The sequence below is a fragment of the Soonwooa sp. genome, from assembly GCF_030151385.1.
Lineage (GTDB): Bacteria > Bacteroidota > Bacteroidia > Flavobacteriales > Weeksellaceae > Soonwooa.
Window position 1 is genome coordinate 1 of sequence record NZ_JASLDS010000016.1, and the last position, 84,097, is coordinate 84,097.

Genomic DNA, 84,097 nt, shown 5'->3' on the forward strand with positions numbered 1-84,097 from the left:
GACAACAACACAACGCCTATCGATGGATCTTCCGAAGCATCAAAAAAAGCATCATACAATTCTGAAGTTGTTTTGGGACGAAAAGCATTTCTAACTTCTGGTCTATTAAAGGCGATTCTCGCAACGCCACCACATTTTTTGTAGGTGATATCGTCGTATTCTTTAACTGTTTTCCAGTCTATCATTTTAATAAAATTTGGCGTAAAGATAAGGCTATAATGACAATTATTAAAATCTTAAAATTATTAATTCTAGAAAACAATTTTATTTCTATTTTTAGAAGTTAAAATCAGGATTGCAAAGAATTTATTATTCAAAACAAACTCACACTGGCACGAATACCACGCTAATTTAATTAATATAATCAAAACAGGTAAAACACCCACAAAGGCCAATTACTAACAAAACGTCAAAAGTTTATCCTTGATAAACTAACATGAAAATATTAAACGTTACTCCATCTTTATACCAAGCACTCCTTGCCGCAAAACTTATGAAACTTCTACCATAAATATGTAAAATCAGCTAAAAACAATACATAAACCTTGTTGGAAACTCTTGAAACTTTCATGATTACAAGCTAAAACAAAATACTGAAGTGAAATTTTAATTATAAAATTCAAAAATCGTTTAAATGTATCATATTGATTTTAAAATACTTATAAAACAAAGTTTAATTATCAAGTGATACTTTCTCACAAATAGCAATTAAAAATTTTGCTAAAACACTGTTAATCAAAGGTTAGCGAATTATGTGGAAAACTTTTTAAAACATTAACCCAGTTTTAGGCATTATCGGACATTTGAATTTTCTTTTTAAAATTTCTATTTCTATTTTTGTAATACATATTGGTGAAAAGAAACCATGTTGATGAAAGAAAGATTCTAGGCACCAGACTAGATGAGGAATAGATGTTCTTTGCTAGAAATAAAAAAAGTTCCTGAGGTACGAACTCAAGAACTTTCATATTTGTCTAACCATATTTTTTAAAAACCGGTATTTGTACAATGGAGTTTAAAACTGAAAATGGGAAGACTTACATGAGAATTTGCAGAAAATGTATTACCCGCAAAGGTAAAAGAATCTGTAAGACTCGTGGAGTTTATTCTTTTTGGGTGGAAGTGAAGTAAAGTAGCTTTGCCAACAATACACAATCCATCTGCTGGTGCAGGTGGATTTTTCATTACGTATGTACTTAGGTTGAACATGATGATTGCGGCTAACGTAAAAGTATTGGCGCAGTGCGGGCTAATATGAACAAAACGTTCAGATCTGACCAAACCAAGCCGATGCTTTTTCATGCAACTAAATTATAAAAAAAAACAATATGAAAAGCAGCGGCGGTTAATTATTGTTATATTTAACATTCTGTCAATACATCATTTTGCCAATACAATGTTATCCAAAGCCTTTTATAGGCCATTATCGTGCGAGCGTCTCGTTCGCATATCTAGTTGGCAGAAGCTTATATCTTTTTATTCCGCGAGCGTCATACTTATAATCTTGTTAAAGATTTGAAATAAGCATATTTAAATGTAAAAAAAAATATGAACATATTTAGAAAGGGAGCACAAAAAAATAAGCGCCTTCAACAGATGTCGAAAGGCGCTTTACAATATAATAATTGTGATTGGTCGGTGTTGATTATTTCACGACTTTAATAGCACTTGCTAAAAAGCGTGTTTCTGTTTTTGGATCTTTAATAGCGTCAATTTCTTCTTGAGATTTTTTCGCGTCTTCTGCATAATGTTTTAGCTCGTTTACAGAACTTGTTTTGCTTTCAGCATTTCCTTCTAGCACAACAGTTTTACCAACCAAGGCCATCGGAACGAAGAATCCATAATCTTTCATTTTAACAAAGAAATCTTTGCCATCATCAGATTTTAGTTTTACCCAACATCCTTTTTTAGGACAAACTTCAGTAACAGTGCCTTTTACAGCAACATTTTCAACTTTAGCTTCTTTGGATAATTTCTTATTAAGATCTTTAACGCTAATCGCTTTTTTTGCCGTTGCTGCGTTAACATCTTTGCCGTAATACTCTCCTACTTTTGCGTCACCAGCTGGTGGACCCGATTGTGCGAAAGTCATAACGCCTATCCCTAAACCTAATAAAAATAACAAGTTTTTCATCCTTATGTTAAATTTTTGTAAATGTAATAAAAATTATTTTGAAACAACCTTATTCAGCTTTTTATTTTTTAACCAATACGAGGTGGCTTCGTAGGTTGCAATGGTTTCATCTTTCAACTTCTCATCGATTTTTGTTCTCGGAATCTCATCAAAATAAGGATTATAGATTTCAGGAATTGTATTTTTTTGAGCTTTTAGATCATATTGTTTCACTTTCTTTGTCGGAGAAATAATCGTCAAAACATTATCTTTTATTAAACCTAAATCCTGATAAGTCGCAATAAAAGCGCGCGGTTGATAATTTGATTTAAAAATATCTTGCCCCAAAAACTGACTTTCGTAATTGAAATTCATTAAGCCAAACAAAGTCGGCATCAGGTCAATCTGAGACATCAAAGTGCTCACCTCTTTTGGTTGCACAAGACCTTCCGAGAAAATAAGTGCAGGAATCCTGTATTTATCCATCGGCAATTCTGTTTTACCAGCAGACGACGCACAATGGTCAGACACGATTACAAAAATTGTATTCTTGTACCAATCTTGTTTTTTTGCCATTTCGAAAAACTTCTTAATCGAATAATCAGTGTATTTAACACCACCTTCGCGTGATTTTGCACTTCCCGAAATGTCGATTCGTCCATCTGGATAGGTGAAAGGTCGGTGGTTACTAACCGTCATCCAATGGTTAAAGAAAGGCTTGCCAGACTTGGCTTCGGCATTCATCGTTTGGATTGCTTTTTTCGCCATATCCTCATCACTAACGCCCCAAATATTCGCAAATGTAATTTCTTCTGGTTTAAAGGCTGCTCTATCAACAATATCGTAACCATTTCCGCCAAAGAAATCTTTCATATTATCAAAGTAAGAATCGCCACCATACAAGTATTTAACTTGATAACCTTTCGATTGGAAAACCGACCCTGTCGTAAATTTATTCTTGTTATCCTCACGTTTTACAACACTTTCTCCAGCAGTTGGCGGAATACAAAGCGTTAATGCTTCCAAACCACGAACTGTACGATTTCCTGTTGCATAAAGATTGGTAAACATCATACTTTTAGTTGCCAAACTGTCCAAAAACGGTGTGATATTTTGCTCGTTGCCATAATGTTTTAGGAAATCTGCAGAAAGACTTTCAATCGAAATTAAAACCACATTTTTATGAATTTCCGCCGAATCACCAACAACTGGGCGACGTAATTCTGGTGGTTCATATTGACTTAAAAACAATTTTTCTGCTTGTTCTATTCCTAAGCTTGGATAGAATTTAACAAAGTCCAATTCTTTAGTATTAAATGCCGTATAGAATTTCTCCAAACCATTGCTTTTAATTTCTTCCGAAAAAGTATTTTGATAATGTATTTTTTTAAGCTGACCAATCGCGAAAAGACTCACTCCAAACAATACAACATAAGTCACAACAAAGAGCATTTTTTGCACAAAATTTGGGAGTATTATCAGCTCCGATTTTGTTTTTTTATAAATGAAAATCGTAACACCTATGGCAATCGCAATAATCACCGAAAACAACGGAACCACAGGATAAGACTCCATTATATTACCAATAACTTCGTTGGTATAGATTAAATAATCGACCGCGATAAAGTTGTAACGAACCCCAAATTCATTCCAGAAAAAGTATTCGCTAACCGCATTTTGAATGATTAAAAACACATACAAAAACAAAGTAATGAAATACAGAATATTTCGGAACCTTTGTCTTTGATTTGGAACAAACAACAACAAGCCAAACAAAATCGTTTTTAAACCAACAAAAATTAAAGCTATCTCTGCAACAGAGCCTCCATATTGGTTGAAAATATTATTTGGGACAAAGGCAATGTACAATACAAAAGCGACCAAAAGTCCAAAAATAATGTAGCCCCAAGGTTTATTGTATTTAGAATTGGATAAAAATAAAAAGTAAATCACCAAAAATACTGACGCAATACTAAATACAAAAATATCGCTAATCGCACCGACTAACAGAATGCCTAGACTCTCGAAAAAGCCAAAGCTGCTAGTGGTTATTGGATGAAAAAAGAAGACCAATCTCAGCAAAAATGAAATTAGCAGATAAAAGCCTCCTAAGTAAAAAAACGCTTTTAATTTTTTGATGTCCATAGTTTGTTTTCTTGTTGTTTTTCGACTTTCAAAGTTATGATTTTATAAATTATTTTAAATTTTTAAAATTAAATGTAACAAAACGGCATTTCGAGTTGTCTAACTAAATATAACAACAAAAATATCTCACTATGAAAACAAATAAAATCTGCGCTATCTTATTAGGTCTTAGCCTTAGTCTAAGCGCTTGTAGCTACTCAAAGTCGAACGGCGAATCTTCTTTCACCGTTGGTGGTATTAACTTCGGAAGTAATGAAGGCAAAGGTGCTTTGACTGACAAAACTTATACTTTCGATTTTGATGAAATTAAATCTTCTAATTCTTTGTCTGTTGAAGTTGTAAAATCTAACACAGAAAAAATCGTGGTTAACGCACCATCTGACATTATTGACCAAATTGAAGTTGTGCAAGAAGGTTCAGCTGCAGTTATTCGTATTGCAAAAGGTGTAAGAAATCTTTCTACCAATCGTGTTAAAGTGAAAGTTTATGCCAAAGATTTCAGCAAAATTTCGGCTTCTTCTAGTTCTTCTATTAAAGTAGTAGACAGCTTCAAGTCAGACAGAATGGACATTGCCGTTTCTAGTTCAGGAAGTATTGGCGGAAGTTTTGACGCATCTAGCGTTAGCATCCAAGCTGGCAGCAGCGGAAGTTACTCTGGTCAAGTTATAGCGAAAAGTGTAGATGCCCAAGTATCATCATCAGGAACGATTAGCATAAAAGGACGTTCGGAAAGTCTTAATGCACAAGCATCGTCATCAGGAGATTTGGAAGCTGCAGAATTTACGACAGACAGTGCTATGTTACAAGCTTCTTCGTCGGCTGGTATCAAAGTTGGCGTTCGTAATTCTGTAACAGGAAGTGCATCATCTAGCGCTGATATTGTTGTCCTAAAACGTGGCGACTTACAAACCAAAAATGTTAAAGAAAGCAGCTCTGGCTCTGTGACAATTAAATAAAACTAATTTTTTGTCCTATTTCTGAGGTTTGGCATACAATTGTATGTTTAGATTTTAACTTCTAAAATATAGAAGCATCTAAAAATATACGAACTAGAAAAGAATAAAATGAAAAAATTATTAGAAAAGACAACATTGGTGGGGATTTCATTATTCACTTTTGGGATGTCTTTTGCGCAAAAAATTGACCAAAAATCTCAAAGCATTTTGGATGCTGTAACCTCGAATTATAAAAGTAAAAAGAATACCTACTTCAAATTTACTTATGGTTCGGGATCTGGTACAGTAACCAAAGCAGAGACAGGAATCTTCTATTCTAGCGATGATAAGTATAAGTTAAAAATCATGGGTATAGAACAGATTTTTGACGGTAGCAAAGTCTACAACATCAACGATTCTGACAAAGAAGTTACCATTGCAAAACCTAATGACAGTGATGTGATGTTTTCGCCGCTTAGTTATTTAGAATCTTATAAAAAAGATTACGATGTAACCTATGGTGGCAAAAAAAGTATTGGCGGACAATCTGTCGATTACATCAAAATGACGCCTGTTAAAGATAATGGTCTTAAGCAAGTTAATCTCTATGTTAATACAGTGCAGAAAAAATTGGTTAAGCTAGAACAAATCGCAACCAACAACCAATTGGCAACAATTAGCATCAGCGATTATAAAGAAAATCAAACCTTGTCGTCAAGCCTTTTCAGCTTCGACAAATCCAAATATGCTAAATATTTAATCACAGAACTTTAATTCTGTGTTAAAGTTTAGAGCTTGTTTTAATTTTAATGCTAAAATTATTAAATAGGCGCTTAATTATAAAAAGTCATAATGTCTTTCGCATTATGACTTTTTTGCTGTATTTTTGACGTCAAATTAGATTATTTTTCCATTTGAAAAAGCTAGACAAATATATCATCAACACCTTTTTCGGGCCATTTCTTTTTATTTTTAGTGTCCTGTTTTTCATCTTCATTGTCAATATTATTTGGGTGCAGATGTCGCAATTCACAGGCAAAGGATTGACCTATTGGGAAATTATCAAATTCCTATTCTACATGAGTGCCAGCGTTGTGCAAATGGTTTTGCCTCTCACAATCCTGCTCTCTTCCATTATGACTTTTGGAGATTTTGGTGAGCGTTACGAACTTGCTGCGATGAAGGCTGCCGGAATTAGCTTAACACGTGTAATGATGCCACTTTTCATTACGGTGTCCATGTTATCATTTGTCTTATTTATCTTTTCTAATAATGTTATTCCCGACTTTCAGAGGAAGGCGAAGAATATGTTGTTTAACATCGTTTCTAGTAAGCCAGCTCTCAACTTTACGCCAGGCGTTTTTATTGATCAAATGTCAGGTTTTTCGGTTAAATTTGATAAGATTACCGGCGAAAACAAACAAAATCTAGAAGGTGTTTTTCTTCATAAAAATGCCAACTCTTACGAAAATCAGCAAACAATCATTGCCAAAAGCGGTCGTTTTGCAAAAGCGCCAGATCCTAATTATTTGAAGCTTGTCCTTTATAACGGTTATATCTACGAAGATGATATCGCCAACAAAGCGTATAACGATAGACTTAACCAACCGAATCAGTCGATTAAATTTGACTCTTTAGCTTTTCATATTGACATTAGTGATATTATCAACAAAGCGATTGAAAGTGAAAAAATCACGGACGATTATCGTTTTCAAAACTATTTCGAAGTTAACGAAACCTTGAAAAAGTCTGATGAAAGCAACAAAATAAGCGTGACCAGTATCGCGAATCAATCGATGATGAATGTCAACTCTTATGTTCAGTATCTTGACAATCCCAATAATAAAGTTAAAGTCAATCCCGAACCTAACTTTACAGGAGATAAGCTTGGACCAGAAAAAAGACTCGAAGTTTATTATAACGCTTACAGCAAATTGAATAATCTCCGAGACAATAACAAAATGTCTCAAGAACAAGTTTTGGAAATGAAAAAATTCCGAAACAAAGTCGTCATTTATCAACAAAGAATATTCTCGTATTCTGTGACTTGTATTATATTCTTTATGATTGGTGCGAGTCTTGGTTCAATTATCCGAAAAGGAGGAATGGGACTTCCAGTTGTTATTGCGATTATAATTTTCATTATTTTCTATGTTATCAATTTGAGTGTCGAAAACCTTTCTTGGAAGGGACAATTGGATCCTTATTTGGCAACATGGTTCCCGAATATGGTTTTGTTCCCATTTGGGGTTTGGTTGACCTACAAAGCTTTGACCGATTCGCAATTATTTGACATCGAAAAATACCGAACTTTGTTTAAGCCTATTACAAAAAGATTTTCAAAAAATAAAGAACACAAACGCTATCAATAATTATGAAATTCTCACTGCAACCACGATTAGAAAATGACATTGTAATTTTGGAACCACTCCAAAAGGAGGATTTCGAAGCTTTGTATAAAGTAGCGTCCGAAAAGGAAATTTGGGCACAACATCCCAATCCTGATCGTTACAAAAGAGAAGTTTTCCAGAACTTTTTCGAAGGGGCAATCCAAAGTGGCGGCGCGTTCAAAATCTATGATAAAAAGTCGGGCGAACTAGCAGGAAGTTCGCGCTTTTACGATTATAACGAAAACGAAAAAAGCATCTTAATTGGTTATACTTTTTATGGAACAAAGTTTTGGGGAACTGGACTTAATCATGTTGCAAAAAAAGTGATGATGGATTATATTTTTCAATTTGTTGATACTGTAATTTTCCATATTGGTGCCGAAAATTTGCGTTCTCAAATTTCTTTAACAAGACTTGGCGCAGAAAAAATCGACGAACAATTGGTCGAATATTTTGGTGAAAGTCCAAAACTTAACTTCATTTATCAGATTAAAAAGGAGAATTATCAAAAATAATTTTCATTTTTAAAGCGCTCATTTTCAAATATTTAAAAATAATTTTAAAAATATTTAAAATTTTGATGTAACAAGAATCCGTTTCTGCTTGTCATAACTATAAAATTAGTGTTATGAAAAAAGCAAGCATCTTGTTAGTCAATTTAATCGGAATTTTAACTTTTGGTCAAAAGATCGAAGGCAAATTAACCGACAATAACAATACAAGTCTTTCTTTTGTAGAAATAGTAGCTTCACAAAAAGATAAAAAATATTCGAGCATCAGCTCAGAAAATGGACAATTTGCGCTTCAACTTCCAGAAAATGGAACTTACAAATTAGAAATCTTTAAAGATCAAAAAAGTATCTTCAGCGAAGATGTTCAGGTACAAGGGACGATTCATAAAAATATCCAAATGCCATCTCAACCAGCGTCGGAAAAACAAATTGAAGGTGTGACCGTTGTAGCAACTGGCAAAAAGTTGATAGAGCGAAAAGTTGACCGTTTGGTTTTTAATGTCGAAAATTCTGTTGCTTCACAAGGTGTTGACGCTGTCGAAGCACTTTCCAAAACGCCAATGATTCGTACAACGGACGACGCCATCAGCATTGCTGGGAAAAGCAGCGTTGCCGTAATGGTCAATGATCGACTTCTTAATCTGTCTGGTCAAGAGTTAATTAATTACCTAAAAAACCTCCGTTCTGACGACATTGCCAAAATCGAAGTGATTACAACACCACCTTCAAAATATGCTGCAGAAGGCAAAAGTGGACTTATCAATATTGTACTTAAAAAAAATACAAGCATTGGTTGGAATGCGTCTCTACAGACTTCTGGAAGTGTGAGCAAAGTTGCCAATTGGAGAGATGGCGCAACATTTAATTATCAAGGCAAAAAACTTTCGGTGTCGACATCTGGAAGTATGGGCGAAAATATTTGGACACAAAAAAGTCATAATTATAGTGTTGGAGAAGATCAATACTGGAATTCTGACGGAAGTTATTGGGGAAATTACCGCTACAAAAACGCCAACATTAAAACGGAATACAAATTAAATGACAAAAACCTAATTGGTTTTAATTATAACTATTCGTTTTCAAATCCTTACAACATCAGCGAAAATCATGTTCGTACCTTACAAAATGGCGTTTCATCGGAATTTATCTCAAACAACCTAAACCATAATAACAACAATAATCATTATGCAACGGCTTTTTATGATGTCAAATTGGATAGTCTTGGCAGCAAATTGAGCTTTTCTGGGAATTTATTATCAAATAAAACGGCTTTAATTAACAATGTAAAAACTTTCCAAAACACCGAAAAAGAAGCCAATAACTATAATGATAATATGTACAATGTTTACTCTGGTCAAGTTGATTTAGAAAAGAATTTTTCGAAGTTAAAAACGGAAGCTGGTATTAAATATACCAACATTAAAAACGATTCAGACAACCAATTTTTTGATATCGACAATGGACAAGAGCAATATAATCCGTTGCGCAGTAATGCCTTTCTTTATCATGAAAAAAATTATGCTGCTTATTTTTCTACAAGTTTTAAAATCGCTGAAAAATGGGACGGAAAATTTGGACTTCGTTATGAGTATACAAAACTGGATGGCACATCCAAAGCGGACAATGCCAGCGTAGAAAGTTCTTACGGAAAATTCTTCCCAACAGCTTATGTTAGCTACAAAGCGGACGATAACAACACCATGTCACTTAATTATTCGCGAAGAATACGACGTCCATATTTTGGAAATCTTAATCCGTCCAAAACTTACACTTCGGATTACGAATATTATGTAGGAAATCAATATCTGAAGCCCTCTTTTTCGGATAATGTAGAGTTGAGTTATGTTTTTAAAAACAATTTTACGACAACACTTTACTTCACACATACAGCGGATTCTTGGGACAGAATTCAGAAAATTGAAAACGGAAACAAATTCACGACCACAGAGAATTTCTACAACGAAAATCAAACGGGAATGAGCGTGAATTATAACTTTAATAAATTCCGTTGGTTAGAGTCCAATATGTTCCTAACAGGTTTTTATAACCAAGCGACAACGACAAGAACTGACGTTAGCCTTTTCCCAGCAAGCTTTGGCGCCAACCTTAATATCAACAATAGTTTTTATTTGAGAAAAGACAAAAATTTCGCATTGACATTAGGTTATTGGATGGACTTGCCAAGCAAACAAGGCAACTCGGATATTAATTTCAGTAATAATCTTTATGCTGGACTCAAGCTTAATCTTCTACAAAAGAATTTGATGATCAACATGAATATCAATGATATTTTTAACACGCAAGCTTATCGAGGTCGAGAGGTCTACTCTAACTTTACATCGAATTTTAAGTACAAAGGTTTGTCACAAAATGTTAACCTTTCTGTGACTTACAAATTCGGAAACAACAATATAAAAGGTGCAACCAAACAAACCAAATTTGAAGAACAAAGTCGCGTTGGTGGCGGTTCTTAACAATACACTACATTTGATATTTACGAAAAAATCGGCAGTCTCATTAGGAGCTGCCGATTTTGTTTATTTTAAAAACATCTAATATTTAAATATTTCTTTCAAGTCAGATTCGATATTTTCAATTGGTTCAGAAACATCATCATATCTGTGTAGAATTAAACCATTTTTATCGATTAAGATCTGAACAGGTATATATGGTATAGCATACAAATCACTAATTGTGTTGTTGATATCGTTTGTATGGAAAAATATTTCTGTTTGATCTTTTTCTATTGCTTTTCGCCATTGTTCGTCAGTTTTCGCATCTAGCGCAATCCCTATAATTATAAGATCTTCTTTTTTATACTTGTTGAAAATTTGGATAAGTTTAGGATTATTTTCACGACAAGGCTTACACCAACTTGCCCAAAAATCAAGCAACACATATTTTCCACGAAAATCTGAAAGCGACAAATTATTTCCATGCACATCAAGCGTTGAAAAATTAATAGCATTTTTTCCAACTATTGAATTTTCTAATTTCGATTTATATTCTAATAAATATTTTCCATATTCACTATTTTTTAAATCGGCACTTAAGTTTTCATAAAAATTATTTAATTCATTGTATGAAAAATTATCGATGTTTTGTTTGATAAGATACAAACCAACATAAGAATTAAAATTCTGATTGATATAGTTTTTTGTTACATCAATTGAATCACTATTGCCTTTTAGTTTTTTGTATTCATAATACTGGCTATTTGATTTTGAACCATTAATTTTTGCTGTATGAAAATCTAAGGGATTATCAATATTAATTTTGATTGTTGAATTGGGGTCGATGAAAATTCTCTCTGTAATTTTCGGATCATTGAGGTCACTGACTCTATCTTTTTTAAGAATGGTTATAAAAGCATTTTTACTTTCTGTAATACATCCAGAAAAGCGAAACTCATTGTTTTTAACTCGAATACTATCCCACTTTCTTTTGTTACCAACACCATCATAACTAAAGTAAATATACTTGGCATTTAATCCCTTTGTTTTTCCTAAAACCTGAAAATTAGAAGAAGCTTGACAACAGGCGAAATGGTAAATCAGCACCAGCAAAAAAGTAAAATAATATTTAGATTTCATTTGCAAAATATAAAAATAAACTACACAATCTATTTTCTATAACTTTTTAAGTCTTTTTTAAAACTTTAACCAAAGTCTGCCCCAAACTTATCAACAAAACCATAACACTTCCGACAATAATCCCAAGTCCTGCTTCGTTAACGATATCTGGAATATGAGGAAGATAATCATGAAGATGATCTATATTATGCATAAAAATCCCACCAGACACCAGCAACAAAGCAATCGTACCGACAACGCCCAAAACTTTAATGATAATGGGAAGAAGCCTTACCAAGAAATGTCCAATTTTTGAAAAAATTCCGCGATTGTGCGACTTATCAATCAACACAAAGCCGGCGTCGTCCATTCTGACAATCAAAGCAACAATACCATAAACACCAATTGTCGCCAAAAAAGAAACAATACAAACTGTAATAATTTGTACATCCAAAGGCTGCTTGAGGACGGTTCCCAAAGCAATAATCACAATCTCAATTGACAAAATAAAGTCCGTTCTAATCGCAGCTTTTACTTTTGCCCTTTCCTCTTGCTCAGGCAGTTTCTGTTCTAAAACCTGAGTAATATTAGTGGTTTCTTGCTCGACTTCTTTTTTATGGAATAAAAAATGAAAAATCTTTTCCATGCCCTCAAATGCGAGATAACAACCACCAGCAATCAAAACATATTTGATGACCACAGGAAAAAAAGCATTTAGTAAAAGCGCGACTGGCACAATCATTAACTTGTTAAGGAACGAACCTTTGGTGATCGCCCACAAAACTGGAATCTCACGCGAAGACTGAAATCCCGTCGCTTTTTCAGCATTTACGGCTAAATCATCTCCCAAAATACCAGCCGTTTTCTGAGTTGCAACTTTACTTGCCACCGCAACATCGTCTATTAAGGCTGCCAAATCATCCAAAATTGCAAAAAAGCCTGATGCCATATTTTATAAAATTCTAATGTTCAAAATTATCAAAGGCGGAGAAAATATTAAGTTTTGATTCTCTTTTTTTAATCTATTTCAAATTTTGGATAGCGGTAACAAACTCTTCAATGGCTTCATCAGGCGTTGCCCAAGAACAAATTAAACGTATTGCAGCGAAGTTATCATCAATTTCTTTCCAAACATAAAAATCAAATTTGGATTGTAAAACTTCAATATTTCCTTTTTTAAGAATCGGGAAAATCTGATTGCTTGAAGATTCGGTCAAAAACTTAACACCTTTTTCGACGAAAGCATTTTTAATTTTCTGTGTTTGCTGATTCGCATGTTCTCCGAGTTTTAAATACAAATCGTCTTTTAACAATTCTAAAAACTGAATGCCCAACAATCTTCCTTTCGCCAACATCGCGCCTTTTTGTTTGATGAAATAAGGAAAATCTTCACACAATTTTTCGTTGTTAAAAATAATAGCTTCACCGATTAACGCGCCATTTTTTGTTCCACCAAAGTAAAACACATCACAATTTTTAGCAATAACTTCTAAACTTAAATTCGCTTCTGGAATCGCAATCGCTTGGGATAATCTTGCTCCATCGATAAAAAACAAAAGATCTTTTGACTGACAAAATTGGTACAAATCTTCCAACTCAGATTTAGTATAATGTGACCCGACTTCTGTTGTATTCGAGATATAAACCAACTTTGGACGAACTTGATGCGGAATATTGAGATGCGTATCGAGTATTTTTTGGATGCCCTCCGTTGTTATTTTTCCGTTATCTGTTGGAATCAAATTAATCTTATGACCAACTGCTTCGATAGCACCAGTTTCGTTGGATTCAATATGTCCAGTTTGTGCTGCAATAACGCTTTCAAAAGGTTTTAACATAGAAGAAATCACCAACAGATTGGCTTGCGTTCCGCCACTTACAAAAAAAACGCCCGCATTCTCATTTTTAATTTTTGAACGAAAAATAACAGCAGCTTGATTGCAATAATCGTCGTGTCCATAACCCAATTGCTGCACCGAATTGGTATCCACCAAAGCTTTCAAAATATTAGGATGACAAGCTTCGGTGTAATCGTTTTTAAAAGAATATTTCATTTAGAATCAATCAATTATAATTTATTTCGAGACCATTCGCTCCAAGAACCAACATACAAATTTGGAATTTCGTAACCGGCTTCGCTCATCGCCAACAAGGTGTGACAAGCTGTTACACCAGAACCACAGTGCACAACAATTTGATTTTTAGAATGTTTATCAAAAATATCTTTGTATTTTTCATGAAGTTCTTCCGACGTTTTGAAGTTTCCATTATCGTCAAGATTCTCAGCAAACGGAATATTAATCGCATTCGGGATATGACCAGCAATCAAATCTATCGGTTCTGTAATGCCAGCATATCTTTGGTTTTCACGAACATCAATAATCACAAAATCTTTGTCTTGTGTTGCCTTTTCGACATCGTCAATTTTTATCGTTGGCAAATTCCAATTAGAGCTTGGATAATGCGTTTTTTCATATTTAAAATCGCCTGATTCTATTTCAATATTGTTGGCCTTTGCATGTTGAAGTCCGCCATCCAAAACTTGCACTTTCTCGTGACCAAGCGCTTTTAACATCCACCAAAATCTCGCCGCAGCATTGCCTCCATTTTTATCATCATAAATCACAACATGTGAATTAGGATTTATTCCTAAATTCCCTAAAGTTTCGGCAAACTTTTCAGCACTTGGCAATGGATGTCTGCCACCAATTTTGAAATCGCCAATCTCTGCTAAATCCTTATCCAAACTAACATAAGCAGCATTTTTGACATGTTCACTTTTGTAGTTCTCAACGGCGTTTGGTCCAGTTCTTACATCATAAATTCGGATCTCGGGATTGTCTTTTATTTTAATAAAATCTTGAAGTCTCAGAATAGGTTTCATTTCTTAAATTTTAATGAAACTAAGGTACTTAATAATTCTTGGGAATCGAAAATTTATCATCATAAAATTGTGGACAATTTCAATTAAAAATTTCGGTGAGCAGTTATTTTTATTTAGTTTTGCATAACATAAAAAGTAATTATGAGTAGCCATACAGAACGCATTCTTGTGACTGGTGCTTTGGGACAAATCGGCACCGAATTAACATTAAAATTAGTTGAACTTTACGGTAAAGAAAATGTGTTTGCATCTGGTCTTGACAAATGGAAAGAAGGCATTACAGAAGCTGGACATTACGAAAGATTGGACGTTAGCAACTTTGACGCGATGACCAACTTTATCAAAGAACATAAAATTACAACAGTTTACCACTTAGCTTCCCTACTTTCTGGGACGTCAGAAAAGCAACCACTTTTCGCGTGGAAACTTAATCTAGAGCCACTTCTTCACCTTTGCGAACTTGCAAAACAAGGTCTTATCAGCAAAATATTTTGGCCAAGTTCTATCGCCGTTTTTGGTAAAGGTCTTCCGAAAGAAAACGTTGGACAAGAAGTTGTACTTAACCCATCAACAGTTTATGGAATTTCCAAAATGGCTGGTGAAAAATGGTGTGAGTATTATTTTGATAAATATGGTGTTGATGTGAGAAGTATCCGTTATCCAGGTTTAATATCTTGGAAAGCACCTGCTGGTGGTGGAACAACAGATTATGCAGTAGAAATTTTTTACGAAGCTGTGGAAAATGGAACCTATACAAGCTTCATCAAAGAAGATACTAAAATGCCAATGTTGTACATGGATGACGCCATTAATGCTACGATTAAATTGATGACTGTACCAAAAGAAGATGTGAAAGTTAGAACGTCTTACAATCTTGGAGGCATGAGTTTTAATCCTAAAGAATTGGCTGAAGAAATTACAAAAATCATCCCTGATTTCACGATTAAATATGAGCCTGATTTCCGTCAAGCGATTGCAGATTCGTGGCCAGCAAGCATCGACGATTCTGTTGCAAAAAAAGATTGGGGACTTAGTTATGATTTTGACATCAAAAAAATGTCGGAAGACATGATTAAAAATCTAAAAGTAAAATTGGCCAAATAAGTCAAATAATATGTTCTAAAGATGCTGTTGCTAAGTTTCAATCTTACAATTCCTTTTGGAGAAGATCGCGCCAATCCAAAGCTGGACGACGAAAGCTTGATAGCATCTTTGGAACACAATCTCGAAAGCTTTCTTAGCGACATTGAGATTTATTCTATTTTGGTGACTTTTTTTGTTGAAGTCAGAATTGCTGAACGACTGAGCAAAACACTAAAAAAGTTAACCGCCGCAGGACACGAAGTTGCGCTTTACAACATTGTTTCATCGGTTGCAGAAATCGAAATTGTTAAAAATAATCTCGAAGATCAACTTCAAAAAAGTGTGCGAGGACTTCGCCAAAAACTTCTTCGACTTCCCGAAAAAGACATTAGAGCTTTAGGCTTTTCCTATGTTTCTAATATCGAACATTCTAACATTGGTTTTGTCTTTAGACGTTTAAAAAAGGAAAAAACACAATTGTATTACGAAAATTCTTTGGCAATTGTTCCAGAATCTTTGTCGCCCTATTCTCAACTTCCTTTTAATGATTATGTTTTCCAGATGACACCTCTTAAGTTTTATGAAAATATGATTTTGGAAACTTTGCAAAATGAAGATTATGTCCAAGTCTATATGAATGCTTGGCAACTTTATGAAAAGGAAAATCTTCCCTATAAATTTCCATTTTATAAAAAATTTAATCTCGGAAAAAAATTCGAAGACAAACTGCTTTCTTTTTTAGAATTTATCGACGAAAACGAAATCGCAACTTCGAGAATGAAGGATTATTTGTTTTAAACTTTTAACAACATACTAAAAAATAAAAGCCTTTCAGAATTTTAAACTCTGGAAGGCTTTACTTTATTTTAGAAAAAATTTAACTTAACTCAAACAAGGTAATTTCTGGTAAAATCCCTACTCTTCCCGAATATCCGATTACACCAAAACCTCGGTTAACATAGAGATAGCGACCATTACTTTCATACAGATCCATCCATTTTTTGTATTTGTATTCGACTGGCGACCATTTAACATTTTTGAGATCCACACCAAACTGCATTCCGTGTGTATGACCAGACAATGTTAAATGCACAAAATTAGGATGGTTTTTAACGGCAAAATCGAAATGTGTTGGATCGTGAGACATCAAAATTTTAACAGAATCTTCTGGCACATCTTGCAAAGCTTTGTCTAAATCTCCATATTGAGGAAAAGGTTTTTCGCCCCAGTTTTCGACACCAAGAAGATAGATTTTATCACCATTTTTTTCGATGCTAAGATTTTCGTTTTGTAGCATTTTAAAGCCAGCTTCCTTTTGATATTGTATTAAATTAGGAACATTTTGACGCTCTTCTTCTTTAGAATTAAATTTTCCATAACCACCATAATCGTGATTGCCAAGCACCGAAAACTTACCATCTTTCGCCTGAATAGTTTTAAACAAATTAATAAAAGGTTTGAACTCGTCAGCATAATTATTAACCATATCTCCTGTGAACAAAACCAAATCTGGCTTTTGTTGATTGATCAAATCAATGGCATGTTGCAATTTTGCAGGTTCTTGAAAAGTACCGCTGTGAACATCCGAAATCTGAACAATCTTGTAACCTTTAAAGCTTTCTGGAAGACCTTTTAATTTTAATTTCACTTTTCTAACACGATGACGGTATTTTCCGAAAATCATCCCATCCAAAAAAGCATACGACAAAAGTCCTGCCGTTCCAAGGCCCAGAATACTTACAAACTTCCTACGACTCGGCATATGCGCAGCATCGCGTCCAGAAGAAACCGCTTCGAAGCCATATCGACAAAGCCTAATAATATCTTCGAAAAGTAAAAAAACAAAGGTTAAAAGTTTGGGCAGGACAAAGACCAAAATCAATCCCATAATAATATTGATCTGCAAAGGATTTCGACTTGCTCGATCAAACTGCGTTACCAAATAGATAATAATCGCGTAGACAGCAACGGTAACAATCCAATAGGCATTTCTTGCCCAAGTTTGGCTTACAACTGTGCGAACCGCTTGGTAAATATAAAATTCGATGAGAATAAAAAAAACAATTATTCCCAAAATATTTTTCATCATCTTTAAATCATTCTTTAAAAAAGTTCTAAAAAGAAAAAGCACAAAGTAAACCAAATTGTTACTTTGTGCCTTTTTGACTTATTTTTATTTAAATAAATTAAATTTTATCTGCTGGAAAACGGTAGATTACGCAATTAATATTCATCCCAGCACCAACTGAAGTGAAAATAATATTGCTACCTGGTTTGAAGCTTTGACCTTCCATTTTACCTTTTCTAATCAAATCAAACATTGTCGGAACTGTTGCCACAGAAGAGTTTCCGAACTTCTGAATTGTCATCGGCGAAATCGCATGATCATAATCTTTAATCCCATAAAGCTTGAACAATCTCGAAATCATCGCATAATCCATTTTTGCATTAGCTTGATGAATCAAAACTTTATCAATATCCGAAATATCCAAATTAGCTTTTTCGATGGTTGCTTTAATAGCGTCAGGAACGTTTTTCAAAGCATATTCGTAGATTTTACGGCCACGCATTCTGATGTATAAGCGAGATTCTGGATCGTCTAAATTTAATGAAGGACCATTTTCTAGATAACATAGTTCTTCACCATTATCACAAATTGTGGAATCAGCAATTATCCCAACATTTTCTTCATCCGTAGTTGTTACTACGACTGCACCAGCGCCATCTGCAAAGATTAATTTGTTTCTGTCAAACTTATCGGTAACGCGACTCAAAGTTTCGCCACCCACAACAAGTATATTTTTTGCACGACCAGATTTTAACAAAACATCAGCTAAAATAAGCGCCTCTACCCAACCTGGACAACCGAAAATCATATCATAATTAATACATTTTCTGTTTTTGATGCCCAATTTATTTTTCAATCTAGCAGCTAATGAAGGCATAAAATTCGGTATTCCTCTTTCATCAACTTCACCAAAATTAGTTGCATAGATAATATAATCAATTTCTTCTTTATCAATACCAGCATCATCTATCGCTTGCGTAGCAGCACGAAATCCTAGATCCGAATTATATTCTCCTGCACTGATGTAACGTCTCTCTTCAATTTCTGTAATATCAACAAACTTTTGAATGATTTCGTCATTTGGTTTATCAATTTTTTCGTTGTTTTCATCAAAAAAAACTGAGTCCATGAAGTGAGAACCGGTAATAACATTCTCTGGTATATAACATCCAGAGCCAATAATAACTGTATTTGGCATTGAAGATTTTTGAAAAATTAAAGAAACAAAATTACGTATTTTTTTCAATTTTAAAAGATGATTTCACAGAAATGCTATGCACATCCATTCGACAGTCAAAATCTGCATCAAGAAAGCGAAATTTATCATCTATTTTTCTTACAAATTATTACTAAATTTGCACATTGTCTTTTTGAGAACTAATCAACAGGATTAAAATTAATAATGTTAAAAAATAACCCATCGCTAAAGGGATTTTTGTTTGCTTTATTGGCAGCAATTATGGCTTTTGCAATCTATTTTATATTCTTGGCAAAACCAAATTATTATTTGGTGGACAATCCAACACCCGAGACTTATTACTTTAGTATCAACAATGGCGATCAAAAAATATTGTCATCTGGTCAATATTTAAAAGTTGATCTTAATAAAGGCGAAAAAAATAACATCAAAGTTTTTGACCAAAACAAAAAGATGTTGTACGATTCTGCTTTTCAAGTTCAGAATCAAAGGGGATTAATCAATATTACGCATAAAGATTATTACATTTTCAAACAATTTTATGGCTATTTCCAAGACAAAGATTCTTTGATCCTTGCGCAAGGAAGCACGATGATTGATGGCAAACCTTTCCTTGGTAACATCAAAAAAACTAACAAACTATACAACGAAGATTTCTATTTTAATATTGATGAAGATTATAACAAAGTCATCAAAAATATCGACAAGGTAGAAAGCCGCACCAAAATCTTTAGAAAACAAGATTTTATTAATTATTACAAAGAAAACTATAAGTTTTAATCAATTTTTACGTTTAATTATATATTTTAATTTTGGATCATAATAAAGTAACACCATATAACAGCGATAACAGCAAAAAAAGTCAAGTCGAAGACATGTTCGACAATATTGCACCAAAATATGATCTTCTTAATCATGTTTTGTCAATGAAGATTGATGTGCTTTGGCGAAATACTTTGGTTAAATGGTTAAATAAAGACCAACCAAAAAGTGTTTTGGATGTTGCAACAGGAACAGGAGATCTTGCAATTGCAGTGCAAAAAGGTACGCAATCCCAAGTAACAGGGCTCGATCTTTCTCAACAAATGTTGAATGTTGGTATCGAAAAGGTTAAAAAACAAAACCTATCGGATAAGATTACAATGATAAAAGGTGATGCAGAACATTTACCTTTTGAAGACAATCATTTTGACGCTGTAACAGTAGCTTTTGGTGTTCGTAATTTTGAAAATCTTGAAAAAGGTTTAACAGAATTAAAAAGAGTTGTGAAAAATAACAAAAGTGTTTATATATTAGAGTTCTCAAAAGTTGAAGGATTTATGGGTCCATTTTATATGTTTTATTTTAAAAACATTTTACCTGCAATTGGCAAGTTGGTGTCCAAAGATAATAGAGCTTACACTTATCTTCCAGACTCTGTAAATGCTTTTCCTTTTGGAGAAAAAATGAAAAATATATTATTGCAAACAGGTTTTACAAAAGTAGAATACAAAAAGTTAAGCCTAGGAATTGCAACTATTTATAAAGCCACAAAATAGTAAGATGATAAAACTGAAACTAAAACATCTTGTAGCGTTAGGACTTCTGGCAAGCTTCACAGCTAATGCGCAGTTAACGGACATTTTCAGAAAAAGCGATAAAATTGACAATCTTGAGGATTTTGATACACAAAAATTCAGTTGGGGATTTTATCTTGCGGCCAATAATTTTGACTCCAAACTTGTTTTGGATCCTCATTATGGGATGAATGGTCAGCAAAATCTTATCACTTCAAAACCAGGTTTTAGTTTTGGTGCAGGACTTATTGGTAAAATGCGTCTTAACGATTATCTTGATCTTCGCGTTGAACCAGGATTGCACTTTACTGAAAGAGAATATACTTTTAATACGCAGTCGAATGATCAATATGCTGGCGGAACATCACAATTTCCGGCATTTGATACCCACCCCCTTACAGACATTGAAAAAGTAAAAAATGTGAAGTCAACTTATCTTGATGTTCCGATTTTGTTAGAAGTGCATGGTGACAGATGGTACAATACAAGACCTTACGCCGCTGCGGGTGTCAATTATTTGATGAATTTACAATCAAACGAAAAAAGTGTGGAAGATAACTCGAATAACATTTTTCGTTCGACCACACATAATTTTGGATGGACAGCAGAATTGGGAATACAACTTTACTTTAGCAGATTTAAGCTTACACCTGCAATCCGTGGAACTTTCTTTATGAATAACGAAATTGTAGCAGATAACCCAGAAACTGCACCTTATTGGGCTGCTGGTATTTCGACAATGCAAACACATGCTTTCATGTTCGTTCTTAAATTTGAATAATAATTTTTACAAATAATATTGTTTTATTAAAAAACATTTATACATTTGCCTCATGAATTTATCATTAAACAAAAACTGGTGGTGGTCTTCAAAATCTTGGTCAAGGTCTTGAAGCCATTCGGCTTTTTGTATAGTGTAGAAATAAAATATTAAATCACAAAGACTTTGACGAATCCGTTAAAGTCTTTTTTGTGGGATTTTGCGGCTTGGTCAAAACAAAAACAATCATAAGATGAACATCAAACGCAATATCCAAATCAAAACAGCTGTTAAATCTCAATTAGCTGATCTCTTCACACCAATCGGAATTTACCTTAGACTTCGCGATCAGTTCCGTGATACAATTCTATTAGAAAGTGCTGGAAATCAAAACGATGACAAAAACTATTCTTTCATTTGTATTAATGCAATCGCCGGCATCGAAATCCGAAATCACAACGAAGCAGAACTAAAATTTCCTTTAGAAAATCCTTTTAAAGTCCAATTAGAGAATCAAAAACTAACCGAGATTCTTCAAGACTTTTCCAAAAGTTTCATTTGCGAAAAATCAAGTTTAGAAATTGGAAAACAAGCTCAAGGACTTTTTGGATATACAAGTTATGATGCCATTCCTTTCTTTGAGAATATTAAATTTAAAGAAAAAGGCGACGAAACCAAAATCCCACTTCTTCGTTACAGATTATATCAATATGTTATTGCAATCAACCATCACAACGACGAAATGTACATCATCGAAAACAAAATCGATGCTCTAAAATCCGAAATTTCTTTGGTCGAAAACATTATCAATCAAAAAAATGCACCAATTTTTCCTTTCGAAAAAATCGGAGAAGAAACTTCCAATCTAACTGATCAAGACTATTTAGATTTGGTGGAGCTTGCTAAAAAACATTGTTTCCGTGGAGACGTTTTCCAATTGGTTTTAAGCAGAAGATTCGAACAACAATTCCGTGGTGACGAATTCAATGTTTACCGTGCTTTGCGAAATATAAATCCGTCGCCTTATTTGTTTTTCTTCGATTATGGCGATTACAAATTAATGGGATCCAGTCCCGAAAGTCAATTGATTATCAAAGATGGAAAAGCCATAATTCATCCTATTGCAGGAACTTTCAAACGAACAGGAAATATAGAAATCGATTTACAATCAGCTGAAGAACTCAAAAAAGACCCGAAAGAAAATGCAGAGCATACCATGTTGGTCGATTTAGCACGCAATGATTTGAGTATTCATGGGAAAAATACGATGGTTTCAAAACTCAAAGAAATCCATTTTTTCTCACATGTCATCCACATGGTTTCGGAAGTTATCGCAGATGTTTCAGAGAATCAAAATCCATACGAAATGATTGCAACAACCTTTCCACAAGGCACTTTGAGTGGTGCGCCAAAATATCGCGCTATGCAATTAATTGACGACTACGAAAAGACCTCACGAAGTTTTTATGCTGGTTGCATTGGATTTGTTGGCTTCGACGGCAGTTGTAATCAAGCGATTATGATTCGAACCTTTTTGAGCAAGGACAATCGTTTGTATTACCAAGCTGGCGCAGGTTTGGTGGCAAAATCGATTCCAGAAAATGAACTCCAAGAAGTCAATAATAAACTCGGAGCGCTCAAAAAAGCAATTTCAAAAGCCGAAAAAATGCATTAATTTTTGGGCAGCATTTCCGCCTTCCGCTCCCACTCTTTTTACCAAAGCTTTTGCCTTAAAAAAAAGGAGTTCCGCTCAAGTCGGGCTGCAATTAATGAATAATAAATTATCAAAAAACCAAGGAGTCCCAAAGGGACGACTTAACAAAGAATAGGATAAAATCCTATTTGAAATAATTGATTTGAAAATTCAAAAATAAAAACATGAAAAACCAAATTCTCGTCTTCGACAACTACGACAGTTTTACATACAACCTTGTGCAGATGATAGAACAAATCACAGGTCACGAGATAGACGTTTTCAGAAACGATGAAATTCCATTAGAAAACATTGCCCAATATGACAAAATTATTTTGTCGCCTGGTCCGGGAATTCCATCAGAAGCAGGAATACTTTTAGAAGTCATCAAAACTTATGCGCCAACCAAATCCATTTTTGGAGTTTGTCTTGGTCAACAAGCAATTGCCGAAGCTTTTGGAGGAAGTTTAATCAACCTTTCCGAGATTTATCATGGCGTTGCTACAACAGCAAAACAAACTAAAGAACATTCGCTTTTCAAGAATTTACCAGAAAATTTAGAAGTCGGACGTTATCATTCTTGGGCGGTTAATCCACAAGGCTTTCCCGAAGAATTAGAAATAACATCAGTCGATGATAAAGGCATGATTATGAGCTTAAAACACAAAACGTATGACGTTCACGCTGTGCAATATCATCCCGAAAGTATTTTAACACCGCAAGGAAAACAAATTTTAGAAAACTTTTTAAAATAGTTTTTGGTACTAAGTATTTAGTTTTTAGCAATAATTAATTCTAAAAACCATAAACAAAACGCTAAAAACCACCACAGATTATGAAACAAATTTTAGAATATCTTTTCAATCATCAGACGCTCTCAAAATCCGAAGCCAAAGCTATTTTAACAGAAATTTCGATGAACAAATTCAATGATAGCGAAGTCACAGCATTCATCACGGTTTTCATGATGCGCAGCATTACTTTGGACGAGTTTGATGGATTTCGTGAGGCTTTATTGCAACTGTGTACGAAAGTTGACCTTGGCACGGACGATGTAGTCGATATCGTTGGGACAGGAGGCGACGGAAAAGACACGTTCAACATATCTACTTTGGCGAGTTTTGTGGTTGCTGGCGCAGGTCAAAAAGTAGCAAAACATGGCAATTATGCAGCATCTTCGGTAAGCGGCTCGTCAAATGTTTTAGAAGAATTGGGTTATAAATTCAAGTCAAATGATGCAGATTTACAGCAAGATTTAGAAAAAGCCAACATTTGTTTTTTGCATGCGCCTTTGTTTCATCCTGCATTAAAAACTGTGGCGCCGCTTCGTAAACAATTGGGTTTGAAGACATTTTTCAACTTGATGGGACCTTTAGTGAATCCTGCGCAGCCAAAATACTCGATAATTGGTGTTGCAAACTTAGAAATCGCACGCATTTATCAATATTTACTTCAAAAAGAAAATAAAAACTTCATGTTGGTTAATGCCCTGGATGGCTATGATGAAATTTCGTTAACAGCTGATTCCAAAGTATTTACACAACAAGGTGAAAAGATATTTTCGGCGCAAGATTTAGGTTTTAACAATCTAAAACCAAGAGATATTTTCGGTGGAAAAACCAAAGCTGAGGCAGCTAAAATCTTCATGTCAGTTTTACAAGGCGATGCGACGGAAGCTCAAAATAAAGTCGTGTGCGTTAATGCTGCAATGGCTTTACTAAACACAGAAAAATATGGTAATTACGAAGATTGCTTGGCCTTAGCAAGCGAAAGTTTAACATCAAAAAAAGCACTTAAAGCCTTTCAAAATTTACTTTAATATTTGTGCGTCTTTTCCGCCGAAGTTTATACTGCGGAAAGTCGAAGTATTCCCACTTTTTTTGTAAAAGCTTTTTGCCAAACAAAAAAAAAGGAGTTCCAATCAAATCGAGGAACAAGATTCATCGATTCAAATAACAAACTGAAGAAATGAGATAAGTAGGGACACAGATTCTAAAACAATAGAAAATTAAGTAACAGAATGACAATTTTAGACAAAATCATACAACGCAAAAAGCAAGAACTTGAAGTTTCAAAAACGAAAGTCAGCCTGCAACAATTAAAAGACTCCGAGTTTTTTAACAGAGAAACTTTTTCACTAAAAGACACGTTAAAAAGCAAATCAGGTATTATTGCAGAGTTCAAAAGACAATCCCCAAGCAAAGGCTTTATTAACAACCAATTTTCGTCTTTGGAAGTTGTTACAGCTTACGAAAAATTTGGAGCAAGTGCAGTTTCTATTTTGACAGATTCGGATTTTTTTGGAGGAAATTTTGAAGATATTATTTCTGTTCGAAATCACATTAACATCCCAATTTTGCGTAAAGATTTTATGCTAGATGAGTATCAGTTTTACGAAGCAAAAGCAATTGGCGCTGATATTATTTTATTGATTGCTGCTTGTCTTTCTCCTGCTCAAGTTTCAGAATTTACAGATTTAGCGCACCAACTTAATCTTGAAGTTTTACTAGAAATTCATTCAGAAGAAGAGTTAAAACATATTGATAAAAATGTTGATTTTATTGGCATCAACAACCGAAATCTCAAAGATTTTAAGGTCGATTTACAACATTCAGTTATGCTTAAAAATCAACTTCCTAAAGATATTTTATCCATTGCTGAAAGCGGAATTTACGATGAGGAAGACTTCATTTTTTTAAAAGAGAAAGGATTTGATGGATTTTTGATGGGCGAATATTTTATGAAATCTGAAAATCCAAGAAACAAATTCGAAGAATTTGTAACTAATGTATCAAAATAGAAATTTACCATTCGAAAATGCAATCTAAAATCTCAAATCTAGAATCTCAAATCCAATTGAAAGTCTGCGGATTGACAAAGCTTGACCAAATCCAAGAATTGGTTGCAATGGATGTTGACTTTTTAGGATTTATCTTTTACGAAAAGTCTCCAAGATTTGTGTTAAATCATTTAAGTTTAGAACAAATTTCAGAAATCAATAGTCAGGGAAAAGTCGGCGTATTTGTAAATGGAACAATAGAAAACATTCTAGAAGCAACCGAAAAAGTAAAACTCAATTACATTCAATTGCATGGTGATGAAGACGAAAATTTTGTTTTAGAATTAAGGCAAAAACTTTCAAACAAAATAAAAATTATCAAAGTTATTCGAGTTGGAAATGATATTTTGGAAATCAAAAAAAAATTAGCGAAAATCTCAAATCTCAAATCTCAAATCTCAAATCTACTATTCGATACCGATTCCAAAGCTTTTGGCGGGACAGGAAAATCCTTTGATTGGTCAATATTAAACGAATTAGAAATTCCATTGCCTTATTTTTTGAGTGGTGGAATTTCAGAAGAGAACATCCAACAATTAACAAGTTTAAAACAAAAACCTATTGCCTTGGACATCAATTCAAAATTCGAAATTGAAGCAGGTAATAAGGATATTGAAAAAATCAAAAGTTTCAAATATAAAATGAATTCTAACTTAAAATACATCATCAAAAAAGCGTCCGAAATAAGCGATGAAGACATCAAAACAATTCTAAATCTCTGGGAAATTGAAGCTTGGAAAAATATGAGTTCGCAAGATTTTAAAACTTACTTCCAAGACACCGAATTTCAATTTTTACTAAACGAACAAAATGAAATTTTAGCTTTGCTAAGACTCAATCCAAATTTTGTTTTAGAGATTGACCATGAAAAATTTCAGTTCACTGAAATGGTTGGCTTAGTCGCAGCTGTCAAAGGACAATCTTACGGAAGCGTGCTCTTACAACGATTTGCTCAAAATGCTAAAGAAAACAATCGTCAAATTATAAGTTTCTGTGAAGCGCCTTTAAGAAATTTCTACCGAAGAAATAACATCGAAATTCTGAAAAACAAAGCGAAATTTATCCAAGAATTTGATGATGGAACTTGGCAAACTTCAGAAGATGATGATATTTTAATTATTAACTTAAATCCTGAAAACAAAAATAGTCTCGCACAACTCAATGAAAATAATATTGCAAGTTTCTATTCGTAAATAAAATAATTTAGAAAGTCCCAAAGAGACGATTTAAATAAGAATCGGATAAAATCCGATTTATAGAATTCAATTTTTGGAAAAATAAAACGCAAATCATGTCACAGTCATTAGTCAAAAATTATGTTCACATTATTTTCAGCACAAAAAATCGTGTTGATTTTATTGATGAAACGATAGAAAATGAATTGTTTTCGTACATCGCTTGCCTTTGTAAAGATTTCGAAAGCCAGGCAATACAAATTGGAGGCACAGACAACCATATTCATATTTTGTGTTTGTTATCAAGAAAAATTGCTTTAATGAAACTTGTACAAGAAATAAAAGCACATTCTTCAAAATGGATAAAAACAAAAGCCGAAAAATATGAAAATTTCTTTTGGCAAGATGGTTACGGCGCATTTTCGGTAAGTCCAACTAATGTCAATACGGTCATTAATTATATTAAAAACCAACGAGAACATCATAAAGAATTTGGTTTCAGGACCGAAATCCTTGAATACTATAAAAAATATCAAATTGAATACGACGAAAAATATCTTTGGGATTAGTACAATTAAAACCATATAACGATAGGAATAACTTCCTATCCTTTGTTAAATCGTTCCTTGGGAACTCTTTTAAATAAAAAAATAAAACTAAAAATATATACTGATAGGAATAGCTTCCTATCAAATATTTTAAAAAAAACAATACCATATAACGATAGGAATAAATTCCTATCCTTTGTTAAATCGTTCCTTAGGAACTCTTTTTAAATAGAAAAACAAAAAAAATGAACTACAAAAATCCAGATAATAACGGTTATTACGGCGAATTCGGAGGCGCATTTATCCCCGAAATGCTGTACCCGAATGTCAAAGAATTACAAGAACAATATTTAAAAATCATAGAATCCGAAGATTTCCAAAATGAATATCAGGAGCTTCTTAAAAACTACGTTGGTCGTGCCACACCACTCTATTTTTCGAAAAATTTGAGCGAGAAATATCAAGCCAAGATTTTTCTAAAACGCGAAGACCTCAACCATACCGGAGCGCATAAAATTAATAATGCGCTTGGTCAAGCTTTACTAGCAAAAAAACTCGGCAAACAACGCATTATTGCAGAAACTGGCGCGGGACAACATGGCGTTGCAACCGCGACAGCTTGCGCGCTTCTCGGTCTCGAATGTATCGTGTACATGGGCGAAATCGACATCCAACGTCAAGCGCCTAATGTCGCTAGAATGAAAATGCTCGGTGCCAAAGTTGTTCCCGCAACTTCGGGTTCCAAAACCCTCAAAGACGCTGTCAACGAGGCTTTGCGCGACTGGATTAACAATCCAACAACCACGCATTACATCATTGGTAGTGTTGTCGGGCCGCATCCTTTTCCCGATTTGGTGGCGCGATTTCAAAGTGTGATTTCAAAAGAAATTAAGGAGCAACTTCACGAACAAATCGGTCGCGAAAATCCCGATTACGTTATCGCTTGCGTTGGCGGCGGAAGCAATGCAGCAGGGACTTTTTACCATTTTGTAAATGAGCCAGAAGTCAAAATTATTGCAGCCGAAGCTGGCGGTTTGGGCGTCCATTCGGGGAAGTCGGCGGCAACAACTTTTCTTGGAACTTTGGGCGTCTTGCATGGCAGCCAAAGTCTTGTTATGCAAACCGAAGATGGTCAAGTTATTGAGCCACACTCGATTTCGGCGGGTTTGGATTATCCCGGAATTGGACCAATGCACGCCAATCTTTTCAAAGAAAAACGTGCGGAGTTTTTCAGTATCAACGATGACGAAGCCTTAAAGTCAGCTTTCGATTTGACCAAGCTCGACGGCATTATTCCAGCGCTCGAAAGTGCCCATGCTTTGGCGGTTTTGGACAAAAAGAAGTTCCAAAAAGACGATGTAGTTGTGATTTGCCTGTCTGGACGTGGTGACAAAGACATGGAAACTTATCTATCTGTAATCGGTACTATGTAAAACGTACAAAGTATTCTAACTCTAAAATAATTTAGCACAATGTACTTTGTACTTTGTACTTTATACTTTTTACAATAAAAATAATGAAACAACTCAAAATAACAAAAGAAGAAATCCTCAACATCTTCGAATGGATTTCAGTACTTCTAGTTGCGGCATACATGATTATTTATGGTGTCGCAAAGCCTATGCAATTTGGAGATATCTCTAGTTATACAAAACCGATTAACAAGTTAGACCCTATGTCATTGATGTGGGCGTTCTATTCTTATTCAAAACCTTATGTTATAATAATTGGATTCTTCGAAGTTATAGGAGCAATTCTTTTGGTTATTCAGAAAACCCGAATAATTGGAGGTTTGGTATTGACGACTATTTTGACAAACATCATTCTGCAGGATTATTTTTTCGGCGTAATCCAAGGTGCTTTAGCCAACGCCATTTTTTATCAACTGGTTATTTTCTTTGTTTTTTACAGACATAGACACAGAATCTTCAGGGCTTTCAAAGCGCTGGAAGGTCAATTTACATTCAAAATTAGATGGATTTATATTCCCATTGCAATAATTGTCGCACTGAGTTATGAAGTCATTATGTACGCAATTAATCAATTTTTAACACTTATTTTACAATGAAAAAATTAAACATATACTTTACAGCAGGCGTTCCAAATCTTGATGACACAGGCAAAGTTGCCCAACTTATCCAAGATTCTGGAGCAGATATGATGGAAATCGGTATTCCATATTCGGATCCTGTTGCAGATGGACCTGTGATCCAAGATGCTCATATTTTAGCTTTAAAAAACGGAATGACCATCGCAAAATTATTCGAGCAACTTGCTGCAATTAAAGATTCTGTCACAATTCCAAAAGTATTGATGGGTTACATTAACCCTGTTTTGCAATTTGGATTCGAGAATTTTTGCAAAAAATGTCAAGAAGTTGGCGTTTCAGGATTAATTATTCCAGATCTCCCTGCTTATGAGTTTGAAAAACAATATGGCGCCATACTGAAAAAGTATCAAATCAATTTTAGTTTTTTGGTAACGCCCGAAACTTCGGAAGAGCGTATCAAATATTTGGATTCTTTGAGTTCTAGATTTTTGTATGCTGTAAGTTCGTCTTCGACAACAGGGAATGCCAACGCAACTTTGAAGAACGACGCTTACCTCGACCGTTTGGCTTCACTTAATCTTAAAAATCCTGTCTTCATTGGTTTTGGAATTAAAAACAAGCAAGATTTTCAATCAGTGACCGAAAAAGCACAAGGCGGCATCATCGGAACGGCTTTTGTAAAAATCCTCCTCGAAAATAAAAATTGGGAATCTGAAGCTAAAGATTTTATTTGTTCAATCATTTAATTCAATTAAATGTTATATTAGCGCAATTAAAATCATCAAAACATGAAAAAAATTCTATTATTTTTAATTTGCGTTACAGCAAGTACCCAATTTGTTTCGGCTCAAGACAATGATGAATACGAGCTAAAAGGCAATGAAAAATTTGGCTACATTATCGACAAGAGTGGAAAAAAAATCAATGGCTTAGTAAAACTTGCTGGAGATGACAATCATCCTTGGCAAAATCAAAAGAAAGTTAAATTTGTCGCAGAAAGCGATATTGACAAATCTAGAAAAAGACAAAAATTCAAAGTTCTCGATGATGACGACATTCAAGAATATGTTGCTTATGATGGCGATGTAGAAAGGAAATTCCAAACTATAAGATACACGAATGTAAAGGAAGGTATATCTTCTAATATGGGAACGATTAGTGCTGGTGTCAAAGCATTTAATAATCTTACAAAAACGAATCAACTTGTGGAATTGGTAAATGATGGTAAATTAAAAATCTATAAAATCTATGGCTACCCAACAACTATTGCAGCTGGGAACAGACAAGTACAATTGATGGATGAGGAAATTACCAGACTCAAAAATAATCCCACCTATATCTATTCTAAAAATGGAAGTAAATTAAAAGATCTTAATTATGATGATATTAGATCCTTGATTAATGATTGCCCTTTTGTAAAAGATAAATTAAGTAAAGGTGAATATGCGTCGTTAAAAGCGGATGAAGGTAAGAAACGAACTGGGCTGGGCAAATTAATTAAAGACCAATATTCCAATTCAGTCCATGATATTAGAAGTACTGTTGCGGAAGTAATTTCTGATTACAATAACAATTGCAACTAAAGTTATTATAAACTACAAAACACCTCGATTAATAATTGAGGTGTTTTTTTAGCCCTGATTGACACGGCATCCTTTTGGGTTGGAGTGAGGCGGCGGAGCGTAGCGGAGCCGTCCAAGCGATAACGCAAAAGATATAGTGGAAAGCAGGTTCCTGGCTCCTAAGAATTATCAGCGCTTTTATTAGGCATGGGAGAAAGCAATTGCTTAACTTTGCAAATTAAATTTTAACCGAATGAATGCATTTATTGAAGAACTAAAATGGCGCGGGCTTTTTGCCGATATGTCGCCTGGGACTGAGGAACAACTTGAAAAAGAGATGACCACAGCCTACATTGGTTTTGACCCAACTGCAGATTCGTTACACATCGGAAGTTTGATTCCAATTAAAATTTTGGCTCATTTTCAACGTCATGGACACAAACCAGTTGCTTTGGTTGGTGGTGCGACGGGGATGATTGGTGACCCATCTGGAAAATCCGCAGAACGAAATCTGTTAGATGAGGCTACCCTATTGTATTACGTGGATTGTATTAAAGGTCAATTATCACGATTCCTGAACTTTGATGGTAACGAAGCTAACAAAGCAGAATTGGTGAACAACTACGACTGGATGAAGAATGTTACGTTTTTGGATTTTGCGAAGAATATCGGAAAGCACATCACCGTGAATTATATGATGGCGAAGGATTCTGTGAAAAAACGTTTCTCGGGCGAAGATGGCGCGGATGGAATGAGCTTTACAGAGTTTACTTACCAATTGCTACAAGGTTACGATTACCTACACTTGTACCAAGATATGGGTATTAAGTTACAAATGGGTGGATCTGACCAATGGGGAAATATTACGACTGGAACGGAGTTAATCCGTCGTAAAGCCCAAGGTGAAGCTTTTGCCTTGACAACTAAATTGATTACTAAAGCGGACGGATCAAAATTCGGGAAGTCTGAAAGTGGTGAAAACTACTGGCTGGACGCGAAAAGAACTTCTCCTTACCAATTTTACCAATTTTGGTTAAATGCTACGGATGACGATGCTGAGCGCTTTATTAAATATTACACCTTTATCGACAAACCAGAAATCGAGGCTTTGATTGAGGAACACAAAACGGCGCCGCACGAGCGTAAACTTCAGAAGCGTTTAGCAGAAGATGTAACGATTTGGGTTCATGGAAAAGAAGAGTTTGAAAAAGCTTTGAAAGCAACGGAAATTCTTTTTGGACGTTCGACTGCGGAGGATTTGCAAAGTCTTGATGAGGATTTGTTTTTACAGATTTTTGACGGCGTTCCGCAAAAGGAAATCGCAAAATCTGAGGTTATCGCGACCAACATCGTGGATTTGGTTTCGGAGAAATCTGGTTTTTTAAAATCAAAATCTGAAGCAACGCGCGAACTGAAAGGAAATGCTATTTCTGTAAACAAAGAGAAAGTAAATGATACTTTTGCTGCTTCGGAAAGTGACCTTATCGATGGTAAATTCTTACTCCTACAAAAAGGTAAAAAATCTTACTTTATCGTAAAAGCTGTTTAAGTTTTTATTTGAAACTATATAAACTAAGCTTCCTCAAATTGGGGAAGCTTTTTTTGGTATATTTGGGAGTGAATCGATTTGTTGATTTATATATCTATTTTTAATTGTTAGCTGACATTTTATAAAAATGAGTTACCCAAAAATAATACTATCGTTTTTTCTAAGTTTTAGTGTAAGTTTTTTTTCTTCACAAACTAATAATAATCCACGAGTAGAACCTACTGAACTGAAATACAAAGATTGTGACTTGCAAGCTAATAATAAAGAATGGTTAAAGTTAATTAGGTCTGAAAATCAAATTTCAAAAAAAATAGAATTAATAAAAAGAAAAATAGAGTTCGATACAATTTACAAAAAATATAATCCTGTAGTTAAAATTCATGGAGGTTCGATAAATCTTGAAAATGTTAATTCAAGTGGGAATTTATGTGGCTTAAAAATTCTCTTCGTTTTAGAATATAGTAGAAAAAAAAGCGTTCCGCTTGACTTAAATGAAAATCCAAATGCAAGATTAATTTTAGACAAAATTAATGAGAAAAATATTTCAATTTGGATTCTTAACCAACAACAAGGATCTGCAATTTACGGAATGAGGGGAAGTTCTGGAGTAATTTATCTTAAAACGAAAAATAAAGAATTGAGGAAAATTGTGAAAAGAACACATAGTAAAAACGTCGGCTAACATTCTATTCAAAATCAAATAAAGTCACAAAAAATCAGTCTTCTTAAAAAGCTTTCTCAATTTGAAGAAGCTTTTTTCGTTATATTTGGGAGTGAATCTGTTTTATATATACCTCAATTTCATAGTTTATGGCAAGCTTAGGATTGACCCTTTTAACAAAGTAAAATTGGTCTTTAAAACAAAGTAAATTACTATATGAAATTGTACCTTTATATCAACAAAAAATAGAAAAATTATGTTAGACCACGTTATTATTCCAGTAAGCGATTTAGAACAATCAGTTGAATTCTATGCCAAAGCCTTAAAACCGCTTAATATCTCATTGGCAATGGATTTCAAAGGTGAAAATGGACATCCAGATTTAAAAGGTTTTGGCGATGGTCAAACTGTATTTTTTTGGTTGAAAACAGGAAATCCAACCAAAGGCGTTCACATTGGTTTGGTAGCGAAAAACCACGAAGAGATTGAGGCATTCTACAAATCGGCTGTAGAGGCAGGCGCTGAAACAATGTATGCGCCAAGAGTTTTTCCAGAATATTATCCTGGCTATTTTGCAACCTGGATAATTGATCCCGATGGTTATGAAATCGAAGTTGTACACAAAAGCTAAGCTAAAAAATTAATTTATAACGAGGTGTTTTTTTAAACACCTCATTTTTTTTGTAAATTTAGATTTTCAATCTTATGTCCGGAATACAACAAAGTGAATATGCCGAAATCCTATTATCGTGCATCGAAGAAAAATATTACAAAGATGAAGTTGCTTTGGAACACCATTCATTTGCAAGAATAGTTTCAGGCGAAATGAAAGTAATACAGGCGGACAGAACATATCATTTTAAAGCAGGCGATACATTGTTATTTCCTCGCAACCAAGTTTCTACGCTCATCAAAAATCCGAAAGACGGACAACCGTATAAAGCAATAGTAATATTCTTTTCGCCGCAAAGATTAAAAGATTTTTACAGTAATAATCCAATTCAACACACAAAGACGCATACCCATAAAATAAAGACTTTTGAAAAACATCCGTTATTGGAAAGTTTCTTCGCCTCGCTTATTCCATATTTTGATCTAGAAAATGAATTGCCAAAAAAAATGATATCCATAAAAATAGAAGAAGCGTTAACCATTCTTCGTTCTATTGACACAGACATAGATAATCTCTTGGCAGATTTTTCTGAACCTCATAAAATTAATCTTACGGATTTTATGGAAAAAAATTACATGCATAATTTAACGATGGAACAATTTGGACAAATGACAGGCAGAAGTTTGACCACTTTCAAACGAGATTTCAAAAAGGCATACAACATCACACCACAAAAATGGATCATTCAAAAAAGATTGGAACTCGCACATTACCAATTATCAGAAAAAAAACGGAAGCCAATTGAGGTATATCTTGAAACTGGATTTGAAAATCTTTCACATTTTTCCTTTGCCTTCAAAAAGTATTTTGGTTATACACCAACGGATTTAAGAAACTAACAATCAAGCCACTTAGATTCTATTTTCAAAATGCAAGGTAATTATCAAACATGTAGATTTAACTTTCCCTTTAGCAGGAATTTTAAAAACTAAAAATAATAAAAATGAACAAAATAATAAAAATCGCTTTAATACTCATATTTTCATACACTTTTCTAAGTTGTCAATCTCAAAAAACAGAATCGTTTAGTCCAAAAGTGTTGTACAAATCTGAGGATTTAATTATTACTCAGGTTTCAAAAAACACCTTCGAACACACCTCATATAAGCAAACTGATGAGTGGGGAAAAGTTCCTTGTAACGGATTAATTGTCCAAAATAATGGAGAAGTCATCGTTTTTGACACACCTACAAATGACGCCACTTCAGTTGAATTAATTAACTGGATTGAGACCAAACTTCACAGTAAAATTGATGCAATTGTTCCTACGCATTTTCACGATGATTGTTTGGGAGGTCTAAAGGCGTTTCACGATCGTAAAATCCCTTCCTATGCCTATTCCAAAACGATAGAACTTGCAAAAGAAAACAATTTTGAAGTTCCAATTAATAGCATAAAAGATTCAATGACACTTAAAGTTGGGAATGAAGTTGCTTTGGTCAAATTTTTCGGAGAAGGACATACCAGAGACAATGTTGTTGGATATTTCCCAAGTGACAATGTTTTGTTTGGCGGATGTTTGATAAAAGAACTAAATGCTAGTAAAGGTTATCTTGGCGATGCCAACACAGAAGCTTGGTCGACGACAGTTGAGAAGGTAAAAAAACAATATCCAAACGTAAAAGTTGTTATCCCAGGCCACGGCGACTTTGGAGACCAAAAGCTACTTGATTATACAATCGGACTATTTAAAATACAATAGGAGTTTGTGCTAACATTATGTTTGCAAAACCAGAGCTTCAACGAAGCCATTTTTTGAAAAAGCTTTTCCAATTTGGAGAAGCTTTTTTTGTTATATTTGGATTAATTAAATTTATATCTTTAGACATCTTTGTCTATAAAGTCACAAAGGATAATCTAGATTCGTTCACTAAAAATAAATTATGACTATTAAATTCACGAAAATTACAAATTTGGGAAAGAACTACTTTTTACTACTAATCTTAATTTTTACAAGCTTTCCGCTTTTCGGGCAATCTGGAAAAAGCATTAATAAAGACTCATTAAATCAGATAAGTTTATACAACGAGTATAAAACTGAGTTTAATAACTACGAAAAAAAATATGGTAATTATATCCAAACCAACAACGTAAACATGCATTATTTGGAATGGGGAAATCCTAAAAACCCTACGCTTATTTGGATTCATGGGACATATAGCAATGCTTATGAGTTGTATAAAATTATTGATGAACTAGTTAAAATGAATCTACATGTAATTGCCATCGATTACTATGGACACGGATACACCGAAATTCCTAAAAAAGATGTAAGCATCTATGACGTTGTAGATGACATAAAATTCTTAATGGATAAAAAGAATATTAAGCAAGCCATTATCGGAGGTTGGTCTCGTGGCGGAACAATTAGTACCGCATTTTATAACACCTATCCTACCGCTGTACAAGCATTAATTTTGGAAGATGGTGGTTCTGTTGCTTGGGATATTGGCGAACAAGAATCTAATATTATCAAAAGTATTGAGGAAACTAAGCAGTATTACGCAAATAAAAAACCCTTAATTTTCAATACCGAATTTGAGGCATATTGGTATATTTATAACAATTGGGGTGCAAAAGGGAAGCAAGATAAAAGGCTTAAAAAAGAAATTTTTACTTCGTATGCGAGAATTAAAAAGAATAAGCAAAATAAATTCGAAATAAATCCTGGCGCAGAAGAACTTACAGGAGAAAATTCAGCGGAAGAAAATTTGGCTATTATCTACACTCCTTTCACAGCTAAAACGGCTTTTGGAGCGTCCACACATCAATTGAATCCAAAAATAATTTATAGAAATTTGGATAAACCAATGCTCATTTTTGACCCAATAAGCGATAACGACTGGTTTGATTTTAAAGTTGAGAACGAAAAACTAGCCAAAGCACATCCTAGTTTTATTACGCATAAGGTTTATAACAAAACCTCGCATGGCGTAAAAGACGAAAGACCCAACGAAGTTTTGAATGATATAAAATCTTTTTTGCAATCTAACAAAATAATTAAGTGATATTGAAAAACATGAAATGGTTTACCAAAATCATTCCTTATAGAAAAGCTTCCTCAAATGGGGAAGCTTTTTCGTTAAATTTGGGATTAAGCTAATTTGATATTATATTCCGATATTTCGAACTTAAGAAAACTAAAAAAAATACACATGAATGAAAGTGAAACAATAAAAAATGAAGTTTTGATTTTTTTAGAATCTTTTGATGTCAATATTGGTCGAAACTTAAATTTCCGCGAATCAATCTGTACAAACAAAGAAAGTTTTGATAGACACTTCACTACTTTTTCAAGCACCGAATTTATATTGACAAATTTTGGAGCCAGAATTAGTGGTTCTCGAATTATGTTTAATGGTCAAAAACTTAATTACGAAATCAGTTTAGACAGAATAACAAAATTTGAAAAAAAAGAAAATCAAACCATAATTTTTGAAACTTACTCCGAAAATGTAATTCGAAGAACAATTATTGAAATCTTGTAACGAAAGTAATAAATTATGAACCTAAAGTTTATTTTTATTAGAACAAAAAAAGAAAACATAGACTAAGCTTCCTCTAATTTTGGGAAGCTTTTATTATATCAAAATCTTTATATTCGTCACAAATACAATCGATGTATCCATTTCAGGTCACCTTTGACGTTAGCGACAATATCTTCATTAAGATTCTTACGATTCTAGCAGCTTTATTTATTGCTGGGACTTGGTTTTATAACCAAAATCAGCGGTCAATTTTCCAGCGTGTTTTGGGTGGTATTATTGGTGGCGTTGCTTCTTATTTTGTCGTTTTGATGTTTTTTGGTATTCTGGTAAGTTTTTATATCACAATCAAAGATGCACTAAATCCAAATGTACAAATTGCTACCATTGTTAAATATGACCAGTTTACAAGTACTTCACAAGACTCCAGCCGAAGAACGATTGGCACAAGGACACGCAGCAATACCTACTACAAACCGACGCTAGAATATCGTGACAAAAACGGAAACACAAAGCAAGTCAAAGGCGATGTTTCATATAGCGACAATAATAAAAAGCCGATTGGAAGCCTTACAAAAGTTATTGTTGAAGACCACAAAGTTCGGATGAGAGAAACACCAATCAAAACATTTACTTTCGTCATGAATATTATCGTTTTGGCTTTCATGATTATGTTTTACTACGTGTTTTACACCTTTGCAAAAACAGGAGGCTTCGAAGATGCTGGCGATTTTATGCTTTTAGTTTTTTCCTACGTTGTTTTCCCGATAGCATTTTTTGTTTTAATATACCTTTTTCTAAATATTGGCTACGATTATTTTATCCTTGGTAAAAGATACACGAGCTTCGGTGGTGCTGCCATTTGTACAGGTTTAGGTTTTTTTCTCATTTTATGCATTTATGGTTTTATTAAATATAAAATTGAAGCTGCAGCTAAGAAAAAGAAAAAAGCGCTAAAAAAACTCGAAAAAGAATCCAAAAAACCTACAGATAAAAGCATAAATTATTAAGAGCCTGTTTAAAAATTTTACCGAAATATTTGTTTTTAAACCAGTCAGATCTTCTTTGCTAATTTTAATGCTCTTTTAAGTCAATTTTTTGTTTCTCATTTTTAATTTAGCCCGCTAAATCTTCAAATGTAAAATAAAAAATTCATCTCAAAATAGCTATGAAAATTTCATCAATAAAATTTAAACAGGCTCTAATCAAATTATCATAGTTTTTTCTTTTAGCTTAAAATTTTTCTTATTTTTATTTCACTAAAATAAAAGACATGAAAAAAATCCTAAGCTTACTTTCTCTAACAATAATCTCAATATCTGCAACAGCACAATATGTAGAACCCGAAAAAGCGGATAAAATAGCTGCGCAACGAAAAGCAACAGAAATTGTAACCATGCCCACTTTGAAGTTTGATTCTATACAAGCCAAAAATATGTTGGCACTTGGGAAAGGAAAAATTGTTGGTGAAGCTTTTACACGTCAAAAGAACGGTTATGGCATGAAGATTCTCGACAAAGTAAAAGCTAATAAAATAATGGTGACTCTATTTCCTGTAACACCTTATTTCGAAGAATACTACAAACTTTGGAAAGATAAAAGCAAAAACAATCCTAAGAAAAATAAGTTCGTTTACATGGATCGCGCTGCAATGCGTTACCGTATTGAAGCAATTACCAATAGTGATGGCGAATTTACATTTCCAGACATGAAACCTGGCAAGTATTATCTTTATGGAAGCATGGATTATTCTCTCAACTATAATTATAATAAATATTCTGGAAGTGGTTATGACAATTATGGCAGAATAGATTATTACACACCAAGCTCCTATACAAAAGACTTTAACGAGTTTTTAGAAACTTTTGTTGAAGTAAAATCAGATGGCGAAATTGTAAAAGTTAAACTTAAATAATTACACTCAATACAGCTTGTTAAAATTTTATTGATAAAGTAGTTTAGATTTTATTGCTAAATTTTTTGTAGCTGTTTTGAGATAAATTTCATGTAAAGTTTTTATCAATAACAAAATAGATTTTGGAAATATCTGCGACGAGATATATCTTTGCTTTATGGATTTAAAATACCTCCTTAGAGAACCCGAAAATATAATATCTTCTACACCACTTTTGGTGCTACTTCATGGTTATGGTAGTAACGAAGAAGATCTTTTTAGTTTTGTACCAACACTTCCAAAAGATTGGTTGGTTGTTAGCTTTCGAGCACCCAAAGACACGCCTTATGGTGGCTATGCTTGGTACGACATAGACTTTACAAATAAAGATAAATTTGTAGACGTTCCGCAAGCCGAAGAAGCCATTTCTGGCATTATGCAGGCGATTATGCAAATCAGCAACAACTACGGTTTGGTAGATAATCCGACGCATCTTTGTGGCTTTAGCCAGGGTGGTGTGCTTAGTTATGCATTGGCACTTCGCTTTCCGCAATTGTACAACAAAATTGCTTGCCTTAGCAGCTACCCAGAAGAAAAGCTTTTAACAGACATTGTTAAAGACAAAAAAAAGCTAGAGCATTTAAGATTTTTTATTTCCCACGGAACAGACGATGCTATTATTCCGATTGATTGGGGAAGAAAAGCAGCAGAATTATTGTATGATTTAAGTTGCTACTTTAGCTTTAGAGAATACATGAGTGGACATGGCGTTAACCAAAAAAACTATATGGATTTGATGACCTACTTCGAATCTTAGAAATAAATATTATTTGTGTGGCACAGCATTTGTAAAGATTAAACAGAACACAAATAATGGAGAACAATTAATAGAAAAAGCTACTCATATCGAGTAGCTTTTCTATTATAAAACAATATTGTTAAATTATTTATAATTCACCTTTCCGCCGATAACTTTTTTATCGTTTCTATTTTCAGGATTTCCATACACATTGATAACGCCACCAGCTCTCGTCGTTGCCGTTACATCTTGACTTGCATAGACATTTGCTTCGCCACCAGCATTAACAGTTACAGAAGTGTTTTCAGTTTTAAATCCTGCTGCATCATATTTTCCACCAGCGTTAACAACAACATCTTGTGTTGTACTCTCTCCCGAAATTTTTATTAAACCTCCAGTATTTACTTTAGTATTAAGAGCAGACGTTTCGGCAACAATATCAATCACGGAACCTTCGTTAGAAATTAAACTAAGATTAGATACATGAACAGGCGAAGTTGAAGAAACAACCGAACCTTGACTCGCTTGGATGCTTCCAAGGTTTTTGTAGTACAAGATAATTTTGGTTGCATCACCTTGCATAACTTTAGAAGTCACCATTCTGACTTTTAACTCATTGCCACTATTTACAAACTCCACATTTCCAGCATTCTTTCCAGAAATATCAGCTTTATATTCGTCTCCAGGGACAAGTTCTACATTAATTTGGTCAAAAACTTTAAGCTTTGTAAAACTTCCGACATTTTTCATTTGCGCAAATACAAGTGTGCTACTTGCGGCGATCATCATTGTGGTCAAAATTTGTTTAATCATAATTTTGGTACTTATTATAGCTTTTTTAACAACGTCAAAATCGATACCATTGTATGTTGTCACGAAAATTTAATTTTAATTATTCCTTATTCATAAATACTTTTTCGCAAGATTTCAATAAAAATGCTACATTTGAATTCTGAAAGTAGAACGCTATGTCAAGACTTTATTTGTTCGTTTTTTGTTTCTTGATACTAGGCTGTCAATCTGTAAAAAAAGCCAATGCAGACTTTGAAAAAAAAGTTCCTGTAGAAGCGCTTCAACAAGATATTGACCAAGCCTATACTGCTTTGAAGCGTTTTCATCCAGAATTGTTTTGGTACATCTCCGAGCAGGATTTAACAAAAAAATTAGACAGTCTTAAATTCAGCATCGACCAACCGCTTAATCGCCAAGAGTTTTATTTTAAACTAGCACCTGTTATTGCACAAATCAGAGAAGGACATCTTCGCCTAAGAATGCCTCAAAAGCAATATACAAAAGCAGAAACTAAAGCATTTGAAAAGAAAACGCCTTTGTTTGGACAGTACACTTATCGCATATCTGCTGATAAAATTATCGTTAATCGTGCAACTATAGATTCAGAAAAAAAATTAAACCCAGGCACCGAAATTTTAGAAATAAATGGCGTTAAAACAAAAGACCTCATTAGCAAATATCGTAGTCTGATAACCTCGGATGGCTATAATCAAACTTATTACAAATATGCTATGAGTGAGGCTTTCTTTAGTTATTACACCGCCGAATATGGTCTTTTGAACGAAGCGAATCTGAAAATAAATTTCAACAACCAGATTAGCAATTTCACCTTAAAAAGAATTGATAAAGAAGAAGCCAAGAAGCAGAAATATGAACCTAGTAAAGAGGCAAAAAAAATCTACGACTTCGATGCCAGAACTAATTCTTTCAATAGAAGTATGCGTTTTGCAACGCCAGATAGTACAGTTGCTTACATTAAAATAAAAACTTTCTCTGACACGGGCTCTTCCAAATTTTATAAAAAAACCTTTAAAAAAATAAAAGAAGCCAAATCAAAATATTTAATTCTTGATATTAGAAATAATCTTGGTGGTTCTTTGGACGAAATCAACAATCTATATTCTTATCTAACCAACGAGAATTATACTTTGGTTAAAATGCCAGAAATGACATTTAAAAATGCGGCAACACATCGCAATTATTTTTTCAATCTGTCAGCGACTAGCAAAATTATCTCGGCACCTGCTTACCCATTTTTTTTAGCAGGGAACAAATTTTTATCAGGTGTCAATAGCAATGGAACGGCTATTTTTAAAGAATCTGCTGCCAAGGAAAGTAAGTCTAACAAAGATGCTTTCAAAGGCAAAATATATGTATTGATTAATGGTGCAAGCTTTTCAGCGTCATCGGTTCTGTCTGCAAAGTTAAAGTTTGACAAGCGCGCAACGATTGTTGGCGAAGAAACAGGCGGCGCTAACGACGGAACGGTAGCTGGTTTTAACAATAGCATTCAGCTCAAAAATTCTAAAATCGATTTACCAATCGGACTTTTATTTATTCAACCAAATATAAATCCAGTAGGTCAAAAACGTGGTGTAATGCCCGATGTCGAAGTAGATAGCGACTTCTACAACATCCATCAAGACAAAGACCTACAACTACAATGGATTCTTAGTGATATCAAAAAAAAATCGGACTAAATGTCTAAAATTTCGTTTTGGCAGTTTCTTTGTGTAATCTGATAAAGAAATACCTAACGATATGGAAGATAACAAAGATATACACGAAGAAAACGAACAATTCACAAATCAAGAACACGCAAATTCGGAAGAGAACACTACTGACAATGTGACAGCAGAGAAGACATCTGAGGAATTATTGGCAGAAGAAAAAGACCGTTACCTTCGTCTTTATGCAGAATTCGAAAACTACAAGAGAAGAACTGCAAAAGAAAAGAACGAATTCTTTATGTATGCTAACCAAGACATCATGATTTCGATGTTGGCTGTTTTGGACGACTTCGAAAGAGCACTTAAAGAACTTGCAAAAACTGGAAGCGAAGAAGACATTAAAGGTGTAGAATTGATTTATCAAAAATTCAAATCTAAATTAATGGAAAAAGGTCTTAAACCAATTGAAGTTAATCCTGGCGACGACTTCAACGTAGACTTCCACGAAGCGATTACGCAAATCCCAGCACCAACACCAGAATTAAAAGGAAAAATTGTTGATGTCATCGAAAAAGGTTACCTACTTCATGACAAAGTTATTCGTTTCACAAAAGTAGTAACAGGAGCTTAAAATCGCTTATCATAAAGCATTTTAGAATTTAAGACAATGACAAAGAGAGACTATTACGAGATATTAGAAGTTACGAAAACAGCAACTTCCGAAGAGATTAAGAAAGCTTATCGTAAACAAGCTATCAAATATCATCCTGACAAAAACCCTGGCAACGCAGAAGCTGAGGAAAAATTCAAAGAAGCTGCAGAAGCTTATGAAGTCCTAAGCGATGACAACAAACGTGCGCGATATGACCAATATGGTCACGCAGGTGTTAGTGGCGCTGCAGGAGGAGGATTTGGCGGTGGCTTCGGAGGCGGAATGAACATGGAAGATATTTTCAGCCAATTTGGGGATATTTTTGGTGGACATTTTGGCGGCGGCTTCGGTGGTGGTCGTCAACAACAAGCTAGAGGAACTAACCTTAGAATCCGTATCAAACTTAACCTTGAAGAAATGGTGAATGGTACGCAGAAAACGGTTAAGGTTAAAAAAATGAAGTTGGCAGAAGGTGTAACTTCCAAAACTTGTCCTACTTGTCAAGGTTCTGGTGTCCAAATCAAAGTAATGAACACCATGTTCGGACAGATGCAAACGCAAGCTAATTGTAGCACTTGTAACGGTATCGGAAAAGTTGCTGACAAAATTCCTGCTGGCGCAAATGCTGAAGGTTTGGTTAAAACCGAGGAAGAAATCACAATCAATATCCCTGCTGGAGCAAGAGATGGTATCCAACTTAATGTAAGAGGAAAAGGTAATGATGCGCCTTTCGGAGGTACTTCTGGTGATCTTTATGTTGTGGTTGAGGAGGAAGTGGACAAATTAATCAAACGAGAAGGCGATAATCTTCACCAAGAATTGTTTATTTCTTTTGCTGAAGCAGCTTTAGGAACATCTAAAGAAATTAATGTTGTTGGCGGAAAAGTAAAAATCAAAATTGAAGAAGGTACGCAATCTGGAAAAATTTTGAGACTTGCAGGCAAAGGTCTTCCAAATATTGAAGGCTACGGTGGTAAAGGTGATATGTTTGTACATATCAACGTTTGGACGCCTCAAAAGCTTACCAAAGAACAAAAAGCTTTTTTCCAAAGTCAAATCGACAACAACGAAATGGCAGCAGAACCAACTGGAAAAGAAAAATCTTTCTTTGAAAAAGTGAAGGATTTATTTGATTAAATATATGCAAAATAATAAAATAGCTTCCTCAATTGAGAAAGCTATTTTTATTTTACTAAAAGCTTTTCGCAAACCAACTTGCTAAAAACCTCTTGTTTATTATCAATTTCGATGAGCATTGATTGATCAAAATTTTCAATGCCGATAACTTTCATTTCGGTTCCTAGCTGGATGTTTCGTTTGTTCAGATAATTAAGAAAATCATCAGAAGAAGTTGTTACTGATGCAAAAACAACCTTTTCATTTTCCTTACATTGACTCAACTTTTTAAGTTCTGGCTGAATAACGACACCATCTTTATCCGGAATTGGCTCGCCGTGAGGATCAACTTTTGGATGATTGAGGATTTCGTCCATTTTATCAAAAAAAGCATCAGAATGTATGTGTTCTAGCTGCTCTGCAATTTCGTGGACATTTTCCCAACCAAATCCCATTTTCTCTACCAAAAACATTTCCGTTAGACGATGTTTCCTCACAATGAGTGCTGCCTCTTTCCTACCCGATTCGGTCACACGGATTGGTTTGTAAGATTCATAGATGACCCAATTTTTTTCAGCAAATTTTTTAATCATGCTGTTAACGGATGGCATTTTAATTTGCAAACGTTTGCTTAGATCATTCACAGAAACCTCGTGTTCATCATTCATTAGATGATATAAGGCTTTCAAATAATTTTCTTCTGTATAGGAATTCATACTTCAAAGATACAAAATGTTAGATGATTTTTCTCAACCAACTAACAAGTTAAACAAATTTGCATTTTTATTGAATTGAATTCTACAAAAGCCGCTTTATTATTCGTATTTTTGAAAGGAAAATCAGATTTAATATTTAAAATTAAAACTTGTTATGACCACTAAATACGACAGAATTCCAAATTCCCTATTCATTAAAAATAGAAAGAAATTTGTGGCACAAATGAAACCAAATTCGTTAGCCATTTTTAATTCTAATGACATCTACCCGATCAGCGCCGATTCTACCTTGGCTTTTCAACAACACCGCGATATTTTCTACCTTTCTGGCGTTGACCAAGAAGAAAGTATTTTGCTAATATTTCCGAATGCTTATAAAGAAGAATTCCGTGAAATTTTATTTGTTAGAGAAACCAATGATCATATTGCGGTTTGGGAAGGCGAAAAGCTAAGCAAAGAAGACGCTACAGAAGTTTCTGGAATTAAAACTGTAATGTGGTTGTCCCAGTTCGAAAAAGTATTTTACGATTTGATGGCGGAAGCAGAAAATATTTATTTAAATAAAAATGAACATTATCGCGCTGCTGTTGAGACACAGACGCGTGAAGATCGCTTCATCGAATTTGTAAAAAAACAATATCCGCTTCACACAATCTTACGCAGCAATCCAATTTTGCAACGTTTAAGAAGTATTAAAGAACCTGAAGAAATTGCATTAATTCAACATGCTTGCGACATTACCGAAAAAGGAATCCGAAGACTTCTTGGCTTTGTAAAACCCGGTATCTGGGAATATGAAATAGAAGCCGAATTGGCGCACGAATTTATCAGAAACAAAAGCCGTGGATTTGCCTACACACCAATCATTGCGAGCGGAAATAACGCCAACGTGTTACATTATATTTCCAACAATATGCAACTGAAAGATGGTGATCTTATTTTGTTAGATGTTGGTGCAGAATATGCAAATTATTCATCGGATTTGACACGTACTATTCCTGCCAACGGAAAATATACACCTCGTCAAAAACAAATCTACAACGCGGTTCTTAATTGTAAAAAAGAGGCTGAAACAAGATTGGTTGCTGGCAACAATTGGCATAAATTCCATAAAGAAATGGGCGAAGTCTATACTTCCGCTTTATTGGATTTAGGATTAATAGATAAAGCTGATGTCCAAAACGAAGATCCAAAATGGCCAGCTTACAAAAAATATATCATGCACGGAACGTCGCACCACATGGGACTTGACACGCACGACTACGGACTTTTATCCGATGATTTTGCAGCAGGAATGGTATTTACCAACGAGCCTGGATTCTACATTCCAGAAGAAGGTTTTGGTGTGAGACTTGAAGACGATTACGAAATCCAAGCATCTGGAAATCCAAAAAACCTAATGAAGAATATTCCTATTGAAGCCGATGAAATCGAATCTTTAATGAATTCTTAAAATATAAAAAACACCATAAAAAAGGCTGTCAAATTTGACAGCCTTTTGTTTTATTCAAAAATGCGTTGTGGCTTTTTGCTTTCGTCTATCGCTACCAAAGTAAAATCTCCCGAGACTGCTTTTTCTCTAGTTTCGGCATACATTTCTTCGATAAAGATTTCGACATTAACCTTCAAACTGGAGTTTCCGACGTATTTTACTTTGCCAATAAGCTCCACCAAAGTATCTGCTGGTATTGGTTTTTTAAAATCGATTCGGTCGCAACTAACAGTTACAAAAGATTTTCTTGCAAATCTAGTTGCTGTCATAAAGGCAACTTCGTCCATCATTTCCATTACTTTTCCACCGAACATGGTGTTGTGATGATTGGTTGTGTTTGGGAAAACCACTTTAAAAACGTGGGTTTCGGAAGCCAAAATTTTGTCTTCGTAATTCATTTCTTTTTTTAGAATTAAAAGTTTAACAATTGAAATGAATAAAAATCGCTAAGATTCTTACTTCAAATCGCGAAAGTTTTCGGGGATCCGGCTTTGCCGAAGCATTACGGTTGCGCGACAGCTCGTGATTCTCACACGATTCACCCTTGCGAGTGCAAAGATAATTTTTTTAACCGATTACACATATTTAAAACAAAAAAATTCCCTTTCAAAAAAAGAAAGGGAACAAATATGTTGTGTTGTGTAAGACAAACTAATCCTTGATAACTTTAAATGATTTATCATTATTTAATTTAACAAGGTAAGTTCCAGACTTCAACTTCGACATATCAACATTCAAGCTTTTTGAACTTTGATTGTTGAGCTCATAGACTAATTTCCCTGACAAATCAAAAATCTGAACCGTTGTTATATTCATTTGATTCTGAATATTTAAAACATTTTTTACAGGATTTGGTCCAAAAGAACGCTTCGACAAATCTTTATCGGATGTAGACAATTTTGCTGCTTTAAAATGAATTACTTCAAATGTCGGAGAGCCAATTGTTAGTGTTTTCTCACCTCCATTATCTTGGATATAATAGTTATAATTATCTCCTGCTTTAAAAAAACTACATAACAATCCAAAAAACTGATTGACTTGTCCATTATCACCTTGATAATCTCCGACCGTACAACTTTTGCTATTTACAGTAAAAATATTCTGTCCACTAAAAGTCACATCAGCCGTAACTCCATTAAAAAAAGATAAAACGATTTGCTGTGGATTCGTGTTAACTTGTGTGTTATTTTGACCACTCATAGCAGGTGGAAATTGCACGGGCATTGTTTCTTTTACATACTTTGTTATTTCCCAATTGGTATTTAACAAGTCTTGATTTTGCCCAAAAGAAAATGCACCAATCATTAGTGCAATCGGAAAAAGTAATTTTGTTTTCATAATAATTTGTTTATTGCTAAAGTTAATAAAAAAACTGATACACAACAGATTATAGTTTTATTTGTTTTGTATTTTCAATTTTGAATATCTTTAAAACCAATTTTGAATTTCAAATCTCAAATTTCAAATTAAATAATGACATTTCAAGAACAAATAAAACAAGGAATTCCTACGGAACTTCCTCAGGTAAAAACTTACGAACCCAATATTAATCACGCTCCGAAGCGTAAAGAAATCTTAACCGACGAGGAAAAGAAATTGGCTTTACAAAATGCGTTGCGTTATTTCGAGCCTCAATTTCATGCGACTTTAATCCCTGAATTCAAGAAAGAATTAGAGGATTTTGGAAGAATTTATATGTATCGTTTTCGTCCAGATTACGAGATGAAAGCCCGTCCGATTACCGATTATCCTGCGAAATCTCAACAAGCTGCGGCGATTATGTTGATGATTCAGAATAATTTGGATTATGCTGTAGCACAACATCCTCACGAATTGATTACCTACGGTGGAAACGGTGCGGTTTTTTCAAACTGGGCGCAATATCTTTTGACGATGCAGTATTTGTCGGAAATGACAGATGAGCAAACTTTGGTAATGTATTCTGGACATCCGATGGGACTTTTTCCATCTCACAAAGATGCGCCGAGAGTTGTAGTAACCAACGGAATGATGATTCCAAATTATTCAAAACCTGATGATTGGGAGAAATTCAATGCTTTGGGTGTTACGCAGTACGGACAAATGACGGCGGGAAGTTATATGTACATTGGACCGCAAGGAATTGTGCACGGAACAACAATTACAGTTCTGAATGCTTTTAGAAAAATAAATAAATCACCAAAAGGAGGTCTTTTTGTGACTTCTGGATTGGGTGGAATGTCGGGAGCACAGCCAAAAGCCGGAAATATTGCAGGTTGTGTAACGGTTTGTGCTGAGGTAAATCCAAAAATCACCAAAATTCGTCACGACCAAAAATGGGTCAACGAAATCCATGAAAATATGGATGAATTGATTGAAAGAGTGAGAAAAGCTCAAGAAAATCAAGAAACCGTTTCTTTGGCTTACCTTGGAAATATTGTTGATGTTTGGGAGAAATTTGCGGATGCAGGTTTGAAAATCGATATCGGTTCCGACCAAACGTCTTTACACAATCCTTGGGCAGGTGGTTATTATCCGGCTGGAATTTCTTTTGAAGAATCGAACAAAATGATGGCAGAAAATCCAGAATTGTTCAAAGAAAAAGTTCAAGAAACTTTGAGAAGACATGCTGCAGCAATTAATAAACACACCGAAAAAGGAACCTATTTCTTTGACTACGGAAATGCCTTTTTATTGGAAGCTTCGCGTGCTGGAGCGGATGTGATGTCTGCAACGCCAAGTTTGGGAAGAGAATTCAAATATCCAAGCTATGTTCAAGATATTATGGGACCTATGTGTTTCGATTATGGTTTTGGACCGTTCCGTTGGGTTTGTACAAGCGGAAAACCTGAAGATTTACAAAAAACAGATGACATTGCTTGTGTGGTTTTAGAAGAGATGATTCAGAATTCTCCAATTGAAATTCAGCAACAAATGAAAGACAATATTCAATGGATAAAAGGTGCTCAAGAAAATAAATTGGTAGTTGGTTCTCAAGCCAGAATTTTATATGCCGATGCGGAAGGAAGAATGAAAATTGCGGAAGCTTTCAACAAAGCCATCAAAAATGGTGAAATTGGAGCAGTAGTTTTGGGAAGAGATCATCACGATGTTTCGGGAACGGATTCTCCGTATCGTGAGACTTCTAATATTTATGATGGTTCGAGATTTACTGCAGATATGGCGATTCATAATGTGATTGGCGATAGTTTCCGAGGAGCAACTTGGGTTTCTATCCACAACGGCGGTGGCGTTGGTTGGGGCGAAGTGATCAACGGTGGTTTCGGAATGTTATTGGATGGAAGCGATGATGCAGATAGAAGATTGAAATCAATGCTTTTTTGGGATGTTAACAACGGAATTTCCAGAAGAAGTTGGGCAAGAAACGAAGGTGCTATTTTTGCTATCAAACGCGCCATGGAAGCGGAACCAAATTTAAAAGTGACACTACCGAATTTGGTAGATGAAAGTTTGCTTTAAAATCCGCTTAATGAAAACCTTCAAAACAAAGAGCAATTTTAATTCAGTAAAAGTATTTAATCAAAAGGAAGAGCTTATTGGAGAAATTATAACTCCTTTCATAATTAGCGGATTATTTGAAAAAATAAAAACCAACAATGCTATTTTCAAAATAAAAGGAGCTGGATTTTTATGGAATGACATTAAAATCTATGACAATGATAATTACTTGATATGTAAATCAGATAATTTTAAAAAGAGAATTATTTATTTCGGAGAGGCTATCGAATATTGATAGCCTTTTTTTATTCTGTTTATTTTTTTTCTCTGGATTAATTATTGTCTTTTGTAAGTCATAATTCGTTCTCCATCAGAATTTTCGCTAACCACAAGATCAGTTGCAGTAAGTTTGTCTATTTTATAAGTATTAATATTACCATCACTTTCAAAAACTTTCAATTCTGTGAAAGTTGAATTTACAGAATATGTACCCGTCTGCGTACCAGAACACGCACCAACTTGCTCATAAGTGAGATTAGAGCTAAATGTTGCTACAATTTGCCAATTGCAACTTGGTGAACCTAGCATTGGACCACAATAAGTTGAAACAGTTTGACCTTCTGGTATACAAGATTCGCATACACCACACCAATAAGTACTAACATGTTTCCAAGAGCCTAATAATAAATTTTGTTCTTTAACAATACTTATTGGAAGAGAGCCAGAAAAAGTATTGTAATCATCTTTATAAGTATAATTAAGATTGGTTGTGACATTTTTTATTTTCTCGTTCACAATTTTTGCCTTAAGCTTAATCTTTCCATTACTTAAAAAAGAAACATTGCTTAACACAGCATTTGGATCAGTTATAGAAAACTTATATCTATTAAAATATGTATTGTTGAGCAAAACAGTAGAGTTGCTAGAACTCTGTGGAACGACCTCCAATGATGATATTGTGAAACTTGAAAATGGTATATGATCATTAAGCCATTTTGCAATGTTGTTAACCGATGTTATTAATGTATTAAGTTCTCCCATACATTTAAAAAATACAGAAAAATTTTCAAGAGTATTATTGCTATCATTAGCAATTAAGCTTCTTCTTTGTGTACTAAAATTCAAATTTTTATCAACATCATCAGTCAAGTTAATTGGTCCAGTTTTTTCGGAAAAGTCAGAATTGACGATAAGCATCTTCTCATCAATAAATTTCTTACCAAAATTATAAGCTTTTTTCATCGTTACCAAAACACCTAAAAAAGCGCCAGCTTTAATAAAAGGATCGGGAGCCAAAACCATTAATAAGTTACAAGCTGCAAAGGCAGCGACTGCCATTTTTTTCTTATTAAGGTTTGCGTTAGCCTCAAAGTCTTCATCATAATCGAATCCCTTTGTAAAATTATTTCCAAAATTATTTGTTAAAACATTATCATAGAAATTTTTGTTCGCTAGGTAAAATAAAGCCATATTCTTTTTATTCTCTTCAGATGCATTTTGGAATATTTTTTTTATGTTTTGAAGATTATTTTTCAATGCGATACTATTCGAAGAATCATCTAAGGTTTGTGAAAAACTATCTGATAATGCAAAGAGCATCCCCATGGTTTCTGTTGCACTTTTTACTAATTGTGTGTCTTTGATATTAAGATTTATTTTAAAACTAAGATTAATGATGCTAAAATCGTTATTACCTAACATCGCATCTGCAGGTATTATAAAAGTTACTTTACCCATTTCACCCGAAATCACATCAATATCCTTTGAATTTAATTTTCCAGAATAGGTCTGTCCTGTTATTGCTCCTTTTGCATCAATAGTCACTGCTTGGAGTCTCTGCGCTTCAATACTGCTTACAGAATCGGTTATAGGTTTATCATCCCTATTATCTTTACAAGAGATAGGAAGTAAAAAAAATAGACTAAAAATAAATTGAATGTAAAAGAGTTTTGTTTTCATAGCGTTTGATTTTACACTCAAAATTACTTGGCTTTTATAAAAAAAATATACCTAGTACTAGGTATATTTGATATTTTATTTTAATTTTAAAAAAGAATCTATTTAATTCTCTATCAGGATATGCGTATTTTTTTATCAGGAGGACCAATACTTGAGCCAATGATTGGGATGTTTTGTGCGACTCTTTCTTGCATTGGCATATTAATTTACATTATCTACAAGTACTTTAAAAGTGAGCATTATCAACAAGCAAAATTGTGGGACATTTCTAAAAAAATGCTCTATGCTGTAGTTGCACTCGCTATTATCTTGACTGCCTTATTTTTCATTTGGTATCTTTTGTTTTTTATTTTTACGGGGATTGCTTTTTCTGCGATTAAGTAGTTAAAAAAAGCATTAATCATAGAAAACATTGTGGCTAAAATCAGGCTTTCGATTTAACTTTTAAAAAGAATAAAACTCTAAGTTTTAAATACTAAGTTATGAAAATCTCCATTCCTAAACCATGTCATGAAAACTGGGATCAAATGACACCAGCCGAAAAGGGAAAATTTTGTGGCATTTGTAGTAAAAATGTCACTGATCTAACCGCAATGTCTGATGATCAAATCCTAAATGAATTACAATCCAATTCTAACATCTGTGTTATTGCGAACGATTCTCAGCTGAACAGAAATTTGGAGTACTCTTTTATAAACTCTTTATTTTCAAAGTTTGCGCTTGGGGTAATGTTGACATCTGCAGGAATTGTAAGTATCAACGCACAACAAAAAGGAAATCAACAAAGTACGAAGGGAGAAGTGACACATATTAGCTCTAGCAACGACACTAACAATGTTCGTGTAATGGGAAAAATAGCTATGCCGCCTAAAAAAGATACGGTTAAAATGCCTATTCGTCTGGGAACAATGGCTGTAAATCCAGACAAAACAAAAGCCAATCCTATCTACGTTCTGGACGGAATTATTGTTGACGAGAAAAAAATTAAAGACTTAAAACCCGCTAATATTAAAAAAGTTGAAGTTCTGAAAAAAAATAAAGCCACTGACCTTTATGGCGAAAAAGCCAAAGATGGTGTTATTATTATAACTTCAAAAAAGAAGAAGCAAAAATTTTTATAAATAAAGGAAAAGGCTATTTCTAATCAGAGATAGCCTTTATTACTTTTGTTTAATATTCTGTATCTGCAGATGGTCCATAACTTGGTGGAAGTGCGATATCATTTAATCGATAATAAACGCCAAGCTGAGCTCTGTGATGTGTTGCCTGATTCAATGCATGTCGGATGGCACCGTACTTTGTCCATTCCATCATTATTTCACCATTATTTTTGATCGCCCAGTTCGGTTCTAGTTGATCTTCTGTTGCAGCTTCTAGACTTGCAATTCCTGCATTGTAATCGTCCTCCAACTTCTGTTGAAGTTCTGCTTTGGTCGAAACCTGAGCGGGTTGATAATCTCCTTTTCCAAAATCCAATTCTGATGTATTAAGAATAAATTTTGGCCAAGCAAATACTTCTGCAATATGAGATGCCAACGGCATTAGCTTCATACTTTTTTCATGTGGAGCATAATCGTTTTTACCTTCTGGAAAACGTTCAAAAAAAGCTTTTGTTGTTTCGTACTCGTTTTTTAATTCCTCTTTTAGTTGTGATAAAGTATCCATATTTTCTGTGATTTTGAATTATAAAATTAGCGACTTTAATTTCAAAAATATGTTAATGCGTTATTAAATGATTTATAAAATAAGCGAACTGACATTTAATCCAAATAAAATAGCAAAACCAAATAAAAAACCACTTATAAAGAATAGCATAACAAATATCATATATAGGATGTAAGGAACATAATTTGCATTGTAATTTGTACACAAAAACAAATACAATGAGTCAAAATTACACAAACCCGTACAAGTACTGGTATCTTCCTCTTATTACTGGTATTATCTTTATTATTAGTGGATTTTACATTTTTAAAACACCACTAGCCTCGTACTTAACTTTAGCAATGATTTTTGCAGCAATCTTCTTTGTTACAGGTATCATTGAGATTGTAAATGCCTTTAGCAATAGACATTATCCTAACTGGGGTTGGTCTCTAGCTGGTGGTATTGTAGATTTAATCTTGGGAATTATGTTAATATCTTCGCCAGCACTCAGCGCAACTATGTTACCTCTTTATGTTGGAATTACGATTTTGTTCCGCTCGATTACAGGAATTGGAGCTTCCTTAGCTTTAAAGAAAGTTGGTGGTAAATCTTGGGGAGGTATTATGATTTTCAGTATCTTTGGATTATTGTTTGCAATTTTAATGATTGCGAATCCAGTTTTCGGTGGTCTAACAATCGTGTATTACACCGCCTTTTCTTTTATTATGATTGGTATTTTCCAAATTATGTTTGCTTTCGGTTTGAAAAAATTGAAGTAAATAAAATCATATTTAAACCAAAACAGTCTCAAAATTTTGAGACTGTTTTTTTTATTTCTTAATTGCTTTTAAAGCTAAATCATAATTGGGTTCGTTACTAATGTCGGCAACTTGTTCTTCATAAACAATTTTACCAGTGGGATCAATAACCACAACCGCACGACTTAACAAGCCTCGGGAAGGACCATCTACCATTTCTACACCATAACGTTTTCCAAAATCTGATCTAAAATCTGATAACATAACAACATTATTAATCCCTTCTGCACCACAAAAACGTTTTTGAGCAAAAGGCAAATCTTTAGAAATACAGAGAATAGTGGTATTTGGCATTTCGGAAGCCATCTGATTAAAAGTTCTCACAGACATCGAGCACACACTCGTATCAACACTTGGGAAGATATTTAACACAATGTATTTGCCTTTGTAGTCATTAAGACTTTTGGACTGCATTTGGTCATTTGTTAATTCAAAATCGGGAGCAGCAATGCCAACAGTGGGAAGTTTTGCAAAGGTCTTAACTTCTTTACCACGCATCAATACTGTGCCTTGTTGCGCATGAGCCACTCCAAATGCCAATAATAATCCGAAACTAAATATTTTTAATGCTTTCATATTTTTAAAATTTAGATCAAATTTAAAACAAAAAAACTTCCTTTCGGAAGCTTTAATCTATTTTAACGCAGATACATTAATCTCGTCCATAATTGGTTTTAGTTGATCAACAGTATAACCATCGGCTTCAATTTTGATAACATAACGATCTTTCAAAAGATAGGTAATTTTTGATTCTAACAAGTCACCATTTTTATGCTCCGAAATAATAGCTCTTGTATTGTTAAAGTTGGTTGTCTTTTCGTAACCTTGTTCATTATTTTTTTCGGACTCAGCTTTTAGGCCCATCATAATCATTGTTACCACCGCACTTCCCGATTCTCCAGCACCATCCATAATGTTTAGTCTAACATTTTTTTCGGTACCATCAGAATATTTTGCATCAGCGGTAATAAGCCCTACCATCATATTATCACCAGCGTTGTACTCAGTTCTTTTAAGACCAATTACATTTTCTGGAAGTGCTGCCTTAATTTCGTCGTTAGAAAGTGGTTTTACAGTTTTAAGCTTATCAGCGCTTTTCTGGATATCATCCATTGACGCAGAAAGATTGCTAAGAGTCTTTGCTCCATTTACAACATCGCCAATTGACGTTGAAGATTCGTCAGTTTTTGGTTCTTCATTTTTTTTACAAGCTACTAAACTCGCGACAGCTAGTATTAAAAGTGATTTTTTCATATTTTTTATTTTCAGTAAATACAAATCTAATATTTTAAAAATAAACTTATTAATTTTTAAAATCAATACTTAAAAAAATAGTATTATTTTTTTGTAACATTTCCGAAATTCTAGCACTAACCTAGTGAGAACTAAAATTAATGACGACTCTAGAATCTGAGTTTTTACAAAAAATCGAAAAGCATAAAGGTATCATTTTCAAAATTTCGAAAATGTATATGGGCAATCGGGAGGATCAGGAAGATCTTTTCCAAGAGATTACATTTCAGGTTTGGAAGGCTTTTTCTAGTTTCAAAGGCGAAAGCGAATTTTCGACTTGGCTCTACCGTGTCGCTCTTAATACTGCCATCGTATTTTTAAAATCAGAGAAAAAAAGAAGTTTTATAGACAATGCCGAAGTTTCTAATTTTAAAATCGAACAAGAGGATTACAACCACGAAAAGGAAGAAAAACTCCAAAAAATGTACGAAGCCATCCAACAGCTAAATCCCATCGACAAAGCTTTTATCTTTTATTATCTCGAAGATTTCTCGGGAAGAGATATCGCACAACAGATGGGAATCTCCGAAGGCAACGTCCGTGTAAAAATGAATCGTGCAAAAAATAAACTAAAAGACATTTTATCTAATCCATAAATTACAAAGCAATGAATATAGATGATCTAAAAAATATTTGGGATAATGACGATCCCAAAAACACGCCAGAAATCAGCCTAGAACATAGAAAAAGCATTAATCTTCCGCTGGAAAAAATCCGCAGCAATATGCGTTGGGAATTTTGGTCAACTTTAGTATTATTAATTTTTGTACTTGCCGCAATTTGGTTCATAAAACTGCCATTTAGATTTCAATTGTATCTTGAGATTTTGGTGGCAGCAATGACGATGGTGACTTTCTTTTTTTATGCTAAATTTTTCAAACTTTATAAAGAAATCAGCAATCCCGAACTGGAAACTTTAGCGTCATTAAAAGACTTGTTAACGCAATTCAACCTAAACAAGCAATATTACTTATCATTCTACATCAGCTTTGTACCGTTTTTAGTTGGCGAAATGATTGTGGTAATCGAGTCTATTCCGCCATCGAGAGCTTTGGGCGATTTGCAATTAACAATGTATTTTATTGGATCAATATTAGCTGGACTAATATTTTTATGGCTTCTAGGGAAATTTTGGTTTCAATATTATTACGGAAAGTATATCGATAAAGTCGAAAAGCTTGTTAAAGAACTTCAAGATTAGTTTTAAAAATAAAATACAAAGCTGTTGTAAAGTAAAAGCGCGATGTCCAAGGACATCGCGCTTTTGTTAAATTTTCGATTAAGCCTCTGTATAACTTTGGAAAGCCTGTTCGAGACTTTCATATTTTCCTTTGAATTCGGAAATTGGTGAATCTTGAATGATATTCCCTTTATGAATCAAAATCACACGCGAGCAAAGCGCTTCTACTTCTTGCATAATGTGTGTGGACAAAATCACGGTTTTTTCTTTTCCAATTTCCTTTATCACATTTCGGATTTCGACAATTTGGTTAGGATCTAGTCCGTTGGTTGGCTCATCCAAAATCAATAAATCTGGTTGATGAAGAATGGCTTGCGCAAGACCAACACGCTGTTTGTAACCTTTAGACAACTGGCTTATTTTCTTAGATTTTTCAGGTGTTATACCTACCAATTCGATCACTTCTTCTACTCTATCTTTTTTGACACCGTGGATATTCGCCACAAACTGAAGATATTCTTTGACGAACATTTCTTGATAAAGCGGATTGTTTTCGGGGAGAAAACCAATTTTCTTTTTGCTTTCGATATCGTGCGTTGTAATGTCTTTTTGATCCAATAAAATTTGACCCTCATCAATTTTCAATGCGCCAACAACAGACTTCATCAATGTTGATTTTCCTGCACCATTTGGACCAAGAAGTCCAATAATTTCGTTTTTGTTGATAGTAACATTCACGTTATTAAGCGCGACTTGGTCACCAAATTTCTTCGTCAGATTAATAATATCTAAAGCCATTATTTACAAATATCTAGGGACAAAAATACTAAATCTAATTCTGAAATTCATTTCTCTTTTAAAACAATTTTCAAAGCCTAAAATTTTTCGTAAATTTGCAAACCTATGGGACAAATCCTTGCAATTGACTACGGAAAAGTAAGAACAGGACTCGCTGCAACCGATGATGCCAAAATCATCGCAAGTGCATTGACGACTGTCGAAACGCCAAAGTTAATCGATTTCCTAAAGGACTATTTCAGCAAGAATAATGTAGAAGCAGTTGTCGTTGGCTTGCCAACAGACCTCAAAGGACAACTTTCTGAAATAGAAACGGACATTCAGCAATTTTTAAAAGTTTTTGAAACTGAATTTCCTGATAAGAAAGTACATCGTTTGGATGAGCGTTTTACTTCCAAAATGGCTTCATTTTTTATAAGTCAAAGTGGAAAGAATAAAAAACAAAGACAAGAAAAAGGTCTTATTGACCGCGTAAGTGCAACCATAATTTTGCAAAATTTTTTAGATCAACAATGATTTTACCAATACGCGCCTTTGGCGATTCAATATTAAGAAAAATGGCTCACGATATCGACAAAGATTATCCTGAGTTACAGACTTTGATAGACAATATGTTCGAAACCATGAATGGTGCTAACGGCATTGGGCTTGCTGCGCCGCAAATTGGTTTGGACATTCGTCTTTTTGTTGTGGACATTACACCACTTGCAGACGATGAAGATTACGAAGATATCTCGGAAGAGCTTAAGACTTTCAAAAAAGTATTTATCAATGCACAAATCCTTGAAGAAAGCGGTGAAGAGTGGAAATTCAACGAAGGTTGTCTTTCGATTCCAGAAGTCCGAGAAGATGTAAAACGCAAAGAAACTATCAAAATTGAATATTTTGATGAAAATTTTGTGAAACATATCGATACTTTTTCGGATATTCGTGCGCGCGTTATTCAGCATGAGTATGACCACATTGATGGTATTCTTTTCACAGATCACCTTAGTGCTCTAAAAAAGAAGCTAGTAAAAGGAAAACTACAAAAAATCGCTAACGGCGATGTAGGTGTTAGCTACAAAATGCGCTTTCCAAAATAATTTAAAATAAATAAGAAAAAAATAAACAACGACTAAACATTGAAACAATGCAGTTAGAAAAAATAATTTCAATCTCAGGAAAACCAGGACTTTTCAAATTAGTTTCTCAATTAAGAAACGGATTTATTGTAGAAGATATCACATCTAAAAAGAAAGTTAGCATCTCTAACTCTAGCCAAGTTAGCTTGCTAGATAACATCGCGATGTTCACTTTTGATAAAGAAGTTCCGTTGTTTGAAGTATTTGAAAATATTGCTAAAAAATACGATTTCAAACAAACGATTAACCACAAATCTAGTGGTGAGGAGTTGAAAGCTTTCATGGAAGAATCTCTTCCTAATTACGATACAGAAAGAGTATACGAGTCTGATATCAAAAAGTTAGCACAATGGTATAACCTTTTGCAAAAAGCTGGTTACATTACACCAGATAGTTTTGTAAAAGTGGAAGAAGTTGTTGAGGAAGCACCAGCAGCTGAGGAAAAACCAGCTAAAAAGACAACTAAAAAAGCAGCTGACAAAACTGAAGATGCTGAAGAAAAGCCAGCTAAAAAACCAGCAGCTAAGAAAACAACTAAAAAAGAAGATTAATTATATGTCGTCAATTAATGTAAAATTCGTAGAGAGTTTTACATACTAAATTGTCACAATTTTAATTAAAACAATAAAAACTCCATCAAAAAGATTATTTTTGGTGGAGTTTCTTTTTAATATGCAGTTATGAAAATTGTTTCCTTGGTACCATCGTTGACAGAGATTTTGTTTGATTTTGGATTGACTTCCGAAGAAGTTGTTGGCAGAACAAAGTTTTGCGTTCATCCTAAAAACAAGCTTAAAGATGTTACGATAATTGGTGGAACCAAAAACATAAATATTGAAAAGATAAAATCCCTAAATCCCGACATTATCCTCGCAAACAAAGAGGAAAACATTAAAGAGCAAGTTGAAGAATTGATGCAAACGCACAAAGTGGTTGTCACACATGTCGAAACTTTAGAAGACAATTATTACTTACTCAAAAACCTCGGAAATTTACTTAACAAAAAGGAAGTCGCGCAACAATTCAATCTTAAAATTCAGGAGCAATTTAATTTTGAAAAACCCAAAACAAAACTAAAAATCGCCTATCTCATTTGGAAAGAACCTTACATGAGCATTGGTCGCGACACTTTTATTCATCATGTTTTACAAGAAATCGGTTTCGAAAACTTTTTTGCCAATCAAAAACGTTACCCAAGTTTTGAACTAAAAGATTTGGCTGATGCTGATGTTATTTTTTTGTCTTCAGAACCTTATCCTTTCAAAGAAAAACACGTTGAAGAAATTCGGAAAATCTACCCTAACAAAATCATTAAAATCGTAGACGGTGAGGCTTTCTCGTGGTATGGCACTCGAATTGCGCACATCGGCGATTATTACCAAAACTTGATTGCGGAAATTTTATAAATTATGTTTATTTAAAAGACTCTAATGATCCTATAACGACATCTGCATTATCTTTATTTATCGAACCAAAAATCCGCTGAACGACAGCTTTTTTATCCAAAATAAAAGTCAAAGGATATTTCCGAATACCGTAGTTTTCCAAATCTTTGTAATTACACGCCAATTTATCAAAGTTAAATTGATGCGTCAAAAGGAATTTTTCAATTTTTTCTTTCGAATCAAAAGTCAAAGCTAAAAACTTATACTTGTCTCCATATTTTGTTTTCAGATTATTTAAAATCGGTATTTCTTCGAGACAAGGTTCGCAAGTCGTAAACCAAATATTAAGTAGAATTGGTTTGTCCAAACTTTTAAAATTAATATTTTTTCCATCCAAATCTGTAACATTTTGCACCGAAAATTCTTTATCCAAAAGTTTACTCAAAAATGGATCTGCCGACCGCGAATCAAATTTTTGAGCATAAAAAACTAAGCTTATACAAAAAGTAAAAAGAGCAAACACTTTAGTTTTCATACTTCGGGATTTATGATTTACTACTATAGAAGAACACTACTTTTTATACTCTAGATAAATACCATCCCACATTTTGGCAATTTCTTTGGATAGTTTTTCGAAGGATTTGTTTTCGGATTCGATTCGCAGATTATCTACATCTTGGTTTTCTTTCCAGATATTGGATTTTTTCTCAACCTCATCCGTTGCCTCTGCTAAACCATACAAATATTCCGTTTGCACATCAAACAAAGCAGCAGAAGAAGTCGTTCTCACTTTTACTTCTTTATTTTTAAGATAGCCCAAAGCAAAAACATTTTGAGGTCCATAGTTCTTGGCGTCGACCGAAAATTCAGTATCAAAAGTGTAGACCAACAACATTTGTGCTTTCATTTTTGCAGCTGCCAAACGTAAATCTTTTATTGTTTTATAATTATAAGGAAGCAACAATCTGTTGAATGGCGAAATCTGTTGGATACCTTTAAGTTTTCCTAATTCTTGAATTTGCTTTTCCTCAGTCGCATCTCTTGTTAATATCATCGTAAAATTTCCGTTGTTGGTTTGATCAATATTTCGAGAATAACGAAAATTAGAATACTTCGGCGCTTGGATTCTCGCAACGGCAATCGTTACAGGAAATTCTGCAGTTGGTTTATTGGCTAAAACTTTAGAAATATCTTCGTCCGCTAATTCCGATATTTTGACATCGCCGCCTGGCGTCACATATTTGGTTGAACAAGAGCCTAAAACAAGTGATACGAAAATAGGTAAAAAGAGTTGAGTTTTTAGTTTCATAATAATTAATTTGAGTGTTTTGGATATTAATAATACAACGGAGAAATAACATCTCTTATTACGAAGCAAAATACTTAAAATTTGTGCAAAAATAGAGTAAATGAAAAATCGAAAATAAAACAAAAGTTAAGCTAAGTTTCACAATTCCTTTAAATAACACGTATATAAAGCTCAAAAACTGAAAATCATTTAATAAAGTCTTAAACCTAGCTTTCAAAATAGTTTATATACCAAGCCTACTTTTGACAAGCTAAAATTTTATTAATGAAAAAAATTCTATTTGTGCTTGTCTTGTTATGTTACAAGATAAGTTTGGGACAAGAACTGTTCCCCTATTTGCAAGCGCCAGCAACAACCTCTATGACAGTAAGCTGGAAAACGGAATCTAATCCAGAATCTATCGTTGAATTTGGAAGTTCAAAAGACGCATTAACAAGAACAGCTTCTGCTGATGCTGTCATATTTTCGGATACTGGTTATCCAGCAAACTACTATTACCACACTGTAAAAATGGATGGTTTGCAAGCCAATACAAAGTACTATTACCGTATCAAAACTGGCACAAGAAACTCTCAGATCCATTCTTTCCGAACGCTTCCCCTTCCTGGGCAACCAGCAACAGCTGATGGACATCTTCGATTCCTTGTGATCGGCGATAACCAAATGCGTGATCTACCAAGATTTGATTCGATTGTTTCGGCGGCGTATCGTAAAATTGCAAAAACGTGGGGTTATGACAAAGAACCAAGTGACAACATTACTATGACCGTTATGGTTGGTGATCAAGTAGATGTGGGAACTTTGGATCATTACGAAAATGTTCATTTCAAAAAAAATAGAAAAATATCTGGTCTACTACCCACACAAACTCTTGTCGGAAATCACGAAACCTATGGAACACTTGGCATGAAAGCCTATTACGACCATTTCGTTTTGGATGATTTGACGTACAAAGGTATTTCTTCTGGCTCCGAAGCTTATTATGCAAGACAAGTAGGAAATGTTTTATTCTTAAGTTTTGATACGGAACATCCTGGCAACGATCAAATAGCTTGGTTAAATAAAGTTTTGCCAGCTGCCAATCAAGATCCAACCGTACAATGGATTGTTTCTTTAGGACATAGACCTTATCAAGCGGAGCAATATGTTGGTGATATTTCGACTTGGATCAGAAACACCGTTATGCCAATACTAAACACGTCTAACAAGCACATTTTACATATTGGCGCACACCATCATCTTTACCACAGAGGTCAATTAAAGAACTTCCCAACTTATCAGATTATTTCTGGTGGTGTTGCATGGGATCAATATTGGGGAATGGCAACAGAGCAGGATTTTGACGATGTTCAAAAAACTATTTCCAATTGGATGTATCAGATTATCGATGTGGATACCAACAACGGAACTTTTAACGTAGAATCTTATTCTATCGGAAGTATCTATGAGTGGAAAGACAATGTTAAAATGGATGAATTTCATTTCGCTAAAAACAAAGTTGCACCTAACAAACCTAGTATTCTAAACGATTTCAAAGGTCAAAATTTAGAATTGCCAATAACGATTGAGAGTTCTGCTTATTCAACAACATCGGACGAACTTCTAAATTCTACAGAATTTGTTCTTTCAAAAACGCCTGATTTTAGCATCGTCGAAAAAGATGTCTATAGAGATTACGAAAATCTTTATGGTAAAAAAGGAAATCGCGTTGACGAATCCAAAGACCTTAATGAAGGCGTTGATATTACCAAAGCAACGCTTGCGGCTGGCGCTTTAACAAACGGAACTTATTATACCAAAGTGAGACACCGCGATAGAAGTTTGAGATGGTCAGATTGGAGCGCAGTAAAAAGTTTTAACATCATTAATAGTTCAATTGTTAACACAAAAATTGAAATTGATACGATAGCTTACAAACCTAATGCTCCTATCAAAGTAAGTTTTACAGATACACCTGGAAATTCTACCGATTGGGTTGGACTTTACAAAAAATCACAAACGCCAAGTTCTTCTTCGCCATCACAAAAATGGGCTTATACCAATGGACAAGTTAGCGGCACAATTAATTTCCCAACTGGACTTGCAAATCCTGGAATGTATTATGCGACAATTATGTCAAACGGCGGTTATACCGAAATTGCAGATAGAAAGTATTTCTATGTTGGTCCCTTTACACATCTAGAAACTGACAAAAATGTATACGAGGTTAGCAAACCAATTACAATCTCCTTCAAAGATGCGCCAGCACTTAGCAAAGACTGGATTGGTATTTACAAAGTTGGACAAAAGCCAGGCGTTGCAACTTCCACCGATTGGAAATACGTCAATGGTGCAACCAACGGCACATTTACTTTTAACGGGCTTCCAAAAGGATATTATTTCGCACAATACCTTTTGCAAGATGGTTACGATGAAGTTGGTAACAAAATCTTCTTTCAAGTTGGGGATGACATTACACAATTAATGATTAACAAAACCATGTACAACCTTAACGAAAACATTGTTGCAACTTGGACGGATGCACCAGGTATTGTTAAAGACTGGATTGGTATCTACCATAAAGGCGACGATCCTAATATCGATCCTTTGGTTAGTTACACTTACTACAACGGAAAAGCAAGTGGAAGTATCCAAATCCCAAGCGAAAATATGCCTAAAACAGCAGGAGATTATTTTATCGTAATTTTTACAAACGACTCTTATAGTGAGGTTTCTAACCGCGTACAATTCGAAATGGTTGACAGTACTTTGGGAACTACAGGTTCTGAAACAAGAAATGAGTTGCAGGTATATCCAAATCCTGTCAATCAGGGTGAAAAAACTTTCTTAAAGTCAAAATATCCAATCGATCAAATTGACATTTATGATATGACGGGAAGCTTGTTTTATACTTCAAAAAACATTCAATCTCTTAACTATTCTATTATTAACCAAAGTCTTCCAAAGGGAACTTACATTTTGAAAGTTCATACCAACAAGCTTTACACGGTTAAAATGATTATTAAATAACATATGTTTTAAAGCAAAACACATCTCTAAAAACAAAAGGCTAACTTTCCAGGTTAGCCTTTTTATATTTTATTAAAACTTGAGAGTTTTAAACTTTTATTTTTTATAAAATTGAAATCAATAAAAACTTAGTACAGCTTTCATTTCTTCGATAATGTTGTCATTGTTAAGATATTCTGCTTCACCAAAATTTAGTTTAAAATCAAATTCCTTGGAAAGATTTTCTAGAATCTGAGGTGAAGATTTTATTTCCCCTTCAAACCAATTGGACCAAGCCATTAAAATTTCTTTTTTATCTTTTTTAAACTGATAAAAATCGAAATCAATGCCTTTATCAAAAATGATTTGACTGTATTCTGAACACAACCTCCAAGAACTTTTTTGCAAATGTTCTACAATTGCAAAAAACTTAGAAGTTTCAATATTGATGGCAATCTGCGTTTCCACCATTAAAAGTTTGAATTACAAAATCTCAGCAACTTTCTCGCAAATCCACTGCAAAAGCTCTTCATCAGCCTTTGTGAAAGGATCTATCTTATGACTGTCGATATCGATTTGACCGATGTTTTTTCCATCTTTAAAGATCGGAACAACGATTTCGGACTTAGTATCAATCGAACATGACAGATAATTGTCTTGCGCATGCACATCAGGAACCACGAAAGTCTCGCCAGAAACGGCAACTTGTCCGCAAATCCCTTTTCCAAACGGAATCACGTTGTGATCGGTTTCAGCACCAACATAAGGACCTAAAATCAATTCTTCTTTATCTCCATTTCTAAAATAGAAACCTGTCCAATTGTAATACTCAATTTCTTGATCAAGAAGTTGACAGATTTTTAATAATTTAGAATTTGTATCTGCATCTGGTGCGTCCAAAATTAGACCCGCACGTTTTTTTAATTCGTTCATATTTAATAATATTAATCGATAAGACTCACCTCTTTGTAACCAAACATCCCTCTATCTTTAATGATTTCGGCAACACCTTTTGGCAACATTTCTTCCCATCCACATTCGTGACAGTTAATTTTTTTAAGAACATCGCGAGAATAGATTTCCAAGAATAAAGGATTGTAATCTTTGATATCGACAATTCTCTTATTTAGTTTAAAATATTTGTAAAGTTCTTTTAGGTTAGAATGAACTTTCAAGTTTTCTGAAGTCAATAATTCGCCAGTTTCTGCATCTTTGTATGGATATAGATACACGCGCATATCTTTTTTGAAAAACTTACCAAAAGCTTCCAAAATTCCACCTGATAAATTTTTATAATACTCTTCATCAAAAACATCCAAAAGATTATTAACGCCCATTGCAACGCCAATATTATGATTGGTATAGCCTGAGAAATAATCTACCATTCTGTAATATTCTGAGAAGTTAGAAATCATAATTGTATAACCTAACTTAGCCAAAACATCTACTCTATCTAGGAAATCTCTTTCGTCAATATCGCCATCAGCACGCAAGTTAGAAATTGTAATCTCAAAAAGGACTTGGGTATCTTCATTGGTACAACCAACATCTTTCAAAAACATCTCGAGACCATTGACAAACATATCGATATTAACCTTTGTTACAGGTCTAAAACTGCCTCGTACTGCGAAAATATTTTTCTTGTAAAGTATATCTGCTGGCAGCATATTGTTACCTTCGGAATTAAAAATAACCGCGTCGGTCATTCCTCTTTTCACCAATTGCAAACTCATCAAACGGTTGTCCACATACGCGAAAGATGGTCCGCTAAAGTCGATCATATCAATCTCTACACGATCTGTTGATAGCTCGTCATAAAGCGAATCGATTAATCTTCTGGGATTGTCTGCATAGTAAAATGCGCCGTAGATAAGGTTAACGCCCAAAGCACCTAAAGTCTCTTGCTGCAAAGTCGCATCGTTATCATTAAATTTGACATGGATTACGATTTCGTTGTAGTCTTCGTTTTCCGTCATTTGATAACGAATACCAACCCAACCATGACCTTTCATGGTTTTATCAAAATTGATGGTTGTTACGGTATTTGCGTAAGAAAAGAATTTCTTCCCTGGATTATTATCTCGAGAAATACGCTCTTCCACCAAGCCTACTTCGTAGCGAAGCATCTTGCGAAGACGATTTTGTGTTACGTAACGATTTTTGGTTTCTTTTCCATAAATAGCATCACTAAAGTCTTTGTCATAAGCAGACATCGCTTTTGCGATTGTTTGTGATGCCGCCCCAGCACGGAAAAAATATCTTACTGTCTCTTGTCCAGCTCCAATTTCGGCAAAAGTTCCGTAAATTGAACTATCTAAATTAATTGCTAAAGCTTTTTGTTTTGGTGTTAATTTTTGATGAATAACAGACATTTAGAATTTTTTGTAAATTTACCAAAATAAATCCAAACTTAACGAATGCGGCTTAAATTTTTAGGCACCGGAACTTCCCAAGGAATCCCTGTTATAGGCAGTCATCATCCTGTCTGTTTATCAACAAATCCGAAAGATAAACGCTTGCGTACTTCTGCCATTATCACACTTGATAATGATAAAAAAATCCTTATCGATTGCGGACCAGATTTTCGTCAACAGATGCTTGTCAATCACGAAGAGCAGGTCGACGCCGTTCTTATTACGCACGAGCATAACGACCATGTTATCGGACTTGATGACTTGCGTCCACTTATTTTTAAAAATAAAATGGAAATGCCAATCTACTGTCAAGAACGTGTTGGCAAGGAAATAAAATTCCGTTTTCCTTATGCTTTTGCTGAAGAAAAATATCCTGGATCGCCTTCTTTTGAAATCGTTAACATCAACGGTGATTTTGATGTTCTTGGCGCTCAAGTTACGCCAATCAATATAATGCATTCTGCTTTACCAATTTTGGCCTACAAAATTAAAAACATAGCATACATCACAGATGCTAGTCAGATTCCAGATTCGGAAATTGAAAAACTAAAAAATCTCGATATCCTTATCATTAACTGTCTGCGCAAAGAACAACCTCATCATTCGCATTTTATCTTACCCGAAGTTTTGGAATTGGTAAAAGATTTAAAACCAAAAATGACTTACCTGACACATATCTCTCATCTTTTAGGATTTCATGACGATTTGGTAGCCGAACTTCCACCTCATATCCAGCCTGCTTATGATGGTTTGGAAATAGAATTTTAAATTTTTGAAATTGATTTTCAAACAAATAGAATTTCTGTATTAAAAAAACATCAAAAACATTTTTACCAAAGCGAAATAGTTGTATATTTGCACCACTTCAAAAGAACGCTCGGATGGCGGAATTGGTAGACGCGCACGACTCAAACTCGTGTTCCTAGGAGTGTGGGTTCGATTCCCACTCCGAGTACTAAAGCAAGCATTTTAATGCTTGCTTTTTTGTTTTCAAGAAATATCGGCTAAATAAAAAATCTCTCCAAGCCAGAGAGATTTTGCAAATAGTTAATTGATTCTATCCAATTTTAGTTATGATGCTTAAGATTGAGTTTTATTTTCTTTAGATCATCCAATTTATGAATAGGCTTTTCGACATCATCGGGAATTGGCATTTTAGAAAAAGTTTGAAAATATAATAAACAGGCATCTTTCCACCAAACAGCATCTTCAGCCTGAATTTTCAACTTCGACTGTACAGACACAAAACGTTCTCCATCAACATAGCTTTCCATCTTATCCCAAAGCTTTTGGTAACCTGTAACATTTTTGACACCTTCTTCATACTTATGTGCTAAATTATCCCAAAGAGAGGCACCATTTTTCATTTTGTAATTCCAAGGTACATGATGAAACCAAAGCAATAAATTTTCTGGTGTTGTATTAATATCATTATAGATCTCACGCAATGGAGAATTATATTGGGAAACAGCATTACTTCCTGAAGTTGTTCTGTCGAAACCTAAACCTTTAGCATCTGCTTTATGGTAATAGACAGGCGTCCAATCAGGCCTTGCGCCTGGATAATCACCCCAAGGTTCTGGTCCGTAATGATGTTCTTTTGCAAAAATATGATGTAATCCCAATGGCATCATATAATCTACAGCAGTCTCACGCGAGGACAACATCATTTTTTTGATAGGATTAACAAAATCAGGATTGCTGGTAAATGTTTGCTTTATCCATTCATCTGCAATTTGTTCTGAACTTAAATCATGATTCCAAGCAAGGCGTCCAAAGGCATACCAATTGGCTTGTGCGAAATGATGTCCTGTCCAATTTGCATCTTCTCCAATATTAGCAACACCAGCTATAGCAGTAATCTTTGTAGGCTTCAGAGTTCCGTCTGTAATTTTTGAAATAGTTGAGTTTTTTCCAAATTCGTAAGTATCACTATCCAACGTCTCTTTAAACAATGGAGCTAAAAATACCAAATGATTCGAAAATCCTAAATACTCCTGCGTAATTTGAAACTCGACCATTTCCGAAGTTTTTTTCATTGCCCCAAACAACGGACTAAAAGCTTCTCTTGGTTGAAAATCAATTGGTCCATTTTTAGTTTGAATAATGACATTGTCACGAAACTGACCATCCAACGGTGTAAATTCTAAATAAGCCTGTTTTGCACGATCTTCTGGTGTAGGACTGTACACGAATGCTCGCCACATTACAAGTCCTCCATAAGGAGACAAAACGTCTGCCAACATATTGGCACCATCAGCATGCGTTCTGCCATAGTCTTGTGGACCAGGCTGCCCCTCCGAATTTGCTTTAACCAAAAAACCTCCAAAGTCTGGAATTAATTTGTAAATCTCCGAAGCTTTACTTTTCCACCATTCTTTTACATTGTCATTCAGTGGATCAGAATTTTCGAGATTTCCTAAAACCTTGGGTGACGAAAAATTAACAGATAAATAGACTCTAATACCATAAGGTCTAAAAATATCAGCTAAAACTTTTACTTTTTCTAAATAGTCTTTTTTAAGAATATTTGGTGAAGCATTAACATTGTTAAGTACCACAGCATTAATTCCGATGGAAGCATTTGCACGTGCATAAGCCTCATAACGCGAGGAAACTTTATTGGGTAAATCGTCCCACTTCCAAAGCGAATGTCCAGCGTAACCACGCTCTATTGTACCATCCAAATTATCCCAATGATTAAGAATTCTAACATCGTAAGAAGGCTTTTCGGTAATGTTGAGATTCTGCAAATTAGCTTTTGTCTCTTGCAACCTTAAAAGATGATAAACGCCATACAACAATCCAATTTCTTTATAGGCTACTATTGTAATTTTCGTTGAATTAGAATTAATTTTAAAACCATCTTTTAGCGACTTCTGACTCAAATCAGTTTTTAATTCAACCATTTGTCCTTGCCAAAAGTTTATTAATTCTTTTTTAGCAAGATCTACTGATGCGTTATTACTTTTTGTAACAATTTGTGATGCTGAAATTCCTTTTTTAACATCGGGAAAACGAAGCCATAATTTACTGCCATCTTCTGCAAAAATCAAACTTGGCAGAAAGCAAAGCATCAGTATTAAACAATGGAATTTATTCAGATTAAAATTCATAACTTTTATTTTTAACGCTGATAAAATCAATTGTCTAAACCATCAATTGTTTTAAAGGTTCCATCATCATTATACTCCAATTCAACAACTTTCATACTACGTAACCAAGTTTTGCCGCCACTAGGTACTGCGTCATGGAAAAATAGAAAAGTTTTTCCTTTATAATCAACAATACTATGATGTGTCGTCCAACCTACAACAGGAGTCAATATAATACCTTGGTAGATAAATGGTCCATAAGGATTATCTCCTATCGCATAACAAAGAAGATGGGTATCTCCTGTCGAATACGAAAAATAGTACTTACCATCATGTTTATGCATCCAAGAAGCTTCGAAGAAGCGGCGCTCATCACCATGAAGAAGAGGTGAACCATTTTCGTCCAAAATTAAAATATCTTTTGGTTCTTCCCCAAATTCTAACATATCATCTCTCAGCAATGCAACTTTTGAAGTCAATGCGGGTTCATTATCTTGAGGAAGTATAGCACTTTCTAAGGCTTTGTTATTACGATAACGTTGTAGTTGACCACCCCAAATACCTCCAAAATACATATAATATTTTCCAGCATCTTCAAAAATACAAGGATCAATACTATAACTTCCCATCATAGGATGTTTTTCTGGAACAAATGGACCATAAGGTTTTTCACTAATTGCAACACCAATTCGGAAAATGTCATTTTGGTCTTTCATTGGAAAATACATATAATACTTTCCGTTTTTGAAAGCAACATCACAATCCCAAAGTTGTCTTCCTGCCCAAGGAACATCCTTTACAGACAACACTACACCATGGTCAGTCACTTCATCATTTTCGATATCATCCATTGAAAACACATGATAATCTGCCATGTCAAAATGGTCGCCATTATCATTCTCTTCAATTCCACTTTCTCGGTCATGCGATGGATAAATATAGATTTTGTCTTCAAAAACATGTACAGATGGATCTGCCATATAATCCTTGGGGAACAAATATTTTGCTTTTTTCATAATCTTCTAAAAATGTATCTAATTTATTTTTTCTCTGCTAGTTGGATTAATTCTTTAACAATCGGTTTTTCTTGGTATTTTCTATCAAACAAAAGTGGATAGTCTGTTCTACCCACAATCGGAAAATCATTTTTCCAAGAGTCGGCATCTGTTACGCCCCAAAATGTCACTCTTTTCATTTTATCTTTATGCTTTAGAAACAAAGTGAAAAAATCGTTATATCGATTTTCCCATTTTTTCTGAACTTCAATTGGTAAAACACCATCAGAATAAGGATTAAGCTCTTTCTGATAAGCTTGAGTATCGGAAATATTTGATGAAATCTTGTGGGGTGATGGCAACGCACTGATTTCGAATTCGGTTACACTAACCTTAACACCAGCATTTGCATAGGCAACTATTGCTTTTTCATATTCTTCGATACTTGGATAATCTAGACCAACATGCGCTTGCATCCCAATCCCATCAATACGAATATTTTGAGCTTTAAAAGAGTTAATTAAACTTATCAAACGCTCCACTTTCCCAGGATGCCATTCGTTATAATCATTATAATATAATTCCGCATCTGGATCAGCCTCATGCGCCCATTGAAAAGCTAAGGGAATAAAATCTTCACCTATAATTTCGTAAAATTTTGATTTTCTATAGGAGCCATCTTCCATAATAGCCTCGTTAACAACATCCCAGCCTTTCACCTTTCCTTTGTATCGAGATACCACTGTCTGGATATGTTTTTTCATGCGTTGCTTAAGAACCTCTGCTGAAACATCCTTACCTTCTTTATCAGTAAAAAACCAATCTGGAGCTTGAGAATGCCATATAAGTGTATGTCCTATGATGAACATTTTGTTTTGTTGTCCAAATGCCACAAACTTATCAGCATCATCAAAAAAGAAGACATTTTCTTCTGGTTGCAAGAACATGCTTTTCATACAATTTTCGGCAACAACTGAAGAAAACTCTTTTTTTACAATATAGACACCTTTCTTATCTTCATTATGAATATGCTTCAGGTTAAGCGCTGTACCAATAAAAAAATCTTGTTGATAAGCTTTCTTCAATGTAGAGTTGGACGAGTTGGCAGTTTTACAAGAAGCTAAGCTTAATAAACTCAATAAAATAATACTGTTTTTCATAACTATTTATTTTCTTTTTTCAGCTAAATCATTTTCAATTTGAATTTCCATTTTTTTATTAATTGAATAGAAAACCAATAATCCACAGGCTGCAAAAAATGGAATTGATGGAAAAACACTTACCAACAACTTAGCGCCTTTAGCAACGCTTTCTGGTTGGACAGCATTAACAGCAACTTCCGAAGAGATATATCCGTATTTGCTAATAACCCAAGCTACCAAAGCACTTCCAATTGATAAACCAACCTTTAGTCCAACCATCATAGCTGAAAAAATAATTGCTGTTGCACGTCGATTATTTTTCCATTCAGAATAGTCAGCGACATCTGCTATCATAGCCCAAAGTAGAGGCGTACTAATACCATAAAAGAATCCATGCAATATCTGAGACAAAAACATTAATGACACTGATTTTGGAGGATAAAAAACAAACGTCAGTATAAATAAGGTTGATACAAACAAAGACGCAATAAACACATCTCTTTTTCCGTACTTATCGGCTAATCTCTTAGAAAATGTAATACCAACAATCATCATAATTATTCCACCAGCATTGAAAAGCCCAAAACCCGCAGACTTAACATCTTCACCAAAAAAATTCATCCCAATAGAGTTAAAAAACTTTGTAACAGGAGATATAAATTCTGCTAAAGCCGCCTCATCAACATAATTATTAAAATAATAAACATAAGAACCACCCTTCATTGCCAAAGTAATAAATACCAAAGTGGTTACCGTTAACATAATAAGCCAAGGTTTATTTTTGAACAAATCACTGAGATCTGATTTCAAATTTGATTTTTGAGCTTCCGTTGGAATAACCCTTTCTTTGGTTGTAAAAAAAGTTATTAACAACATTATCGTTCCTATGATAGCCAGCCATGTCATCACAATCTCAATACCAGCAGCTTTGTCGCCATTACCAACGGAAAGAATTATTGGAAGCATAAAAACCTGAACAAAAAACTGAGCAAACATAACCGCCACAAAACGATACGACGAGATACTATTTCTTTCGCTCATATCTCCAGTTATTACACCACTTAGTGCAGAATACGGCAAATTATTAGCAGCATACAGCAATAACAAGAGGCTATAAGTTGCAGCAGCATATATAAGCTTTCCCTTGTAATCAAAATCTGGCGTACTAAAAGCAAGTAAAGCAGCTATGCCTAACGGAATAGATGTAAACAAAATCCAAGGTCTAAATTTTCCCCAACGAGAAACCGTTCTATCTGCTAAAGCACCAATAAGTGGATTAAACCCAAAACCAGCAACGAGACCAACTACTAAAGTTATTATTGATGCATCCTCAGCTTTCAATCCATAAATGTCGGTATAGAAATATGCCAAGTAGGTCACCAAGGTTTGGAAAACCAAATTGGCAGCCAAGTCACCTAGGCTATAACCAACTTTTTCAACAACAGAGATTTTAGTATTTGTTTGATTCATTTTGTTTAATTTTTATTTTTCAGTTGTAAAAGGCGATGCCGGAAGTCCCTTATTATTTCTAAGATTTGCTGTATCTGGATTATCCGCCCAAGCATATCGGACAGCAACAGGATCCGGAACATTATCCGAAGAAACAACAATTGTTTTTCCTAGGATTTTTGCATTAGCCCAATACCACTTACCTTCTTTATTTTTTATAGAAAAGCCTTTCAAAACATCAACTTTTTCAAAATCATTGGTATCATTTTTAAAACTAATAATTGCCTGATTTCCTTCAAATTTTACTGATTGGTAAATGGGACCATCTGCAGTAATATTGGAAGAATAAGCTAATTTTTCTGCCTGCAGAGCTAATCTTTGACCTACACTTTTCTTATCTAATGGATGGATATCATTCCATTCGCCTAAATCTATTGCTACGGCCAATCCTACATTAGGAACTTCTTGCGCAACTTTTCTTTGTTGATTCCTAAGCTCTGCCCAATTGCTTTCCAATGCTTCTTTTTTCGGCTCCATAAAATTGGCCAATTGAACTACTAAAAACGGCATGTTCTTTTGTTGAAATTTGGAACGCCAATCCGAAATCAGTGTAGTTAACAAATCCTGATATTCTGTTGGTTTTGCTGTGTTGCTTTCGCCTTGATACCAAAGCGCGCCTTTAATACCAAAAGAAATTAATGGATTAATCATAGCATTGTAAAGTCCTGTAGACTTCCAGCGGACAAAAGTCTGTCCAGGCGCCATCTGTTTCATTTTTGCGCCAATTTTGTAAAACCACTTCCCTGTTAGATCAAACCTCTGTCCGTCTACTTCGAGGTAATATGGTTTGTCCGCAACAAATTCGCCCTTTCCACTTCCGTTAATAACACGTACTGTTATAATATTTTTTCCTTCCTTTAAAATAGATTCTGGAATGCTATACCAACGTGGTGGATATTCGTAAGTGATGTTACCAACCTTAACACCATTAATGTAGGTCTCATCTGCATCTTTTATACGTCCAAGATTGAGAAAAGCTGATTTTCCTTCCGCTGATTTTGGAAGTATGATTTCTTTCTTCAACCATACTGAACCATCAAATGCACCTTCTTGGTTTTCCCAAGAGTCTGGCATCACAATTGTTTTCCAATCAGCGTAGTTAACGGAATTATCTACCCAGTTTTGATTAACACCTATATCACTTTGATTAAGCTCTGCATACCAAGCGTCTGATAAGGATTTATCATTAGCTTCAGTAGACTTAATCAGATCATCATTATTCCATTTTTGAGCTTCGGCTACATAGTTGGGATAATTCTTCAGACTTTCCACATCCATCCAAGCTTGTATAGGCGATCCTCCTAAGCTCGCATTAATAATACCAATAGGAATATTGTACTTCGCATTAAGGTCTTTCGCAAAAAAATAAGCGACAGCTGAGAAATTATTAATAGTTTTCGAAGTTGTCGACTCCCAGACACCACCATCCAAGGATGCCTGAGGACTCTTAAAATTATATTTTTGAGGAACAGTAAAAAAGCGAATATTAGGATTATTGGCGTGTTTAATTTCGTCGCCACAGATTGTTCTTAGACGATACATTGGCAATTCCATATTTGATTGACCAGAAGCTAACCAAACATCTCCGATGAGAATATCGTTTAAAACAATATCGTTAATCTGCATCTTATAAGGTCCACCAGCTTTCATTGAAGGCAAATACAAATACCAGTTCCCATTTTGATCGGCTGTAGTTGTATAGTTATGTTTGAGGAAATTCACTTTTATTTTCTCCGAAGCATCAGCAGTTCCCCAAATCTTAATTTTTTGATTGCGTTGTAAGACCATACCATCACCAACCAAAATCGGTAATTTAACTTTTGCCAAAATAGATGTGCTTAATCCACTAAAAAAAAGGATTACCAACAAAATTCCAAAAACAAAATTTCTAGTCATAATTCTAACAGCTTTACTGAAAAAAAACACTTACTACTTTTATAATATTGAATCAGAACAAATATTAAAATTCTTGATTTTCTAAAATAGAATTTTATGTTAACAACGCCAAGACAATTTAGTTTTCGTCAAATGGAAAATAATTTTTTATCAATTAAAAACAACGATAAACACAGACAAAAACAACACACTTATCATACAAAATAAGAAAATAAAAATTAGATTTTAATTCCACTTTATGCTCTCATCAATAAGCTACAAAACAGTTCCTTAAGAACTCTACCGAAAACAAATGAGACTTATCTTATTTTTAGCGATAAGCCACTAATTTTACTTAGGATTTTTAACGCAATTTGAGAACCTCGACTTTAACATATATTTAACATTAAATTCAATTTGAATTCGCTTTTATTAAACTTAAAATCATTGAAATTTCATTTGCAAGTTCCCCAAAAAATGTCTTTAGAATTAGTTTTAGTTATTTTAAAAATAAAAAAGCTCTCATAAATTAAATTTTAACACAAAATTCAAATACAAAATTCGCTATTATTATCAATTTTATTAAATTAAAAACAATTTCATACAGAAAATTTAAAAACAGTTTTCGTCCGATAGATATTATTTGGAGTTAACACTGCCGAAGGAAATTCCATTTGATTAGGTGTATTGGGAAAACATTGTGTTTCAATACAAAAGCCAGTTCTTTTTTTAAGTTTAGCATCTGATTTACATGCAATATCTGATTCTAGAAAATTCCCTGTGTACAGCTGAAATCCAGGTTGATCTGTAAAAATCTGCATTTTGCGTCCTGATTCTCTATGGACAATCTCTCCAAGACTTCGGAAGCCAGAACCATTGATAACTAAAGTATGATCATAACCGCCTCCGTACTTTATTTGTAAATCTTTCGCATTAATATCAGTTCCTATTTTTTTGAAACTTCTAAAATCAAAAACCGTATTTTCAACACTTTCAATTATTCCGTTTGGAATTGCTTCTTCATCAATAGGAATAAAAAAATCCGCATTGAATTGACACTCATGATCAACAACTTCTTTGGTAAAATCTCCTGACAGATTAAAATAAGTATGTTGCGTTAGATTAACAATTGTTTTTTTGTCTGTGGTGGCTTCATAAGAAATATGCAACTCATTGTTATGAGTCAATGTGTAATATACGTTGACCAAAAGGTTTCCAGGAAATCCAGCTTCGCCATCGGGACTCTTGTAGGTTAATTTCAAAGTTTGGAAAACGGTATTTTCAAGAATTTCAACATCCCATATTTTAGTATGAAAACCTTGGCTACCACCATGAAGATTACTCGAAATATGATTAGCTTCCAAACTGTAGATTTCATTATCTAGATTAAATTCCGCATTGGCGATTCGATTTCCGTAACGTCCGATAATTGCACCAAAATAATTAGGATTTCCTGAAATATAATCTGCCGAGCTTGTGTAACCTAAAACAATATCTTGATAATCACCATGTTTGTCGGGAACCATAAGCGAAGTAATAATTCCGCCAAGATTAAGAAGCTTGAGAACCATTCCATTTTGATTGGTTAAGGTATATTCTCTAACTGGAGTTCCATTTGGCATTTCGCCAATTTGCAGTATACTGATTGGTTTTATTGTCATTTTAATTCAGTTCAAAATTACTTTCTGGCGCACCAAGATAAGTTGGCTTTAGCCCACCAGTATTTATTAATATTTTCTCTAGAACAATGCCTGGTTCCAAAACTTTGAAACGCAAACTATATCTACCCGCTTTGTCAATCTTTATTTTAACATTGGATTTAATAATATGCTCGGCTTGCCAATTCGCCAATTCGCCTTTGTAATGTCCATTGAAGTTGACAATTTGCGGATTCTTTCCATCTAAAGAAACCTCATAACGCAAGCCTTTGTTGTGATTAAAATTAAGCGTTGGTGCTAGCAAAAATTCGACATCAAAAACGCCCGTAGTTACAAAATCGACATCATATTCGACATACAAATCGTCATTAGAACTTGGATAAGCCTTTTGCGGAAAAGTCGTTATACCAGATTTGGTTTTTCCAAAATCAGGAATTGTTTTCCATTCAATTCTTGCTGTATTATTTTTTCTTGAAAAATTTTCTGCTTCAATTGAAATATAACCATCAGCTTCTTTAAAAACTTTTGATGTATAGCTATTTGTGACATTCTCCAATTTTGGCATTTCATTTTTTTCTGGCTGTTGCCAAGTGGTGTATCCAATGTGAGTTTGATCCATCATATGTTTCCACTTTCCATGTGATACTTCATTATTATATCTGTTGCTTAATTTGGCATCATATTCAAAATTCTGTTTTGCTAAATCTGCATAGATATTAGCTTCGGGATTATTTTTCGCTGCTAAGTCTTTATTTTTTGCAACATTAAAATACATGTCATAAAGATTACTACTAGCATCAATTGGATATAAAACTAACTGAAAGTAAGTATCTTTATATTCACTCGGAATCTGATTGTACAATCGATTAGCCTCTAAAGCCAAGTTTCGGTACTCATTAACAACACGTTCTAACTCATTATAATTTTGCAGACTGTAGGTTTTGTCATCCAACATTTCTGGTGTCACACGACGGTTGTACTTGGCGTAGGTATTTATCATCCTTGCAATTTCTTTGGCATATTGATTACCAAACTGTTGCTTTGCCCAATTTTCTGTATACTCTACTAAATTATCTTGGTTAAATTGTTTGGGATCCCAAGCCATGTCCATAAAAAAGCTAATCGGAAATTCCATCGGCTTAAGGTCGCCAACATTAACAACCCAAAGTTTTTTAACCTCATGCTCGTAGGTTAAATTCATTTGTTCCCAAATACGTTGAATAGGACTGATGTTAATCCATTTGGAGTTTCTAGGCCCACCGACATAATCAAAATGATAATACATTCCGTAGCCTCCTTTGTGCAAAGGTTTTGTTAAGTCTGGAAGTTTGCGAACATTCCCCCAATTATCATCACAGAATAGCAAAGTTACATCATCCGGAACCTTCATTCCTGCATCATAATAATCTTGAACCTCTTTGTATAAAGCCCAAACTTGAGGGGTTTTGTTAGCTTTTTTCCCAGTTACTTTTTCGATAATAGACCTTTGGTTTTTAACAACATTTTCGAGCAGGCTGATATTAGTGCCCTCCTCCATTGCTTCGTCACCGTCTCCGCGCATTCCGATGGTTACTAATCGCTCCCAACTATTACTTCTTTCGATTCCCTTTGTCCAAAACTCATTTAAGACTTTTGCATTTTTGGTATAATCCCAAATATTTGGCAAATCATTTTTTTTAATATATCGACGCCAATCTTGTTGTGCCAAAGCCATTGGCTCATGATGCGATGTTCCCATCACAATTCCCATTTCGTTAGCCAAAGCACCATTCTGCGGATCATCGTCATAGAAAGCACTTCCCCACATTGCAGGCCACATATAATTGCCTTTTAGTCGTAAAACTAATTCAAAAACTTTTTCATAAAATTTTGAATTAAAGCCACCAAATGTATGTCTTGCCCAACCGCCAAGTGATGGTTCCTCATCATTCAGGAAAATACCGCGAAGTTCTACAGCTGGCTCACCATCGGTATATTTTCCTTTTTTGAAATATAGATTTTCTTTTTTCTCAATTGGTACATCCGCCCAATAATACCAAGGCGAAACGCCCATTTGTTTAGAAAACTCGTACACTCCGTAGATTGCACCACGTTTGTCACTTCCAGCAATTACAATAGCATTTTGATTAGAGTTAAAAGGATTGTTAATATTTTGAACAATGAACTTTTCGCGCTTATTTTTAAGATCGTTAGCATTGATCGACTTCGACTTAATCAAGTTATCAATAATTGCATCCTGTCCAATTACACCAACAATGATTAAAGTTGAATTTCCCTTAACATCCTGATGAATTAAATCTGGAATAAAACCAAAAACTTTCTGTATATCATTTTGCAAATTGCCTACAGCTCGTAGAACACCTTTATCAATAGTATTACTAGTAAAAATCTGCAATCGAGAGTTATTATCATTAAGTGCAAAACTGTCATTGGATTTTTGACATAAAATAAATGGTTCTGCAGCCCAATGTAAATTGATAAACCCTAAATAAATAGTGACAGTAAATAACAACTTTTTAAGTCTTTTCATTTCTAAAATTTTAAAATTTCATAGCATTCCCATTCGTACTGTACAGACCTATTAGTGCTCCAGAAAAGCCTCCTGCAACATCTGTCGACAGAATATCACCTGAGACTACACCGCCAAGATTAGTAAATGTTTTCCCATTTGTAGAATAATTAAACTGATAAGCATCGCCGTCGGCAGCGACTTGTAACTGAATTGATTTTGAATCTATAATTTTTTGGCTTGTTATAATTTTTGAAGATCCTTTTTCGGTTCGTTCCAAAACCAAGAATGTATCATTTCCTTTTTTAGTAACGCCAAATACATAATTAAAATTCTCACTTTGGTAACATATTATACCTGATAATTCTTGTTCATTTTTGGGATTAAAGTCAAGCTTAACTTTAACATCGAAAGAAGCATGTTGTTGACGGTAGAACAATGCAGCAATAGGCGCCTTGTCTTTAACAGTAGTCGTAAAAGCTTTTATTTGAGTACCATTTTTTAAAACTGAAACAAAATTTTCTTTCGGACCGCGCATTGCCACCCACCGAAAATCCAAATCTTTAGCATTCAATCGATCTTCGAACATAAAATTAGCATTTGGCAAAAATCCATTATTACCTATTTGATTTTTAGCTCCTTGAGGCATTTTTATTTTAGACTTTAGAGGTACAAGTCCGTTTTCGAAAACGGGAAATGTCCCAGACCAATCAACCGGAAGTAAAAAAGTCTCTCTACCAGTATTGACACGATCTTTATCATTAGGACGTACTCCCAAAAATACAGCATAATATTTATTATCTGGACCTTCTACCAAGTCGGCATGTCCTGCCCAATCGACTTTATTTTTTCTATCTTTTGGGAAATATCGTTGTGTCAAAATTGGATTGTTTGGTGCAGGAACAAAAGGTCCCTTTGGCGAATCACTCATAAAGATTACTTCACTATGCCAATCGCCCGTTCCTCCCTCTGCGCACATCAAGAAATATTTTCCATTTTTCTTGTAAAGATGTGGACCTTCAATCCAAATTGGTTTTTGTGAAATATCTACACCGCCATCAACGATAATTTTGTCCGAACCTGTAATAACTTGATCTGTCTCCAAATCGAATTCCCAAAGTTTTATTACACGATGTCCAGAGTACAACTCTTTTCCTTTGGGTGGTGCATCATTATGTACAAGGTAAGCTTTTCCATCATCATCAAAAAACAACGAAGGATCAATACCGTCAACATTTATTTTTTTTATTTCACTCCAAGATTTATGAGGATCTTTGGTCTTTACAAGCATATTTCCGATACCATTGGCAATCTGCGTCGTAATCATATAAAACGTATCATTATACGGATTATACTTTATAGCTGGCGCATAGATCCCTTCTGAGAAACCAGCATGCTCTACTTTTAATTGCGATGGTCTATCGAGCACATGACCAATTTGTTTCCAATTAACCAAATCTGTTGAATGAAAAATAGGAACGCCTGGAAAAAGAGCAAATGACGAGTTTACAAGATAATAATCATTTCCCTTTTTTGTAATACTAGGATCTGGATAAAATCCTTGCAAAATTGGCGAATACATTTCATCATTTTTAAGAGGATTTTCGTCATAAATTTTATCTTTTCCTTGATATTTAAAATCCGAAAAAATCTGCGCGGAAAAACTTTCTACAGTTAACAAAGTCAATGCAGAATATACTATAGCTTTAGTTTTAAGATTAAATTCCATACAAAAATTTTTATACTTAATTTTCAGAGTTCGTTGTATTTCTATTCAGATATTTAATAATAATCCAAGCTGATATATAAGAAATCCCAGCAATAAAGAAAATGATATTATAACCACTATTAATGTCTCCCTTCTCTTTGAAATAATCTAAGACAATCCCAATAAATAGTGGAAAGATAATACCAGCAACCGAGCCCATCATTCCGCCAAATCCAATAACCGAACTAACATAGTTATTTGGCAATCTATCACCAACTGTGGTCATAAGATTTGCGCCCCAACCTTGGTGTGCTGCTGTAGCAAAAGCGATAACCACTGTTATTAGCCACATATCATCAAGATATTTGGAAAACATTACAGGAACAACCAATAATGCAAAAATTAACATCGTAAAACTTCTAGCCTTATTGATTTGCCAACCTTTTTTTATTAGTTGTGAAGAAATATAACCACCACCAATACTACCGATAGTTGTACCACCATAGATGAAAATTAACGGTAAAGATGGTTTACTAAGATCCATTTTGAAAACATCAGCAAAATAAGCTGGCAACCAGAACATAAAGAAATACCAAATTGGGTCTGTCAACATTTTGCCAATTGCAAAAGACCATGTTGCTTTCAGTTTTAGAATATCCTTTAGAGGAACGCTAGTCTGTTCATTTTGATTCGTTTCTTGATCACTTTTAATATAAGCCAATTCTTGCTTTGAAATTTTTGTATTTTCTTCAGGCTTTGAGTAAAACTTCCACCAAAGAATTAACCACAATAATCCTGCTGCGCCAATCCAAACGAAAGTCTCCTGCCAACCATAATGTCCTAATATGAAAGGCACTAAAATCGGCGCCAGAATTGCACCAACGGTTGCTCCAGAGTTAAAAATACCAGTCGCCAATGCACGTTCTTTTTTAGGAAACCACTCTGCAACAGATTTTATTGCGGCAGGAAAGTTCCCTGCTTCAGAAATCCCTAAGGCTGTTCTGGCAATTAAAAATCCAAAAGTACTTTTAACAAAGCCATGACCAATAGATGCTAAACTCCAAACCGCCAAAGAAACGGCGTAACCGATTTTGGAACCAACTTTATCTACAAATCTTCCCATCAAAAGATTGCCAAGCGCATAGGATGCGGTGAAAGCCATAACGATGTACGAATAATCTTTTTCTGTCCAACCAAACTCCGCTTCCAAAGTAGGTTTCAGAAGCCCCATCACTTGCCGATCTAGATAATTAATTGTTGTCGCAAGGAAAACCATGAACAACATAAACCATCTAAGATTTTGTTTTTTTGGTGCTTGCATAATTAAGAATTGAGTTGATTAAGTAAAGTTTCGACCTTCGATTTTAGAGTAGTCAAATCAATATTATTTTCGATTAAAGCACTGCCCTGCCCTACAGCAATTGCGCCACTAGAAAGCCAATCTTTAATATCCGAAGCATCAGAGGAAATTCCACCAGTTAACATAAAATCCATATTTGGAAAAATAGGTTTTACTGATTTGATATAATTTTTACCAACAACATCAGCAGGAAAAATTTTGACTAAACTTAATCCATTTTGAAAAGCAATATTGATTTCTGAAGGCGTTAGACAACCTGGAATAATCAAAATATCTTTATGTTTGGCATCCTTTATAAGATCATCATTGTCCAAAGATATCAAATCGCTGGAGGATGGTTTATGACTAAAAATATTGTTACTAAAGTAGAATATGTCAACCAAAAATACAATGGTTATCCATCTAGTAGCATCCTTTACGGCGGTAAGTTCAACGGATTTATTTTGGAAGCTGCCATAGCGTTCTAATTATAATATATTGTTTGTGTTAGAGGGAGAATACCTCGGTGTTCTCTCTCTTTTTTAATCTTTACTCAAAATGAAAAGTCTATACATTTTATCATTTGCTGCTTTCGGTTCTATGATGTTTGGTCAGCAAAGTTTTATTGAAATTAATGGCAAAACCAACATCAATACTTTTAGATGTATCAACGACATTTCTGAAGACGCAAAAGCAATTAATTTTACAAAGGCAACACTTCCCGAACTTGATATTAAGGTTAATGGTTTCGATTGTAAACACAAAGTCATGACCAGCGATTTCAAGAAAACACTTTCGGAGCAGCAATATCCCAATATGTATGTTAAGTTTTTGAACTTTTCTAAAACCGCTAACAATCAATACTTAGCGAATGTTGAAGTCAAAATCATGAACAAAACTCAGAAATATCAGATTAATTTTTCAAATCAAAATGGGAAGCTTAATGGCAAAAGAAATGTAAAGTTCAGTGACTTCCAGATTACACCTCCAAAAAAAATGGGTGGTATGGTGGTTGTCAAAGACGAACTCTCATTACAATTTTGTCTTGATGCTAAAATATAGCAAAACACACTTTTAATAAATTCTACGTTTTTTTTAGGGAGTTGGCGAAAGCTGGCTCTCTTTTTTATTTAGGATTGTAGATTTGTGATTTACGATTTATGATTCATGATTTACTAACTTCTAACTGCCACGGATCAGTCCTAAAACCAGGGGAGGGTTTTGAAAAAAGCATAAATTTGTGATATGCTAAATGAGACAGAATTACTTAAATTATTACTGCCCGAATACCTAATCAATCACTTTGAGATAGTAAAGTTCGAAGAAAAAGAT

General features: G+C 34.2%; 82 protein-coding genes and 1 tRNA gene. 49 read left to right on the forward strand and 34 right to left on the reverse strand.

All coding sequences use genetic code 11. The annotated features are described in order from the left end of the window. The 4 genes from Q1V95_RS02095 to Q1V95_RS02110 form a co-directional block, all read right to left on the reverse strand. Positions 1-185: enoyl-CoA hydratase-related protein (locus tag Q1V95_RS02095; protein ID WP_300669773.1), on the reverse strand; the 185-nt coding region annotated here is incomplete at its 3' end. Positions 186-987: 802 nt separating this feature from the next. After that, the gene (locus Q1V95_RS02100) at positions 988-1,185 is read right to left on the reverse strand and encodes a hypothetical protein (RefSeq protein WP_300669774.1); all 198 of its coding nucleotides are present in this window, start codon (positions 1,183-1,185) and stop codon (positions 988-990) included. A 460-nt stretch (positions 1,186-1,645) separates the two neighbouring features. Then, positions 1,646-2,134, reverse strand: a complete 489-nt coding sequence (locus Q1V95_RS02105) for a DUF4920 domain-containing protein (protein WP_300669776.1) — start codon at positions 2,132-2,134, stop codon at positions 1,646-1,648. 33 nt (positions 2,135-2,167) lie between these two features. Next, positions 2,168-4,258 carry an LTA synthase family protein gene (locus Q1V95_RS02110; RefSeq protein ID WP_300669778.1) on the reverse strand — a complete coding sequence of 697 codons (2,091 nt, stop codon included), beginning with the start codon at positions 4,256-4,258 and terminating at the stop codon, positions 2,168-2,170. Positions 4,259-4,389: 131 nt separating this feature from the next. Here Q1V95_RS02110 and Q1V95_RS02115 point away from each other — a divergent pair, with 131 nt between their 5' ends. The 5 genes from Q1V95_RS02115 (at position 4,390) to Q1V95_RS02135 (ending at position 10,569) form a co-directional block, all read left to right on the forward strand. Next, the gene (locus Q1V95_RS02115) at positions 4,390-5,214 is read left to right on the forward strand and encodes a DUF2807 domain-containing protein (protein ID WP_300669780.1); all 825 of its coding nucleotides are present in this window, start codon (positions 4,390-4,392) and stop codon (positions 5,212-5,214) included. A 108-nt stretch (positions 5,215-5,322) separates the two neighbouring features. Continuing rightward, a complete protein-coding gene (locus Q1V95_RS02120) occupies positions 5,323-5,967 on the forward strand; it encodes an outer membrane lipoprotein carrier protein LolA (RefSeq protein ID WP_300669782.1) in 645 nt (214 codons plus the stop codon). A gap of 122 nt (positions 5,968-6,089) precedes the next feature. Then, positions 6,090-7,565 carry an LptF/LptG family permease gene (locus tag Q1V95_RS02125; RefSeq protein WP_300669934.1) on the forward strand — a complete coding sequence of 492 codons (1,476 nt, stop codon included), beginning with the start codon at positions 6,090-6,092 and terminating at the stop codon, positions 7,563-7,565. A gap of 2 nt (positions 7,566-7,567) precedes the next feature. Next, a complete protein-coding gene (locus Q1V95_RS02130) occupies positions 7,568-8,098 on the forward strand; it encodes a GNAT family N-acetyltransferase (protein ID WP_300669784.1) in 531 nt (176 codons plus the stop codon). Between the two features lie 113 nt (positions 8,099-8,211). After that, positions 8,212-10,569: a TonB-dependent receptor gene (locus Q1V95_RS02135; protein ID WP_300669786.1), complete on the forward strand. Its 2,358-nt coding sequence runs from the start codon at positions 8,212-8,214 to the stop codon at positions 10,567-10,569. A 78-nt stretch (positions 10,570-10,647) separates the two neighbouring features. Here Q1V95_RS02135 and Q1V95_RS02140 read toward each other — a convergent pair whose 3' ends face one another. The 4 genes from Q1V95_RS02140 to Q1V95_RS02155 form a co-directional block, all read right to left on the reverse strand. Beyond that, complete coding sequence (locus tag Q1V95_RS02140) at positions 10,648-11,688, reverse strand: TlpA disulfide reductase family protein (protein WP_300669788.1); 1,041 nt, start codon at positions 11,686-11,688, stop codon at positions 10,648-10,650. 46 nt (positions 11,689-11,734) lie between these two features. Further along, positions 11,735-12,616: a DUF808 family protein gene (locus Q1V95_RS02145; protein ID WP_300669790.1), complete on the reverse strand. Its 882-nt coding sequence runs from the start codon at positions 12,614-12,616 to the stop codon at positions 11,735-11,737. Between the two features lie 73 nt (positions 12,617-12,689). Beyond that, positions 12,690-13,721 (reverse strand): aminotransferase class V-fold PLP-dependent enzyme, encoded by a 1,032-nt coding sequence (locus Q1V95_RS02150; RefSeq protein ID WP_300669792.1) that lies wholly within the window; start codon positions 13,719-13,721, stop codon positions 12,690-12,692. A gap of 14 nt (positions 13,722-13,735) precedes the next feature. Further along, complete coding sequence (locus Q1V95_RS02155) at positions 13,736-14,551, reverse strand: sulfurtransferase (RefSeq protein ID WP_300669794.1); 816 nt, start codon at positions 14,549-14,551, stop codon at positions 13,736-13,738. A 141-nt stretch (positions 14,552-14,692) separates the two neighbouring features. Between Q1V95_RS02155 and Q1V95_RS02160 the strand changes: the two genes are divergently transcribed. Next, positions 14,693-15,655, forward strand: a complete 963-nt coding sequence (locus Q1V95_RS02160; protein WP_300669796.1) for an NAD-dependent epimerase/dehydratase family protein — start codon at positions 14,693-14,695, stop codon at positions 15,653-15,655. Positions 15,656-15,676: 21 nt separating this feature from the next. Continuing rightward, on the forward strand, positions 15,677-16,432 hold the full coding sequence (locus tag Q1V95_RS02165) for a polysaccharide deacetylase (protein ID WP_300669798.1): 756 nt from the start codon (positions 15,677-15,679) through the stop codon (positions 16,430-16,432). Between the two features lie 79 nt (positions 16,433-16,511). Here the strand turns inward: Q1V95_RS02165 and Q1V95_RS02170 are convergent, their stop codons facing one another. Both Q1V95_RS02170 and Q1V95_RS02175 read right to left on the reverse strand, forming a co-directional pair. Beyond that, positions 16,512-17,723 (reverse strand): metallophosphoesterase, encoded by a 1,212-nt coding sequence (locus Q1V95_RS02170; RefSeq protein WP_300669800.1) that lies wholly within the window; start codon positions 17,721-17,723, stop codon positions 16,512-16,514. Between the two features lie 97 nt (positions 17,724-17,820). Then, positions 17,821-18,900, reverse strand: a complete 1,080-nt coding sequence (locus Q1V95_RS02175) for a 3-oxoacyl-ACP synthase III family protein (RefSeq protein WP_300669802.1) — start codon at positions 18,898-18,900, stop codon at positions 17,821-17,823. 204 nt (positions 18,901-19,104) lie between these two features. Between Q1V95_RS02175 and Q1V95_RS02180 the strand changes: the two genes are divergently transcribed. From Q1V95_RS02180 to Q1V95_RS02290, 23 genes are all read left to right on the forward strand, one after another. Beyond that, entirely contained in the window at positions 19,105-19,680 is a 576-nt protein-coding gene (locus tag Q1V95_RS02180) for a hypothetical protein (protein ID WP_300669804.1), read from the forward strand. Positions 19,681-19,712: 32 nt separating this feature from the next. Beyond that, positions 19,713-20,438: a bifunctional demethylmenaquinone methyltransferase/2-methoxy-6-polyprenyl-1,4-benzoquinol methylase UbiE gene (ubiE, locus tag Q1V95_RS02185; RefSeq protein WP_300669806.1), complete on the forward strand. Its 726-nt coding sequence runs from the start codon at positions 19,713-19,715 to the stop codon at positions 20,436-20,438. A gap of 4 nt (positions 20,439-20,442) precedes the next feature. Next, positions 20,443-21,237, forward strand: a complete 795-nt coding sequence (locus tag Q1V95_RS02190) for a porin family protein (protein WP_300669809.1) — start codon at positions 20,443-20,445, stop codon at positions 21,235-21,237. A 232-nt stretch (positions 21,238-21,469) separates the two neighbouring features. Beyond that, complete coding sequence (locus tag Q1V95_RS02195; protein WP_300669815.1) at positions 21,470-22,891, forward strand: anthranilate synthase component I family protein; 1,422 nt, start codon at positions 21,470-21,472, stop codon at positions 22,889-22,891. Between the two features lie 203 nt (positions 22,892-23,094). Further along, positions 23,095-23,664, forward strand: a complete 570-nt coding sequence (locus Q1V95_RS02200) for an aminodeoxychorismate/anthranilate synthase component II (RefSeq protein ID WP_300669817.1) — start codon at positions 23,095-23,097, stop codon at positions 23,662-23,664. An 80-nt stretch (positions 23,665-23,744) separates the two neighbouring features. Next, positions 23,745-24,728: an anthranilate phosphoribosyltransferase gene (gene trpD / locus Q1V95_RS02205; protein ID WP_300669818.1), complete on the forward strand. Its 984-nt coding sequence runs from the start codon at positions 23,745-23,747 to the stop codon at positions 24,726-24,728. Positions 24,729-24,929: 201 nt separating this feature from the next. Further along, the gene (gene trpC, locus Q1V95_RS02210; protein ID WP_300669820.1) at positions 24,930-25,709 is read left to right on the forward strand and encodes an indole-3-glycerol phosphate synthase TrpC; all 780 of its coding nucleotides are present in this window, start codon (positions 24,930-24,932) and stop codon (positions 25,707-25,709) included. A 17-nt stretch (positions 25,710-25,726) separates the two neighbouring features. Next, positions 25,727-26,941, forward strand: coding sequence for a phosphoribosylanthranilate isomerase (locus Q1V95_RS16265; RefSeq protein WP_366143263.1), 1,215 nt, complete (start codon positions 25,727-25,729; stop codon positions 26,939-26,941). A gap of 98 nt (positions 26,942-27,039) precedes the next feature. After that, positions 27,040-27,492, forward strand: coding sequence for an IS200/IS605 family transposase (gene tnpA / locus Q1V95_RS02220; RefSeq protein ID WP_300669822.1), 453 nt, complete (start codon positions 27,040-27,042; stop codon positions 27,490-27,492). Positions 27,493-27,716: 224 nt separating this feature from the next. After that, positions 27,717-28,904, forward strand: coding sequence for a tryptophan synthase subunit beta (gene trpB, locus Q1V95_RS02225; protein WP_300669824.1), 1,188 nt, complete (start codon positions 27,717-27,719; stop codon positions 28,902-28,904). A gap of 83 nt (positions 28,905-28,987) precedes the next feature. Beyond that, the gene (locus Q1V95_RS02230) at positions 28,988-29,539 is read left to right on the forward strand and encodes a hypothetical protein (protein WP_300669826.1); all 552 of its coding nucleotides are present in this window, start codon (positions 28,988-28,990) and stop codon (positions 29,537-29,539) included. After that, positions 29,536-30,267: a tryptophan synthase subunit alpha gene (trpA, locus tag Q1V95_RS02235; protein ID WP_300669828.1), complete on the forward strand. Its 732-nt coding sequence runs from the start codon at positions 29,536-29,538 to the stop codon at positions 30,265-30,267. The genes Q1V95_RS02230 and trpA overlap by 4 nt, the downstream gene beginning before the upstream one ends. Positions 30,268-30,309: 42 nt before the next feature. Continuing rightward, positions 30,310-31,104, forward strand: a complete 795-nt coding sequence (locus Q1V95_RS02240; RefSeq protein ID WP_300669830.1) for a hypothetical protein — start codon at positions 30,310-30,312, stop codon at positions 31,102-31,104. A 232-nt stretch (positions 31,105-31,336) separates the two neighbouring features. Then, a complete protein-coding gene (gene tyrS, locus Q1V95_RS02245) occupies positions 31,337-32,632 on the forward strand; it encodes a tyrosine--tRNA ligase (RefSeq protein WP_300669832.1) in 1,296 nt (431 codons plus the stop codon). Positions 32,633-32,759: 127 nt separating this feature from the next. Further along, a complete protein-coding gene (locus Q1V95_RS02250) occupies positions 32,760-33,314 on the forward strand; it encodes a hypothetical protein (protein ID WP_300669834.1) in 555 nt (184 codons plus the stop codon). Between the two features lie 235 nt (positions 33,315-33,549). Beyond that, complete coding sequence (locus Q1V95_RS02255) at positions 33,550-33,924, forward strand: VOC family protein (RefSeq protein WP_300669836.1); 375 nt, start codon at positions 33,550-33,552, stop codon at positions 33,922-33,924. Between the two features lie 74 nt (positions 33,925-33,998). After that, positions 33,999-34,805, forward strand: coding sequence for an AraC family transcriptional regulator (locus tag Q1V95_RS02260; RefSeq protein ID WP_300669838.1), 807 nt, complete (start codon positions 33,999-34,001; stop codon positions 34,803-34,805). A 104-nt stretch (positions 34,806-34,909) separates the two neighbouring features. Next, on the forward strand, positions 34,910-35,668 hold the full coding sequence (gene bla / locus Q1V95_RS02265; RefSeq protein WP_300669839.1) for a subclass B1 metallo-beta-lactamase: 759 nt from the start codon (positions 34,910-34,912) through the stop codon (positions 35,666-35,668). Positions 35,669-35,849: 181 nt separating this feature from the next. Continuing rightward, positions 35,850-36,974: an alpha/beta hydrolase gene (locus tag Q1V95_RS02270; RefSeq protein WP_300669841.1), complete on the forward strand. Its 1,125-nt coding sequence runs from the start codon at positions 35,850-35,852 to the stop codon at positions 36,972-36,974. 147 nt (positions 36,975-37,121) lie between these two features. Beyond that, positions 37,122-37,454, forward strand: coding sequence for a hypothetical protein (locus Q1V95_RS02275; protein ID WP_300669843.1), 333 nt, complete (start codon positions 37,122-37,124; stop codon positions 37,452-37,454). 131 nt (positions 37,455-37,585) lie between these two features. Beyond that, positions 37,586-38,461 carry a hypothetical protein gene (locus Q1V95_RS02280; protein WP_300669845.1) on the forward strand — a complete coding sequence of 292 codons (876 nt, stop codon included), beginning with the start codon at positions 37,586-37,588 and terminating at the stop codon, positions 38,459-38,461. A gap of 263 nt (positions 38,462-38,724) precedes the next feature. After that, on the forward strand, positions 38,725-39,366 hold the full coding sequence (locus Q1V95_RS02285) for a hypothetical protein (RefSeq protein WP_300669847.1): 642 nt from the start codon (positions 38,725-38,727) through the stop codon (positions 39,364-39,366). Between the two features lie 157 nt (positions 39,367-39,523). Then, positions 39,524-40,162, forward strand: a complete 639-nt coding sequence (locus tag Q1V95_RS02290; RefSeq protein WP_300669849.1) for an alpha/beta hydrolase-fold protein — start codon at positions 39,524-39,526, stop codon at positions 40,160-40,162. A 126-nt stretch (positions 40,163-40,288) separates the two neighbouring features. On the opposite strand, the gene Q1V95_RS02295 is transcribed toward Q1V95_RS02290, so the two are convergent. Then, complete coding sequence (locus Q1V95_RS02295; protein WP_300669851.1) at positions 40,289-41,020, reverse strand: head GIN domain-containing protein; 732 nt, start codon at positions 41,018-41,020, stop codon at positions 40,289-40,291. A 92-nt stretch (positions 41,021-41,112) separates the two neighbouring features. Here Q1V95_RS02295 and Q1V95_RS02300 point away from each other — a divergent pair, with 92 nt between their 5' ends. From Q1V95_RS02300 to dnaJ, 3 genes are all read left to right on the forward strand, one after another. Continuing rightward, positions 41,113-42,636, forward strand: a complete 1,524-nt coding sequence (locus Q1V95_RS02300) for a S41 family peptidase (RefSeq protein WP_300669853.1) — start codon at positions 41,113-41,115, stop codon at positions 42,634-42,636. 61 nt (positions 42,637-42,697) lie between these two features. Next, positions 42,698-43,237: a nucleotide exchange factor GrpE gene (locus Q1V95_RS02305; RefSeq protein WP_300669854.1), complete on the forward strand. Its 540-nt coding sequence runs from the start codon at positions 42,698-42,700 to the stop codon at positions 43,235-43,237. Between the two features lie 36 nt (positions 43,238-43,273). Then, positions 43,274-44,395: a molecular chaperone DnaJ gene (dnaJ, locus tag Q1V95_RS02310; protein WP_300669856.1), complete on the forward strand. Its 1,122-nt coding sequence runs from the start codon at positions 43,274-43,276 to the stop codon at positions 44,393-44,395. A 47-nt stretch (positions 44,396-44,442) separates the two neighbouring features. Here the strand turns inward: dnaJ and Q1V95_RS02315 are convergent, their stop codons facing one another. Next, positions 44,443-45,090: a metal-dependent transcriptional regulator gene (locus tag Q1V95_RS02315; RefSeq protein ID WP_300669858.1), complete on the reverse strand. Its 648-nt coding sequence runs from the start codon at positions 45,088-45,090 to the stop codon at positions 44,443-44,445. 154 nt (positions 45,091-45,244) lie between these two features. Here Q1V95_RS02315 and Q1V95_RS02320 point away from each other — a divergent pair, with 154 nt between their 5' ends. Further along, on the forward strand, positions 45,245-46,543 hold the full coding sequence (locus Q1V95_RS02320) for an aminopeptidase P family protein (protein WP_300669860.1): 1,299 nt from the start codon (positions 45,245-45,247) through the stop codon (positions 46,541-46,543). Between the two features lie 50 nt (positions 46,544-46,593). On the opposite strand, the gene Q1V95_RS02325 is transcribed toward Q1V95_RS02320, so the two are convergent. Both Q1V95_RS02325 and Q1V95_RS02330 read right to left on the reverse strand, forming a co-directional pair. Beyond that, positions 46,594-46,980, reverse strand: coding sequence for an acyl-CoA thioesterase (locus tag Q1V95_RS02325; protein ID WP_300669862.1), 387 nt, complete (start codon positions 46,978-46,980; stop codon positions 46,594-46,596). Between the two features lie 253 nt (positions 46,981-47,233). After that, positions 47,234-47,920: a T9SS type A sorting domain-containing protein gene (locus tag Q1V95_RS02330; protein WP_300669864.1), complete on the reverse strand. Its 687-nt coding sequence runs from the start codon at positions 47,918-47,920 to the stop codon at positions 47,234-47,236. Between the two features lie 135 nt (positions 47,921-48,055). On the opposite strand from Q1V95_RS02330, the gene Q1V95_RS02335 reads away from it, so the two are divergent. After that, on the forward strand, positions 48,056-50,041 hold the full coding sequence (locus Q1V95_RS02335; protein ID WP_300669866.1) for a urocanate hydratase: 1,986 nt from the start codon (positions 48,056-48,058) through the stop codon (positions 50,039-50,041). A 10-nt stretch (positions 50,042-50,051) separates the two neighbouring features. Next, entirely contained in the window at positions 50,052-50,315 is a 264-nt protein-coding gene (locus Q1V95_RS02340; protein ID WP_300669868.1) for a hypothetical protein, read from the forward strand. A gap of 41 nt (positions 50,316-50,356) precedes the next feature. Here the strand turns inward: Q1V95_RS02340 and Q1V95_RS02345 are convergent, their stop codons facing one another. Next, on the reverse strand, positions 50,357-51,979 hold the full coding sequence (locus Q1V95_RS02345) for a hypothetical protein (protein ID WP_300669870.1): 1,623 nt from the start codon (positions 51,977-51,979) through the stop codon (positions 50,357-50,359). 482 nt (positions 51,980-52,461) lie between these two features. On the opposite strand from Q1V95_RS02345, the gene Q1V95_RS02350 reads away from it, so the two are divergent. Continuing rightward, positions 52,462-53,100 (forward strand): hypothetical protein, encoded by a 639-nt coding sequence (locus tag Q1V95_RS02350; RefSeq protein ID WP_300669872.1) that lies wholly within the window; start codon positions 52,462-52,464, stop codon positions 53,098-53,100. Between the two features lie 49 nt (positions 53,101-53,149). On the opposite strand, the gene Q1V95_RS02355 is transcribed toward Q1V95_RS02350, so the two are convergent. After that, a complete protein-coding gene (locus Q1V95_RS02355) occupies positions 53,150-53,644 on the reverse strand; it encodes a DinB family protein (RefSeq protein WP_300669874.1) in 495 nt (164 codons plus the stop codon). Between the two features lie 218 nt (positions 53,645-53,862). On the opposite strand from Q1V95_RS02355, the gene Q1V95_RS02360 reads away from it, so the two are divergent. Next, positions 53,863-54,405, forward strand: coding sequence for a DUF308 domain-containing protein (locus tag Q1V95_RS02360; protein WP_300669876.1), 543 nt, complete (start codon positions 53,863-53,865; stop codon positions 54,403-54,405). 51 nt (positions 54,406-54,456) lie between these two features. Here the strand turns inward: Q1V95_RS02360 and tpx are convergent, their stop codons facing one another. Next, a complete protein-coding gene (gene tpx / locus Q1V95_RS02365) occupies positions 54,457-55,020 on the reverse strand; it encodes a thiol peroxidase (RefSeq protein ID WP_300669878.1) in 564 nt (187 codons plus the stop codon). Positions 55,021-55,077: 57 nt separating this feature from the next. Continuing rightward, positions 55,078-55,698: a hypothetical protein gene (locus Q1V95_RS02370; protein ID WP_300669879.1), complete on the reverse strand. Its 621-nt coding sequence runs from the start codon at positions 55,696-55,698 to the stop codon at positions 55,078-55,080. Between the two features lie 140 nt (positions 55,699-55,838). On the opposite strand from Q1V95_RS02370, the gene Q1V95_RS02375 reads away from it, so the two are divergent. Beyond that, complete coding sequence (locus Q1V95_RS02375; RefSeq protein ID WP_300669881.1) at positions 55,839-56,333, forward strand: RNA polymerase sigma factor; 495 nt, start codon at positions 55,839-55,841, stop codon at positions 56,331-56,333. 11 nt (positions 56,334-56,344) lie between these two features. Next, entirely contained in the window at positions 56,345-56,938 is a 594-nt protein-coding gene (locus Q1V95_RS02380) for a hypothetical protein (protein ID WP_300669883.1), read from the forward strand. A gap of 78 nt (positions 56,939-57,016) precedes the next feature. On the opposite strand, the gene Q1V95_RS02385 is transcribed toward Q1V95_RS02380, so the two are convergent. After that, positions 57,017-57,715 (reverse strand): ATP-binding cassette domain-containing protein, encoded by a 699-nt coding sequence (locus Q1V95_RS02385; RefSeq protein ID WP_300669885.1) that lies wholly within the window; start codon positions 57,713-57,715, stop codon positions 57,017-57,019. 105 nt (positions 57,716-57,820) lie between these two features. Between Q1V95_RS02385 and ruvX the strand changes: the two genes are divergently transcribed. From ruvX to Q1V95_RS02405, 4 genes are all read left to right on the forward strand, one after another. Then, a complete protein-coding gene (ruvX, locus tag Q1V95_RS02390; RefSeq protein ID WP_079667079.1) occupies positions 57,821-58,231 on the forward strand; it encodes a Holliday junction resolvase RuvX in 411 nt (136 codons plus the stop codon). Further along, positions 58,228-58,800, forward strand: a complete 573-nt coding sequence (def, locus tag Q1V95_RS02395) for a peptide deformylase (protein WP_300669892.1) — start codon at positions 58,228-58,230, stop codon at positions 58,798-58,800. The genes ruvX and def overlap by 4 nt, the downstream gene beginning before the upstream one ends. A 47-nt stretch (positions 58,801-58,847) precedes the next feature. Beyond that, complete coding sequence (locus tag Q1V95_RS02400) at positions 58,848-59,390, forward strand: DUF5606 domain-containing protein (RefSeq protein WP_300669894.1); 543 nt, start codon at positions 58,848-58,850, stop codon at positions 59,388-59,390. A 129-nt stretch (positions 59,391-59,519) separates the two neighbouring features. Continuing rightward, positions 59,520-60,245: a helical backbone metal receptor gene (locus Q1V95_RS02405; RefSeq protein WP_300669896.1), complete on the forward strand. Its 726-nt coding sequence runs from the start codon at positions 59,520-59,522 to the stop codon at positions 60,243-60,245. 7 nt (positions 60,246-60,252) lie between these two features. Here Q1V95_RS02405 and Q1V95_RS02410 read toward each other — a convergent pair whose 3' ends face one another. Beyond that, complete coding sequence (locus Q1V95_RS02410) at positions 60,253-60,759, reverse strand: TlpA disulfide reductase family protein (RefSeq protein WP_300669900.1); 507 nt, start codon at positions 60,757-60,759, stop codon at positions 60,253-60,255. Between the two features lie 36 nt (positions 60,760-60,795). Further along, positions 60,796-61,533, reverse strand: a complete 738-nt coding sequence (locus Q1V95_RS02415) for a hypothetical protein (RefSeq protein WP_300669901.1) — start codon at positions 61,531-61,533, stop codon at positions 60,796-60,798. 264 nt (positions 61,534-61,797) lie between these two features. Here Q1V95_RS02415 and Q1V95_RS02420 point away from each other — a divergent pair, with 264 nt between their 5' ends. Next, the gene (locus tag Q1V95_RS02420; protein ID WP_300669902.1) at positions 61,798-64,542 is read left to right on the forward strand and encodes a fibronectin type III domain-containing protein; all 2,745 of its coding nucleotides are present in this window, start codon (positions 61,798-61,800) and stop codon (positions 64,540-64,542) included. A 117-nt stretch (positions 64,543-64,659) separates the two neighbouring features. On the opposite strand, the gene Q1V95_RS02425 is transcribed toward Q1V95_RS02420, so the two are convergent. From Q1V95_RS02425 to Q1V95_RS02435, 3 genes are read right to left on the reverse strand one after another with little or no spacing between them, the layout of a single operon-like run. Next, a complete protein-coding gene (locus Q1V95_RS02425; RefSeq protein ID WP_300669903.1) occupies positions 64,660-64,992 on the reverse strand; it encodes a hypothetical protein in 333 nt (110 codons plus the stop codon). A 12-nt stretch (positions 64,993-65,004) separates the two neighbouring features. Next, positions 65,005-65,454 (reverse strand): GAF domain-containing protein, encoded by a 450-nt coding sequence (locus Q1V95_RS02430; RefSeq protein ID WP_300669905.1) that lies wholly within the window; start codon positions 65,452-65,454, stop codon positions 65,005-65,007. An 11-nt stretch (positions 65,455-65,465) separates the two neighbouring features. After that, positions 65,466-66,893, reverse strand: coding sequence for a TonB-dependent receptor (locus Q1V95_RS02435; protein WP_300669907.1), 1,428 nt, complete (start codon positions 66,891-66,893; stop codon positions 65,466-65,468). Positions 66,894-66,938: 45 nt separating this feature from the next. On the opposite strand from Q1V95_RS02435, the gene Q1V95_RS02440 reads away from it, so the two are divergent. Beyond that, a complete protein-coding gene (locus tag Q1V95_RS02440; protein ID WP_300669909.1) occupies positions 66,939-67,703 on the forward strand; it encodes an MBL fold metallo-hydrolase in 765 nt (254 codons plus the stop codon). A 107-nt stretch (positions 67,704-67,810) separates the two neighbouring features. Continuing rightward, positions 67,811-67,890, forward strand: a tRNA-Leu gene (locus Q1V95_RS02445). A 112-nt stretch (positions 67,891-68,002) separates the two neighbouring features. Here Q1V95_RS02445 and Q1V95_RS02450 read toward each other — a convergent pair. The 10 genes from Q1V95_RS02450 to Q1V95_RS02495 all read right to left on the reverse strand — a co-directional run bounded on the left by Q1V95_RS02450 (position 68,003) and on the right by Q1V95_RS02495 (position 83,055). Beyond that, the gene (locus tag Q1V95_RS02450) at positions 68,003-70,051 is read right to left on the reverse strand and encodes an alpha-glucuronidase (protein ID WP_300669911.1); all 2,049 of its coding nucleotides are present in this window, start codon (positions 70,049-70,051) and stop codon (positions 68,003-68,005) included. 26 nt (positions 70,052-70,077) lie between these two features. Beyond that, positions 70,078-71,046: a glycoside hydrolase family 43 protein gene (locus tag Q1V95_RS02455; protein ID WP_300669913.1), complete on the reverse strand. Its 969-nt coding sequence runs from the start codon at positions 71,044-71,046 to the stop codon at positions 70,078-70,080. Positions 71,047-71,069: 23 nt separating this feature from the next. Further along, a complete protein-coding gene (locus Q1V95_RS02460; protein ID WP_300669915.1) occupies positions 71,070-72,185 on the reverse strand; it encodes an endo-1,4-beta-xylanase in 1,116 nt (371 codons plus the stop codon). A 6-nt stretch (positions 72,186-72,191) separates the two neighbouring features. Beyond that, complete coding sequence (locus Q1V95_RS02465) at positions 72,192-73,637, reverse strand: MFS transporter (RefSeq protein WP_300669917.1); 1,446 nt, start codon at positions 73,635-73,637, stop codon at positions 72,192-72,194. 12 nt (positions 73,638-73,649) lie between these two features. Further along, the gene (locus Q1V95_RS02470; protein WP_300669919.1) at positions 73,650-75,572 is read right to left on the reverse strand and encodes a sialate O-acetylesterase; all 1,923 of its coding nucleotides are present in this window, start codon (positions 75,570-75,572) and stop codon (positions 73,650-73,652) included. Between the two features lie 578 nt (positions 75,573-76,150). Further along, complete coding sequence (locus tag Q1V95_RS02475; protein WP_300669921.1) at positions 76,151-77,212, reverse strand: aldose epimerase family protein; 1,062 nt, start codon at positions 77,210-77,212, stop codon at positions 76,151-76,153. Between the two features lies 1 nt (position 77,213). Further along, positions 77,214-79,739: a glycosyl hydrolase 115 family protein gene (locus tag Q1V95_RS02480; protein WP_300669922.1), complete on the reverse strand. Its 2,526-nt coding sequence runs from the start codon at positions 79,737-79,739 to the stop codon at positions 77,214-77,216. A 10-nt stretch (positions 79,740-79,749) separates the two neighbouring features. Continuing rightward, positions 79,750-81,447: a glycoside hydrolase family 43 protein gene (locus tag Q1V95_RS02485; protein ID WP_300669924.1), complete on the reverse strand. Its 1,698-nt coding sequence runs from the start codon at positions 81,445-81,447 to the stop codon at positions 79,750-79,752. Positions 81,448-81,463: 16 nt separating this feature from the next. Next, complete coding sequence (locus Q1V95_RS02490) at positions 81,464-82,747, reverse strand: MFS transporter (RefSeq protein WP_300669926.1); 1,284 nt, start codon at positions 82,745-82,747, stop codon at positions 81,464-81,466. 2 nt (positions 82,748-82,749) lie between these two features. Then, positions 82,750-83,055 (reverse strand): bifunctional 4-hydroxy-2-oxoglutarate aldolase/2-dehydro-3-deoxy-phosphogluconate aldolase, encoded by a 306-nt coding sequence (locus Q1V95_RS02495; protein WP_300669928.1) that lies wholly within the window; start codon positions 83,053-83,055, stop codon positions 82,750-82,752. A gap of 9 nt (positions 83,056-83,064) precedes the next feature. Here Q1V95_RS02495 and Q1V95_RS02500 point away from each other — a divergent pair, with 9 nt between their 5' ends. Together Q1V95_RS02500 and Q1V95_RS02505 are read left to right on the forward strand one after the other, a co-directional pair. Continuing rightward, positions 83,065-83,253, forward strand: coding sequence for a hypothetical protein (locus Q1V95_RS02500; protein ID WP_300669930.1), 189 nt, complete (start codon positions 83,065-83,067; stop codon positions 83,251-83,253). A 70-nt stretch (positions 83,254-83,323) separates the two neighbouring features. After that, positions 83,324-83,827 (forward strand): YceI family protein, encoded by a 504-nt coding sequence (locus tag Q1V95_RS02505; RefSeq protein WP_300669932.1) that lies wholly within the window; start codon positions 83,324-83,326, stop codon positions 83,825-83,827. Positions 83,828-84,097 lie beyond the last annotated feature (270 nt).

Coding starts and splice junctions, on each gene's coding strand:
- Q1V95_RS02100 (WP_300669774.1), bottom strand. CDS start 1,185: ATGAAAAATCCACCTGCACCAGCAGATGGATTGTGTATTGTTGGCAAA.
- Q1V95_RS02105 (WP_300669776.1), bottom strand. CDS start 2,134: ATGAAAAACTTGTTATTTTTATTAGGTTTAGGGATAGGCGTTATGACT.
- Q1V95_RS02110 (WP_300669778.1), bottom strand. CDS start 4,258: ATGGACATCAAAAAATTAAAAGCGTTTTTTTACTTAGGAGGCTTTTAT.
- Q1V95_RS02115 (WP_300669780.1), top strand. CDS start 4,390: ATGAAAACAAATAAAATCTGCGCTATCTTATTAGGTCTTAGCCTTAGT.
- Q1V95_RS02120 (WP_300669782.1), top strand. CDS start 5,323: ATGAAAAAATTATTAGAAAAGACAACATTGGTGGGGATTTCATTATTC.
- Q1V95_RS02130 (WP_300669784.1), top strand. CDS start 7,568: ATGAAATTCTCACTGCAACCACGATTAGAAAATGACATTGTAATTTTG.
- Q1V95_RS02135 (WP_300669786.1), top strand. CDS start 8,212: ATGAAAAAAGCAAGCATCTTGTTAGTCAATTTAATCGGAATTTTAACT.
- Q1V95_RS02140 (WP_300669788.1), bottom strand. CDS start 11,688: ATGAAATCTAAATATTATTTTACTTTTTTGCTGGTGCTGATTTACCAT.
- Q1V95_RS02145 (WP_300669790.1), bottom strand. CDS start 12,616: ATGGCATCAGGCTTTTTTGCAATTTTGGATGATTTGGCAGCCTTAATA.
- Q1V95_RS02150 (WP_300669792.1), bottom strand. CDS start 13,721: ATGAAATATTCTTTTAAAAACGATTACACCGAAGCTTGTCATCCTAAT.
- Q1V95_RS02155 (WP_300669794.1), bottom strand. CDS start 14,551: ATGAAACCTATTCTGAGACTTCAAGATTTTATTAAAATAAAAGACAAT.
- Q1V95_RS02160 (WP_300669796.1), top strand. CDS start 14,693: ATGAGTAGCCATACAGAACGCATTCTTGTGACTGGTGCTTTGGGACAA.
- Q1V95_RS02165 (WP_300669798.1), top strand. CDS start 15,677: ATGCTGTTGCTAAGTTTCAATCTTACAATTCCTTTTGGAGAAGATCGC.
- Q1V95_RS02170 (WP_300669800.1), bottom strand. CDS start 17,723: ATGATGAAAAATATTTTGGGAATAATTGTTTTTTTTATTCTCATCGAA.
- Q1V95_RS02175 (WP_300669802.1), bottom strand. CDS start 18,900: ATGCCAAATACAGTTATTATTGGCTCTGGATGTTATATACCAGAGAAT.
- Q1V95_RS02180 (WP_300669804.1), top strand. CDS start 19,105: ATGTTAAAAAATAACCCATCGCTAAAGGGATTTTTGTTTGCTTTATTG.
- Q1V95_RS02190 (WP_300669809.1), top strand. CDS start 20,443: ATGATAAAACTGAAACTAAAACATCTTGTAGCGTTAGGACTTCTGGCA.
- Q1V95_RS02195 (WP_300669815.1), top strand. CDS start 21,470: ATGAACATCAAACGCAATATCCAAATCAAAACAGCTGTTAAATCTCAA.
- Q1V95_RS02200 (WP_300669817.1), top strand. CDS start 23,095: ATGAAAAACCAAATTCTCGTCTTCGACAACTACGACAGTTTTACATAC.
- trpD (WP_300669818.1), top strand. CDS start 23,745: ATGAAACAAATTTTAGAATATCTTTTCAATCATCAGACGCTCTCAAAA.
- trpC (WP_300669820.1), top strand. CDS start 24,930: ATGACAATTTTAGACAAAATCATACAACGCAAAAAGCAAGAACTTGAA.
- Q1V95_RS16265 (WP_366143263.1), top strand. CDS start 25,727: ATGCAATCTAAAATCTCAAATCTAGAATCTCAAATCCAATTGAAAGTC.
- tnpA (WP_300669822.1), top strand. CDS start 27,040: ATGTCACAGTCATTAGTCAAAAATTATGTTCACATTATTTTCAGCACA.
- trpB (WP_300669824.1), top strand. CDS start 27,717: ATGAACTACAAAAATCCAGATAATAACGGTTATTACGGCGAATTCGGA.
- Q1V95_RS02230 (WP_300669826.1), top strand. CDS start 28,988: ATGAAACAACTCAAAATAACAAAAGAAGAAATCCTCAACATCTTCGAA.
- trpA (WP_300669828.1), top strand. CDS start 29,536: ATGAAAAAATTAAACATATACTTTACAGCAGGCGTTCCAAATCTTGAT.
- Q1V95_RS02240 (WP_300669830.1), top strand. CDS start 30,310: ATGAAAAAAATTCTATTATTTTTAATTTGCGTTACAGCAAGTACCCAA.
- tyrS (WP_300669832.1), top strand. CDS start 31,337: ATGAATGCATTTATTGAAGAACTAAAATGGCGCGGGCTTTTTGCCGAT.
- Q1V95_RS02250 (WP_300669834.1), top strand. CDS start 32,760: ATGAGTTACCCAAAAATAATACTATCGTTTTTTCTAAGTTTTAGTGTA.
- Q1V95_RS02255 (WP_300669836.1), top strand. CDS start 33,550: ATGTTAGACCACGTTATTATTCCAGTAAGCGATTTAGAACAATCAGTT.
- Q1V95_RS02260 (WP_300669838.1), top strand. CDS start 33,999: ATGTCCGGAATACAACAAAGTGAATATGCCGAAATCCTATTATCGTGC.
- bla (WP_300669839.1), top strand. CDS start 34,910: ATGAACAAAATAATAAAAATCGCTTTAATACTCATATTTTCATACACT.
- Q1V95_RS02270 (WP_300669841.1), top strand. CDS start 35,850: ATGACTATTAAATTCACGAAAATTACAAATTTGGGAAAGAACTACTTT.
- Q1V95_RS02275 (WP_300669843.1), top strand. CDS start 37,122: ATGAATGAAAGTGAAACAATAAAAAATGAAGTTTTGATTTTTTTAGAA.
- Q1V95_RS02280 (WP_300669845.1), top strand. CDS start 37,586: ATGTATCCATTTCAGGTCACCTTTGACGTTAGCGACAATATCTTCATT.
- Q1V95_RS02285 (WP_300669847.1), top strand. CDS start 38,725: ATGAAAAAAATCCTAAGCTTACTTTCTCTAACAATAATCTCAATATCT.
- Q1V95_RS02290 (WP_300669849.1), top strand. CDS start 39,524: ATGGATTTAAAATACCTCCTTAGAGAACCCGAAAATATAATATCTTCT.
- Q1V95_RS02300 (WP_300669853.1), top strand. CDS start 41,113: ATGTCAAGACTTTATTTGTTCGTTTTTTGTTTCTTGATACTAGGCTGT.
- Q1V95_RS02305 (WP_300669854.1), top strand. CDS start 42,698: ATGGAAGATAACAAAGATATACACGAAGAAAACGAACAATTCACAAAT.
- dnaJ (WP_300669856.1), top strand. CDS start 43,274: ATGACAAAGAGAGACTATTACGAGATATTAGAAGTTACGAAAACAGCA.
- Q1V95_RS02315 (WP_300669858.1), bottom strand. CDS start 45,090: ATGAATTCCTATACAGAAGAAAATTATTTGAAAGCCTTATATCATCTA.
- Q1V95_RS02320 (WP_300669860.1), top strand. CDS start 45,245: ATGACCACTAAATACGACAGAATTCCAAATTCCCTATTCATTAAAAAT.
- Q1V95_RS02325 (WP_300669862.1), bottom strand. CDS start 46,980: ATGAATTACGAAGACAAAATTTTGGCTTCCGAAACCCACGTTTTTAAA.
- Q1V95_RS02330 (WP_300669864.1), bottom strand. CDS start 47,920: ATGAAAACAAAATTACTTTTTCCGATTGCACTAATGATTGGTGCATTT.
- Q1V95_RS02335 (WP_300669866.1), top strand. CDS start 48,056: ATGACATTTCAAGAACAAATAAAACAAGGAATTCCTACGGAACTTCCT.
- Q1V95_RS02340 (WP_300669868.1), top strand. CDS start 50,052: ATGAAAACCTTCAAAACAAAGAGCAATTTTAATTCAGTAAAAGTATTT.
- Q1V95_RS02345 (WP_300669870.1), bottom strand. CDS start 51,979: ATGAAAACAAAACTCTTTTACATTCAATTTATTTTTAGTCTATTTTTT.
- Q1V95_RS02350 (WP_300669872.1), top strand. CDS start 52,462: ATGAAAATCTCCATTCCTAAACCATGTCATGAAAACTGGGATCAAATG.
- Q1V95_RS02355 (WP_300669874.1), bottom strand. CDS start 53,644: ATGGATACTTTATCACAACTAAAAGAGGAATTAAAAAACGAGTACGAA.
- Q1V95_RS02360 (WP_300669876.1), top strand. CDS start 53,863: ATGAGTCAAAATTACACAAACCCGTACAAGTACTGGTATCTTCCTCTT.
- tpx (WP_300669878.1), bottom strand. CDS start 55,020: ATGAAAGCATTAAAAATATTTAGTTTCGGATTATTATTGGCATTTGGA.
- Q1V95_RS02370 (WP_300669879.1), bottom strand. CDS start 55,698: ATGAAAAAATCACTTTTAATACTAGCTGTCGCGAGTTTAGTAGCTTGT.
- Q1V95_RS02375 (WP_300669881.1), top strand. CDS start 55,839: ATGACGACTCTAGAATCTGAGTTTTTACAAAAAATCGAAAAGCATAAA.
- Q1V95_RS02380 (WP_300669883.1), top strand. CDS start 56,345: ATGAATATAGATGATCTAAAAAATATTTGGGATAATGACGATCCCAAA.
- Q1V95_RS02385 (WP_300669885.1), bottom strand. CDS start 57,715: ATGGCTTTAGATATTATTAATCTGACGAAGAAATTTGGTGACCAAGTC.
- ruvX (WP_079667079.1), top strand. CDS start 57,821: ATGGGACAAATCCTTGCAATTGACTACGGAAAAGTAAGAACAGGACTC.
- def (WP_300669892.1), top strand. CDS start 58,228: ATGATTTTACCAATACGCGCCTTTGGCGATTCAATATTAAGAAAAATG.
- Q1V95_RS02400 (WP_300669894.1), top strand. CDS start 58,848: ATGCAGTTAGAAAAAATAATTTCAATCTCAGGAAAACCAGGACTTTTC.
- Q1V95_RS02405 (WP_300669896.1), top strand. CDS start 59,520: ATGAAAATTGTTTCCTTGGTACCATCGTTGACAGAGATTTTGTTTGAT.
- Q1V95_RS02410 (WP_300669900.1), bottom strand. CDS start 60,759: ATGAAAACTAAAGTGTTTGCTCTTTTTACTTTTTGTATAAGCTTAGTT.
- Q1V95_RS02415 (WP_300669901.1), bottom strand. CDS start 61,533: ATGAAACTAAAAACTCAACTCTTTTTACCTATTTTCGTATCACTTGTT.
- Q1V95_RS02420 (WP_300669902.1), top strand. CDS start 61,798: ATGAAAAAAATTCTATTTGTGCTTGTCTTGTTATGTTACAAGATAAGT.
- Q1V95_RS02425 (WP_300669903.1), bottom strand. CDS start 64,992: ATGGTGGAAACGCAGATTGCCATCAATATTGAAACTTCTAAGTTTTTT.
- Q1V95_RS02430 (WP_300669905.1), bottom strand. CDS start 65,454: ATGAACGAATTAAAAAAACGTGCGGGTCTAATTTTGGACGCACCAGAT.
- Q1V95_RS02435 (WP_300669907.1), bottom strand. CDS start 66,893: ATGTCTGTTATTCATCAAAAATTAACACCAAAACAAAAAGCTTTAGCA.
- Q1V95_RS02440 (WP_300669909.1), top strand. CDS start 66,939: ATGCGGCTTAAATTTTTAGGCACCGGAACTTCCCAAGGAATCCCTGTT.
- Q1V95_RS02450 (WP_300669911.1), bottom strand. CDS start 70,051: ATGAATTTTAATCTGAATAAATTCCATTGTTTAATACTGATGCTTTGC.
- Q1V95_RS02455 (WP_300669913.1), bottom strand. CDS start 71,046: ATGAAAAAAGCAAAATATTTGTTCCCCAAGGATTATATGGCAGATCCA.
- Q1V95_RS02460 (WP_300669915.1), bottom strand. CDS start 72,185: ATGAAAAACAGTATTATTTTATTGAGTTTATTAAGCTTAGCTTCTTGT.
- Q1V95_RS02465 (WP_300669917.1), bottom strand. CDS start 73,637: ATGAATCAAACAAATACTAAAATCTCTGTTGTTGAAAAAGTTGGTTAT.
- Q1V95_RS02470 (WP_300669919.1), bottom strand. CDS start 75,572: ATGACTAGAAATTTTGTTTTTGGAATTTTGTTGGTAATCCTTTTTTTT.
- Q1V95_RS02475 (WP_300669921.1), bottom strand. CDS start 77,212: ATGACAATAAAACCAATCAGTATACTGCAAATTGGCGAAATGCCAAAT.
- Q1V95_RS02480 (WP_300669922.1), bottom strand. CDS start 79,739: ATGAAAAGACTTAAAAAGTTGTTATTTACTGTCACTATTTATTTAGGG.
- Q1V95_RS02485 (WP_300669924.1), bottom strand. CDS start 81,447: ATGGAATTTAATCTTAAAACTAAAGCTATAGTATATTCTGCATTGACT.
- Q1V95_RS02490 (WP_300669926.1), bottom strand. CDS start 82,747: ATGCAAGCACCAAAAAAACAAAATCTTAGATGGTTTATGTTGTTCATG.
- Q1V95_RS02500 (WP_300669930.1), top strand. CDS start 83,065: ATGTTTGGCATCCTTTATAAGATCATCATTGTCCAAAGATATCAAATC.
- Q1V95_RS02505 (WP_300669932.1), top strand. CDS start 83,324: ATGAAAAGTCTATACATTTTATCATTTGCTGCTTTCGGTTCTATGATG.